The sequence below is a fragment of the Streptomyces sp. NPDC007088 genome (assembly GCF_042869355.1).
GTDB lineage: Bacteria > Actinomycetota > Actinomycetes > Streptomycetales > Streptomycetaceae > Streptomyces.
This window is the reverse complement of sequence record NZ_JBIAFO010000001.1, coordinates 268,103-383,445: the sequence shown is the minus strand read 5'-3', so window position 1 is coordinate 383,445 and position 115,343 is coordinate 268,103. Positions and strand designations below refer to the sequence as shown.

Annotated in this window: 100 protein-coding genes and 2 riboswitches (2 of these 102 running past the window's edge); of the genes, 68 read left to right on the top strand and 32 right to left on the bottom strand. The window is 73.4% G+C overall.

The window, feature by feature from the left end:
• Positions 1-830, top strand: partial view of a class I SAM-dependent methyltransferase gene (locus tag ACFYMP_RS01685; RefSeq protein WP_388848735.1) — the 3' portion only. Its footprint begins 142 nt before the window's first position; only the last 830 of its 972 coding nucleotides appear in the window; its start codon lies off the left edge, out of view; its stop codon occupies positions 828-830.
• 40 nt (positions 831-870) lie between these two features.
• Here ACFYMP_RS01685 and ACFYMP_RS01680 read toward each other — a convergent pair whose 3' ends face one another.
• Positions 871-2,106, bottom strand: a complete 1,236-nt coding sequence (locus ACFYMP_RS01680) for a bifunctional adenosylcobinamide kinase/adenosylcobinamide-phosphate guanylyltransferase (RefSeq protein ID WP_388848732.1) — start codon at positions 2,104-2,106, stop codon at positions 871-873.
• A gap of 78 nt (positions 2,107-2,184) precedes the next feature.
• Here ACFYMP_RS01680 and ACFYMP_RS01675 point away from each other — a divergent pair, with 78 nt between their 5' ends.
• The gene (locus ACFYMP_RS01675) at positions 2,185-2,457 is read left to right on the top strand and encodes a hypothetical protein (protein WP_388848729.1); all 273 of its coding nucleotides are present in this window, start codon (positions 2,185-2,187) and stop codon (positions 2,455-2,457) included.
• Positions 2,458-2,704: 247 nt separating this feature from the next.
• Here the strand turns inward: ACFYMP_RS01675 and ACFYMP_RS01670 are convergent, their stop codons facing one another.
• From ACFYMP_RS01670 to ACFYMP_RS01660, 3 genes are all read right to left on the bottom strand, one after another.
• Positions 2,705-3,841 carry a S1C family serine protease gene (locus ACFYMP_RS01670; RefSeq protein WP_388848725.1) on the bottom strand — a complete coding sequence of 379 codons (1,137 nt, stop codon included), beginning with the start codon at positions 3,839-3,841 and terminating at the stop codon, positions 2,705-2,707.
• A gap of 93 nt (positions 3,842-3,934) precedes the next feature.
• Positions 3,935-4,657, bottom strand: coding sequence for a class I SAM-dependent methyltransferase (locus ACFYMP_RS01665; protein ID WP_388848722.1), 723 nt, complete (start codon positions 4,655-4,657; stop codon positions 3,935-3,937).
• A gap of 161 nt (positions 4,658-4,818) precedes the next feature.
• The gene (locus tag ACFYMP_RS01660) at positions 4,819-5,445 is read right to left on the bottom strand and encodes a DUF3043 domain-containing protein (RefSeq protein ID WP_388848719.1); all 627 of its coding nucleotides are present in this window, start codon (positions 5,443-5,445) and stop codon (positions 4,819-4,821) included.
• Positions 5,446-5,711: 266 nt separating this feature from the next.
• Between ACFYMP_RS01660 and ACFYMP_RS01655 the strand changes: the two genes are divergently transcribed.
• The 5 genes from ACFYMP_RS01655 (at position 5,712) to ACFYMP_RS01635 (ending at position 12,578) form a co-directional block, all read left to right on the top strand.
• Positions 5,712-6,515, top strand: a complete 804-nt coding sequence (locus ACFYMP_RS01655) for a PspA/IM30 family protein (RefSeq protein WP_388848717.1) — start codon at positions 5,712-5,714, stop codon at positions 6,513-6,515.
• A gap of 129 nt (positions 6,516-6,644) precedes the next feature.
• Positions 6,645-6,923, top strand: coding sequence for a hypothetical protein (locus ACFYMP_RS01650; RefSeq protein ID WP_388848714.1), 279 nt, complete (start codon positions 6,645-6,647; stop codon positions 6,921-6,923).
• Positions 6,924-7,112: 189 nt separating this feature from the next.
• Complete coding sequence (locus ACFYMP_RS01645; RefSeq protein WP_388848711.1) at positions 7,113-8,480, top strand: sensor histidine kinase; 1,368 nt, start codon at positions 7,113-7,115, stop codon at positions 8,478-8,480.
• 73 nt (positions 8,481-8,553) lie between these two features.
• Positions 8,554-9,231, top strand: a complete 678-nt coding sequence (locus ACFYMP_RS01640; protein ID WP_388848708.1) for a response regulator — start codon at positions 8,554-8,556, stop codon at positions 9,229-9,231.
• A gap of 200 nt (positions 9,232-9,431) precedes the next feature.
• Positions 9,432-12,578, top strand: coding sequence for an efflux RND transporter permease subunit (locus tag ACFYMP_RS01635; protein ID WP_388848705.1), 3,147 nt, complete (start codon positions 9,432-9,434; stop codon positions 12,576-12,578).
• 127 nt (positions 12,579-12,705) lie between these two features.
• On the opposite strand, the gene nadA is transcribed toward ACFYMP_RS01635, so the two are convergent.
• Positions 12,706-13,911 (bottom strand): quinolinate synthase NadA, encoded by a 1,206-nt coding sequence (gene nadA, locus ACFYMP_RS01630; RefSeq protein ID WP_388848702.1) that lies wholly within the window; start codon positions 13,909-13,911, stop codon positions 12,706-12,708.
• A 300-nt stretch (positions 13,912-14,211) separates the two neighbouring features.
• On the opposite strand from nadA, the gene ACFYMP_RS01625 reads away from it, so the two are divergent.
• Positions 14,212-14,568, top strand: coding sequence for a HesB/IscA family protein (locus ACFYMP_RS01625; protein ID WP_388848699.1), 357 nt, complete (start codon positions 14,212-14,214; stop codon positions 14,566-14,568).
• Positions 14,569-14,649: 81 nt separating this feature from the next.
• Here the strand turns inward: ACFYMP_RS01625 and ACFYMP_RS01620 are convergent, their stop codons facing one another.
• Entirely contained in the window at positions 14,650-16,023 is a 1,374-nt protein-coding gene (locus tag ACFYMP_RS01620) for a hypothetical protein (protein ID WP_388848696.1), read from the bottom strand.
• A 234-nt stretch (positions 16,024-16,257) separates the two neighbouring features.
• Positions 16,258-16,449, bottom strand: a complete 192-nt coding sequence (locus tag ACFYMP_RS01615; protein WP_388848693.1) for a hypothetical protein — start codon at positions 16,447-16,449, stop codon at positions 16,258-16,260.
• A gap of 169 nt (positions 16,450-16,618) precedes the next feature.
• On the opposite strand from ACFYMP_RS01615, the gene ACFYMP_RS01610 reads away from it, so the two are divergent.
• The gene (locus ACFYMP_RS01610; protein ID WP_388848690.1) at positions 16,619-17,593 is read left to right on the top strand and encodes a carbohydrate kinase family protein; all 975 of its coding nucleotides are present in this window, start codon (positions 16,619-16,621) and stop codon (positions 17,591-17,593) included.
• 412 nt (positions 17,594-18,005) lie between these two features.
• Here ACFYMP_RS01610 and ACFYMP_RS01605 read toward each other — a convergent pair whose 3' ends face one another.
• Positions 18,006-19,406 (bottom strand): cysteine desulfurase/sulfurtransferase TusA family protein, encoded by a 1,401-nt coding sequence (locus tag ACFYMP_RS01605; protein ID WP_388848687.1) that lies wholly within the window; start codon positions 19,404-19,406, stop codon positions 18,006-18,008.
• Positions 19,407-19,727: 321 nt separating this feature from the next.
• Between ACFYMP_RS01605 and coxB the strand changes: the two genes are divergently transcribed.
• From coxB to ACFYMP_RS01585, 4 genes are all read left to right on the top strand, one after another.
• Positions 19,728-20,693, top strand: coding sequence for a cytochrome c oxidase subunit II (coxB, locus tag ACFYMP_RS01600; protein ID WP_388848684.1), 966 nt, complete (start codon positions 19,728-19,730; stop codon positions 20,691-20,693).
• Positions 20,690-22,426 (top strand): cytochrome c oxidase subunit I, encoded by a 1,737-nt coding sequence (gene ctaD / locus ACFYMP_RS01595; protein ID WP_388848681.1) that lies wholly within the window; start codon positions 20,690-20,692, stop codon positions 22,424-22,426. Before coxB ends, ctaD begins: the two co-directional genes overlap by 4 nt.
• On the top strand, positions 22,423-22,821 hold the full coding sequence (locus ACFYMP_RS01590; RefSeq protein ID WP_388848678.1) for a cytochrome c oxidase subunit 4: 399 nt from the start codon (positions 22,423-22,425) through the stop codon (positions 22,819-22,821). Before ctaD ends, ACFYMP_RS01590 begins: the two co-directional genes overlap by 4 nt.
• A 131-nt stretch (positions 22,822-22,952) precedes the next feature.
• The gene (locus ACFYMP_RS01585) at positions 22,953-24,212 is read left to right on the top strand and encodes an Ig-like domain-containing protein (protein WP_388848675.1); all 1,260 of its coding nucleotides are present in this window, start codon (positions 22,953-22,955) and stop codon (positions 24,210-24,212) included.
• Positions 24,213-24,335: 123 nt separating this feature from the next.
• On the opposite strand, the gene ACFYMP_RS01580 is transcribed toward ACFYMP_RS01585, so the two are convergent.
• Complete coding sequence (locus tag ACFYMP_RS01580) at positions 24,336-24,740, bottom strand: hypothetical protein (protein ID WP_388848673.1); 405 nt, start codon at positions 24,738-24,740, stop codon at positions 24,336-24,338.
• Between the two features lie 206 nt (positions 24,741-24,946).
• On the opposite strand from ACFYMP_RS01580, the gene ACFYMP_RS01575 reads away from it, so the two are divergent.
• From ACFYMP_RS01575 to ACFYMP_RS01550, 6 genes are all read left to right on the top strand, one after another.
• Positions 24,947-25,567, top strand: coding sequence for a heme-copper oxidase subunit III (locus ACFYMP_RS01575; protein WP_388848670.1), 621 nt, complete (start codon positions 24,947-24,949; stop codon positions 25,565-25,567).
• A 63-nt stretch (positions 25,568-25,630) separates the two neighbouring features.
• Positions 25,631-26,440, top strand: a complete 810-nt coding sequence (locus ACFYMP_RS01570) for a c-type cytochrome (protein ID WP_388848667.1) — start codon at positions 25,631-25,633, stop codon at positions 26,438-26,440.
• Entirely contained in the window at positions 26,437-27,489 is a 1,053-nt protein-coding gene (locus ACFYMP_RS01565) for a Rieske 2Fe-2S domain-containing protein (protein ID WP_388848664.1), read from the top strand. Before ACFYMP_RS01570 ends, ACFYMP_RS01565 begins: the two co-directional genes overlap by 4 nt.
• On the top strand, positions 27,486-29,135 hold the full coding sequence (locus tag ACFYMP_RS01560; protein WP_388848662.1) for a cytochrome bc complex cytochrome b subunit: 1,650 nt from the start codon (positions 27,486-27,488) through the stop codon (positions 29,133-29,135). Before ACFYMP_RS01565 ends, ACFYMP_RS01560 begins: the two co-directional genes overlap by 4 nt.
• A gap of 136 nt (positions 29,136-29,271) precedes the next feature.
• Complete coding sequence (trpD, locus tag ACFYMP_RS01555; RefSeq protein WP_388848658.1) at positions 29,272-30,336, top strand: anthranilate phosphoribosyltransferase; 1,065 nt, start codon at positions 29,272-29,274, stop codon at positions 30,334-30,336.
• Positions 30,337-30,582: 246 nt separating this feature from the next.
• Positions 30,583-30,700: riboswitch (SAM riboswitch) on the top strand.
• 194 nt (positions 30,701-30,894) lie between these two features.
• Positions 30,895-32,256, top strand: a complete 1,362-nt coding sequence (locus tag ACFYMP_RS01550) for an aminotransferase class V-fold PLP-dependent enzyme (protein ID WP_388848655.1) — start codon at positions 30,895-30,897, stop codon at positions 32,254-32,256.
• Between the two features lie 117 nt (positions 32,257-32,373).
• Here the strand turns inward: ACFYMP_RS01550 and ACFYMP_RS01545 are convergent, their stop codons facing one another.
• Positions 32,374-32,655, bottom strand: coding sequence for an Lrp/AsnC ligand binding domain-containing protein (locus ACFYMP_RS01545; protein ID WP_363146061.1), 282 nt, complete (start codon positions 32,653-32,655; stop codon positions 32,374-32,376).
• A 320-nt stretch (positions 32,656-32,975) separates the two neighbouring features.
• Between ACFYMP_RS01545 and ACFYMP_RS01540 the strand changes: the two genes are divergently transcribed.
• The 5 genes from ACFYMP_RS01540 to ACFYMP_RS01520 all read left to right on the top strand — a co-directional run bounded on the left by ACFYMP_RS01540 (position 32,976) and on the right by ACFYMP_RS01520 (position 39,246).
• Complete coding sequence (locus ACFYMP_RS01540) at positions 32,976-33,215, top strand: hypothetical protein (RefSeq protein WP_388849552.1); 240 nt, start codon at positions 32,976-32,978, stop codon at positions 33,213-33,215.
• 308 nt (positions 33,216-33,523) lie between these two features.
• Positions 33,524-34,813, top strand: a complete 1,290-nt coding sequence (locus tag ACFYMP_RS01535; RefSeq protein WP_388849549.1) for an NYN domain-containing protein — start codon at positions 33,524-33,526, stop codon at positions 34,811-34,813.
• 537 nt (positions 34,814-35,350) lie between these two features.
• Positions 35,351-36,442, top strand: a complete 1,092-nt coding sequence (locus ACFYMP_RS01530) for an NlpC/P60 family protein (protein ID WP_388848651.1) — start codon at positions 35,351-35,353, stop codon at positions 36,440-36,442.
• 477 nt (positions 36,443-36,919) lie between these two features.
• On the top strand, positions 36,920-37,951 hold the full coding sequence (locus tag ACFYMP_RS01525) for an NlpC/P60 family protein (protein ID WP_388848648.1): 1,032 nt from the start codon (positions 36,920-36,922) through the stop codon (positions 37,949-37,951).
• A gap of 41 nt (positions 37,952-37,992) precedes the next feature.
• Positions 37,993-39,246 carry a hypothetical protein gene (locus ACFYMP_RS01520; protein WP_388848645.1) on the top strand — a complete coding sequence of 418 codons (1,254 nt, stop codon included), beginning with the start codon at positions 37,993-37,995 and terminating at the stop codon, positions 39,244-39,246.
• 99 nt (positions 39,247-39,345) lie between these two features.
• Here ACFYMP_RS01520 and ACFYMP_RS01515 read toward each other — a convergent pair whose 3' ends face one another.
• Positions 39,346-40,605, bottom strand: a complete 1,260-nt coding sequence (locus ACFYMP_RS01515) for a glycosyltransferase 87 family protein (protein ID WP_388848642.1) — start codon at positions 40,603-40,605, stop codon at positions 39,346-39,348.
• Between the two features lie 178 nt (positions 40,606-40,783).
• Here ACFYMP_RS01515 and ACFYMP_RS01510 point away from each other — a divergent pair, with 178 nt between their 5' ends.
• Positions 40,784-41,926 (top strand): glycosyltransferase family 4 protein, encoded by a 1,143-nt coding sequence (locus ACFYMP_RS01510; RefSeq protein WP_388848639.1) that lies wholly within the window; start codon positions 40,784-40,786, stop codon positions 41,924-41,926.
• A 130-nt stretch (positions 41,927-42,056) separates the two neighbouring features.
• On the opposite strand, the gene ACFYMP_RS01505 is transcribed toward ACFYMP_RS01510, so the two are convergent.
• On the bottom strand, positions 42,057-43,853 hold the full coding sequence (locus tag ACFYMP_RS01505) for an AMP-dependent synthetase/ligase (protein WP_388848636.1): 1,797 nt from the start codon (positions 43,851-43,853) through the stop codon (positions 42,057-42,059).
• A 328-nt stretch (positions 43,854-44,181) separates the two neighbouring features.
• Between ACFYMP_RS01505 and ACFYMP_RS01500 the strand changes: the two genes are divergently transcribed.
• The 6 genes from ACFYMP_RS01500 to ACFYMP_RS01475 all read left to right on the top strand — a co-directional run bounded on the left by ACFYMP_RS01500 (position 44,182) and on the right by ACFYMP_RS01475 (position 49,228).
• On the top strand, positions 44,182-44,958 hold the full coding sequence (locus ACFYMP_RS01500) for a metallophosphoesterase (protein ID WP_388848633.1): 777 nt from the start codon (positions 44,182-44,184) through the stop codon (positions 44,956-44,958).
• A gap of 92 nt (positions 44,959-45,050) precedes the next feature.
• Entirely contained in the window at positions 45,051-45,536 is a 486-nt protein-coding gene (locus ACFYMP_RS01495; RefSeq protein WP_388848630.1) for an SRPBCC family protein, read from the top strand.
• 23 nt (positions 45,537-45,559) lie between these two features.
• Positions 45,560-46,738 (top strand): ArsA family ATPase, encoded by a 1,179-nt coding sequence (locus ACFYMP_RS01490; RefSeq protein WP_388848627.1) that lies wholly within the window; start codon positions 45,560-45,562, stop codon positions 46,736-46,738.
• 113 nt (positions 46,739-46,851) lie between these two features.
• Positions 46,852-47,391, top strand: coding sequence for a DUF5304 family protein (locus ACFYMP_RS01485; RefSeq protein WP_388848624.1), 540 nt, complete (start codon positions 46,852-46,854; stop codon positions 47,389-47,391).
• Positions 47,392-47,447: 56 nt separating this feature from the next.
• Entirely contained in the window at positions 47,448-48,389 is a 942-nt protein-coding gene (locus ACFYMP_RS01480; RefSeq protein WP_388848621.1) for an ROK family glucokinase, read from the top strand.
• Between the two features lie 74 nt (positions 48,390-48,463).
• A complete protein-coding gene (locus tag ACFYMP_RS01475; protein WP_388848618.1) occupies positions 48,464-49,228 on the top strand; it encodes an endonuclease/exonuclease/phosphatase family protein in 765 nt (254 codons plus the stop codon).
• A 49-nt stretch (positions 49,229-49,277) separates the two neighbouring features.
• On the opposite strand, the gene ACFYMP_RS01470 is transcribed toward ACFYMP_RS01475, so the two are convergent.
• Together ACFYMP_RS01470 and ACFYMP_RS01465 are read right to left on the bottom strand one after the other, a co-directional pair.
• Positions 49,278-49,919: a hypothetical protein gene (locus tag ACFYMP_RS01470; RefSeq protein ID WP_388848615.1), complete on the bottom strand. Its 642-nt coding sequence runs from the start codon at positions 49,917-49,919 to the stop codon at positions 49,278-49,280.
• Entirely contained in the window at positions 49,912-50,700 is a 789-nt protein-coding gene (locus ACFYMP_RS01465) for an alpha/beta hydrolase (RefSeq protein WP_388848612.1), read from the bottom strand. Before ACFYMP_RS01465 ends, ACFYMP_RS01470 begins: the two co-directional genes overlap by 8 nt.
• 270 nt (positions 50,701-50,970) lie before the next feature.
• Between ACFYMP_RS01465 and ACFYMP_RS01460 the strand changes: the two genes are divergently transcribed.
• The 4 genes from ACFYMP_RS01460 to ACFYMP_RS01445 all read left to right on the top strand — a co-directional run bounded on the left by ACFYMP_RS01460 (position 50,971) and on the right by ACFYMP_RS01445 (position 55,274).
• Positions 50,971-51,741, top strand: coding sequence for a lysophospholipid acyltransferase family protein (locus ACFYMP_RS01460; protein ID WP_388848609.1), 771 nt, complete (start codon positions 50,971-50,973; stop codon positions 51,739-51,741).
• Between the two features lie 501 nt (positions 51,742-52,242).
• Complete coding sequence (gene macS / locus ACFYMP_RS01455) at positions 52,243-53,427, top strand: MacS family sensor histidine kinase (protein ID WP_388849546.1); 1,185 nt, start codon at positions 52,243-52,245, stop codon at positions 53,425-53,427.
• A gap of 77 nt (positions 53,428-53,504) precedes the next feature.
• Positions 53,505-54,149: a response regulator gene (locus tag ACFYMP_RS01450; protein ID WP_388849543.1), complete on the top strand. Its 645-nt coding sequence runs from the start codon at positions 53,505-53,507 to the stop codon at positions 54,147-54,149.
• A gap of 120 nt (positions 54,150-54,269) precedes the next feature.
• Complete coding sequence (locus ACFYMP_RS01445; protein ID WP_388848606.1) at positions 54,270-55,274, top strand: 2-hydroxyacid dehydrogenase; 1,005 nt, start codon at positions 54,270-54,272, stop codon at positions 55,272-55,274.
• A 25-nt stretch (positions 55,275-55,299) separates the two neighbouring features.
• Here ACFYMP_RS01445 and ACFYMP_RS01440 read toward each other — a convergent pair whose 3' ends face one another.
• Complete coding sequence (locus ACFYMP_RS01440; RefSeq protein WP_388848603.1) at positions 55,300-57,252, bottom strand: anthranilate synthase family protein; 1,953 nt, start codon at positions 57,250-57,252, stop codon at positions 55,300-55,302.
• A 121-nt stretch (positions 57,253-57,373) separates the two neighbouring features.
• Positions 57,374-57,430, bottom strand: coding sequence for a trp operon leader peptide (locus ACFYMP_RS01435; RefSeq protein ID WP_388849540.1), 57 nt, complete (start codon positions 57,428-57,430; stop codon positions 57,374-57,376).
• 130 nt (positions 57,431-57,560) lie between these two features.
• Here ACFYMP_RS01435 and ACFYMP_RS01430 point away from each other — a divergent pair, with 130 nt between their 5' ends.
• Together ACFYMP_RS01430 and ACFYMP_RS01425 are read left to right on the top strand one after the other, a co-directional pair.
• Positions 57,561-58,916 (top strand): class II 3-deoxy-7-phosphoheptulonate synthase, encoded by a 1,356-nt coding sequence (locus tag ACFYMP_RS01430; RefSeq protein WP_388848600.1) that lies wholly within the window; start codon positions 57,561-57,563, stop codon positions 58,914-58,916.
• A 196-nt stretch (positions 58,917-59,112) separates the two neighbouring features.
• A complete protein-coding gene (locus ACFYMP_RS01425) occupies positions 59,113-59,400 on the top strand; it encodes a bacterioferritin-associated ferredoxin (RefSeq protein ID WP_388848597.1) in 288 nt (95 codons plus the stop codon).
• Positions 59,401-59,467: 67 nt separating this feature from the next.
• Here ACFYMP_RS01425 and bfr read toward each other — a convergent pair whose 3' ends face one another.
• Positions 59,468-59,986 carry a bacterioferritin gene (bfr, locus tag ACFYMP_RS01420; RefSeq protein WP_388848594.1) on the bottom strand — a complete coding sequence of 173 codons (519 nt, stop codon included), beginning with the start codon at positions 59,984-59,986 and terminating at the stop codon, positions 59,468-59,470.
• Between the two features lie 188 nt (positions 59,987-60,174).
• Between bfr and ACFYMP_RS01415 the strand changes: the two genes are divergently transcribed.
• On the top strand, positions 60,175-60,798 hold the full coding sequence (locus ACFYMP_RS01415) for a sulfite oxidase-like oxidoreductase (RefSeq protein WP_388848591.1): 624 nt from the start codon (positions 60,175-60,177) through the stop codon (positions 60,796-60,798).
• Positions 60,799-60,912: 114 nt separating this feature from the next.
• On the opposite strand, the gene ACFYMP_RS01410 is transcribed toward ACFYMP_RS01415, so the two are convergent.
• From ACFYMP_RS01410 to thiO, 6 genes are all read right to left on the bottom strand, one after another.
• Positions 60,913-61,815 carry a deoxyribonuclease IV gene (locus ACFYMP_RS01410; RefSeq protein WP_388848588.1) on the bottom strand — a complete coding sequence of 301 codons (903 nt, stop codon included), beginning with the start codon at positions 61,813-61,815 and terminating at the stop codon, positions 60,913-60,915.
• Between the two features lie 84 nt (positions 61,816-61,899).
• Positions 61,900-62,286, bottom strand: a complete 387-nt coding sequence (locus ACFYMP_RS01405) for a hypothetical protein (RefSeq protein ID WP_388848585.1) — start codon at positions 62,284-62,286, stop codon at positions 61,900-61,902.
• A gap of 302 nt (positions 62,287-62,588) precedes the next feature.
• Positions 62,589-64,580 (bottom strand): Stk1 family PASTA domain-containing Ser/Thr kinase, encoded by a 1,992-nt coding sequence (pknB, locus tag ACFYMP_RS01400; protein WP_388848582.1) that lies wholly within the window; start codon positions 64,578-64,580, stop codon positions 62,589-62,591.
• A gap of 123 nt (positions 64,581-64,703) precedes the next feature.
• The gene (locus ACFYMP_RS01395) at positions 64,704-65,498 is read right to left on the bottom strand and encodes a thiazole synthase (protein WP_388848579.1); all 795 of its coding nucleotides are present in this window, start codon (positions 65,496-65,498) and stop codon (positions 64,704-64,706) included.
• Positions 65,499-65,502: 4 nt separating this feature from the next.
• Positions 65,503-65,727, bottom strand: a complete 225-nt coding sequence (gene thiS / locus ACFYMP_RS01390) for a sulfur carrier protein ThiS (protein WP_388848576.1) — start codon at positions 65,725-65,727, stop codon at positions 65,503-65,505.
• Entirely contained in the window at positions 65,724-66,956 is a 1,233-nt protein-coding gene (thiO, locus tag ACFYMP_RS01385) for a glycine oxidase ThiO (RefSeq protein ID WP_388849537.1), read from the bottom strand. The genes thiS and thiO overlap by 4 nt, the downstream gene beginning before the upstream one ends.
• A riboswitch (TPP riboswitch) is annotated at positions 66,954-67,066 on the bottom strand. (Overlaps the previous gene by 3 nt.)
• 184 nt (positions 67,067-67,250) lie before the next feature.
• Here thiO and ACFYMP_RS01380 point away from each other — a divergent pair.
• The 5 genes from ACFYMP_RS01380 (at position 67,251) to ACFYMP_RS01360 (ending at position 71,996) form a co-directional block, all read left to right on the top strand.
• A complete protein-coding gene (locus ACFYMP_RS01380) occupies positions 67,251-68,414 on the top strand; it encodes an NAD(P)/FAD-dependent oxidoreductase (RefSeq protein WP_388849534.1) in 1,164 nt (387 codons plus the stop codon).
• A gap of 81 nt (positions 68,415-68,495) precedes the next feature.
• On the top strand, positions 68,496-68,861 hold the full coding sequence (locus ACFYMP_RS01375) for an Rv2175c family DNA-binding protein (protein WP_388848573.1): 366 nt from the start codon (positions 68,496-68,498) through the stop codon (positions 68,859-68,861).
• A 116-nt stretch (positions 68,862-68,977) separates the two neighbouring features.
• Positions 68,978-69,658 carry a thiamine phosphate synthase gene (gene thiE / locus ACFYMP_RS01370; protein ID WP_388848570.1) on the top strand — a complete coding sequence of 227 codons (681 nt, stop codon included), beginning with the start codon at positions 68,978-68,980 and terminating at the stop codon, positions 69,656-69,658.
• A 283-nt stretch (positions 69,659-69,941) separates the two neighbouring features.
• Entirely contained in the window at positions 69,942-70,862 is a 921-nt protein-coding gene (metF, locus tag ACFYMP_RS01365) for a methylenetetrahydrofolate reductase [NAD(P)H] (protein WP_388848567.1), read from the top strand.
• A 45-nt stretch (positions 70,863-70,907) separates the two neighbouring features.
• On the top strand, positions 70,908-71,996 hold the full coding sequence (locus ACFYMP_RS01360) for a hypothetical protein (protein WP_388848565.1): 1,089 nt from the start codon (positions 70,908-70,910) through the stop codon (positions 71,994-71,996).
• A gap of 126 nt (positions 71,997-72,122) precedes the next feature.
• On the opposite strand, the gene ACFYMP_RS01355 is transcribed toward ACFYMP_RS01360, so the two are convergent.
• The 4 genes from ACFYMP_RS01355 to ACFYMP_RS01340 form a co-directional block, all read right to left on the bottom strand.
• Positions 72,123-73,619: a phytoene desaturase family protein gene (locus ACFYMP_RS01355; protein ID WP_388848562.1), complete on the bottom strand. Its 1,497-nt coding sequence runs from the start codon at positions 73,617-73,619 to the stop codon at positions 72,123-72,125.
• A 316-nt stretch (positions 73,620-73,935) separates the two neighbouring features.
• A complete protein-coding gene (locus ACFYMP_RS01350) occupies positions 73,936-74,550 on the bottom strand; it encodes a TetR/AcrR family transcriptional regulator (protein ID WP_388848559.1) in 615 nt (204 codons plus the stop codon).
• 38 nt (positions 74,551-74,588) lie between these two features.
• Positions 74,589-76,739, bottom strand: coding sequence for a YhgE/Pip family protein (locus ACFYMP_RS01345; RefSeq protein ID WP_388848556.1), 2,151 nt, complete (start codon positions 76,737-76,739; stop codon positions 74,589-74,591).
• Complete coding sequence (locus ACFYMP_RS01340; protein ID WP_388849531.1) at positions 76,711-77,493, bottom strand: ATP-binding cassette domain-containing protein; 783 nt, start codon at positions 77,491-77,493, stop codon at positions 76,711-76,713. The genes ACFYMP_RS01345 and ACFYMP_RS01340 overlap by 29 nt, the downstream gene beginning before the upstream one ends.
• 424 nt (positions 77,494-77,917) lie before the next feature.
• On the opposite strand from ACFYMP_RS01340, the gene ACFYMP_RS01335 reads away from it, so the two are divergent.
• The 3 genes from ACFYMP_RS01335 (at position 77,918) to ACFYMP_RS01325 (ending at position 80,085) form a co-directional block, all read left to right on the top strand.
• Positions 77,918-78,514 (top strand): SAV_6107 family HEPN domain-containing protein, encoded by a 597-nt coding sequence (locus tag ACFYMP_RS01335; RefSeq protein WP_388848554.1) that lies wholly within the window; start codon positions 77,918-77,920, stop codon positions 78,512-78,514.
• 70 nt (positions 78,515-78,584) lie between these two features.
• A complete protein-coding gene (locus ACFYMP_RS01330) occupies positions 78,585-79,352 on the top strand; it encodes a methyltransferase (RefSeq protein WP_388848551.1) in 768 nt (255 codons plus the stop codon).
• A gap of 319 nt (positions 79,353-79,671) precedes the next feature.
• A complete protein-coding gene (locus ACFYMP_RS01325; protein WP_388848548.1) occupies positions 79,672-80,085 on the top strand; it encodes a DUF3040 domain-containing protein in 414 nt (137 codons plus the stop codon).
• A gap of 347 nt (positions 80,086-80,432) precedes the next feature.
• Here ACFYMP_RS01325 and ACFYMP_RS01320 read toward each other — a convergent pair whose 3' ends face one another.
• The 4 genes from ACFYMP_RS01320 to ACFYMP_RS01305 all read right to left on the bottom strand — a co-directional run bounded on the left by ACFYMP_RS01320 (position 80,433) and on the right by ACFYMP_RS01305 (position 86,196).
• Positions 80,433-82,811: a DUF3488 and DUF4129 domain-containing transglutaminase family protein gene (locus tag ACFYMP_RS01320; RefSeq protein ID WP_388848546.1), complete on the bottom strand. Its 2,379-nt coding sequence runs from the start codon at positions 82,809-82,811 to the stop codon at positions 80,433-80,435.
• A 99-nt stretch (positions 82,812-82,910) separates the two neighbouring features.
• Entirely contained in the window at positions 82,911-84,275 is a 1,365-nt protein-coding gene (locus ACFYMP_RS01315) for a DUF58 domain-containing protein (protein ID WP_388848543.1), read from the bottom strand.
• Positions 84,272-85,336 carry an AAA family ATPase gene (locus ACFYMP_RS01310; protein ID WP_388848540.1) on the bottom strand — a complete coding sequence of 355 codons (1,065 nt, stop codon included), beginning with the start codon at positions 85,334-85,336 and terminating at the stop codon, positions 84,272-84,274. The genes ACFYMP_RS01315 and ACFYMP_RS01310 overlap by 4 nt, the downstream gene beginning before the upstream one ends.
• 311 nt (positions 85,337-85,647) lie before the next feature.
• On the bottom strand, positions 85,648-86,196 hold the full coding sequence (locus ACFYMP_RS01305; protein ID WP_388848537.1) for a beta-class carbonic anhydrase: 549 nt from the start codon (positions 86,194-86,196) through the stop codon (positions 85,648-85,650).
• A 590-nt stretch (positions 86,197-86,786) separates the two neighbouring features.
• On the opposite strand from ACFYMP_RS01305, the gene rsmH reads away from it, so the two are divergent.
• The 16 genes from rsmH to ACFYMP_RS01225 all read left to right on the top strand — a co-directional run bounded on the left by rsmH (position 86,787) and on the right by ACFYMP_RS01225 (position 105,046).
• On the top strand, positions 86,787-87,851 hold the full coding sequence (rsmH, locus tag ACFYMP_RS01300; protein WP_388848534.1) for a 16S rRNA (cytosine(1402)-N(4))-methyltransferase RsmH: 1,065 nt from the start codon (positions 86,787-86,789) through the stop codon (positions 87,849-87,851).
• Positions 87,848-88,507 carry a septum formation initiator family protein gene (locus ACFYMP_RS01295; protein WP_388848531.1) on the top strand — a complete coding sequence of 220 codons (660 nt, stop codon included), beginning with the start codon at positions 87,848-87,850 and terminating at the stop codon, positions 88,505-88,507. Before rsmH ends, ACFYMP_RS01295 begins: the two co-directional genes overlap by 4 nt.
• A gap of 4 nt (positions 88,508-88,511) precedes the next feature.
• Positions 88,512-90,491: a peptidoglycan D,D-transpeptidase FtsI family protein gene (locus ACFYMP_RS01290; protein ID WP_388848528.1), complete on the top strand. Its 1,980-nt coding sequence runs from the start codon at positions 88,512-88,514 to the stop codon at positions 90,489-90,491.
• A 13-nt stretch (positions 90,492-90,504) separates the two neighbouring features.
• The gene (locus ACFYMP_RS01285; protein ID WP_388848525.1) at positions 90,505-92,241 is read left to right on the top strand and encodes a UDP-N-acetylmuramoyl-L-alanyl-D-glutamate--2,6-diaminopimelate ligase; all 1,737 of its coding nucleotides are present in this window, start codon (positions 90,505-90,507) and stop codon (positions 92,239-92,241) included.
• Between the two features lie 4 nt (positions 92,242-92,245).
• A complete protein-coding gene (gene murF, locus ACFYMP_RS01280; protein ID WP_388848522.1) occupies positions 92,246-93,667 on the top strand; it encodes a UDP-N-acetylmuramoyl-tripeptide--D-alanyl-D-alanine ligase in 1,422 nt (473 codons plus the stop codon).
• On the top strand, positions 93,664-94,734 hold the full coding sequence (gene mraY / locus ACFYMP_RS01275) for a phospho-N-acetylmuramoyl-pentapeptide-transferase (RefSeq protein WP_388848519.1): 1,071 nt from the start codon (positions 93,664-93,666) through the stop codon (positions 94,732-94,734). The genes murF and mraY overlap by 4 nt, the downstream gene beginning before the upstream one ends.
• Positions 94,731-96,149 carry a UDP-N-acetylmuramoyl-L-alanine--D-glutamate ligase gene (gene murD / locus ACFYMP_RS01270; protein WP_388848516.1) on the top strand — a complete coding sequence of 473 codons (1,419 nt, stop codon included), beginning with the start codon at positions 94,731-94,733 and terminating at the stop codon, positions 96,147-96,149. The genes mraY and murD overlap by 4 nt, the downstream gene beginning before the upstream one ends.
• A 59-nt stretch (positions 96,150-96,208) precedes the next feature.
• Positions 96,209-97,651 carry a putative lipid II flippase FtsW gene (gene ftsW / locus ACFYMP_RS01265; RefSeq protein ID WP_388848513.1) on the top strand — a complete coding sequence of 481 codons (1,443 nt, stop codon included), beginning with the start codon at positions 96,209-96,211 and terminating at the stop codon, positions 97,649-97,651.
• A 6-nt stretch (positions 97,652-97,657) separates the two neighbouring features.
• Complete coding sequence (gene murG, locus ACFYMP_RS01260; RefSeq protein ID WP_388848510.1) at positions 97,658-98,752, top strand: undecaprenyldiphospho-muramoylpentapeptide beta-N-acetylglucosaminyltransferase; 1,095 nt, start codon at positions 97,658-97,660, stop codon at positions 98,750-98,752.
• A gap of 38 nt (positions 98,753-98,790) precedes the next feature.
• The gene (locus ACFYMP_RS01255; protein WP_388848507.1) at positions 98,791-99,600 is read left to right on the top strand and encodes a cell division protein FtsQ/DivIB; all 810 of its coding nucleotides are present in this window, start codon (positions 98,791-98,793) and stop codon (positions 99,598-99,600) included.
• A 290-nt stretch (positions 99,601-99,890) separates the two neighbouring features.
• Positions 99,891-101,111 (top strand): cell division protein FtsZ, encoded by a 1,221-nt coding sequence (ftsZ, locus tag ACFYMP_RS01250; protein ID WP_363146004.1) that lies wholly within the window; start codon positions 99,891-99,893, stop codon positions 101,109-101,111.
• Entirely contained in the window at positions 101,108-101,836 is a 729-nt protein-coding gene (gene pgeF / locus ACFYMP_RS01245; RefSeq protein ID WP_388848504.1) for a peptidoglycan editing factor PgeF, read from the top strand. Before ftsZ ends, pgeF begins: the two co-directional genes overlap by 4 nt.
• 6 nt (positions 101,837-101,842) lie before the next feature.
• On the top strand, positions 101,843-102,562 hold the full coding sequence (locus ACFYMP_RS01240; RefSeq protein WP_388848501.1) for a YggS family pyridoxal phosphate-dependent enzyme: 720 nt from the start codon (positions 101,843-101,845) through the stop codon (positions 102,560-102,562).
• Positions 102,563-102,688: 126 nt separating this feature from the next.
• On the top strand, positions 102,689-103,300 hold the full coding sequence (locus ACFYMP_RS01235) for a cell division protein SepF (RefSeq protein ID WP_363146001.1): 612 nt from the start codon (positions 102,689-102,691) through the stop codon (positions 103,298-103,300).
• Positions 103,301-103,365: 65 nt separating this feature from the next.
• The gene (locus ACFYMP_RS01230; protein ID WP_363146000.1) at positions 103,366-103,650 is read left to right on the top strand and encodes a YggT family protein; all 285 of its coding nucleotides are present in this window, start codon (positions 103,366-103,368) and stop codon (positions 103,648-103,650) included.
• Between the two features lie 46 nt (positions 103,651-103,696).
• Entirely contained in the window at positions 103,697-105,046 is a 1,350-nt protein-coding gene (locus ACFYMP_RS01225) for a DivIVA domain-containing protein (protein ID WP_388848497.1), read from the top strand.
• A 481-nt stretch (positions 105,047-105,527) separates the two neighbouring features.
• Here ACFYMP_RS01225 and ileS read toward each other — a convergent pair whose 3' ends face one another.
• The gene (gene ileS, locus ACFYMP_RS01220) at positions 105,528-108,671 is read right to left on the bottom strand and encodes an isoleucine--tRNA ligase (RefSeq protein ID WP_388848494.1); all 3,144 of its coding nucleotides are present in this window, start codon (positions 108,669-108,671) and stop codon (positions 105,528-105,530) included.
• A gap of 565 nt (positions 108,672-109,236) precedes the next feature.
• Between ileS and ACFYMP_RS01215 the strand changes: the two genes are divergently transcribed.
• The 6 genes from ACFYMP_RS01215 to ACFYMP_RS01190 all read left to right on the top strand — a co-directional run.
• Positions 109,237-109,860, top strand: a complete 624-nt coding sequence (locus tag ACFYMP_RS01215) for a TraR/DksA family transcriptional regulator (RefSeq protein ID WP_388848491.1) — start codon at positions 109,237-109,239, stop codon at positions 109,858-109,860.
• Positions 109,861-110,143: 283 nt separating this feature from the next.
• Positions 110,144-110,716, top strand: a complete 573-nt coding sequence (gene lspA, locus ACFYMP_RS01210; RefSeq protein WP_388848488.1) for a signal peptidase II — start codon at positions 110,144-110,146, stop codon at positions 110,714-110,716.
• 71 nt (positions 110,717-110,787) lie between these two features.
• Positions 110,788-111,729, top strand: coding sequence for an RluA family pseudouridine synthase (locus ACFYMP_RS01205; RefSeq protein ID WP_388848485.1), 942 nt, complete (start codon positions 110,788-110,790; stop codon positions 111,727-111,729).
• Between the two features lie 52 nt (positions 111,730-111,781).
• Positions 111,782-112,294 carry a GNAT family N-acetyltransferase gene (locus tag ACFYMP_RS01200; RefSeq protein ID WP_388848482.1) on the top strand — a complete coding sequence of 171 codons (513 nt, stop codon included), beginning with the start codon at positions 111,782-111,784 and terminating at the stop codon, positions 112,292-112,294.
• A 176-nt stretch (positions 112,295-112,470) separates the two neighbouring features.
• The gene (locus ACFYMP_RS01195; protein ID WP_388848479.1) at positions 112,471-114,057 is read left to right on the top strand and encodes a Na+/H+ antiporter; all 1,587 of its coding nucleotides are present in this window, start codon (positions 112,471-112,473) and stop codon (positions 114,055-114,057) included.
• 225 nt (positions 114,058-114,282) lie between these two features.
• A protein-coding gene (locus ACFYMP_RS01190) for a hypothetical protein (protein WP_388848476.1) crosses the window boundary here: on the top strand, positions 114,283-115,343 show its beginning. Its footprint extends 1,828 nt past the window's final position; the window shows 1,061 of its 2,889 coding nt (coding positions 1-1,061); the start codon lies at positions 114,283-114,285; its stop codon lies beyond the right edge, outside the window.

The window sequence follows — 115,343 nt, the reverse complement described above, 5'->3', positions numbered from 1 at the left end:
GCGTCTGGTGCGGGTCCCGGCGGCTGCTGCCTGTCGCGCGCGGCACCAGGAGTGTGCGGCTGACCCGCTGCACCCGGTGCGCCCACACCTTCGGCGCCCCGCGCCCCGCCACGGCGCTGCGCCCGCCCGCCCCGCGCGCCGTCCCCGAACGCAGGCACCGCGAACGGGCCCGCCTCCTGCTCCCGTACGGCGAACCGGAGAGCTGGCTCGACGTCGGCACCGGCGAGGGCGCCTTCCCCGCCGTCGCCCGTTCCTGCTTCCCCTACACCGCCTTCGACGGCCTCGACCCCGACCCCGTCCAGATCGCCCGCGCCCGCGCCGAGGGGCACGTCGAGGAGGCCCACCACGGCACGCTCAGCTCCGCGCTGCCCGCACTCGTGGGGCGCTACGACGTCGTCAGCCTCTTCCACCAGTTGGAGCGCGCCCCCGACCCCCGGGCCGAACTCGCCGCCGCGGCCCAGGCGTTGCGCACCGGCGGGTACCTCCTCGTCGAGGCGTACGACCCGCGTTCCGCGCTCGGCACGCTGCTCGGCCCGCACTGGGCCCCGTTCACCGGACAGACCCCGGCCCACCTCGTACCCCGCCCCGGGCTGCTGCGCGCCCTGCGCGAACTGGGCTTCACCGTCCTCAGCGTGCGGCGCGGCCCCGCCCACCTGCCGGGCGACCTGCGCACGGCGGCCGCCCGCGCCCTGGCCCACCGGCGCGGGCCCGCCGCGCTCCTCACGCGCCCGCTCACCGGTACGGCCGGGGCCCTCGACGCGCTGCTCGCCCCGCTCGCCCGGCGCACCCGGCTCGGTACGGGCTACCGGGTCCTCGCCCGCCGCGGATGAGGCCGCCGGGCCGCGCCCGGCCCGGCGGTGGGCCGCGCGCTCAGCCCCGCAGGACCAGCGCCTGGCCCGCCACGACCAGCAGCACCTGTTCGCACTGGGCGGCGAACCCCGCGTTCAGCCGCCCCAGTTCGTCGCGGTAGCGACGCCCCGAAGCGGTCGCGGGCACCACGCCCGAGCCCACCTCGTTGGACACCGCCACGACCAGCCGCCGGGTCTCCCGCAGGGCCTGGGTCAGCTCCGCGACCCGCGCGCGCAGCTTGCGCTCCCCGCCGGTGGCCCACGCGTCGTCGTCCCACGCGTCGACCGAGTCCATCGCGTCCGCCAGCCACAGCGACAGACAGTCGACGAGCAGCGGCGGGCCGTCCTGGAGCAGCAGCGGCACGAGATCGCAGGTCTCCGCGGTACGCCAGGACGCGGGACGCCGCTCACGGTGCAGCCCTATCCGGGCCGCCCACTCGGTGTCCCCGTCCCGGCTGCCGCCGGTCGCGACGTACAGCACCTCCGGGTAGGTCTCCAGACGCCGCTCGGCCTCCACCGACTTCCCCGAACGCGCGCCGCCCAGCACGAGCGTACGGCGCGGGACGAAGGGCGCGCGGTAGGCCGTCTCGTCCGGCGAGAGCCCGCGCACCCCGGTGCCGGTGCGCGCGGCGAGCGTCGTCCCGTCCGGGACCGCCCGCGCCCCGGCCGCGACCAGCCGCCGCTCCAGTTCGGGTCCGGGCGGCACGTCGTGGTCCAGGTGCGCGGCGAGCACCGCCGTGTCCGGGCCGACCGCGCCCGCCGCCCGCAGCCGCGCCAGCGCGTCCGGCCGCCGTACGACGTCCATGACCACGGTGTCGTACGGCTCCGGGTAGGTGTCCGGGCCGGCCGGGCCCGCGCCCGGCGGCAGGTACAGGAGCCGTTCCCCGTCCGGGCCGGTCACCCCGTAGCCGGTACCCGGGGCGTCCGTGGCCAGCGCCCGCACCCGGTGGCCCGCGAGCAGCGCCAGTTCCCGGCCCTCGGGCACCCGCCCCGGCTGCGGCAGCCCGGCGGGGATCTCCACGGCGGGACCCTCGTGGGGGTGGCTCAGCAGGACCTGCCGGGCGCCGCTGAGCGAATGGCCCGCGCGGGCCGCCGCGAACACCGCGCCCGGGGTCAGGTCGAACAGCAGGACCCCGTCGACCAGGAGCGCCGTCGCCGACCGCGCGTCGCGGCCGAGGGCGCGTGCGCACGCGGCGCAGGGGCAGTCGGGGCGGGGAAGACCGGAGGGGCCGCCGGTGCCGAGCAGAGTCAGTTCCACACCATGATTTTCTCCTGCCCCCTGCGGGGCCGCGCGTCCGGCTAGGCTTCGGGGAGGACTCGGATCTTGGAGGCTGACATGGCGGCATGGACGTGGCGGTTCGAGAAAACCGACGGGACGGAGGTCCAGCCGGCCCTGGAGCCCGAGGAGTTCACCACGCAGGGTGACGCGGAGTCCTGGGTCGGCGAGTACTGGAAGGAACTCCTCGACGGGGGCGCCGACCAAGTGCGGCTGTTCGAGGACTCCACCGAGATCTACGGACCGATGAGCCTGCACGCGAGCACCCCCGAGCCGGCCCCGGCCGAGCCGGTGGCCGAGGAGGAGACCGACGGGGAGGCGGCGCAGGCTTAGGCGTGTCCGGCCGTTCCCGTCCGCCGCGCGACGCCGTGCGCGTCCTCTCGCCGTACCGCCCCCGGACCCGAGTACGGTCCCGTACGCGGCACCGGGGCCGGCGCGCCGGCGGCACGCGCCTGACGCCGCGCGGCCGCCCCGCGGGCGACGACGGGAAGCGGCGGACACGCCCCGGCGCGGCGGGGAGGCGGCGCGGGGCCGCTCCGGGCGCTGCGGCCCCGGGCGCCGCGCCCCCGCCCGCCCCGCCTCACGTCTCGCCGAGTGTCACCCGGGCCCGGTGCGGCTCGCCGTCCCGCGTGTAGGCCACCTCGACGCGCTGACCGGGGCGGTCGGCGGCGAGCGCCTCGGTCAGTGACTCGATCGTCGTCAGCTTCGTGCCGTCGAGCGCCGTCAGGATGTCCCCGGCCCTGATCCCCGCCTTGTGGGCCGCTCCGCCCTCGCGCGCGGTGACGACGGCCACCCCGGAGGGGGAGAAGCCCGCGCCCAGGACGGTGCGCCCGGTGATGCCGAGCGCGGCCCGGCCCGAGTCGGTGACCTTGCCGTTCCGCACGATCTGGCCCGCGATCGTGCGTACGGTCGCGGAGGGGATCGCGAAGCCGATCCCGGGCGCCGTGCCCGAGCCCAGCTCGGGATCGGTCGCGGCCAGCGTCGGGATGCCGATGACCTTCCCGTCCAGGTCCACGAGGGCGCCCCCGCTGTTGCCCGGGTTGATGGCCGCCGAGGTCTGCACCATGTTGGCGATGGTCGCCCCGGTGCCGCCGCCCGAACTGCCCTCGCTGACCGTGCGGCCCGTCGCCGACACGATGCCCTGGGTGACGCTGGAGGCCAGGCCGAGCGGGGAGCCCATCGCGAGCACGATCTGTCCCATGGCCACCTTCCGCGAGTCCCCGAACCGGGCGGCTTTGAGCCCCTCGGGCGGCTCGTCGAGGCGGACGACCGCGAGGTCCTGCGGCGGATAGCTGGACACCAGCTTCGCGGACAGCTCCTGCTCACCGGTGGCCGTCGTCACCTTGAAGGTGGTCTCGTCGCCGACGACGTGCGCGTTGGTGACGACATGGCCCTTGCCGTCGAGGACGATGCCCGAGCCGAGCGAGTCGCCCGCCCGGATCTGCACGACGGACGGCAGCACGTCCTTGATGACCCGCTGGTAGTCCCGCTGCAACTGGTCCGAGGAACGCGGCACCCCCGCCTCGGGCGCGCGAGCGGAACCGGCGGCCGCCCGTTCGGGCACCGGGGAACAGCCCCCGAGCAGGATCACCGCGCCCAGGGCCGCGCCCACCGGCAGCAGCCGCGCGCCGCGGAAGACGCGGCGGGAGAGGGAGGAACGAGCGGGGCGGCAGACGCGGGGGAGAGGGCCGAAGACACGGGAATCGCGAGCGTCCATGTCCGGATTATGGGGCGACGGGGTGCCCTCCGGCCGCCTGGAAGGGGCTGTCCGGGGACTGACCCGGCCCGGCGACGGGGGCCCGCCCGGCTCTCAGCGCCGTACGCCGCACAGATGCAGCAGCGCCGCGACCTGCCGGTAGGGATCGGTGCGCCCCGCGCGGTCCTCCGCCGTCAGCAGACGGTCGAGCTCCCCGGGGGCGGGGGTGGCCGCGTCGTCGGAGAAGTGTTCCGTGAACACCCGGACCCCGTACCAGCCGGCGAGCGGGGCACCGATGCCCGCGAGGGTCTGGGTCAGGGCGGAGAGCCGGTCCGCGCGCACCGCGCGCCCGCCGCGGTCCAGGGCGACGGGGGAGTCGAAGGCCGTGAGCGCCGCCTCCCAGTGACCTTCGAGCCCGGGGCGCAGCGCGAGCGCGTCCGCGTTGCGCACCAGCAGCGACAGCAGCCCCCCGGGGGCCAGCACCCTGCCCAGAGCCGCCAGTACCGGATCGGGCTCCTCGACGTGCATCAGCACCCCGTGGCACAGCACGAGGTCGAAACTGCCCGGGGTGAAGTGCACCCCGGTCTCCCGGCCGTGCCCCTCCAGCAGCCGCACCCGCTCGCGTACCTCGGCCGGCTCGCCGGACAGCACCGAGCGCGCCTTCGTCAGGAGATCCGGATCGGACTCCAGACCGGTGACCTCGTGTCCCGCGCGCGCCAGCCGCAGCGCCTGGGTCCCCTGCCCGGTGCCCACGTCCAGCACCCGCAGCCGGCGGCCCTGCGGGAAACACTCCGCGAGCCGTTCGTCGAGCTGCCGCGCCACCAGCACCTGGCGCACCGCCCCACGCACCCCGCCCAGCCCCCGCACCCACCGCTCGGTCTCCGCGAAGACCGGCCGCGCCCCGGACTGCCCGGGTTCAGGACCACCCTGCGGCGGCGGGCCGAAGCCACCGGGACGCCCGGCGGGGGCAGCGCCGAAGAAATCGGAGGGCGCAGTACTCAGGGCCGCTCCCCGCGCCGCACCTGGGGCTTGGGCATCCGCAGCCGCCGCATCTGCAGCGTGCGCATCAGGGCGTAGGCGACGGCACCCTTCTTGGGCTCGTTCGGGTACCGCGTACGCAGTTCCTTCTTCAGGCCCACCGCGATCCGTACCGAGTCCACCACGATCAGGACGATCAGCAGGAGCCAGAAGAGCAGAGCGATGTTCTGGAGCGCGCCCACCCGCACCATGCTCAGCACGAGGATCACGACGGCGGCGGGCAGGAACCACTCCGCCACGCACCGCCGGGAGTCCACGTAGTCCCGGGCGAGCTTGCGCACCGGGCCCTTGTCACGGGCGGGCAGATAGCGCTCGTCGCCGGTGGCCAGCGCCTGGCGCTGACGCTCCATGTCGGCACGGCGCGCGTCGCGCTGCCGCTTCGCCGCCTCCTTGCGCGTCATCTGCGTGTTGGTCACGCTGCGGCGCTGCGTCTGCGAGGCGCTGCGCTTGGGGGTCGGGCGGCCCTTCGGGGCCTGCGGGTCACGGGGCTGCTTGGAGTCGGTCACCTGCGCCTGGGCGCCGGGTGCCTGCTCATCCTTCGTACGGCTACGGAACACAAAGCCCAAGGGTACGGGGTGCCGGCGCATGAGCGGCCGCGGTCCGGGGAACGATCCGGCAACACCACGCGTCCTGAATACGGGGCGTAGGTGGACTTACGGGGACCTGACCGGCGGGTTTCCGGGGCCCTGCCGGGGTTCGCCTACTCCCTACGCCGGACCGTCCTCCTCCGCAGTCGTCCTTGGGGAGGAGCGGATAGCCGCTCGAACAGTGCGGTAATAGAGGCAGGGCCCGTACTGTGGGTTCTGTTGGAGTGCTGGAGCCGAAGGCCGTCAGAAGGGGGCGCGCGAAGCCCATGAGCGGTGTGATGAAGCGTATGGGGATGATCTTCCGCGCGAAGGCGAACAAGGCCCTTGACAGGGCCGAGGACCCGCGCGAGACCCTCGACTACTCGTACCAGAAGCAGCTCGAACTGCTGCAGAAGGTGCGCCGGGGGGTCGCCGACGTCGCGACCTCCCGCAAACGACTCGAACTGCAGCTCAACGGGTTGCAGACCAATTCCTCGAAGCTGGAGGAGCAGGGCCGCAAGGCGCTCGCGCTCGGCCGGGAGGACCTCGCCCGCGAGGCGCTCTCGCGCCGCGCGGCCCTCCAGCAGCAGGTCACCGACCTGGAGACGCAGCACCAGACGCTGCAGGCCGAGGAGGAGAAGCTGACCCTCGCGGCACAGCGCCTCCAGGCCAAGGTGGACGCCTTCCGCACCAAGAAGGAGACCATCAAGGCCACCTACACCGCCGCCCAGGCGCAGACCCGGATCGGCGAGGCGTTCTCCGGGATCTCCGAGGAGATGGGCGACGTCGGTCTCGCGATCCAGCGGGCCGAGGACAAGACCGCGCAGTTGCAGGCCCGCGCCGGAGCGATCGACGAACTGCTCGCCTCGGGCGCCCTGGACGACTCGTCCGGGCTGGCCAAGGACGACATCGCGGCCGAACTGGACCGGCTCTCCGGCGGCACCGACGTGGAGCTGGAGATCCAGCGCATGAAGGCCGAACTCGCCGGCGGCAGCGGCGGGCAGCAGCAGGCCATCGAGCCCGGTCAGGGCGAGGCGAAACCGCAGCAGCCCGGCCAGTCCCAGGGCACCCCGCGTTTCGACAAGCAGTAGCGGCGGCCGGCCGGTGCGGGCGCGCGGCCCGCGCCGGGCCCTCGCACCGCCGCCGGACACTCCCGCCGCAGTCGTCCGTCCCGCAGTGACACGGCCCCGGTGCCGTGACGAGCGCCCGAGGAGAACGTCATGATCGTCCGGATCATGGGGGAGGGCCAGGTACAGCTGGCCGACAGCCACGTCGCCGAGCTGGACGCGCTCGACGACGAACTGCTCGCCGAGATGGACAAGGGGGACGGCCCCGGTTTCCGCGCGACCCTGCACGCGCTGCTGGACCGGGTCCGCGCCCTGGGCACCCCGCTGCCCGACGACTCCCTGGAGCCGTCCGAGCTGATCCTGCCCGCCCCCGACGCGACCCTCGAAGAGGTCCGCGCCATGCTCACCGACGACGGCCTGATCCCGGGCTGACCCCGTCGCCGCACTCCCACCACCGGGGCGCCCCCGCCAGCGCGGAGGCGCCCCGGCGCACGTCACCGACGCGATCCGCGTGCCGGTGACAGGGCCCACACTCACCCGTTCGCACCAACGGCGCGTGCCCGACCGTCCACGCCGTCTCGTCCCAGGGGGAAGTCAGGGAACAGGAGACCGTCCACGACCATGTCCGCCCACCTGCCGGCGCCCCTGCGCCACGTCACCTGCTGGTCGCGCGCGCACCCCCTCGCGCCCGACGCGCTGCTCGCCGTCCTCGTGCTGGCCTGCATGGTCCTCGGCTCCTTCGCCGGCCCGCACACCCAGCAGGGCCAGGCCTGGGAGGCCCGCTCGCCCGGGGCGCTCAGCCTCGCCCTGATGGCCGCGTGCGCGGGCCTGCTGGTCCTGCGCCGCCGCCGTCCCCTCCTGGTCCTGGGCCTCACCTCCGCGCTGTCCCTGTGCGAGGTCGTCAACGGCGAGCCGCGCGCGCCCGTCGTGATGGGCGCCGTGATCGCCCTCTACACGGTGGCCGCGCACACCGACCGTTCCACCGCCTGGCGCGTCGGCCTGGTCACCGTCGTCGGTCTCACCGCCGTCGCGATGCTGGCCGGGGAGCTGCCCTGGTACTCCCAGGAGAATCTGGTGATCACCGCCTGGACCGGGCTCGCCGCCGCCTTCGGGGACGCGGTGCGCAGCCGACGGGCCTTCTGGGCGGCGATCCGCGAACGCGCCGACCGCGCGGAGCGCACCCGCGAGGAGGAGGCCCGCCGCCGGGTCGCCGAGGAGCGGCTGCGCATCGCCCGCGACCTGCACGACGTCGTCGCCCACCACATCGCCCTCGTCAACGTGCAGGCCGGGGTCGCCGCCCACGTCATGGACCGGCGCCCCGACCAGGCCAAGGAGGCGCTCGCCCATGTCCGGGCGGCCAGCCGCTCGGCCCTGGAGGAACTGCGCGCCACCGTGGGGCTGCTGCGGCAGTCCGGCGACCCGGCCGCGCCCACCGAGCCCACCGCAGGTCTGGAGCGCCTCGACGAACTGCTCGGCACCTTCCGCAGCGCCGGGCTCCCGGTCACCCTCGTCACCCCCGGCCCGCAGGCCGCCGGCCCCCTGCCCTCCGCCGTGGACCTCGCCGCCTACCGCGTCGTCCAGGAGGCGCTGACCAACGTCCAGAAGCACGCGGGGCCCGGGGCCCGCGCCGAGATCAGCGTCGTACGGGTGGGCCGGCAGGTCGAGGTGAGCGTGCTCGACGACGGCCGGGGCGGCGCCGCCAAGGGCCCCGACCAGGACGGCGGCCACGGGCTGCTCGGCATGCGGGAGCGGGTCGGCGCGCTCGGCGGGCACCTCACGGCCGCCCCCCGGTACGGAGGCGGCTTCCGGGTCCACGCGATACTGCCCCTGGACCTGCCGAGGACCGGGCCGGACCGCGAGAGCGGGGAGGCGGCCGGAAACGACCGGCCGGGCGGGACCGGGCAGCCCGCCGGGGGCCGCCCTCCCGCCCAGGGCCGCCCGCCGGCCCAGGGCCACCGACCGACCGTACGACCGGGGGAAGCCGTATGAGCCGTACCAGTCCGGGCCCGACAGGCCGGGCCGCAGGGGGCCGCACCGGCCCGCGCGGGCCGCGGGGCACCTCGTGACCATCCGCGTCCTGCTCGCCGACGACCAGGCCCTGCTGCGCAGCGCCTTCCGGGTCCTCGTCGACTCCGAACCCGACATGGAGGTCGTGGGCGAGGCCTCCGACGGGGCCGAGGCCGTACGGCTCGCCGCCCAGGAGCGCGCCGACGTCGTCCTCATGGACATCCGGATGCCGGGCACCGACGGACTCGCCGCGACCAGGATGATCAGCGCCGACCCGGCCCTCGCCGACGTGCACGTCGTGATGCTCACGACCTTCGAGGTGGACGAGTACGTCGTCCAGTCGCTGCGCGCGGGCGCCTCCGGCTTCCTCGGCAAGGGCTCGGAACCCGAGGAACTGCTCAGCGCCATCCGCGTGGCCGCCGCCGGGGACGCCCTGCTGTCTCCCGCCGCGACCAAGGGCCTCATCGCGAGCTTCCTCGCCCAGGGCGGCGGACGGACGGGCGCCGAGGCCGACGGGGCGCGGCTGGCCACTCTCACCACCCGCGAACGCGAGGTGCTCGTCCAGGTCGCCGGGGGACTGTCCAACGACGAGATAGCCGAACGGCTCGCGGTCAGCCCGCTCACCGTCAAGACCCACGTGAACCGGGCGATGGCCAAACTGGGCGCCCGCGACCGGGCACAACTCGTCGTAATCGCCTACGAATCGGGCCTGGTACGCCCACGGGTTGAGTGAGTCTCCACCACCGCGTACTGCGCCCGCAGTAGAGGCCCCCGCAGAAATGGTCCTGGAAGCGACCCTTCAGGCCCCGGCGATGAACCATCGTGTTGTACGAACGGTCCACAGCTTCCGCACACCCCATCCGGCCCCGCTCGGCGGCGCCGGGCGGACGGCCGCTCCCCGCCCTTGCCGCGTAGCCACAGAGAGAGACCTCCATGTCCTGGCTGTCGAGATTCAGCCTTGCCCAACGGGCCCTGATCGGGCTGATGTCGGTCATCGCGATCGTCTTCGGCGCGATAGCGATACCGCAGCTGAAACAGCAGCTGCTTCCCAACATCGAACTCCCCCTCGTCTCCGTCCTCGCCCCCTACCAGGGCGCCTCGCCCGACGTGGTCGAGAAGCAGGTCGTGGAGCCCCTGGAGGACTCGCTCGACGCGGTGGACGGTCTCTCCGGGATCACCTCGACCTCCAGCGAGGGCAACGCCGTCGTCATGGCGCAGTTCGACATCGGCGGGGGCGACTCCAAGCAGCTCGTCGCCGACGTCCAGCAGGCCGTCAACCGCGTCCGCGCCCAACTGCCCGACGACGTCGACCCGCAGGTGATCGCCGGTTCGACCGACGACATCCCGACCGTCGTCCTGGCCGCGACCTCCGACCGCGACCAGCAGGCCTTCGCCGACCAGCTCGACCGCGCCGTGGTCCCCGCGCTGGAGGACATCGACGGCGTCGCCCAGGTCACCGTGGACGGGGTGCGTGACCTCCAGGTCACCGTCACCCCCGACGACGCGAAGCTCGCCCGCGCCGGTCTCAACACCAGCGCGCTCAGCCAGGCGCTCAAGGCGGGCGGGGCCACCGTGCCGGCCGGCTCCTTCGACGAGGGCGGCAAGAACCGCACCGTCCAGGTCGGCGGCGCCTTCACCTCGCTGAAGCAGATCGAGAACCTGCGCGTGCTGCCGCCGGCGGCCCCCGGAGCCCCCGGCAAGAGCGGTGCGGCCAAGCCCGTACGCCTGGGCGACATCGCGAAGGTCGCGCAGCAGGAGGCCCCGGCCACCGCGCTGACCCGCACCAACGGCAAGCCCAGCCTCGCCGTCGCGCTCACGATGGACCGGGACGGCAGCGCCGTCGCCATCTCCGACGAGGTCGAGAAGCAGCTGCCGAAGCTGCGCGACTCGCTCGGCACCGACGCCAAGCTCACCGTCGTGAGCGACCAGGGACCGGCCGTCTCCAAGGCCGTCAAGGGCCTGACCACCGAGGGCGCGCTCGGCCTCGTCTTCGCCGTCCTCGTGATCCTGGTCTTCCTCGCCTCGATCCGCTCGACGCTCGTCACCGCGGTGTCCATCCCGCTGTCGGTCGTCCTCGCGCTGATCGTGCTGTGGACCCGCGACCTGTCCCTCAACATGCTGACCCTCGGCGCGCTCACCATCGCGATCGGCCGGGTCGTGGACGACTCCATCGTCGTCCTGGAGAACATCAAACGGCACCTCGGCTACGGCGAGGAACGCAAGGAGGCCATCCTCACCGCCGTCCGCGAGGTCGCCGGGGCGGTCACCTCCTCGACGCTCACCACCGTCGCGGTGTTCCTGCCGATCGGGCTGGTCGGCGGCATCGTCGGCGAGCTGTTCGGCTCCTTCTCGCTCACCGTCACCGCCGCGCTGCTCGCCTCGCTGCTGGTCGCCCTCACCGTGGTGCCGGTCCTGTCGTACTGGTTCCTGCGCGCCCCGAAGAACGTCAGGGACGCCGCCGGGATCGAACAGGCCCGCAGGGAGGCCGAGGAGAAGGAGGCGCGCAGCCGCCTCCAGCGCTTCTACGTGCCGGTCCTGCGCTTCGCGACCCGTCGCCGGATCACGAGCCTCGCGATCGCGCTCGTCGTGCTCGTCGCGACCTTCGCCATGGCGCCGCTGCTCAAGACCAACTTCTTCGACCAGGGCGACCAGGACACGCTGAGCGTGACCCAGGAACTCCCGCCCGGCACGAGCCTCAAGACCACAAACGAGGCGGCCCGCAAGGTCGAGAAGCTGCTCGCCGACACCGACGGCGTCCAGGACTATCAGGTCACCGTCGGCTCCTCCGGGTTCATGGCGGCCTTCGGCGGCACCACCGACACCAACCACGCCACCTATCAGGTCAAGCTCAAGGACGCCGAGCAGTACGAGGCCGTCCAGGACCGGATCGAGAAGGGCGTGGCCCGGCTCGACGGGGCCGGGGACGTGAGCGTCGCGGCCGGCGGCGGCTTCGGCGACCAGGACCTGAGCGTCGTGGTGAAGGCCCCCGACGGCGACACCCTCGGCAAGGCCGCCCAGCAGGTCGTGGGCGCCGTCAAGAAGACCGACGACGTCAAGGACGTGCAGAGCGACCTGTCGCGGTCGATCCCGAGGATCTCGGTCACCGCCAAGCCCGCCGCGGCGGAGGCCGGTTACGACGACACCGCTCTCGGCGCGCTCGTCGCCCAGTCGGTGCGCGGCACCACGAGCGGCGAGGCGATGCTGGACGACACCGAGCGCGACGTCGTCGTCAAGTCCGCCCACCCGGCGACCACTCTGGACCAGCTGCGGGGGCTCGACCTGGGCACGGTGAAGCTCGGCGACATCGCCCAGGTGCGGCTCGTCGACGGCCCGGTCTCCAGCACCCGGATCGACGGGGCCCGCGCGGCCACCGTCACGGCCAAGCCGGTCGGGGACAACACCGGTGCCATCAGCGCGGACCTGCAGAAGCAGATCGACGCGCTGGACCTGCCGCAGGGCGCGACCGCCAGCATCGGCGGGGTCACCTCCGACCAGGACGACGCGTTCAAGAAGCTCGCGCTGGCCATGCTCGCGGCCGTCGCCATCGTCTTCCTGCTGCTCGTGGCGACCTTCCGCTCGCTGATCCAGCCGCTCATCCTGCTGGTCTCCATCCCGTTCGCGGCGACCGGCGCGCTCGGCCTGCTCATCGTCACCGGCACCCCGATGGGCGTCCCGGCGATGATCGGCATGCTGATGCTGATCGGCATCGTGGTTACCAACGCGATCGTGCTCATCGACCTCATCAACCAGTACCGCTCGCGCGGCCTGGGCGTGGTCGAGGCCGTGATCGAGGGGGGCCGGCACCGGCTGCGGCCCATCCTCATGACGGCGCTCGCGACGATCTTCGCGCTGCTGCCGATGGCGCTCGGGATCACCGGTGAGGGCGGCTTCATCGCCCAGCCGCTCGCGGTCGTGGTGATCGGGGGCCTGATCACCTCCACGATCCTGACCCTCCTGCTCGTCCCGACGCTCTACGCCCTCGTCGAACTCCGCAAGGAACGCCGCGCCAAGAAGAAGGCGGCGAAGCGGGAGGAGAAGGCGGAGCCCACCGTCCCCGAACAGGAACGCGTCACCGTCTGACCCGCGACAAGCCAGTGGGGCCGGCTCCCGTGAAAGGGAGCCGGCCCCACTGGCGCGCGGCCAACCGCCGGGCCCGGCCGGCGTCCGAGGACGCACAAGGCCGAAGGCCGGGTGACCACCTCGCCGCCTACGGCAGCAGAAGCATCCGCTCCAGCGCCGCCTTCGCGTACTTCTCCGTCTGAGCGTCCACCTGAATCCGGTTGACCAGCTTGCCCTCGGCGAGCGACTCCAGCGTCCACACCAGATGCGGGAGGTCGATCCGGTTCATGGTCGAGCAGAAGCACACGGTCCGGTCGAGGAAGACGATCTCCTTGTCCGGGTGGGCCTTCGCCAGCCGGCGCACGAGGTTCAGCTCGGTGCCGATCGCCCACTTCGAACCGGCCGGGGCCGCCTCCAGCGCCTTGATGATGTACTCCGTGGAGCCCACCTCGTCGGCCGCCGACACCACTTCGTGCTTGCACTCCGGGTGGACGAGGACCCGGACGCCGGGAACCCGCTCGCGCACCTCGTTGACCGAGTCCAGCGAGAAGCGCCCGTGCACCGAGCAGTGGCCGCGCCACAGGATCATCTTCGCGGCGCGCAGTTCCCCGACGCTCAGCCCGCCGTTCGGCTTGTGCGGGTTGTAGAGGACGCAGTCCTCCAGGGACATCCCGAGGTCCCGTACGGCCGTGTTGCGGCCCAGGTGCTGGTCGGGCAGGAAGAGCACCTTCCCGCCCTGCTCGAATGCCCAGTTCAGGGCGCGCTCCGCGTTGGAGGAGGTGCAGATCGTGCCGCCGTGCCTCCCGGTGAACGCCTTGATGTCGGCCGAGGAGTTCATGTACGAGACGGGCACCACGTCGTCGGCGATCCCCGCCTCGGTCAGCACGTCCCAGCACTCCGCGACCTGCTCGGCGGTGGCCATGTCGGCCATCGAGCAGCCGGCCGCGAGGTCCGGCAGCACGACCTGCTGGCGCTCGGAGGTGAGGATGTCGGCGGACTCGGCCATGAAGTGCACACCGCAGAACACGATGTACTCCGCCTCCGGACGGGCGGCCGCGTCCCGGGCGAGCTTGAAGGAGTCGCCGGTGACGTCGGCGAACTGGATGACCTCGTCCCGCTGGTAGTGGTGGCCCAGGACGAAGACCTTGTCGCCGAGCTTCTCCTTCGCCGCGCGGGCGCGGGCCACCAGACCGGGGTCGGAGGGCTCCGGCAGATCACCGGGACACTCGACGCCACGCTCGCTGCGCGGGTCGGCCTCCCGGCCGAGCAGCAGCAGCGCCAGTGGCGTGGGCTGTACGTCGAGTTCGAGAGCGGTGGGATCGACGGGGGCTTGGGCCGTGGTCACGTCACGCACCCTTTCTTCGTTTCGGCAAGCGCGGCGGGGCCGCTCGAACGGCTTCAGCGCGTGCTGCGAGCGCCGGAACCTCTTTTCGTCTTACTGACGTTATTCATGATATCCGCTTACCGTCATATTGACGATGCCGGGCGGCCCGATGTGACGTGCGCCCCTCGCCGCCCCGTGCCGCCCTCCTCGGGCGTGTGCGAGCATGAGGAGGGAAAGCGAAGAAGCACGTACCCACCGCCGGAATGAAACCGGGCCGCAACCGGTTGGAACGTCGGCAAGCAGTCTCCGTACAACCCGGGAGAGAAGCAGATGTCCGTATCGGACGAGACCACCACCGTGAGCGACGGCATCCTCCTGTCCGACGCCGCCGCGTCGAAGGTCAAGGCCCTGCTGGACCAGGAAGGCCGTGACGACCTCGCACTGCGCGTGGCCGTCCAGCCCGGCGGTTGCTCCGGCCTGCGCTACCAGCTCTTCTTCGACGAGCGTTCGCTCGACGGCGACGTCGTGAAGGACTTCGGCGGCGTCAAGGTCGTCACCGACCGGATGAGCGCTCCCTACCTGGGCGGCGCCTCCATCGACTTCGTGGACACCATCGAGAAGCAGGGCTTCACGATCGACAATCCGAACGCCACCGGCTCCTGCGCCTGCGGCGACTCGTTCCACTGACCGGCCCCGAGCCAGGTCATCAGGGCGGCGGCCCCCGGAACTCTCCGGGGGCCGCCGCCTTTCGCGCGCCCGGGTACCCGCTCAGCCGGCCGGAACGGTCCGTCCCGCGTGGTCCACGACCGCCCGCTGTCCGGCGGGCCGCTCCAGCGTCACCGTCCGGGACAACTCCCGGGCGAGCAGCACGCACACCTTCCCCGGCCGGCCGCGCTCGACCACGCTCACCCGCACCCGGCTCTTCTCCTCGTGTGCCACGGCGCGGTAGGAGGCGCACGCCCCGCCGGTGAACCGCACCGTCAGGCGGCGCCCGTCCGCCGCGTACGACTGCGGGCGCACGGCACGCGTCCGGTCACCGGCCCCCGCCGCACCGGGACCGCCCGGCTCCATCCGCTGCCCGCCGCCCGGCCGCAGGTACTCCGCGTCCACCGCCGTCTCGGCCAGCGTCACCGGCTGCCCCGCCCCGGAGGGCCGTACGTCGAAGAGCCAGGCCGGTACGAGGACCGGACGCCCCTTCTCCGAGCGCACCGACAGCCCGAAGCGGACCGACTCCACGGGGACGGGGGAGGGGCCGCCCGTCGTCGCGGGCCCCGCGTCGCCGTCCGGACCGTCCGAGGCGTCCAATCCGCCCGGACCGCCCGCGTTCAGCCGGCCCAGCGCCTCCTTCGCCGGACCCACCGGATAGCGCGCGCCCCTGACCGGCGTCAGCAGCTTCCCGCTGCCGCCGCTCACCGCCCCGTCCGGTGAGACCTGGAGCAGCGTGGACCAGCCCCGCGTGGGCAGTCCGCCGACGACCGGATCGGCCTCGACCTCGCGCACCGCGCCCCGCAGCCGCTGGGCCGTCGTGCGTGCCGAGTCCTCGCCGAGCGCCTTCAGCACCGGCGCCGCCACCGCGCGCGCCCTCGCCGTACTCACCGGCGTACCGCCCGGAGAACCCGGGGAAGGGGAACAGGGCTTGGCGCGCGGGCAGTTGTCGCCCCCCGGGCCCCGACGCGCCAGATAGGTCCAGCCTCCCGGGGCCTGCCGGCTCACGCGCAGCGCCTGGCCCGAACCGTCGTTCGCCGGGCCGATCCGCCACTCGCCGCCCTCGGCGCGCGGCGCGCCCTCGACGCCGAGCGCCTTCGCGAGCCGCAGCACGTCCGCACGCGCCACCGCACCCGAGGAGCGGTACACCGGGGCCGAGGCGGGCCCCTCCGGCAGCGGCCCCCGGGCCCGGTAGCGCACCCCGTTCGGATCCGGTTCCCCGGGCGCGATACCGGCGGAACCGCCCGACGGCACCGGGCCGCCGGCCGCGTCGAGGGTCAGCGGCGGGGCCGAGGCCGCGCCCGGGGAGGCCGGGCCCGTGGCCGTACGGCCCGCGCGGGCGCCGTCCGCGTCCGCGCCGTCGTGCCGCGCCGTGAGCACCGCCGCCGTACCGGCCCCCGCGAGCAGGACCACCCCGACGACGGAGAGTGTGACCACAGGGCGGGGCCCGCCGCGCCGACGGGGCCGGGCGGACTCGGGCCCGGCAGGCTCGGGCCCGGCAGGCTCGGGATGTTCGGCTCGCCTCCGCGCGTTCACCGCATCGCTCCTTCGTCTCGTCGCCGCCCGTGAAGGGGGGACGTCCTCGGGGACAGCGGTTCGACGGAGCGGGCCCCGGCGCGGTTCCCCGCGCGGGCCCGGCCGGCCGCGCTCGGCGGCTCGCGGGCCCCGGCCTCAGCCCCCGTACTCCGGCATCCGCTCCAGCAGGCGGGCCGAGGACGGGGGGACCGACACGCCCCGGATGAGGGCGGGCGGCACCGCCGCGCAGGCGCGGGCGGGCACCGGCCAGTGCGGGACCATCCGCTGGGCGTCGCGGGTGAGCTGCGGCAACCGGGCGCCGTCGTCCACAAGGGGGTTCATGTCCATGAGCGCACCGTACGCACCGGGTTGCCACGAAAAAAGCCCTACTATCGGGTAGTTCCGGCCGCCGGTGCGAGCGGGCGGGCGCGGGGGCACCGGGTAGCGTGAGACGTCAGCCGCGACCGTCCCCGGAGGACGTCCGGGCCCCACGCCCCCCGAGCAGGAGCAGCCAGCCGTGCGCATCGCAGTAACCGGCTCCATCGCCACCGACCACCTCATGACCTTCCCCGGCCGGTTCGCCGACCAACTGGTCGCCGACCAGCTCCACACGGTCTCCCTGTCCTTCCTCGTCGACAACCTCGACGTGCGCCGGGGCGGGGTCGGCGCGAACATCGCCTTCGGGATGGGGCAGCTCGGCACCGCGCCGATCCTGGTCGGCGCGGCCGGAGCCGACTTCGACGACTACCGCGCCTGGCTCGACCGGCACGGAGTGGACACCGCCTCGGTCCGGATCTCCGAGGTCCTGCACACCGCGCGCTTCGTGTGCACGACGGACGCGGACCACAACCAGATCGGCTCCTTCTACACCGGCGCCATGAGCGAGGCCCGGCTCATCGAGCTGCAGGCCGTGGCCGAGCGGGTCGGCGGGCTCGACCTCGTCACGATCGGGGCCGACGACCCGGAGGCGATGCTGCGCCACACCGAGGAGTGCCGGGCCCGCTCCATCCCCTTCGCCGCCGACTTCTCGCAGCAGATCGCGCGTATGGACGGCGAGGAGATCCGGGTCCTGCTCGACGGCGCCCGCTTCCTCTTCTCCAACGAGTACGAGAAGGGCCTCATCGAGTCGAAGACCGGCTGGAGCGACGAGGAGATCCTCGGCCGGGTCGGCCACCGCGTCACGACGCTGGGCGCCGACGGCGTACGCATCGAGCGGGCCGGCGAGGAGCCGATCCACGTCGGCGTCCCCGAGGAGGACCGCAAGGCCGACCCGACCGGGGTCGGCGACGCCTTCCGGGCCGGCTTCCTCTCCGGCCTCGTCTGGGGCGTGAACCTGGAGCGCGCGGCACAGGTCGGCTGCATGCTGGCGACCCTCGTCATCGAGACGGTGGGCACGCAGGAGTACCAGTTGCAGCGGACGCGGTTCATGGAGCGGTTCACGAAGGCGTACGGGGACGCTGCCGCTGAGGAGGTCCGGGGGCATCTCGCCTAGCCGGCGGTGGCCTGGCGGCCGGCCAGTGGGGCCTGTTGCCTCCGGCGGATCTCCGGGCCTTGGGCGGCCGCCTCTTGCCTCCGGCGGCTCCTCAAGCGCCGGAGGGGCTGGGTGGGGTGCGGTGGTGGTGTGGTGGCGGCCGGTCCTTGCCCCGAGCGGCCGCCTTTTGCCTCCGGCGGCTCCTCAAGCGCCGGAGGGGCTGGAAGGGGGGCGCTCTCTTTCCGGCCGGGTCTCGCGGGAGGGCTGGAAGGGGGGCGCTCTCTTTTCGGCCAGGTCTCGCCGGGGGGCTGGAAGGGGGGCGCTCTCTTTTCGGCCGGGTCTCGCTGGAGGGCTGGAAGGGTGGGCGCTCTCTTTTCGGCCAGGTCCCGCCGGGGGGCTGGAAGGGTGGGCGCCCGGGTTCGGTGCCGTTCCTCTAGCCGCGCCGTCGGACCCGGTAGGCCGTGCCCCTCTCGGCCGGTTTCTCGCCGACGTACTCCTGGTCGCGCATCTCGCACCACGCCGGGATGTCCAGGCGGGCCGCCTCGTCGTCGGCGAGGACGGTGATCGTGGCGCCGACCGGGACCTCGCCGATGACCTTCGCGAGTTCGATGACCGGGATCGGGCAGCGCCGGCCCACCGCGTCCACCACCAGATCCGCCGGCTGCGGCGTGGCCGCCGTCCCGGCGGAGGCGGTCACGGGGGTGGCCGGCGCGCCCAGCCGTTCGCGCACGCCGGACACCACGCCGGGCAGCACCCGCAGGAACCGTTCCACCTCCTCCTGAGGGGTGTGCAGCGGCAGCGAGACGCGCACGTTGCCCTCGCTCAGGACGCCCATCGCCCGCAGCACGTGGCTCGGCGTCAGCGTCGAACTCGTGCAGGAGGAGCCGGAGGACACCGAGAAGCCCTCCCGGTCCAGGGCGTGCAGCACGGTCTCCCCGTCGACATAGAGACACGAGAAGGTCACGAGATGCGGAAGGCGGTGCGCCGGGTCCCCGACCACCTCGCAGTCCTCGACCAGGGCCGCGACCCGCTCCCTGATCCGCGCGGTCAGCCCGCGCAGTCGCTCCGCCTCCGCGCGGGCCTCGGCGCGCGCGGCCCGCAGGGAGGCCGCCGCGGCGACGATCGCCGGCAGGTTCTCGAAACCCGCCGCCCGCCCCGACTCCCGCTCGTCGGCGGGGCCCGGCGGGGCGAAGCGGGTCCCCTTCCGTACGACGAGCAGCCCCACCCCGGCCGGTCCGCCCCATTTGTGCGCACTCGCCGCGAGCAGGGACCAGGACCCGGGCACCGGGCCGAACAGCAGGGACTGCGCCGCGTCCACGAACAGGGGCACCCCCGCCTCCGCGCACACCTCGGCGACCTCGGCCACCGGCTGCTCCGTACCCACCTCGTGGTTGGCGGACTGGAGCGCGGCCAGCGCGGTGTCCGGGCGCAGCGCCTCCCGGTACGCCGCGGGCCGCACCGCCCCCGACCGCTCCACGCCCACCTCGGTGAAGCTCCCGCCGTCGCGCTCGTGGACCTCGGCCGCGTGCAGGACCGAGGAGTGCTCCACGGCCGAGACCAGCAGATGCCGACCGGCGCGCCGCCTCCCGGCGAGCGCCCCCGCGAGCCCCGAGTGCACCGCGCGCGTCCCCGAAGAGGTGAAGACCAGCTCGTCGGGGCGGCAGCCCACCTCCCCGGCGGCCGCCTCCCTGGCCGCGTCGAGCAGCATCCGGGCCCGCCTGCCCTCGCGGTACAGCCGGGACGGATCGGCCCAGCCCTCGTCGAGGGAGGCGAGGAGGGCCTGACGGGCGACGGGGTGCAGCGGGGCCGAGGAGGCCGCGTCGAAGTAGGACACGCCTCACGCTAACCCCGGCGCGCCCGGACCCGACACGCCCGGCGTCCGGCGCCCGGCCGGATCGCCCGGCCGCCCGGAGGGTGCCCGCGGGGGCCGCCTCCGGCAGGGGAGGGGGCGTCAGATGACCTGCGAACCGGGGGATTCCACCCCTTCGGGGTGTGCCACGGCGCGTTGGGCACCCTCCCCGCGCGACCCCAAATAGCGTCCAGTAGGGTTTGGTCCGCATAAACATCCAAACCCTGCCCGCCGCGGGGACACGGCGACCGACCAGCGTGGAGGCCGCGGATTGCCGCGCGGGCGAGACTCTCGGGAAGGCGCTACGTGAGTCCCAACGGCTCCGACCGCTCGTCGCGGCGCCCGATGCGGCGGAAGCTGCCGCAGGTGCTGACTGCGGGCCTGATCCTGGTAACCGCTACCGGTTGCACATACAAGGACTTCCCCCGCCTTGGTATGCCCACCCCCACCACGGAGGAGGCGCCGCGGATCCTCTCCCTGTGGCAGGGCTCCTGGGCTGCCGCCCTCGCCGTAGGCGTCCTGGTGTGGGGGCTGATCCTGTGGAGCGTTTTCTTCCACCGGCGCAGCCGCACCAAGGTCGAGGTTCCTCGTCAGACCCGGTACAACATGCCTCTTGAGGCGCTGTACACCGTGGTCCCGCTCCTCATCGTCTCGGTCCTGTTCTACTTCACGGCTCGCGACGAGTCGAAGCTCCTGGACCTCACTGACAAGCCCGTCCACAACGTCAACGTGGTCGGCTACCAGTGGAGCTGGGGCTTCAACTACATCGAGAACGTGGACGGTGACGCCGCGACCGGTGACGCCGCGAACGCCAAGGAACTGAAGGCGATCCCGGACCGCTTCCACAAGGCGTACCCGAAGGGCGCCGAAGGCGTCTTCATCGCGGGCACCCCCGGGGAACGCAACCCCCAGACCGGCAACCCCGGCCCGACCCTCTGGCTCCCCAAGGGCGAGAAGGTCCGCTTCATCCTGACCTCGCGTGACGTCATCCACTCCTTCTGGGTGGTCCCCTTCCTGATGAAGCAGGACGTCATCCCGGGTCACACCAACGCCTTCGAGGTGACCCCCAACAAGGAGGGCACCTTCCTCGGCAAGTGCGCCGAGCTGTGCGGCGTCGACCACTCCCGGATGCTCTTCAACGTGAAGGTCGTCTCTCCCGAGCGCTACAAGCAGCACCTCAAGGAGCTCGCGGAGAAGGGCGACACCGGTTACATCCCGGCCGGTATTGAGCAGACGGGCCACGAGAAGAACCGGGAGACGAACAACCTGTGAGTATCGACAACGAATCCCAGAGGGCGGCCGCCACCGGCGGCGCGCTCGTGAGCGAGCCGCCCGTCCGGCAGCGGCGCCCCGGCGCCACGGTGATCAAGTGGCTGACCACGACCGATCACAAGACGATCGGCACGCTCTATCTGGTCACGTCCTTCGCGTTCTTCTGCATCGGCGGCGTCCTGGCGCTCGTGATGCGCGCCGAACTCGCCCGGCCCGGCACGCAGATCATGTCGAACGAGCAGTTCAACCAGGCGTTCACGATGCACGGCACGATCATGCTGCTGATGTTCGCGACGCCCCTGTTCAGCGGTTTCGCCAACTGGATCATGCCGCTCCAGATCGGCGCCCCCGACGTCGCCTTCCCGCGGCTGAACATGTTCGCGTACTGGCTGTACCTCTTCGGCTCCCTCATCGCGGTCGGTGGCTTCCTCACCCCGCAGGGCGCCGCCGACTTCGGCTGGTTCGCCTACTCGCCGCTCTCGGACGCGGTCCGCTCGCCGGGCGTCGGCGCCGACATGTGGATCATGGGTCTGGCCTTCTCGGGCTTCGGCACCATCCTCGGCTCGGTCAACTTCATCACCACGATCATCTGCATGCGCGCGCCCGGCATGACGATGTTCCGCATGCCGATCTTCGTGTGGAACGTCCTGCTGACCGGTGTGCTCGTCCTGCTCGCCTTCCCGGTGCTGGCCGCCGCGCTGTTCGCCCTGGAGGCGGACCGTAAGTTCGGGGCCCACGTATTCGACGCCACCAACGGCGGGGCCTTGTTGTGGCAACACCTCTTCTGGTTCTTCGGGCATCCAGAGGTGTACATCATCGCCTTGCCGTTCTTCGGGATCATCTCCGAGATCATTCCGGTCTTCTCGCGCAAGCCGATGTTCGGCTACGTCAGCCTGATCGGCGCGACCATCGCCATCGCCGGCCTCTCGGTGACGGTGTGGGCGCACCACATGTACGTGACGGGCGGCGTCCTCCTGCCGTTCTTCTCCTTCATGACCTTCCTGATCGCGGTACCGACCGGGGTGAAGTTCTTCAACTGGCTCGGCACCATGTGGAAGGGCTCACTGTCCTTCGAGACACCCATGCTGTGGGCCATCGGCTTCCTGATCACCTTCTGCTTCGGTGGTCTGACCGGCGTCATCCTGGCCGCCCCGCCGATGGACTTCCACGTCTCCGACTCGTACTTCGTCGTCGCGCACTTCCACTACGTCATCTTCGGCACCGTGGTCTTCGCGATGTTCGCCGGATTCCACTTCTGGTGGCCGAAGTTCACGGGCAAGATGCTCGACGAGCGGCTCGGCAAGATCACCTTCTGGACGCTGTTCATCGGCTTCCACGGGACCTTCCTGGTCCAGCACTGGCTGGGTGCCGAGGGCATGCCGCGCCGCTACGCGGACTACCTCGCCGCCGACGGCTTCACCGCGCTGAACACCATCTCCACGATCAGCTCGTTCCTGCTGGGCCTGTCGATCCTGCCGTTCTTCTACAACGTGTGGAAGACCGCCAAGTACGGCAAGAAGATCGAGGTGGACGACCCGTGGGGCTACGGGCGCTCCCTGGAGTGGGCGACCTCCTGCCCGCCGCCGCGGCACAACTTCACCTCGCTGCCCCGCATCCGCAGTGAGGCCCCCGCCTTCGACCTGCACCACCCGGAGATCGCCGCGCTCGACCAGCTGGAGAACGGCGACCAGAAGGACACCGCCCTCGTGGGCGGCAAGGAGGTCGGACGGTGAAGATCCAGGGGAAGATGTTCATCTGGCTGAGCGCCTTCGTGCTCGCCATCGCGATCATCTACGGCCTGTGGTCCAAGGAGCCCGCCGGTACGACGGCGCTCTTCCTGGCCTTCGGCCTGTGCATCATGATCGGCTACTACCTGGCCTTCACCGCCAGGCGGATCGACGCCGGCCCGCAGGACAACAAGGAGGCCGACGTCGCGGACGACGCCGGTGAGGTGGGCTTCTTCAGCCCGCACAGCTGGCAGCCGCTCGCGCTGAGCGTCGGTGGCGCCCTCGCCTTCCTGGCGGTGGCCTTCGGCTGGTGGCTGCTCTACTTCTCCGCGCCCATCATCGTGCTCGGCCTCTTCGGCTGGGTCTTCGAGTACTACCGCGGAGCGGACCAGAACCAGTAGCACACGCCGTACCCGCGAGGGCCCGGACACGCCGTACGGCGCGTCCGGGCCCTTCGTTCTGCCCCGTCCGCGTACGCTCGAACGGCTCAACAGACGCGCCGACGGACCGATATGTCCCTACCTTGTGGTCTATGAGCCACTCACCGCGAACCCGCACGGTACTGAGCTGCACAGTCCTGGTGGCCGCCCTCGGTGTCGGTGCCACGGCCTGTGGAGACTCCGGAGGCCACCCCCTCGCAGGCCGGCCCTACGACGCCGCCGGCCAGGTCGCCTTCAACGCCCCCTCGGGCAGCAAGGAGGCCGACCCCGACAAGCCGCTGGAGATCGTCACCAAGGGCGGGGAGAGCCGGATCACCGACGTGTCGGCGACCGACTCCCTCGGCCGGCACCTCGCCGGAGCGCTCTCGGCGGACGGGGCCCGCTGGCACAGCACCAGCCCGCTGGCCGCGAACGCCCAGTACACGGTGCGCGTCTCCACCGAGAACAGCGACGGCGACCCCGGCCGCAAGACGCTCCAGATGCGGACCGGCGACGCGGGGAAGAAGCGGCTGAAGGTCAGCTTCGGGCCCGAGAAGGGCACCTACGGCGTGGGACAGCCCCTCACCGCCACGCTCAGCGCCCCCGTGAAGGACAAGGCGTCCCGGGCCGTCGTCGAGCGCTCCCTCCAGGTGGAGTCGAGCCCCGCGGTCCAGGGCTCGTGGTACTGGGTGGACTCCAAGAACCTGCACTACCGCCCCAAGACGTACTGGCCGGCCCGCTCCAAGGTGCGGCTGAGCAGCAACCTCGACGGGGTCAAGGTCACCGGCGACCTGCGCGGCGGCCCCTCGGCGCCGCTGACGCTGAGCTTCGGCGACCGCATAGAGGCCGTGGTCGACTCCGCCAACCACGACATGACGGTGCGCCGCAACGGAAAGGTCGTCGAGAGCTTCCCGGTCACCACCGGCAAGCCCGGCTTCGACACCCGCAACGGCATCAAGGTGATCCTCGGCAAGGAGTCCTTCGTACGGATGCGCAGCGGCAGCGTCGGGATAGCCGCGGGCAGCTCCGAGTCCTACGACCTGCCGGTCTACTGGGCCACCCGGGTGACATGGAGCGGCGAATATGTGCACGCCGCGCCGTGGTCGGTGGGCTCGCAGGGCTCCGCGAACACGAGTCACGGCTGTGTGGGCATGAGCACGGAGAACGCCCACCGCTTCTTCGACACCGTCCAGCGCGGAGACATCGTCGAGGTGGTCGGCAGTGACGGGGAGCGCATGACCCCCTTCGACAACGGCTTCGGCGACTGGAACCTGAGCTGGAAGAAGTGGCAGGAGGGCAGCGCCCTCAGGGGCAGCGGCCACAACACCGCCCCCGGCGCCGTGGAACCGGCCAGGCTGCGACCGGGCGTGTGACCCGGGGGCAGTGCGAACGGCACCGGACGGCACAGGACACGCCCGCCTCCGCCCACGGACGTACGAAGCGCTCAGCGGCCCGCAGACGGGCCGCTGAGCGCTTCGCACGTGACCGGGAGGGGCTCAGGCCGCCCCGACGGCCGGCCGGGCCCGCAGCAGCCCCGCGAGGGTCTCGGCGAACTCCACGGGTTCCACCGGAAGAGTGACCGCCGCCTCGGCGCGGCTCCACGTGGCCAGCCAGGCGTCCTGCGGACGGCCCATGAGCAGCAGGACCGGCGGGCAGCGGAAGACCTCGTCCTTGATCTGCCGGCACACCCCCATACCGCCCGCCGGGGCGGCCTCCCCGTCCAGGACGCACACGTCCACCCCGCCACGATCCAGTTCCTCCAGGACCGCGGGGAGCGTCGCGCACTCCACGAACCGCACCTCGGGGACGTCGGCCGCGGGCCTGCGGCCGACGGCCAGCCTGACCTGGACGCGGGTGTCGGCGTTGTCGCTGTAGACCAGCACGGTCGCGGTCGGCTGCATCTGTTCCTCCATGCATCGGTACGGGCATTCGGCGGAACGGGCCAGAACCAGTGCGTCCGGGCCCCGGTGGGCCGGATGCTACTCCGTCCGACACCCCGTCAACACCGCTGTGAACAGCTCAACGATGGGCCGTTCGGGCCCGGCACAGAGGGCGGACACACCGAACGGCACCCCCGGGAGTGAGGGCGGGATAAGCGACCGACATAATGTCGGTCGTGGCGACAGCAACGACAGTAGAAACCGGGCACGCGCACCCGTCGGTCAATCGACCGAACCTCACCAGCGTGGGAACAGTCATCTGGCTGAGTTCCGAGCTGATGTTCTTCGCGGCCCTCTTCGCGATGTACTTCACCCTGCGATCGGTGACCGGACCGACTCACTGGAAGGAAATGGCGGACTCGCTGAACGTTCCGTTCTCGGGTACCAACACCGCCATCCTCGTGGCGTCCTCTCTCACCTGCCAGCTCGGCGTGTTCGCCGCCGAGCGAGGTGACGTGAAGAAGCTGCGGTCCTGGTTCTCGGTGACCTTCGTGATGGGCGCGATCTTCATCGGAGGTCAGATCTTCGAATACACGGAACTGGTGAAGGAGGACGGACTTTCCCTGTCCTCGGACCCGTACGGCTCCGTCTTCTACCTGACCACCGGTTTCCACGGACTGCACGTGACAGGCGGGCTCATCGCCTTCCTGATGGTCCTGGGCCGGACCTACGCGGCCAAGAGGTTCACACATCATCAGGCCACTGCGGCCATCGTCGTGTCCTACTACTGGCACTTCGTCGATGTCGTCTGGATCGGCCTCTTCGCCACGATCTACCTGATCAAGTAACCGGGCGAGATCGCCCACATCCTGCAAGCATCGACGCAGAAGATCCTGACACCGGGGTAATCCGTGAAAAAGCTCTCCGTACGACGACGCCATCCGCTGGCGGCGGTCGTCGTCCTACTCCTCGCGCTGGCGGCCACCGGGGGGCTGTACGCCGCGTTCGCACCCGCGGACAAGGCACAGGCTGAGGAATCCGCCCAGTCCCTCGCGATCGACGAGGGCAAGAAGATCTACGCCGTCGGCTGCGCAAGCTGCCACGGAACCGGCGGTCAGGGCACCAGCGACGGGCCTCAGCTGGTCGGCGTGGGCGCCGCGGCTGTCGACTTCCAGGTCGGCACCGGGCGTATGCCGCTCCAGCAGCAGGGCGCCCAGGCGCCCAAGAAGAAGGTCATCTACTCGCAGGCCGAGATCGACCAGCTCGCCGCGTACGTCTCCTCCCTCGGAGCGGGCCCGTCCGTTCCGACGAAGGACCAGTACGACCCCCAGGGCGCCAACATCGCCAAGGGCGGCGAACTGTTCCGTACCAACTGCGCCCAGTGCCACAACTTCACCGGTGAGGGCGGAGCGCTGACGCACGGCAAATCCGCTCCCTCGCTGGAGGGTGTCGACCCGAAGCACATCTACGAGGCCATGCAGACCGGCCCGCAGAACATGCCTTCCTTCCCCGACACCACCATGCCGGAGAAGCAGAAGAAGCAGATCATCGCGTACGTCAAAGAGGTCAACGGCGACAACACCGCCTCCCCCGGCGGCCTGAGCCTCGGTGGTCTCGGCCCCGTCAGTGAAGGTCTGTTCGCCTGGATCTTCGGGCTCGGCGCGATGATCGCCGTCGCCACCTGGGTTGCCGTCCGGACCGCAAAGGCCAAGAAGTCATGAGCAGCCAAGAGAATCCTGAAGAGAACCTGCCGGCAGAGCAGGGCGCCGAGGGTCACTCGGCCGAGCTGGCGAAGAACCCCTTCGCCGACCCGGGGCTGCCGCCCCACGAGCACCGCATCCAGGACCTGGACGAGCAGGCCGCCAAGCGCAGCGAGCGCGTGGTCGCCTTCCTGTTCACCCTGTCCATGCTCGCCACGGCCGGGTTCATCGCCTCGTACGTGATCTTCAAGCCGAGCAAGATCGTCTACATCTTCCCGTTCGGTCACGTCAGCGCGCTGAACTTCTCCCTGGGCCTGACCCTGGGCCTCGCGCTGTTCTGCATCGGCGCCGGCGCCGTCCACTGGGCGCGCACGCTGATGTCGGACGTCGAGCTGGTCGACGAGCGGCACGGGATCGAGGCGGACCCCGAGGTCAAGGCGAAGGTTCTCGCCGACTTCAAGCAGGGCGCCAAGGAATCGGTCCTCGGCCGCCGCAAGCTGATCCGCAACTCGATGTTCGGCGCGCTGTCCCTCGTGCCGCTCTCCGGCATCGTCCTGCTGCGCGACCTCGGCCCGCTGCCCGAGAAGAAGCTGCGGTCCACCCTGTGGGCCAAGGGCAAGCTGCTCGTCAACATGAACACCGACGAGCCGATGCGCCCCGAGGACGTCGCGACCGGTTCGCTGACCTTCGCCAAGCCCGAGGGCCTGGAGGAGCACGACGAGGACTTCCAGAACCAGATCGCCAAGGCCGCCCTGATGATCATCCGGATCGCTCCGGACAACATCAAGGACAAGCGCGAGCTGGACTGGTCGCACGACGGTATCGTCGCCTTCTCCAAGATCTGCACCCACGTGGGCTGCCCGATCTCCCTGTACGAGCAGCAGACGCACCACGTCCTCTGCCCGTGCCACCAGTCCACCTTCGACCTCTCCGACGGCGCCCGAGTGATCTTCGGTCCGGCCGGCCACCCGCTGCCGCAGCTGAGGATCGCTGTGAACGAGGACGGCTACCTCGAAGCGCTCGGCGACTTCGACCAGCCCGTCGGTCCTGCCTTCTGGGAGCGCGGATGAGCACCGAGACCACGCACGCACCCGGCGTCGACGCGCCGGACCGCCGTCAGGCCCCCGTGGGTGAACGGGTCGCCGACTGGGCGGACGGCCGGCTGGGCATCTACGGCCTGGCCAAGGCCAACATGCGCAAGATCTTCCCGGACCACCCGAGCTTCATGCTGGGCGAGATCTGCCTCTACAGCTTCATCATCATCATCCTCACGGGTGTGTACCTGACGCTGTTCTTCCACCCGAGCATGAACGAGGTGGAGTACCACGGCCCGTACATCCCGATGCAGGGCCAGATGATGTCGGAGGCGTTCTCCTCCACGCTCGACATCAGCTTCCAGGTCCGCGGCGGTCTGCTCATCCGGCAGATCCACCACTGGGCCGCACTGATCTTCCTCGCCGCGATGTTCGTGCACATGATGCGCGTCTTCTTCACGGGCGCCTTCCGCAAGCCGCGCGAGGTCAACTGGCTGTTCGGCTTCCTGCTGTTCGCCCTGGGCATGTTCACCGGGTTCACCGGCTACTCGCTCCCGGACGACCTGCTCTCCGGCACCGGTGTCCGCTTCACGCAGGGCGCGATCCTGTCCGTGCCGATCGTCGGCACGTACATCTCGATGTTCCTGTTCGGCGGGGAGTTCCCCGGCGGCGACTTCGTCGCCCGGTTCTACTCGATCCACATCCTGCTGCTGCCGGGCATCATGCTCGGCCTCGTGGTCGGCCACCTGATCCTGGTCTTCTACCACAAGCACACGCAGTTCGCGGGCCCCGGCCGCACGAACAAGAACGTCGTCGGCATGCCGCTGCTGCCGGTGTACATGGCCAAGGCCGGAGGCTTCTTCTTCCTGGTCTTCGGTGTCATCGCGGCCATCGCGGGCATCGCCTCGATCAACCCGATCTGGGCGATCGGCCCCTACCGGCCGGATCAGGTGTCCACCGGCGCCCAGCCCGACTGGTACATGGGCTTCGCCGAGGGCCTGATCCGCGTCATGCCGGGCTGGGAGATCAACCTGTGGGGCCACACGCTGGTCCTCGGGGTGTTCATCCCGCTGGTCGTCTTCGGGCTCGTGCTCGGCGCGATGGCCGTCTACCCGTTCATCGAGTCCTGGGTCACCGGCGACAAGCGCGAGCACCACATCCTGGACCGCCCGCGCAACGCCCCGACCCGTACCGGCCTCGGTGTCGCCTGGGTGACGATGTACTTCATCACCCTGATCGGCGGCGGTAACGACCTGTGGGCCACGCACTTCCACCTGTCGCTCAACGCGATCAGCTGGTTCGTGCGGATCGGCTTCTTCCTCGGCCCGGTCCTCGCCTTCGTCATCACCCGCCGGATCTGCCTCGGCCTCCAGCGCGCCGACCGGGAGAAGGTGCTGCACGGCCGCGAGTCCGGGGTCATCAAGCGCCTTCCGCACGGCGAGTTCATCGAGGTCCACGAGCCGCTCAGCGCCGAGCAGCGCTTCACGCTCACCGCGCACGAGCAGCCCCAGCCGGCCGAGCTCGGCCCGACGGTCGACGAGAACGGGGTGGAGCGCAAGGTCTCCTCGCTCGAGAAGACCCGCGTCAAGCTCTCCAAGGGCTACTACGGCGAAGGGACGCAGATCCCGAAGCCGACCGAGGAGGAGTACCGGGAGATCACCAGCGGCCACGGCCACCACTGATCGCCGGCTGTCACGCAGCACGCCACGGCAGGAGCCCCGTCCATTCGCTGGACGGGGCTCTTTGCCGTCCGCGCGCGCCGATACCCTGGGTGCGGCGAGCAGACGCCGTACCCGTGACGACCCACCAGGAGCGACCATGAGCGCTGTGCACCCCGTCGGAGGCGACACCGCGGCGGTCACCTCCTGGCCCCAGGTCCTGGACGGGCTGCTCGCGGGCCAGGACCAGTCCGCCGCGCACACGGCGTGGGCGATGGACCGCATCATGCGCGGCGAGGCCACCGACGCGCAGATCGCGGGCTTCGCCGTGGCCCTGCGCGCCAAGGGCGAGACGGTCGAGGAGATCAGCGGCATCGTCGAGGCGATGTACGCGCACGCCCGCACCATCGAGGTGCCCGGCCCCAGCGTCGACATCGTCGGCACCGGCGGGGACGGCGCGAAGACCGTGAACATCTCGACCATGTCGGCCGTCGTGGTGGCCGGCACCGGCGCGAAGGTCGTCAAGCACGGCAACCGCGCCGCCTCCTCCGCCTCCGGGGCCTCCGACGTCCTGGAGAAGCTCGGGGTCAACCTGGAGCTGGGCCCGCAGCGGGTGGCCGAGGTGGCCGAGGAGGCCGGGATCACCTTCTGCTTCGCGGTCAGGTTCCACCCCGCCCTGCGCCACGTCGCGCCCGCCCGCCGCGAGCTGGGCATCCGCACGACGTTCAACTTCCTGGGCCCGCTCACCAACCCGGCCCGGGTCGCGGCCCAGGCCACCGGGGTCGCGGACGCCCGGATGGCGCCCATCATGGCGGGGGTGCTCGCCGCGCGCGGCTCCTCGGCGCTCGTGTTCCGGGGCGACGACGGCCTCGACGAGCTGACCATCACCGCCACCTCCCGGGTCTGGGTGGTGGGGGACGGGCAGGTGCGCGAGGAGACCTTCGACCCGCGCGAGGTGGGCCTCGCGCTCGCCCCGGTGGAGGCGCTGCGGGGCGGCGACGCCTCGTACAACGCGGATGTCGCCCGGCGCCTGTTCGCGGGCGAGGGCGGGCCCGTACGGGACGCGGTCCTGCTGAACTCGGCGGCGGCCCTGGTCGCCCTCCACCCCTCGCGGGCCCCGCTCACCGAACAGATCGCCACGCAGATGGCCCGCGCGGCCGAGTCCCTGGACTCCGGCGCGGCGGCGGGGGCGCTGGAGCGGTGGGTCCGGGCGACCAACACCTGAGCCCGCGGGGCGGGCGGGGACGAGGCCCGATCCGCCTTCGGCGGTGTCCTGCGCCGGACGGGCTGGGGGCGGGGCCGTCTGGCGGGGGAGCGGTCCGGTGGGTGGCCGGCGTGGGCGCCTCCGGTGGGGTCCTCGGGCGCCGGACGGGCTCCTATTCGAGCCCGTCCGGCGCTTGAGGACAATCCTTTCGTCCGCATGGCGGACCCCCCTGTGCCCGCCGCAGGCGATATGGCAAGATGCCGGGCAGGTCATGAGTGACAGCGACTACGGCCCCGGCCCGCTGTCCGGCAACCCTCCGTCCGTGGCGGGGTGCCCCGGGTGAAGACCAGGCCGCAGGCAGCGAGGTCTGCGGCAAGCGCGGACCCCTCCGCGCCCGTTTCAGGGGCGTTCTCCGTGAATCCCCCCGCCGGGCTCGACACCAGGGGTCCTGGTCGTCGAGGGAGCAGTCTCGTGAGCAAGCGAATGCGGTAGGGCCGAGCGCCCCTTCCCCGCCTCCTCCTCATCTCCGCCCCGCGGGTCTCCCGCGCCCGCGGGCCCCTTCGCTTCGGGAGTTTCGCCGTGACTGTCTCCACCGCTGCCGCCGACCAGACCGTTTGTCAGCCTCTGTCCGTGCTCGGGCGGGATGTCCGCGTCCCGCTGGTGACCGGTGGCGAGGTCGAGTACGCCGCCCTCGACTACGCCGCGAGCGCCCCCGCCCTCCAGCGGGTGTGGGACGACGTCGCCGCCTACGCCCCGTACTACGGCAGCGTGCACCGGGGCGCCGGGTACCTCTCGCAGCTCTCCACCGACCTGTTCGAGAAGGCCCGCGTGGAGGTCGCCGAGTTCCTCGACTGCCGGGAGAGCGACGAACTGCTCTTCACCCGCTCCACCACCGACTCGCTCAACCTGCTCGCCGCGTGTCTGCCCGCCGGGTGCCGGGTGTTCGTCTTCGAGACCGAGCACCACGCCTCGCTGCTGCCCTGGCGCGGCGCGGAGGTCACCCACCTCGACGCCCCCCGCACCCCGGCCGAGGCCGTCACCACCCTGGAACGCGCCCTCGCCGCGCGCGAACCCCACGGCCCCGCCCTGGTGTGCGTCACCGGCGCCTCCAATGTGACGGGGGAGATCTGGCCGGTGCGGGAACTGGCCGAGGTCGCCCACGCGCACGGCGCGCGGATCGTGCTGGACGCCGCGCAGCTCGCCCCCCACCACCCCGTCTCCGTGCAGGAGCTGGACGTCGACTGGGTCGCCTTCTCCGGGCACAAGCTGTACGCGCCCTTCGGCTCCGGTGTGCTGGCCGGCCGCTCCGACTGGCTGGAGGAGGCGGAGCCGTACCTCGCCGGCGGCGGCGCCAGCCGTTCGGTGAGCCGCCGGGAGGACGGTGGCGTGGACGTCGTGTGGCACGGCGGAGCGGCCCGTCACGAGGCCGGTTCGCCCAACGTCATCGGCGCGTACGCGATCGCCTCGGCCTGCAAGGCGCTCACCGAGGCCGGTTTCGACAGCCTCGTCGCCCGGGAGCGGCAGCTCGTGGAGCGGGTGCGCGCCGGGCTCGCGGACATCCCCGGGGTCACCGTGCTGTCCCTGTTCGGCGAGGCCGCCGAACGGGTCGGTGTGCTGTCCTTCGTCGTCTCCGGCTGGAACAGCTCGCACTTCGCCGCCGCGCTCTCCGCCGAGTACGGCATCGGCGTACGCGACGGCCTGTTCTGCGCCCACCCGCTGGTGCGCACCCTGCTCGGCTCGACGGCCGAGGCGCCCGGCGAGTGCGGGGCCCCCGAGGGCGCGGCCGGGGAGCAGTCGCTCAACGCCATCAGGGTCAGTTTCGGCGCGGGCACCCCCGACGAGCACGTCGAGCGGTTCCTCGGCGCCGTCCGCGAGCTGGTGACCGACGGGGCGCGGTGGACCTACCGCACCGAGGGCGGGCGCTGCGTCCCGGCCGTCTGAGACGAAGCGGCGGGGCCACCGGCCGCGCACACCTGAGCCCCCGGCGCCTGCCGGGGGCTCAGGTGTACGGGCGGGGCGGGAGCGCCCACGCGGGCCGCCGCCTACGGGCGCGGCGGTTCAGGAGTCGAGACCGATCGCGAAGGCCGCTTCCAGGTCGTGCTGCGAGTAGGTGCGGAAGGCGACGTGGGTGTCCGTCTCGACGACGCCGGGCACCCGGCTGATGCGCCCGGGGATGATCTCGGCGAGGTCCTCGTGCCGGGCCACCCGCACCATCGCGATCAGGTCGTAGGAACCGGTGACGGAGAAGACCTCGCTCACGCTGTCCATCCCGGCGATCGACTCGGCGATCTCCGGAATCCGGTCGACGCTGGTCTTGATGAGCACGATCGCGGTGATCACGGCTGGCTGTCCCCTTCGGTGGCCCTGCTGATGCTGCCACCTTAATGCGCCCCCACCGGGCCCACGCGAAGAGGAAGCCCGGCGAGCGGCCCACCACGCGGGCGGGGCGCCCGGCCCCCTCGACCGGGGGGCCTGTCGGGCGGGCCGCGAGCCGCCGCTTCCGGCCACCTCGGAGAGAGATCATGGACATATCATGACTTCGCGGGCGGAACGGGGTCTGGTGTCTCACCGCCGGGTATCCCGGCTCGCGTCCGGTACGGCAGGCCGTAGGGTTACGGGCAATGAGGACTGGTACCACTGCGAAGAAGGCGATGGGCACGATGACGGTTCCCCTTCCGACGGACACGACGCGCTGGCGCTGCACGCTGTGCGGCAACCTCACGCGGTTCGACGTGACCCGTTCGTCGAAGGTCGTCGAGTACGTACATCTCGACCTTGCCGGGGAACCGCAGGTGGAGGAGCGCGAAGTGGTCGATGAGACCATCGAGTCGGTCCGCTGCCGCTGGTGCAACGCGGTGGATCAGGTGGAACTGGTGGACAGGCCGGGCCCGGCCTCCTGAGGGCCGGCCCGCACGGCGAGATGGGGTGACGAAGGGTGGAGGAAGCGAACGCCACGGGCGACGCCGAAACCGCCGGGGCGCCCCCCGGGGCCGCCGGTGACCGGCGGCCCGAGGCCGCCGCGCCGTCGGAGGGACGGGACGACCACGCCCCGGACGCCGACGAGGCGGAGCGTCGCGCCGACTCCACGGGGCGGTCCGAGGCCGGACCGCCCGACGGGCCGGGCGGGAGCGCGTCGGCCGGTGCCGGTGAGCGGCCCGCCGAGAGCGCCCGGAGCGCCGACGGCGGGTCCGAGCCGCTCGAAGGGCCGCTGCCCGAAGGGGTCAGGCGGCGGGTCGTGGCCATCGTGTCGGCCGCCTTCGGCGGGCTCACGGTGTCCGAACTGCCCGCCTCCCTGCGCCAGTACGCCCGTTTCACCCCGTCCCGCAGGGCCAAGTTCGCGGGCAACGCCATGGCCGCGGCCGTGGAGAGCGACCCCGCCTTCCGCCAGCGCATCGCCCTCGGGCTGCGCGCCGCCCAGCCCGAGGTGTGCGAGGCCCTGGAGTGCGGCGCCCCGCCGCCCGCCGCCGACCCGCTCGACATCGCGGCGGCGGCCTACGTGCTGCGCCCGCCCGGCTGGGTCAAGCTGGTCGCGGCGGCCGGCGAGGAGGCCCAGCGGGCCGACGCCGAACGGATCGACGACGCGACCCGTGAGGAACTGGAACGCCTGCGCGCCGAACTGGCCGAGGCCAAGGAGCGCGGCAGGTACGACAGCGAACGGCTGCGCGCCGAACTCGACACGGCCCGCCGGGAGTCCGACGCCCTGCACCGCAAACTGCGCTCCGCGCTGAGCGACGTCAAACGCGGGGAGGCGGCGCTGCGCAAGGCCACCGCCGAGGCCGAGTCGGCGCGTACGGCGGGGCAGGCCCAGGTGAGCGCCGCCGAGAGCGAGACCCGCCGGGTGCGGGCCCGGCTCGCCGAGGTCGAGGCGGCCCTGGAGGCGAGCCGGCGGGCGGCCAGGGAGGGCCGCAGCGTCGAGGACATGCGGCTGCGGCTGCTGCTGGACACCGTGCTCGACGCCGCCTCCGGGCTGCGCCGGGAACTCGCGCTGCCGCCCCTCTCCGTGCGTCCCGCCGAGACCGTCGACGCGGACGAGCCGGGCCGGATGACGCCCAAGGACATCGCGGCCCGCGCGCTGTCCGAGCACGATCCGGCGATCCTGGACCAGTTGCTCGACCTGCCGCAGGCCCATCTGGTCGTCGACGGCTACAACGTGACCAAGACCGGCTATCCGACGATGCCCTTGGAGAAGCAGCGGCTGCGGCTGCTCGGCGGGCTGTCGCAACTCGCGGCCCAGAGCGGCGCGGAGGTCACCTGCGTCTTCGACGGGGCGGAACTCGCGGCACCCGTGCTGCTCGCCCCGCCGCGCGGCGTCCGGGTGCTGTTCAGCAAGGCCGGGGTCACCGCCGACGAGCTGATCCGTCAGCTCGTGCGCGCCGAGCCGCCCGGCCGCCCCGTCGTGGTCGTCTCCACGGACCGCGAGGTGGCCGACGGCGTCGCCAAGGCGGGCGCCCGCCCGGTGGCCTCCGCCATGCTCCTGAAGCGGCTCTCACGGGCCTGAGGCGCACGGCCCGTCAGGGCCCATCGCCACCTGGGGTGATTCGGCCCGGCCGCCCCACCCTCGCGACCGCGCCCGGAACACCGCCGGGACCGCGTCCGGAACACCCCCGCGACCGCGCCCGGAACACCCCCGCGCCGGTCCCCGGGCCGCGTCACCCGCGTCCGGGCGCGGGCCGGTCCCGGTCCGGCGCGCCGGCTCGCCACGCCCGGCAGAGCCCGTACGCGCAGACGAGGAACACATGTGCCCGTATTGTCGCGGGAGTTCTGTCCGTACCATCTGTAACCGGAGTGCGGTGTGTGCCCATTGGTGCCTTCATCATGCGACGCACGGTCAGTTCACCGTCACTGGTGGTGCCTTGCGGGGTAAAGAAACCCGTGAGCACGAGGTTTTTGCCGGTGAGGATTTGAACTGATCACAGGAAGGTCACTAATGTCAGCCCGAACCTTCGCTCGGTTGATCACCCATCCGGGGTGACGGCGGGGGGCACCGCCGACCGGTGTCTCGGTAGGCGGCTGGAGGAAGAAGGAGCTCGCCTTCGTGGCGTCCCACCGTCGACCCAAGCAGCCGAGCCGCGCCCGTGTGACCGTGCTCACCGCCACCGCGGCCGCGGCCGTGGCCCTCACCTCGCAGGCCGCGCACGCTGATCCCAAGCCCACCAAGACCGAGGTCAAGGCCAAGGTCGACAAGCTGTACGAGGAAGCCGAGCAGGCGACCGAGAAGTTCAACGGGGCCAAGGAGAAGCAGGAGAAGCTGGAGCGGGAGGTCGACAACCTCCAGGACAAGGTGGCCCGCGGCCAGGACCAGCTGAACGAGCAGCGCGACGCGCTCGGCGCCGTCGCCGCCGCCCAGTACCGCTCCGGTGGCATCGACCCCTCGCTCCAGCTGTTCCTCTCCTCGGACCCGGACGACTTCCTCCAGCAGGCCGGCGCCCTCGACCAGATCAGCGGCCGGCAGACCGACACGCTGAAGAAGGTCCAGGCGAAGCAGCGGGAACTCGCGCAGCAGCGCAAGGAGGCCGCCGGCAAGCTCGCCGACCTCGCCGACACCCGCGAGCAGCTCGGCAAGAAGAAGTCCGAGGTCAAGGCGAAGCTCGCCGAGGCGCGCAAGCTCCTCAACAGCCTCACGGCCGCCGAGCGGGCCAAGATGGCCGAGGAGCAGGAGCGGGCCAACCGCGCGAGCGAACGCGCCGCCCTGAAGGCCGCGGGCGGCTCCACGGCCGGTGGCTCCACCGCCGGCGGCTCGACGTCCACCGGTTCCTCGGCCAACATCGGCAAGGGCTCCGGTCTCGCGGGCGCCGCCTTCGCGGCCGCGCAGTCCAAGATCGGCTCGCCGTACGTCTTCGGGGCCACCGGCCCCAGCACCTACGACTGCTCGGGCCTCACCTCCTGGGCCTACGCGCAGGCCGGGGCGACCATCCCGCGCACCTCGCAGGCCCAGGCCAACGCCGGTCAGCGGATCTACTCGCAGAGCCAGCTCCAGGTCGGCGATCTGGTGATCTTCTACGGCGACATGCACCACGTCGGCCTCTACGCGGGCAACGGGCAGGTCCTGCACGCCCCGCGCACCGGCACGGTCGTGCGCTACGAGGCGATCGGCAACATGCCCTTCCAGTTCGGCGTCCGTATCTGACGCCGGGCCGAACAGTCCCCGCCGGGCGGCGCCCGGCCCTCGAAGGCCCGGACGCGCGACACACCGTCGCGCGTCCGGGCCTTCGGCGCGCCGGAGGCCGGGGAGCCGCCCGCGCGCAGCGGGGCGCCCGGTTCCGGGCCGGGTGCGCCGACCCGTACGCGAGAGCGCGTCCGGACAGCAGCCGGACGCCCTCGGCCACCGCAGCGCGTGGGCGTACGAGCGGCGGTCGGGGCCACGTGTCCGGCCGCGCCCCGGCCCTGGGGCGCGCCCGGTCCCACCCCGCCCGATCGGGGGAATCGCGGCCGGTCGCCCCGGCCCCGCCGCGCGCCCGTGACCTGCGACAGGACGGCCGCGGATGGTCCGTCCCGCGGGGGCGGCGCCCTCCGGGGTCTTTGGACGCGGCGTAGTCGTCCCGCTACTGTCGGCGCGCATTCCCCGGCGCCCGCCGGGGTCCGTAGCGAAAGGCGACCGACCGCCGTGGCGTCCCATCGTCGTCCCGCCTCCCTCGGCCCCGACCGCGGCGCCCGCGTCACCGCGCTGACCGCGGCGGCGGCGGCCACCGCGGCCGCGCTCGCCGCGAGCCCCGCCAGCGCCGAGCCCGCCCCCACCCGGGAGACCGCCCGCGCCGGGGTCGACCGGCTGCTCACCGAGGCCGAACGGGCCACCGAGGCGTACAACAAGGCGGAGGAACGCGCCCGGCGGCTGCGGGACCGGCTCAACTCCACGACCGACGCCGTCGCCCGCGCCCAGGAGCGGGTCAACACGATGCGCGGAATGCTCGGTTCACTCGCCACCGCGCAGTACCGCGCGGGCCGCATCGACCCCACCCTGGCCCTGCTGCTCTCCTCCGACCCGGACGACTACCTGGCCGGGGCCGCACTGCTGGAGCGGATCGGCGCGGTGCGCTCCGGACAGCTCGACGCCCTGGAGGAGGCGCGGCGCGCGCTGGCCCAGGACCGCGCGCAGGCCCGGCGCACCCTCGCCGCGCTGGAGCGCGGACGCGCCGACGTGGCCCGCCACAAACGCACCGTGGAGGCCCGGCTCAGCGCGGCCAGGCGGCTGCTCGGCTCGCTGACCGAACGGCAGCGCGCGGACTTCCGGCGCGGCTCACGAGCGGGCTCCGCGGACCGCGCGGACCTGCCGGGCGCGGACGCCGTCGCCTCCGGCCGTGCGGCGGCCGCCGTGGCCGCCGCACGGCGCGCCCTCGGCAGCCCGTACGTGTGGGGAGCCAGCGGGCCGTCCTCCTTCGACTGCTCGGGGCTCATGCAGTGGGCCTGGGGGCAGGCGGGGGTGGGGCTGCCCCGCACCTCACAGGCGCAGGCGCACGCCGGACGACGGGTCCCGCTGTCCCAGGCGCTCCCCGGCGACCTCGTCGCCTACCGGGCCGACGCGAGCCACATCGGGATGTACGTGGGCGGCGGACAGGTCATCCACGCGCCCTACCCCGGGGCGCCGGTCCGGCGCGATCCGGTCGGGATGATGCCCGTCTCCTCCGTCACCCGGCCCTGACCGGACGACGACACCGTGCCCGCCGCCCGTATTCTCGGCGCGTGGCAGGTCGAACACCCAAGAGACACCCGCTCGCGCGATGGCGCGGGCCCCTGGCGGCGCTCGCCGGGGTGCTGCTCCTCGGCGCGAGCGGATGCGCGGCGCCGCAGCAACCGGGAGCGGGCCGGCAGCACCGGGCCGAACAGGCCGTACGCGCCCTCCTGGACCGCCGCGCGCGGGCCGTGCTCGACCGGGACGAGCAGGACTGGCTCGCGACCGCCGACCCGCGCGCCGGCGCCGTACGCGGACGCGAGCACGCCGCCTTCGACCGCCTCGACGACCTCCCGTTCAGCTCCTGGTCGTACCGTCTCCTCTCGCTCAAGCGCACCGGCCACACCGCCTCGGCCCGCGCCGAACTGAGCTACCGGCTGCGCGGCTACGACGCCGCCCCGGTCACCGTGGACCGCGCGCTGAGCCTCGGACTGCGCGGGAAGCGCTGGTACGTCGCGTCGGAGCGGCCCGCGCCGAAGTCCCCGCCGCAGCTGTGGGAGCAGGGCGAGGTGAACGTCGTGGACGGGCGCTCCTCGGTCGTCCTGGGCGTGGGGCAGAGCCGGGAGCGGCTGCGGGAGTTCGCGGCCCTCGCCGACCGGGCCGTGCCCGCCGTGCGCCGGGCCTGGACGGGCGACTGGCCCGGACGGCTGGTCGTCGTGGTGCCGCGCTCCCTGGACGCGATGGCCGCGCTGCTCGGCGCGAGCCCCGGGGACTACCGGGGCATCGCCGCCGTCACCACCGGGGAGCTCGGCGGCCTCGCGCGGGTGCCCGCCGACCGGGTCACCGTCAACCCCGCGGCCTTCGGTGAACTCGGCTCCTTCGGCAAGCAGTTCGTCCTCACCCACGAGGCCGCCCACGTCGCGACGCGCTCCTCGACCTCCTCGGCGACCCCACTGTGGCTCTCCGAGGGCTTCGCCGACTGGACCGGCTACCGGGGCACCGGCCGCACCCCCGCCGAGGTCGCCCCCGAACTGGCGAAGGCGGTCCGCGCCGGGCAGGGACCGCGCGCGCTGCCCGGGGACGGGGCCTTCGGCTTCGCCACCGACCCCGACCGCCTGGCCCGCGCCTACGAGAGCGGCTGGCTGGCCTGCCGCATGATCGCCGAGCAGTGGGGCGAGGCATCGCTGCGTGACTTCTACCGCGCGGTCGGCGTCCACGACGGACGCTCCGGCGCCGTGGACGCCGCCCTGCGCGAGGTCCTCGGACTGGACACCGCCCGCTTCACGAAGCGCTGGCGGGCCTATCTGCGCGAGCAGTTGGCCTGAGGACGGGGCGGGCCCGGCCCCACCCGCCGTGCGCGCCCGCACCGCCGTCAAGAGCCGGTCGCGATGGTCGGCGTCGGCCCGATCCCCGGGCGTGCCGGGTCACGCGGAGCCGGCCGCCGCGGCCGTCCGCCCGGCCTCCGAGGGGGCGGCCACGGGCTCCTCCACCGGCGCCTCGGTCACGGTCTGCCGCCACAGCGTGCGGCAGGCCAGCAGGCTCGCCGCGACGAGCAGCCCGTTGCGTGCGAGCAGCAGGGCCAGGCCCGCCGGTTCGCTCGCCACGACCTCGGCGAAGTAGACGGGGAACTCCAGATACGTCAGGACCGTCGCGAGCAGCACCAGTACGACCGGGAACGCCATGCGGCTCGCGCGGTACAGCAGGCACACCGCGCCGAGCCCCACGAGCCACACCAGATACTGGGGGCTGATGACCCTGCTCGTCGTCGTGAACAGCAGAAGCCCCGCGAAGGCCGCGTCGGCGACCGTCGTCGAGGTCCACACACGGGCCCGCAGCCGCCACAGCGCGAGCCAGCCGAGCGCCACCAGGGACAGGACCTGCGCGAGGGTGCTCACGAGCGCGACGTGGGTGCCGAGGAACTCCATCGAGCCGTAGTGGTACTGCACCACGCCGGACCAGCCGAACTGCCGCGCCACGTGGAAGACGAGCGCGCCCAGCGACTCGACCTCGGTGCCCCGGTCGCGCTGCGCGGTCAGGAAGGAGAGGCTGCCGGGCATCGTCAGGCCGAACACCGCGAGCAGCAGCGCCGCCGTGAGGGCCGCCGCCGTCCACGCCCGGCGGGTCGGCGCGCCGCGCGGGGTGCCGAGCAGGGCGAGTACCGGCCACACCTTGACGACCGCGCCGAACGCCGAGAGCGCCCCCATGAGCCGGGGCCGGGCCGCGCCCGCGAGCAGCGCGGCCACCGCGACGGCCGTCACCATCACGTCGTAACGCGCGTACACCGTCGGGCCCAGCAGGGGGACGCCCACGACCCACACCCACACGCCCGCGGGACGACGGCCGCCCCGGCGGGAGGCGTACAGCAGGAGCCCCAGCACGAGCGCGTCGCACAGCAGCGCCATGACGAAGAAGGCGTCCGCGTAGCCGAGCGAGGGCAGCAGCCGGGGCGACAGGATCGCGAGGGCCGCGCCCGGCGGGTACTGCCAGGTCACGTCGGACCGCGGGAACACGCCCGTGCCCAGGACCCGGGACCAGTTCTGGTAGATCACCGACACGTCGGTCGTCACGTCGAGGGTGCGGGGCGTGATCACCTTCGTGACGCACAGCATCAGCAGCGTCCTGGTCGCCGCCCAGCCCAGCAGAGCCCCCGCCGTCGTCGCTCCCGGGCGCCTCGCGTCCGCCATGCCCACCTCGTCGTGTCGGGTCCCTGCCGGGCCGCTCGTCGTCACCGGAGCGGCCACTATGCCCGCAAGGCCCGCGCCGGGGCCATCGGCGCGGGCGCTGTGTCCCGGTTCGTGCCGCGCACTTCGCCGGTACGGCGGCGTCCGCCGCGGGCCCGGCCGTTCGGTACTGTCGGCGACGATGGACAAGACCCTGATCGTCACCAACGACTTCCCTCCCCGCCCCGGCGGCATCCAGTCCTTCCTGCACAACATCGCGCTGCGCCTGGACCCGGAGCGGTTCGTCGTCTACGCCTCGACGTGGAAGCGGGGCCGCGAGGGCCGCGAGGCGACCGCGGCCTTCGACGCGGAGCAGCCGTTCCGGGTCTACCGCGACCCGACGACGATGCTGCTGCCGACCCCGCGCACCACGCGCCGGGCCACGACGCTGCTCAGGCGCCACGGCTGTACGTCGGTGTGGTTCGGGGCCGCCGCGCCGCTCGGTCTCATGGCGCCCGCGCTGCGCTCGGCGGGGGCGCGGCGGCTGGTCGCCACGACCCACGGCCACGAGGCGGGCTGGGCGCAGCTTCCGGGCGCGCGCAGCCTGTTGCGGCGTATCGGCGACACCACCGACACGGTGACCTACCTCGGTGAGTACACCCGCTCCCGGATCGCGCCCGCGCTCGGCCCGGCGGCCGCCGCCCGCATGGTGCACCTGCCGCCGGGCGTGGACGAGAAGGTCTTCCATCCCGGATCGGGCGGCGCCGCGGTCCGCGCCCGGCTCGGACTGAGCGACCGGCCCGTCGTCGTGTGCGTCTCCCGGCTCGTCCCGAGGAAGGGCCAGGACACGCTGATCCGCGCCTGGCCCGCCGTCCTGGCCGCCGAACCCGAGGCCGTGCTGCTCATCGTCGGCGGCGGCCCCTACGAGGCGGATCTGCGCCGCCTCGCCCGTGAGACGGGGGTGGCCGCCTCCGTACGTCTCACCGGCGCGGTCCCGTGGGCGGAGCTGCCGGCGCACTTCGGCGCGGGGGACGTCTTCGCCATGCCGTGCCGCACGCGGCGAGGCGGGCTGGACGTGGAGGGCCTGGGCATCGTCTACCTGGAAGCCTCCGCGACCGGGCTGCCGGTGCTGGCCGGGGACTCCGGGGGAGCGCCGGACGCGGTACGGGACGGGGTGACCGGCTGGGTCGTCCCCGGCGACCGCCCCGGCGACACGGCCGACCGCCTGACCACCCTCCTCGCCGACGAGGCGCTGCGCACGCGGATGGGGCGGGCGGGACGCGCCTGGGTCGAGGAGAGGTGGCGCTGGGACCTCCTGGCGGCCGACCTGGCGGCGCTGCTGTAGCCGGCCGCAGCCGAGTCCCCGGCCGTGGACAGGCGCGCTGTCCCCCCGCGCTCCGTCCGGGGGGACACCAGGACGGGCGCGGGGAAGGAGCCCGTCCGGCGGCCGAGGGCGGACACCCTCGCCCTGCCCCCTACCTGCGGTACAACGCCTCGACGTCCTCCGCGAAGTCCTTCGCCACCACGTTCCGCTTCAGCTTGAGCGAGGGGGTCAGGTGTCCCGACTCCTCCGTGAACTGCACCGGCAGGACGCGGAACTTGCGGACGGACTCCGCCTTGGAGACCGCCGCGTTGCCGTCGTCCACGGCCGACTGGAGGTCGGCCAGCAGCTCGGGGTCCTCCCGCAGGGCCGCCGGCGTGGAGCCGGAGGGCTTGCCGTGGTCGGCGGCCCAGTGGGCGAGGAACTCCTCGTCCAGGGTGAGCAGCGCGCCGACGAAGGGGCGGCCGTCGCCCACGACCATGCACTCGGCGACCAGGGCGTGGCCGCGGATGCGGTCCTCGATGACGGCGGGGGCGACGTTCTTGCCGCCCGCCGTCACGATGATCTCCTTCTTGCGGCCGGTGATCGCGAGGTAGCCGTCCTCGTCGAGCGTGCCGATGTCGCCGGTGTGGAACCAGCCGTCGGCGAGCGCCTCGACGGTCGCCGCCTCGTTGTTCCAGTAGCGCGCGAACAGGTGCTCACCGTGCAGCAGCACCTCGCCGTCGTCGGCGATCCGCACCACGGAACCCGGCAGCGGCTGCCCGACGGTGCCGATCTTCTGGCGGTCCCACGGGTTGAAGGCGGTCGCGGCGCAGGACTCGGTGAGCCCGTAGCCCTCCAGGACGGTGAAGCCGATGCCCCGGAAGAAGTGCCCGAGGCGTTCGCCGAGCGGCGCCCCGCCCGAGATCGCGTACTCGCCGCGACCGCCGAGCACGGCCCGCAGCTTCCCGTACACGAGCTTGTCGAAGAGCCGGTGGCGCAGCCGCAGGCCGAGGGAGGGGCCCTGCGGGGTGTCCTGGGCGCGGCTGAAGGCGATGGCCGCGTCGGCGGCCCGGTCGAAGATCCGCCCCTTGCCGCCCGCCTGCGCCGAGGCCCGCGCCGCGTTGTAGACCTTCTCGAAGACGCGCGGCACACCGAGGACCATCGTCGGCCGGAAGGCGCTCAGTTCCCCGGTGAGGTTCTTGATGTCGGGGGCGTGGCCCAGCTTGATCGGCGCCATCAGCGCCGCCACCTGGACCAGGCGCCCGAAGACGTGCGCGACCGGGAGGAAGAGCAGGACGGAACACTCGCCGGTGCGGAAGAGCGGTTTGAGGCGCTCCACGACGTTGCCGCACTCGGCGAAGAAGCTGCGGTGGGTCAGCACACAGCCCTTGGGGCGGCCCGTGGTGCCCGAGGTGTAGACGATGGTCGCCGGGTCGTCGGCGCTCACGGCCGCGGCCCGCTCGTCCAGGACCCGGTCCTCGACCCCGGCGCCCGCCGCGTTCAGCTCCCCGACGGCGCCCGCGTCGATCCGCCACACGTGCGCGAGCTCGGGCAGCCCCTCGCGTACGGAGGCGACGGTCGCCGCGTGCGCCTCGCTCTCCACGAGGCAGGCGACGGCCCCGGAGTCCCCGAGAATCCACTGCACCTGCTCGGCGGAGCTGGTCTCGTACACCGGCACCGTCACCGCGCCGGCCGCCCAGATCGCGAAGTCCAGCAGCGTCCACTCGTAGCGGGTGCGGGACATCAGGCCCACCCGGTCGCCCGGACCGACACCGGAGGCGATCAGGCCCTTCGCGGCGGCGTTGACCTCGGCGAGGAAGACCGTGGAGGTGACGTCCCGCCACACCCCGTCGACCTTGCGGCCCAGGACCGCCACCTCGGGGTGGCGCGCGGCGTTGCGGCGGACGATATCGGTCAGGTTGCCGCCCGCGGGGACCTCGTACAGGGCCGGAAGGCTGAACTCGCGCAAGACTGCTGCTCCTCATTGGCGCCGGCGCCACGACGGTGTGCTGCGACGGTGCGATCCAAGATCGGGCGGGTGCTCCGGGGGGAGAGCACGACCGGACCGCCCGGACGTTACCCACCGGTAAGGGGTTTTCGATAGGGGGACCGGGCCAGATGTTCGGTGCGTCACACGCCGCGCAGGCGCTTCGCGCACAGTAGTCCACGGTGCTTCCGACTGAGAAGTAACCGCAGGTCCGACCCCGTCCGCCGGTTTCCCGGCGACCGCTGTGCCGTGCGAGGGGGCGGCCCACCTCCCCTGTCCGTGGCCCGGCGCCGGTCCTAGAGTGACCGGCATGCGAAGGACCCGTATCCATGTGGTGAGCGACGTGCACGGCAACGCCCGGGACCTCGCCCGCGCCGGGGACGGCGCGGACGCCCTCGTGTGCCTCGGCGACCTCGTGATGTTCCTCGACTACGCGGACCACTCGCACGGCATCTTCCCCGACCTGTTCGGCACCGAGGCCGCCGACCGGATCGTCGCCCTGCGCACCGCCCGCCGCTTCGAGGAGGCCCGCGAGTTCAACCGCGTCCAGTGGGCCCGGCTCGGCGAGGAACCGGGCCCCGCCATCGAGCGCGCCGCCCGCCTCCAGTACGCGCGCCTGTTCGCCGCCTTCCCCACCCCGACGTACGCGACCTTCGGCAACGTCGACCTGCCGCACCTGTGGAAGGAGTACGCCCGCCCCGGCACCACCGTCCTCGACGGGGAGCGGGTGGAGATCGGCGGCCGCGTCTTCGGCTTCGTCGGCGGCGGACTGCGCACCCCGATGCGCACCCCCTACGAGCGCGACGACGAGGAGTACGCCGCGCGGATCGAGGCGCTCGGCGAGGTCGACGTCCTGTGCACCCACATCCCGCCCGAGGTCCCCGAACTCGTCTACGACACCGTCGCGCGCCGCTTCGAACGGGGCAGCCGCGCGCTGCTCGCCGCGATCCACCGCACCCGGCCCCGCTACCACCTGTTCGGCCACGTCCACCAGCCCCTCGTGCGGCGGGCCAGGATCGGCGCCACCGAGTGCGTGAACGTGGGTCACTTCGCGTCCACCGGGCGCCCCTGGGCCCTGGAATGGTGAGGGCGGCCGGGGCGGTAGCCTTGCCGCGCGGGCCCCACTTCGTTCCACTTCCGCGAAACACCCGACCGGTCTGCACTGGAGGAGCCACGGCGATGGCCGAACACACCAGCTCAAGCATCATCATCGAGGCCCCCGTGGCCGACGTCATGGGTGTGATCGCCGACTTCGCCCGCTACCCCGACTGGACCGGCGAGGTCAAGGAGGCCGACATCCTGGCCACCGACGACCAGGGCCGCGCCGAACAGGTCCGCCTCGTCATGGACGCGGGCGCCATCAAGGACGACCAGACCCTCGCCTACACCTGGCCCAGCCCCGAGGAGGTGAGCTGGACCCTGGTCAAGTCGCAGATGCTGCGCTCCCTCGACGGCTCCTACCGGCTGCGCGCCGTCGGCGCGGGTACCGAGGTCACCTACCGGCTCACGGTCGACGTCAAGATCCCGATGCTCGGCATGATCAAGCGCAAGGCCGAGAAGGTCATCACCGACCGCGCGCTCGCCGGGCTCAAGAAGCGCGTCGAGGCCGGTCCGCCCGCCCAGACCGCGACCGGCTCCGCGCCCCCGGCCGGCGATCCCGCCTGAACGCCCGAGCCCTTCCCCAGCCCATGCGCACGGTCCTCGTCACCGGCCCCGGCGGCGCGGGCCGCACCACGCTCGCCGCCGCGACCGCCCTCGCCGCCGCCCGCGCGGGCTCCCGCACCCTGCTGATCACCCCCGACCGGGCGGCCGCCGCCGTGCTCGGCACCCGGCCCGCACGCGCCCCCGTCGAGATCGCGCCCCTGCTCAGCGTCGTGGGCACCGACCCCGACCAGGGCTTCCGCAGCGGCCTGCTCACCCTCCAGGAACGCGCCGGCACCGCCCTCGCGCTGCTCGGCGCCGCCCCGCTGGAGGACGGCGAACTCACCACGCTGCCCGGAGCCGGCGAACTCGCGCTGCTCTCCACGCTGCACCGCCACGGAGCCGGCGAGGACCCCGGGGGCGAGGGGGAGGCCGGGCCCCCCTACGAGACGCTGGTCGTCGACCTGCCGGCGGGCGAGGCGGCCCTCGCGCTGCTCGTCCTGCCCGAGCAGCTGCGCCGCTACCTCGGCCGCCTGCTGCCCGCGCGGCGGCAGGCCGCCCGCGCGCTGCGCCCCGTCCTGGGGCGGCTCGCCGGGGTGCCGATGCCCGCCGAGGACCTCTACACGCTCGCGGCCCGCGCCGACACCACGCTCGCCGCCGTCGAGGACCTGCTGCGCGCCCCGGAGACGACCGTCCGGTACGTCGCCGAGCCCACCCCCGCCGCCGCCGACGCGCTGCGCGCCCACCGCACCGGCACCGCCCTGTACGACCTGCGCCCCGAAGCCGTCCTCGCCAACCGCGTCCTGCCCGAGCCGGCCCCCGGCGCCGCCCAGCAGGACAAGGTGCTCGCCGAGTGGCGGGCCGAACCGCTGCCCGTGCACCCCGTGCCCCACCTCGGCCACGACCCGCGCGGCCTCGACGACCTCGCCGCGCTCGACGTGCCCCCGCCCGCCGCCCTGCCCGTCGAGGCGCTGCCCTGGCCCCTGCACGACCGGCGTGCGGACCACGGCTGCCTGGAGTGGTGGATTCCGCTGCCCGGGGCGGTACGCGAGGACCTCGACCTCTTCCGCCTCCACGACGAACTCGTCGTCACCGCCGGGCCGTTCCGCCGCGTCCTGATCCTGCCCTCGGCGCTGCGCCGCTGCTCGGTGACCGGTGCCGCCCTGCGCGAGGGCGCCCTGCGGGTGCGCTTCACCCCCGACCCCGCGCTGTGGCCCCGGCGCTGAGCCCGTGGGGGCGCCCCGCCCGCCGTCCGGCCCCCTCCGCCCGTCCGCCCGGTCCGGTACCGTCGAAGTACGCAGCCCCGCCCCCCGGCCCCACCCGCCCGCAGGAGTCCGCCATGAGCGAAGCCACCGAGCCCTCCGCCTCCTTCGACGACGACGCCTGGTCCACGGCCTGCGCCGAGGACCTCGCCGCCGAGCGGGCCCGGCGCCGCCAGGAGCAGGGCCCGCGTCCCGGTTCCGCCGCCGAGGAGCTGCGCCGTCTCGCCGAGGCCGTCGCCGACCGCGTCGGAGCCTTCTCCGCCCTCGCCGGTTCCGCCAGCCCCGTCGCGGGCGCCACCGCGGAACAGGTCGTGCGCCAGGTCGTCCAGCAGGCGAAGTCCGTCGTGGAGCCCGTCCTGGAACGCAATCCGCAGGTCTTCGACCACCTCGCCGCCGCCGGGGCCGAACTCCTCGCCGCCTACCGCAGCGCCGTGTCCGGCCAGGAGAGCCGCTGGACACGTGGCGACCAGCCCTCCGCGAGCGGCGGCGCGACGCCCACCGGGACGGCCGGGCAACACCCCGGGAAGGGTCCCGGGCAGGACGGCACGGACGGTCCCTCCGGACCCGGCCGCGACGAGGAGGGCCCCGGTCGCGGGGAGCACATCGACCTCGACTGACGGCCCCTCGCGTAAGGTTGCTCCTCAGCGGGGCTCGACCGAAAACTGAGGGACACATGGGACTCACCATCGGCGTCGACATCGGCGGCACGAAGATCGCGGCTGGAGTGGTGGACGAGGAGGGGGCGATCCTCTCGACGTTCACCGTGCCCACGCCGCCCACCGCCGAGGCCATCGTCGACGCGATCTCCAGCGCGGTCGCCGGCGCCAGCAAGGGCCACGACATCGAGGCCGTCGGCATCGGCGCGGCCGGATACGTGGACGACAAGCGCGCCACCGTCCTGTTCGCGCCCAACATCGACTGGCGCCACGAACCGCTCAAGGACAAGGTCGAGCAGCGCGTCGGCCTGCCCGTCGTCGTGGAGAACGACGCCAACGCGGCCGCCTGGGGCGAGTACCGCTTCGGCGCCGGGCAAGGCCACGAGGACGTCATCTGCATCACGCTGGGCACCGGCCTCGGCGGCGGCATCATCATCGGCAACAAGCTGCGCCGCGGACGCTTCGGCGTGGCCGCCGAGTTCGGCCACATCCGGGTCGTCCCCGACGGTCTGCTGTGCGGCTGCGGCAGCCAGGGCTGCTGGGAGCAGTACGCCTCCGGCCGGGCCCTGGTGCGCTACGCCAAGCAGCGCGCCAACGCGACCCCCCAGGACGCCGAGATCCTGCTCGCCCTCGGCGACGGCACGGCCGACGGCATCCAAGGCAAGCACGTCAGCGAGGCGGCCCGGCAGGGCGACGCCGTCGCGATCGACTCCTTCCGGGAGCTCGCCCGCTGGGCCGGCGCCGGACTCGCCGATCTCGCCTCGCTGTTCGACCCCTCGGCGTTCATCGTCGGCGGCGGCGTCTCCGACGAGGGCGATCTCGTGCTCGACCCGATCCGCCGCTCCTTCCGCCGCTGGCTGATCGGCGGCGCCTGGCGTCCGCACGCCCAGGTGCTCGCCGCCCAACTCGGCGGAAAGGCAGGGCTGGTCGGCGCCGCCGACCTCGCCCGCCAGGGCTGAGCCCCCCGCGCACGCCCCACGTCCGTCGCGTCCCCGGTGCGGGAGGCGGCGGACGTCGGCGTAGGTTGAGCGCCATGCAGAGCCCAACGCCGCCCAGCACCTTGCCCGGCTCCCGTACCGAGCCGGACGGTTCCGCCGTAGTGCGGGTCCTCAGTTACAACATCCGCTCCCTGCGCGACGACACCGAGGCGCTCAGCCGGGTCGTCCGCGCCTGCGCGCCCGACGTCGTACTCCTCCAGGAGGCGCCCCGGTTCTTCCGCTGGCGCAAGCAACTCTCCCGGCTGGCCCGGGAGTCGGGCCTGGTGACCCTCGCGGGTGGCGGCACGGCCGCCGGGCCCGCCCTCCTGTGCTCGCTGCGCGCGACCGTCGAGAGCACCGAGGACGTCCTGCTGCCGCTCACCCCCGGCCTGCACCGGCGCGGACTGTCCACCGCCGTGCTCCGCTTCGGCGCCGCCCGGCTCGGCGTCGTGAGCTGCCACCTGAGCCTCCAGAAGGACGAGCGGTACGCCCAGGGCGGCATGCTCCTCGACAAGGTCGCCGGGCTCGGCACGCCGTACGCCGTCGCGGGCGGCGACATCAACGAACGCCCCGGGGGCCGCACCTTCCGGCTGCTGGCCGGGAAACTCCGCGACGCCTGGACCGTCCGCCCGGCCGGCGGGGAGTACACCTCGACCGCCGCCGACCCCCACCAGCGCATCGACGCCCTGTTCGTCACCGAGGGCGTCGAGGTGCTGGGCTGCGGCGTCCCCCAGCTGCCCGGTGTGAGCGAGGCCGACCTGCGCGCCGCCTCCGACCACCTGCCCGTCCTCGCGGCGCTGCGGCTGCCGGCGGCCGCCTGAGACAACCCGGGGGCGGGCCCGCGCACGGCGCCGCCCGCCCCGCCGGGGCTCACACCACCGCGCCGCGCCCCGGATCGTCCTCGTCGTCCTCGCCGTCCCCCATGCGCACGACCAGGGTCGCGAAGCCGCCGACGAAACCGCCGATGCACAGCGTCGCGAGCCACCACGTCATCGTCCAGCCCAGCAGGACGATCAGCAGAGTCAGCACCGGACCGCCGATCACCGCGATCCAGGCGAACTTGGACGTCACGTCGGCCGTCGGCAACGGCGGGTCCGGCTGCACGAAGTGCCCCTCGTCAGCCGGGCCCAGGTCGTTCGCCCCGGGCTCGGCGAGGGAGTGGTCGCGCGGGCCGCCCACCAGGCCCGGCGCGAAGGCCACCGAACCACCGAGCGGCCGGACCCCGGACGCCGAGCCCTTCCCGGCCTCGCCGTCCTCCTCCTTCCCGGCCTTCTCCGCCGGGTCGCCGTCCTTGTCCCCGCCTTTGCCCTGGTCCCCGTCACCGGCGGCCCGGGAGGCCGCCTCGGTACGGGCCAGGTCCTCCACGGACTTGAACGGCCGCGCCCCCGGCGGGTCCTCGGGCTCCTGGCCGTACCCGGCGACGATCGCCGCCCAGGCCGCCTCCTCGTCGAAGGGGACGCCGCTCTCCTCCGGCTCCCGGCTCTCCTCGCGCTCCGCGCCGTTCTCAGCCACCGGTGGCCGTCCCTTCGTTGGCGAAATGGGCGAATTCTGGAGCGATCCGGGACACGAAGGAAACACTCTCCCCGAAGATCCGGTCCGCGTCATGGTCCAACGTCGCGACGTGGTGGCTGTGTTCCAGCACCAGCTCGGTGACGTCCCGTGAGGAGACCCGGCTCAGCACCCGCGCCGAGTCGGCCGGCGGCACCACGTGGTCCCGCGCGCTGCGCAGGAGCAGCAGCGGCTGGGTGACCTGCGGCAGATCGCGGTCCACGAGCCGGAAGAAGGCGCGCACCGAGTGCGCCGCGTGCAGCGGGACGCGGTCGTAACCCAGCTCCTCGACGCCCTCCTTCGCGATGTCCCCGACCAGGCCCCGCGTGGAGGGCAGCAGATGGCGCGCCACCGGCAGCGCGTGCGCCGCCGCCCCGTGCACCTTGAGGGCCGGGTTGACCAGGACGAGACCCGACACCGCCGCCCCGTGCCTGGCCGCGAGCCGCAGGGCGAGCGCCCCGCCCATCGACAGACCGCCCACGAACACCCGCTCGCAGCGCTCGGCCAGCTCCCGCAGCGCCCGGTCCACCTCGGCGTACCAGTCCTGCCAGCCGGTGACCTGCATGTCCTGCCAGCGGCTCCCGTGCCCCGGCAGGAGCGGGAGGGACACACTCGCCCCGCGCCGCGCCAGGTACCGGGCCCAGGGGCGCAGCGACTGCGGCGAGCCGGTGAAGCCGTGACAGAGGAGGACGCCGACCTGCCCGCCCTCGTGGCGGTACGGCTCGGCTCCGGGAAGGACCGGCACGATCGGTCTCCTTCGTGAGGCGGGACGGAACAGTGAAAGGGGTGCGGGGGTGGCGTGCGGGGACGGGGGTGCGACCGGGCGGTACGGGGGGCTGGCGCCGCGCTCCCGTACCGGCATGTCCGGCCGGGAACGGGGCACCGGAACCTTGGCGCGGGAGCGTACTTCACCGTACGCGACCGGGCCGACACCGACCAGGGTCGTCGCCCCGCCCACCCGCCCGCGGGCCCCCCGGCGGGTAAGGTCGACGGCAAGGACAGGGAAGGCGGACCGGTGATCTACAACGCGATGAAGCACTCGCTGGGTGCCTCGCTCAAGCTTGCCTTCAGGCCCTGGGTGGAGGGTATGGAGCACATCCCCGCCGAGGGCCCCGCCATCCTCGCGAGCAACCACCTCTCGTTCTCCGACTCCTTCTTCCTGCCGTCGATGCTGGACCGCAAGGTCACCTTCATCGCCAAGGCCGAGTACTTCACCACCCCCGGGATCAAAGGCCGGCTGACCGCCGCCTTCTTCAAGGGCGTCGGCCAGCTCCCGGTGGACCGCTCGGGCGGCCGGGGCGCGGGAGAGGCCGCGATCAGGAGCGGGGTCGAGGTCCTGGAACGCGGGGAGCTGTTCGGCATCTACCCCGAGGGCACCCGCTCGCCCGACGGCCGCCTCTACCGCGGCAAACCCGGCGGGCTCGCCCGGGTCGCGCTCGCCAGCGGCGCCCCCGTCATCCCGGTCGCGATGATCGACACGGAGAAGATCCAGCCGCCCGGCCAGGTCATGCCCAAACTCATGCGGCCGGGCATCCGGATCGGCAAGCCGCTCGACTTCAGCCGGTACGAGGGCATGGAGCAGGATCGTTTCGTCCTGCGCGCGATCACCGACGAGGTCATGTACGAGATCATGAAGCTCTCGGGCCAGGAGTACGTCGACATCTACGCGACCGCCGCCAAGCGCCAGATCGCCGACGCGGCGAAGAAGCGCGCCGAGGCCGAGAAGGCCGCGGCCAAGGAGCGCTCCGGCTCCGACGGAGCCGAGGAGAGCGGCCGGGCCGCCTGAGCGCTTGGCCGCTTGAGCGCCTGGCTGTCTGAGCGCCTCGCTGCCTGAGCGGCCGGGCCGCGTGAGCGCGTGGCCCGAGCGGCCGGCCCGTCCGGCGGCCGGGTCCTGAGCGGTCGTCCCGCCCGGGTGCCGGCCGTCTGAGCGCCCGGCCCGACGTGGGTGCCGGCCCGTCTGAGCGCCCGGCCCGCCTGGGTGCCCGGCCCCGCGCCGGCAGCTCCTGTCCCCTCTCCCTGTTCGCCTTCCGTTCGCCTTCCCTGTGGCGGGCGCGTCCTCTTCTCCCCGCGCCTTCCGGAACCGCATAGGCTGCCCTGCGCGTAGGACCGAGTGGGGGGCACCGGTCGAGAGCGGGGGGCACACGAGGTGAGCACGAGGGAGCGCCGGGCGGCTCGGGAAGCGCCGGGGCCGCGGGACGGGCAGAGCGTGCCGGGGACGGGGAGCGTGCCGCCCGGAGCGCGGGCCGAGAGCGTCCCGTCCGCCCGGCCCGGCGCGCCCCGGCCCCGGATGTCCGTCGAGCAGCCGCTGTGGCGGGCGCTCACCGGCTACCGGGTGCTGACCCTGTGCTACGCGGTCGGGCTGTTCCTCGCCTCGTACCGCGAGTACGCCATGCCCCACCTCGCCGTCGCGTACTACGTGGTGCTCGCGCCCTGGACGCTGCTGACCCTGCGCCGGGTCTCGGGCGCCGCGCGCTGCACCTGGGCCTTCCTCGGCGCCGACCTCGTGATCGCGCTCACCGGCATCCTGCTGACCCCGCTCGCGCAGGGCGCGGACCGGGTCGCCTCCGGAGTGCCCACACTGCCCTCGATATGGACGGCCGGCGCGGTCCTCGCGTACGCGCTCAAGGGCGGCTGGCGCTGGGCGGCCCTCACCTCCGCGCTGGTCGGCCTGGCGAACGTCGTGCAGCGCGGCGCCCCGAGCCAGAGCACCGTGCACGCGGTGCTGCTGGTGTGCGTCGCCTCCATCGCGATCGGCTACGTCATCGAGGTGGCCCGCGCCTCCGAGCGCACCCTCGCCCGCGCCCTGGAGATCGACTCGGCGACCCGCGAACGCGAACGGCTGGCCCGGGACATCCACGACAGCGTGCTCCAGGTCCTCGCCATGGTGCAGCGCCGCGGCACCGCCCTCGGCGGGGAGGCCGCCGAACTGGGCCGCCTCGCCGGGGAGCAGGAGAGCGCGCTGCGCGCCCTGGTCCTGGGCCGGCCCGCCGCCCCGGCCGCCCCGGCCACCGAGGACGCCGAGGACGCGCGGCCGGGCGCGGCGCCGGGACCGCTCGACCTGCTGCCGCTGCTCGCCGCGCACTCCGGCCCCGGGGTGAGCCTCGCCGGGCCCGGCACGCCCGTCCTGCTGCCGCCGCACACCGCCCGCGAGGTGGCCGCCGCCGTGGCCGCGGCCCTCGACAACGTCCGGGCCCACGCGGGCGAGGGGGCGCGGGCCTGGCTCCTGGTCGAGGACGAGCCGGAGGCCGTCCTGGTCACCGTTCGCGACGACGGGCCCGGTATCCCCGAGGGCCGCCTGGACCAGGCCGCGACCGAGGGGCGGCTCGGCGTCGCCCAGTCCATCCGGGGCAGACTGCGCGACCTCGGCGGTGGCGCGGAACTCCTCTCCGTCCCCGGCCAGGGCACCGAGGTCGAACTGCGCGTACCGCGCCCCGCCACACACACCGCACACACCTCACGAGAAACGGGCTGAACGGGATGAACGGGTCGGAGGACCAGACGCGCGAGGCGCGGGAGAGCGGGACGGACGAAGCGGAGGCGACCACGGTGATGGTCGTCGACGACCACCCGATGTGGCGGGACGCGGTGGCCCGCGACCTGGAGGCGGCCGGATTCACGGTCGTCGCCACCGCGGGGGACGGCGCCCAGGCCGTACGCCGCGCCACCGCCGTACGCCCCGACGTGCTCGTACTCGACCTGAACCTGCCCGAGCTGCCCGGCGTCGAGGTGTGCAAGCGGCTCGTACGGGAGCGGCCGGGGCTGCGCGTCCTCGTGCTGTCCGCGAGCGGGGAGCACGCCGACGTCCTGGAGGCCGTCAAGTCCGGCGCCACCGGCTACCTGCTGAAGTCGTCGAGCACCGGGGAACTCGTCGACGCCGTCCGGCGCACCGCCGTCGGCGACGCCGTGTTCACCCCCGGGCTCGCCGGTCTCGTGCTCGGCGAGTACCGGCGGCTGGCCGCCGAGGGGGCCGCGGCCGGTGAGCAGGAGCCAGGCGCGCCCCGGCTGACCCCACGGGAGACCGAGGTGCTGCGGCTCGTCGCCAAGGGCCTGAGCTACAAGCAGATCGCCGAACGCCTCGTCATCTCGCACCGCACCGTCCAGAACCACGTACAGAACACCCTCGGCAAACTCCAGCTGCACAACCGCGTGGAGCTGGTGCGGTACGCCATCGAACGCGGCCTCGACGAGGTCTGAGCCGCCGCGCCCGCCCGGCGCGGGGCAGGGCCGAAGGTCCCGGACCGTCGTGTCCGCCGGGCGTGTCACCCACCGCGGGCCCTAGGGTCGGGGGCAGTGTCACCTACCTGGGGAGCCGCTGTGGAGATCCTGGCATTCGGCGTGCAGGCCGACGAACAGCCGTTGCTGGAGCGGGCCTTCGCCGGCCACTTCGCGCTGCACTGCCTCGACGTCTTCCTGACCGCCGACACCGCCCCGCTCGCGGCGGGCCACGAGAGTGTCTCCACCAGTGTCAACGCCGACCTCGGCGCCGAGGTCCTGGAGATCCTCGCGGCCGGCGGCACGCGGATGATCGCCCAGCGCTCCACCGGCTTCAACAACATCGACGTGGCCGCCGCCGAACGCCTCGGACTGACCGTCGCCCGGGTCTCGGAGTACTCGCCGTACTCGGTCGCCGAGTTCGCGTGGAGCCTCGCGCTGGCCGTCAACCGCCACGTGGTGCGCGCCGCGCGCCGCACCCGCGAGTTCGACTTCAGGCTCAACGGGCTCATGGGCCGCGATCTGCGCGGCCGTACCGTCGGCGTACTCGGCACCGGGAAGATCGGCGCGGCCTTCGCGGCCATCGCCCACGGCTTCGGCATGCGGCTGCTGGGCTGGGACCTCGCACCGAACCCGGCCTGCCTGGACCTCGGCATGGAGTACGTCGAGCGGGAGCGGCTGCTGCGCGAGTCGGACGTCGTCAGCCTGCACGTCCCCCTGCTGCCGACCACCGCCCACCTCATCGACGCGGCTGCGCTGCGCCTGATGAAGGACGACGCGCTGCTGGTCAACTCCAGCCGGGGCGGGCTGATCGACACCGAGGCCCTCGTCGAGGAACTGCGCCGGGGCCGCTTCACGGGCGTCGGGCTCGACGTCTACGAGGCGGAGGCCGGGCTGTTCTTCCTCGACAAGTCGCTGGAGGGCGTCGACGACGACGTACTCGCCCGCCTCATGACCTTCCCCAACGTCGTCGTCACCTCGCACCAGGCGTACTACACCGTCGACGCCGTGCAGCAGATCGTCGACGCGACCCTCCAGAACGTCCGCGACCACGCCGAGGGCCGGCGCGGCCCGAACGTCCTGGTCCCGGCGGTGCCCGGACCCTGACCTCCCGGCCGCGCCGCCCCGGGCCCTATGCGCGGGGGCGGGCCGGCAGTGCGCGGGCCGCGTCCGCGAGCAGCCGGGAGACGACCGACGCCCCGTCCAGGGTCAGCACCGACTCCGGGTGGAACTGCACCGAGGCGAAGCCCGGCCCGCGCAGCGCGTGCACCTCCCCGCTCAGCGGGTCCCGGCTCACCTCGATCGCGTGGGCGGCGAGTCCGTGGGCGGCCGCGTCGTCGCAGCGCGCGGTGAAGCTGTTGTAGAAGCCGACCGTCTCGGGCCGCCCGAACAGGTCCACGGTGGTCTGCGCGCCCTGGAAGGGGACCTCCTTGCGCACGAGGTCCAGCCCCAGTTCGGCGGCGATCACCTCGTGTCCCAGGCAGACGCCGAGCAGCGGATGGCGGCGCGCGCCCAGCAGGTCCGCGGCGAGCGCCCGCAGCAGCCGCATCTTCGCGTCGCCCGCGTCCGCCGGGTCGCCGGGGCCGGGGCCGAGGACGACCGGGCCCTCGTGCGCGGCCACCGCCTCGGGCAGCCCCGGCGCGTCGAAGCGGCGCACCCCGACCGCGAGGCCCGAGGAGCGCAGCAGGTGCGCGAGCATCGCCGTGAAGGTGTCCTCGGCGTCCACCACCAGGACCCGCGCCGAGGGCGGCCCCGCCGGGGCCGAGCGCAGCCGCAGCCAGAACGGGGCCAGACCGGAACGCCGGCCGTCCAGCGCGGAGCGCACCCTGGGGTCGTCCGCCAGCCGCACCGGCCCGCCGGGCAAGGTCGCCGCCCGGCCCCGCCGCACCCCGAGCGCGGCCAGCACCCCGGCGGCCTTCGCGTGGGTCTCGGCGACCTCGCCCGCCGGGTCGGAGCCGCGCACCAGCGTCGCCCCGACCGAGACCCCCAGGCGGCCCTCCCGGTCGATGTCGGCGGTACGGATCAGGATGGGGGAGTCCAGGGTCTGCGCCCCGCCCGCGTCCCTGCCGATCAGGGCCAGGGCCCCCGCGTAGTAGCCGCGCCCGCCCTCCTCGTGGCGGCCGATGACCCGGCAGGCGTTCTGCACCGGGGAGCCCGTCACGGTCGCCGCGAACATCGTCTCGCGCAGCACCTCGCGGGCGTCCAGCGTCGAGCGCCCCCGCAACTCGTACTCGGTGTGCGCGAGATGGGACATCTCCTTGAGGCGCGGCCCGACCACCACCCCGCCCATGTCGCCGACGGTCGCCATCATCTTCAGCTCCTCGTCGACCACCATCGACAGCTCCTCGACCTCCTTGGCGTCGCCCAGGAAGTCGAGGAGGCCCTCGACGCTCGGCCCCTCGGCCGGATAGCGGTAGGTCCCGCTGATCGGGTTCATCACGACCGTCCCGGAACGCCGTCCGCCCGAGGCGTCCGTGCCGCCGCCGGTCATCCGCACGTGCACCTCGGGGCTCGCCCCCACGAGGGTGCGCTCCCCGGTGTGCACGAGGAAGGTCCAGTACGCGCCGCGCTCCCCGGCCAGCAGCCGGCGGAACAGGGCGAGCGCGTCCCCGCGGCCGCAGCCCTCGATCCGGCCCCGGAAGGTGCGCCGGATCACGAAGTTCGCCCCCTCGCCCCGGCCGATCTCCTCGCGCAGCACCCGCTCCACCGTCCGCGCGTACCCCGCGTCGTCCACGTCGAAGTGCCCGTCGCGCACACGCACCTCGTGCGCGGGCAGCAGGCGCAGCGCCTCGGCCGTGGACACGGTGTGCGCCTCCTGCGTCAGGAGCACCGACAGCGGGGTGCCGTCGTCGCGCACGTCGAAGCCGCGCTCGCGGATCTGCCGGAAGGGCACGAGCGCGAGGACCGGCAGCTCGCCCTCCTCGGGGATGTCCGCGAGCCGCTCGACCTCAAGCACCGGGCCGGTCAGCACCTCCACCGTGTCCGCGTCGTGGCCGGGGGTGCGGCGGCGCAGCAGGGCGAAGGGCGGGGCGCCGGGGGAGCGGAGCCGGTCGAACAGGGCGGCGGCGGGGCTGGTGGGATGCATTGGGACGTTCCTTCCGGGGGGCGGAGCTGGGCGGAGAGGAACGGCCGGCCGCTTCCGGGAGAGCCCGGAAAACACTGAAGGCCGCCCCTCGGGCGGCCTTCGCGAACGTGGGTACGCGCAGTCAGTGGGCCGCCGGAGGAGCGGGCCACCACCAGGAACGGGTCGAGTGCGCGAACATGAGCGGCACCCTAACCGATGCCGGGGCGGCCCGTCATCCGCCCGCCACGCGGCGCGCCCGTTCGTACACGTTCCGTCTCATCTGATGAGCCGGAGCATGGACACCTGTGAGGACGCCGTAAGGTGGCCGGGTGACCGTGAACGCCGAAACCGACGCCGTCGCCGCCAAGGCGACCTGGCGAGACCTGCCCGCGGCGCAGCAGCCCGAGTACCCCGATGCCGAGGCACTGCGCGGAGTCGTCGCGGACCTCGAATCGTATCCGCCGCTGGTCTTCGCCGGCGAGTGCGACCAACTGCGCACCCGGATGGGGGCCGTCGCCAGGGGCGAGGCGTTCCTCCTCCAGGGCGGCGACTGCGCCGAGTCCTTCGACGCCGTGACCGCCGAACACATCCGCGCGAAGCTCAAGACCATCCTCCAGATGGGCGCCGTCCTCACCTACGCGGCCTCCGTGCCCGTCGTGAAGGTCGGCCGGATCGCCGGCCAGTACTCCAAGCCGCGCTCGAAGAACACCGAGACGCGCGACGGAGTGACGCTGCCCACCTACCGGGGCGACTCCGTCAACGGCTTCGAGTTCACCGCCGAGGCGCGGGTGCCCGACCCCGAGCGGCTCAAGCGGATGTACCACACCTCCGCCTCCACGCTGAACCTCGTCCGCGCCTTCACCACCGGCGGGTACGCGGACCTGCGCCAGGTGCACGCCTGGAACCAGGACTTCGTGCGCACCTCCGCCTCCGGGCAGCGCTACGAGCAGCTCGCGCGGGAGATCGACAACGCGCTGAACTTCATGCGGGCCTGCGGAACGGACCCGGAGGAGTTCCGCACCGTCGAGTTCTACTCCTCGCACGAGGCGCTGCTGCTCGACTACGAGTCGGCGCTGACCCGTGTGGACTCCCGCACCGGACGGCTCTACGACGTGTCGGGCCACATGGTGTGGATCGGTGAGCGCACCCGCCAACTGGACGGCGCGCACATCGAGTTCGCCTCCAAGATCCGCAACCCGATCGGGATCAAGCTCGGCCCCACCACGACCCCGGAGGAGGCGCTGCGGTACATCGAGCGCCTCGACCCGGACCGCGAGCCGGGCCGGCTGACCTTCGTCGTCCGGATGGGCGCCGACAAGGTCCGCGACAAGCTCCCCACGCTCGTCGAGAAGGTCACCGCCTCCGGCGCGACCGTCGCCTGGGTCACCGACCCGATGCACGGCAACACCTTCGAGGCGGCCTCCGGCCACAAGACCCGCCGCTTCGACGACGTGCTCGACGAGGTCAAGGGCTTCTTCGAGGTGCACAAGGAGCTGGGCACCCACCCGGGCGGCATCCACGTCGAGCTGACCGGCGACGACGTCACGGAGTGCGTGGGCGGCGGCGACGAGATCTTCGTCGACGATCTCCACCAGCGCTACGAGACGGCCTGCGACCCCCGGCTCAACCGCAGCCAGTCGCTGGACCTCGCCTTCCTGGTCGCGGAGATGTACCGCGCGCAGTGAGGGCCGCCGGGAGGCGCTGAACACCGAGACGCCGGTGGGGCACGGATCGTGTGATCCGTGCCCCACCGGCGTTCCCGGGCTTTACGTCCGCCGGTCGATGGGTAAGGTTAGGGTTACCTCACCGGCCGGGAGGGTGCGGCGCACCGACCCCGGGCCGGGAGACCGACTGACCGAGCCCGCAGGGGAGGTGGACCGCGTGTACGTCTGCTCGTGTTTCGGCATCACGGAACAGCAGGTCAAGGAGCACGCGGAAGCCGGGGCGGGCACCCCGAGGAAGATCGCCTCGGCCTGCAAGGCCGGCACCGACTGCGGCCGCTGCGTGCGGCAGATCCAGTCCCTCCTGGGCCGGGGCGCCTGCCCCCGCCGCGAGCTGATCGACCTCGGCGCACCCGCCGCCGTGGCGCTCGCCGGACCCGCTTCCGTGCCCGCCGCCGTACCGGTCGCCCCGCTCGCGCACGGGGAAGCGCTGGACGACGCCGCCTGACCCGTCGGTACGGGCGGCTCGGCCGGTCCGGTCCGCCGGTGCGTGGCCCGGTCCGCCGGTCTCTGCGTCAGTCGGTCTTGAAGCCGCTGGTGCCGGGGCCCGAGGGGTCGGGCTGGTTCTGCTCGATGACCGTCGAGAGGTACAGCGCCTCGCCGAGCTTGTCGATCAGCTCCAGCTGGGTGTCCAGGTAGTCGATGTGGTGCTCCTCGTCGGCGAGGATCGCCTCGAAGATGTTGGCCGAGGTGATGTCCCCCTTGCCGCGCATCAGCTCGACGCCCCGCCGCAGCCGGTCGATCGCCTCGACCTCGATCTGCCGGTCGGCCCGGAACATCTCGGTCGCCGTCTGCCCGACCGACACGTGGAAGAGCCGCTGGTAGTTGGGCAGGCCGTCCAGGAGCAGGATGCGGTCGGTGAGGATCTCCGCGTGCCGCATCTCGTCGAAGGACTCGGCCCGGGTGTACCTCGCGAGCTTGGTCCACCCCTTGTGGTCCTGCAGCTTCGCGTGGAGGAAGTACTGGTTGATCGCGGTCAGCTCGGCGGTCAGCTGTTCGTTCAGGAACTCGATGACCTCGGGGTCGCCCTGCATCGTCGGGGCTCCTTCCAGGAGAACAACGGCGGGTACGGCCGGTCACGGACCGGCTGGAATGCGCGAATCCTCGCATCGCGGTTCCCGAGCGTCCAGTAAGTGCACGCTTAGTCAGCCCCGCCCCAGGCGTCACCGCGGTCACACTGTCCGAGGTCACCGACGCCCGTCCGGTCTGTCAGGATGGACGTATGGGTCAGCGGGCGAGTGAAGCACACGAGCATCCGCGGCTGCCTCCCGGACAGCGGCTGCAGCGCGGCTGGCCGGTCACGCACTACGGGCCGGTGCCGAAGTTCCGGCCCGAGCGCTGGGAGTTCCGGGTCTTCGGTGCCACGGCGGACGGCGACAAGCACGCGTGGAACCACGAGGAGTTCTCCGCCCTGCCCTACACGACGGTCACCGCCGACCTGCACTGCGTCACGAAATTCAGCATGACCGGGGCCGAATGGGGCGGGACCCCGGCCCGCACCCTCCTGGACCTCGTACCGCCCGCCCCCGCCGTGACCCACGTGATGGTGTGGGCCGAGTACGGGTTCAGCTCGAACCTGCGGCTCTCCGACTTCGCCGCCGAGGACACCCTCTTCGCGACCCACAAGGACGGCGAGCCGCTCACCGCGGAACACGGATACCCACTGCGCCTGGTCGTTCCCCGGCTCTACGCCTGGAAGGGCCCGAAGTGGGTGCGCGGCGTCGAGTACATGACCGCCGACCGGCGTGGTTTCTGGGAGGAGCGCGGCTACCACAACATCGGCGACCCCTGGCGCGAGCAGCGCTACTCGTACCAGGAGGAGCCGGGCGAGGGCCCCGCGGCCTGAACCCGGAGCCGGGCGGGGGCCGACGGGCTGAGTGCGGGAGCCAGGAGGGGGCCGACGGGCTGAGCGCCGGAGCCGGGCGGTCCGGAGCCGCCGGAACGTTCCCCGGTGGCCCTCTCAGCCGGCCGCCGCCCCGTCCCGCAGCGCCTTGAGCCGCGCGACGTCCACCGCGTGCCCCTCCTTGCCGCCGGGCGTCTCGATGACCAGCGGCACCCCGTCGGTCGCGGGGTGCGAGAAGAGTTCCGCGAAGGCGTCCTCACCGATGTGCCCGGCCCCGATGTTCTCGTGCCGGTCCTTGTGGGCGCCCACCACGTCCTTCGAGTCGTTCGCGTGGATCAGCCGCAGGCGGCCCTCACCCACCGCGTCCACCAGCAGGTCCAGGGTCTGCTTCGTGCCGCCGGGGCCCGCGAGGTCGTGACCGGCCGCGTAGACGTGGCACGTGTCGAGGCACACCCCGAGCCGGGGATGGGAGTCGAGCGCCGCGAAGTACGGGGCGAAGTCCCAGGTCCGCGCGCACAGCGAGGCGCCCTGACCGGCGGTGGACTCCAGCAGCAGGTACGGGTCGTCCTCGTGGGTCAGCTCGTCGAGCAGCGGCAGCAGCCGCTCGCGTACCTGCGCGAGCGCCACCTCGCGGGAGCGGCCGCCCGTCGCGGAGCCGGTGTGGACGACCACGCCGGGGGCGCCGATGGCCCGCGCCCGGCGCAGCGAGTGCCGCAGCGAGTGCACCGACTTCTCGGCCGTCGCCTCGGTGTGCGAGCCGAAGTTGATGAGGTACGGCGCGTGCACGTAGGCGACCAGCCCCCGCTCGGCACAGGCCGTACGGAACGCCTCGTCCTGACGCGGACTGCCCTCGGGGGTCGCCCAGCCGCGCGGATTGGCCACGAAGACCTGCACGGCCTCGGCGCCCAGCTCCTCGGCGTAGGGAATCCCGGTGGCGGCGAGCCCGCCGGCCACCGGGATGTGGCCGCCGACGGGGTTGCGGAGGGCGGACGCGGACCGCTGGGGGTTCTTACTGCTCACCGCTCCAGGGTGACACGCGCGCCGGCCGTCCGGAACGGGAGGTCCCGGCCTCCGGAACGGCAGGACCCGGCCGTCCGCCGCCCGCTACCCGAGGGCCGGAGCGCCCACCGACGAGGGGTCGCCCGCCGCCGGGCCCGGTGTCTCGGGGTCGCGCACCACCGGCGTGCCCTCGGAGATCTGGCCGGGCGGGATGTCCGCGCCCTCGGCGATGCACTCGGGGGCCCGGTCGCGTCCCTCCGCGACGGCGAGGTCGCACGCCTCGGCGCGCTCCTGCTCGATCGTCATGGCGGCCGACCGCTTGCCGTCCGGCCTGTCGGCCTTGCCGCCGGACCGCCCGTCCGCCGCCGGGCTCGCCGAGGCGGCCGGCCGGTGGGAGGACGGGGGAGCGGGGTCCTCGGTCGTCGAGGAACAGGCGGACGCGGAGGCCGCGACCAGCAGCGCGGCCGAGACCGCGAGGACACGCACACGCATCACAGGCCCCCAGGAGGCAGAAGCAGAAGGAGAGAAGTGCAGTCTGCACGAGCGGCCGGGGCGAGGTATGGACTTCCGGTGAAGCGTTCGGGCGATTCGCGAAGCGGGTGCCGCTCCGCGCCGGGAGCCCCGGCGCGGAGGCGGAGAGCGCTCTCTGCCCCCGCTCCCCGCCGCGAGCGCCGGCCGTCCCCCGCGCGCCCGCTCCACCGCGTCCGGATCGCCATCGCCGGGGAGGGCCGCCAGGACGGCCCGGGAGCGTGTCACCGCGTCCCGGACGCCCGTGTGCGGCGCCCGGGAACGGGTCACCGCACCCGGATCGTCACCGTGCTGCCCCGGGGGGCCTCGTCGCCGCCGTCCGTGGACTGGTCCCAGACCGTGTCGCCGAGGAACCAGCGGGAGACCTTGACCTTGAAGCCCTTCGCCTCCAGCACCTTCTTCGCCTCGTCGGCGTGCTTTCCCCCCACGTCCGGAACCTCGACCAGATCGGGGCCCTTGGAGAGGGTGAGCGTCACCTTGTCGCCCTCCGCGCGGACCGAGTCCGCGCGCGGGGACTGCCCGGCGACGGAGCCCTCGTCCTCGTCGGAGAAGACCCGGCGCCCGGCCACCGAGACGTCGAGGCCCGCGTCCTCCAGCTCCTCACGGGCCTCGTCCCGCGGCATCCCGCTCACGTCGGGGACGTGCACCGGGGCGCCCTTGCTGAGCGTCAGCGCCACCGTCGTCCCGGCCTTGCGGCGCTCGCCCCGGCCCGGTTCGGTGCGGGTCACGGCGCCCTTCGGGGACTCCTCGCTGAACGCCTTCGTCACCATGCCCGGCGCGAGCCCCGCCTCACGCAGCGCCGCCCGCGCCTCGCCCAGCGTCTTCCCGCGCAGGTCCGGCACGTCGACCATGCGCGGACCCCGCGACACGGTCAGCTTGACCCCGCCGTGGTCGCGGATACGCTCACCCGCCCCCGGGTCCGTCCGGATGACGGTGCCGCGCTCCTCGGTGGCGCTGTACTCCTGCTCGACCGACTTGACCTCCAGGCCCTCGTCGGCGAGCCGGCGCTCCGCCTGCTCCCGGGTCTTCGACAGCAGCGGCGGCACCTGGGTGAACTGGCCCGCGTTGACGTACCAGACGCCCGCGCCCACGCACAGCACCACCACGAGGGCCAGGAGCGCCGCCCACAGCCCGCGCCGGGGCCGCCACCGCGCGCCGCCGCGAGCGGGCCCGCCCGCCACGGGCGGCGGCGGGGACGGCAGGACGCTCGTGCGGTGCACCCCGTCGTCACCGCCGGGGGGACCGCCGGGGACCGCGTCGACCGGCCCGGCACCCGAGGGCGGCGGCGGGAGCCGCACCTCCCGGGGGACGGTCACCGAGCGGGGGATGACGCTCGTGCGGTCGGCCGCGTTGTCGTGCCGCTCCTGCTCGCGGGCGAGCGGCGGCACCAGATCGAGCTGCGCCGCGCTCAGGCCCGGCACGGCCGAGCGGACGTCGGCGAGCATCGCCACCGCGTCCTGCGGGCGCAGCCGGGGATCGCGGGCCGTCGCCGCCACGACCAGCTCGTCGAGGGCCGGGGCGAGCCCCGGGACCTCCGCGGAGGGGGGCGGGACGTCGTGGTTGAGGTGCTGGTGCAGGACCTGGGCCGCGTTGTCGCCGACGTACGGCTTGAGGCCGGTCAGCATCTCGAACAGCATGATCCCGCAGGCGTACACGTCGGCCCGCTGGTCGACCGCGCCGTCGTCGATCTGCTCGGGCGCCAGGTAGGACACCGTGCCGAGCACCGTCTCGGTGCTCTGCGAGGCGGTGCCCACCGCGCGCACCAGACCGAAGTCCGCGACCTTGACCCGACCGTCGTCCCCTATCAGGACGTTCTCCGGCTTCATGTCCCGGTGCACGAGACCCGCCCGGTGCGCGGCGCCCAGCGCGGCGAGCACCGGCTCCAGGACGTCCAGGGTCGCCCGGGGCGACAGCGCGCCCCGCTCACGCAGCACGTCCCGCAGGGTGCAGCCCGCGACGTACTCCATCGCGAGATACACGTACGCGCCCTGCGCGCCCTGGTCGAAGACGCCCACCACGTTGGGGTGGGCGAGCCGCGCGACCGCCTTCGCCTCCCGGATGAAGCGCTCCACGAAGGAGGCGTCGGTCGCCAGTGACGGGTGCATGACCTTGAGCGCGACCACCCGGTCCAGTCGCAGATCGACCGCCCGGTAGACGGTCGCCATGCCCCCGTGGGCGATCAGCGCGTCGACGCGGTAGCGCCCGTCCAGGACATGTCCGACGAGCGGCGCGTGCTGGTCTACTGGCCTCGTGTCCACGCGGGCGAGTCTACGAGCCGGCGACCGCGCCCCCGCCCGCCAGGAAGAACCCGGGACCGAGCTGCTGCCGAGCTGTGACAGGCGCGGGGCGTACGCGTGTGCCGCGGGTCACGCGAGAGGGGGTCAGAAGGCCGGGCGTTCCGGGTCCAGCCGGGCCTGCCCCCGCGAGGGTGAGGACGCCTCGGCGTGATGGCGGCGCGGGATGCGGCCCGCGCGGTGGGCGAGCCGGCCCGCCTCGACCGCGTGCCGCATCGCCGCCGCCATCAGTTCCGGCTCGCGCGCCCGCGTCACCGCCGAGGCCAGCATCACCGCCGAGCAGCCCAGCTCCATCGCGAAGGCCGCGTCCGAGGCGGTGCCCGCCCCCGCGTCCAGGATCACCGGGACCGTGGCGCGCTCCGTGATGAGCTGGAAGTTGTGCGGATTGCGGATGCCGAGCCCCGAGCCGATCGGCGAGCCCAGCGGCATGACCGCCGCGCAGCCCACGTCCTGCAACTTGCGGGCCAGCACCGGATCGTCGTTGGTGTACGGCAGGACCGTGAAGCCGTCGTCCACGAGGATCTCGGCCGCGTCCAGCAGCTCCACCGGATCGGGCAGCAGGGTCCGCTCGTCGGCGATGACCTCCAGCTTCACGAGGTCGGTGCCCAGCGCCTCGCGGGCCAGCCGGGCGGTGAGCACCGCCTCGCCCGCCGTGTAGCAGCCGGCCGTGTTCGGCAGGACGCGGATGCCGAGCCGCTCCAGCACCGAGAGCACCGAGCCCTGCGTGCCCGGGTCGAGACGCCGCATCGCGACGGTGGTCAGCTCGGTGCCCGAGGCGAGCAGCGAGCGTTCGAGCACGTCGAGGCTGGGTGCCCCTCCGGTGCCCATGATGAGCCGCGAGGCGTACGTCGCCCCGCCCAGCAGCAGTGGATCGTCGGCCACGGTGTCAGCCTCCCTGTACGGCGGTGAGGATCTCGACGCGGTCTCCCTCGGCGAGCGCGGTGCTCGCCCACCGCCCGCGCGGCACGACGCTCTCGTTGACGGCGGCCGCCACCCCGGACGGGGCCCGGGTCAGTTCGCCGACGAGGGCCGCCAGCGTCGTACCGGCGGCGACGGTGCGCTCGGCGCCGTTGACCCTCAAGGTCAGGTCGAGGTCGAGGGGTGCGGTCATGCGGACAGCTCCTGGGGAAGGGCCGGTCGGGGGGCGGGGCTGTGCGAGGGCCCCTCGAAACGGCGGGGACTGAAGGCGCGGGCCGCCTCCGGGAGTTCCCCGTGCGTGAGGGCGTACGCCATGACCTCGCCGGTCTCCGGGGCGAGCAGGACCCCGTTGCGGTAGTGCCCGGTCGCGAGGTGCAGTCCGGGCAGCGCGGTCGGGCCGAGCAGCGGGGCGTTGTCGGGGGAGGCCGGGCGCAGACCGGCGCGGCTCTCGGCCAGCGGCAGTTCGGTCAGTCCGGGCACCAGCTCGTGGGCGTCGCGCAGCAGTTCGTACACCCCGCCCGCGGTGACCGTCGTGTCGAAGCCCTGCTCCTCGCTGGTCGCGCCGACCACGAGTTCACCGTTCTCGCGCGGCACCAGATAGACGCTGCCGCCGCGTACCACCGCGCGCACGGTCCGGCTCAGGAAGGGGCCGTACCCGGCCGGTACGGTCAGCCGCAGCACCTGGCCCTTGACGGGGCGCACCGGTACGGCGACCTCGGGCGGCACCCCGTCCAGCCGGCCGCTCTCGCAGCCCGCCGCGAGCACCGTCTGCCGCGCCGTCAGCTCCCCGCCGCCGGCCAGGAGGACGCCACGCGCCCGCCCGTCCTCGACGAGCAGCCGGGCGGCGCGCTCCCGGCGGAAGGCGACTCCGGCGCGCGCGCACGCGACCAGGAGCGCCGAGGAGAGCCGGCGCGGGTCGATCTGGTGGTCGCCCGCGACCCGCAGCCCGCCGCGCACCCCCGGGGCGAGCATCGGTTCGAGACGGCGGCACTCCCGCCCGCTCAGCCACTGCGAGTCGAGCCCGCACCGCTCGTGCAGCGCGTGCAGCTCGCGCAGCTCGGCGCGGTCGTCGCCGTCCAGCGCGACCGCGAGCGTCCCGCACTCCCGGTAGCCGAGATCCTGCCCGCTCGCCTCGGTCAGCTCCGCCACGAAGGCGGGATACCGGCGCGCCGAGGCGAGGTTCAGCGCGAGCAGCGTCTCCTCGCCGTAGTGCAGTTCGGTGACGGCCGCGAGCATCCCCGCCGCTACCTGGGCCGCACCGCCCCCGGGCCAGGGGTCGGCCACCGTCACCCGCAGCCCGCCGCGCGCCGCGCGCCAGGCCGTGACGAGGCCGATGATCCCGCCGCCGACGACGAGCACGTCCGCCGGCGCCCCGGAGGACCGCGCCCAGGACGGAGCGGGGGCGGTGGACGGTGGAGGCATGGGCACGATGCCCCTCCCTTCGCCGGAATGACCCGGATCAGGTTCGGACGGTCGGAGGCCGCGCCAGCCTCCCTCTCAGCCCGGTCGGCCGGGCTCCCGTGGTGTCCCCGTCACCCTAGACCCGCCGCCGAGCCCGCCGTAAGCCCGCACCGGGCCGGGACCGGCGCCGCGGGCTGTGGGGGAGATCTCCCGCCCACCGCTCGTCCCCGGCCCCGGGGCCCGTCCTACAGTGACCGGGTGAGCGAGCAGAGGCAGAACGAGGCGGACAGACGCACGGTGATCGTCGGAGCGGGCATGGCCGGGGTGCGGACCGCCGTGGCCCTGCGCGAACAGGGATACGCCGGGCGGATTCTGCTCCTGGGCGCCGAGGCGCACGCCCCCTACGACCGCCCGCCGCTGTCCAAGGCCGTCCTGCTCGGCACCGCCGAGGACTCCGCGTTCGACGTCGACTTCGAGGCCCTCGGTGTCGAACTGCGCCTGGGCGTGCAGGTCCTCGCCCTGCGCGCCGCCGACCAGGAGATCGACACCCCGGACGGTCCGCTCGCCTACGACACCCTCGTCCTCGCCACCGGCGCGCAGCCGGTACGGCTGCCCGGCACCGCGGACCTGCCCGACGTGCACGAGCTGCGCACCCTCGACGACGTGCACCGCCTGCGCCAGGTGCTGGCGGCCCGGCACACCGTCGTCGTGGTCGGCGCCGGCTGGATCGGCGCCGAGTTCACCACCGCCGCACGCGAGGCGGGCTGCGCCGTGACCGTCGTCGAGGCGGCGGGACGCCCGCTCGCCGGTGCCCTGCCCGCCGAGGTCGCCGCCCCGATGGCCGACTGGTACGCGCGGGCCGGAGCCGTCCTGCGCACCGGCGCCCGCGTCGCGGCGGTCGAGGACGGAGCGGTGGTCCTGGAGGACGGCGAACGCCTGCCCGCCGACGCCGTCGTCGTCGGTGTCGGGGCCCGCCCCGCGACCGGCTGGCTCGCCGGCTCCGGCGTCGACCTCGCCCCCGACGGCTCCGTCCTCGCCGACGAGCACCTGCGCACCTCCCTGCCCGGGGTGTACGCGGTCGGGGACTGCGCCTCCTTCCCCTCCCGCCGCTACGGGCGCCGCCTCCTCGTCCACCACTGGGACAACGCCCTCCAGGGGCCGCACACGGTGGCCGCCGGCATCGCGGGCGAGGAGGCCGGCCCCTACGACCCCGTCCCGTACTTCTGGTCCGAGCAGTTCGGGCACTTCGTGCAGTACGCCGGACACCACGAACAGGCCGACACCACGGTGTGGCGCGGCGACCCCGCCACCACCGCGTACGCGGTGTGCTGGCTGCGCGAGGAACGGCTCGTCGCGGTCCTCGCCGTGGGCCGCCCCCGCGACCTCGCCCAGGGCCGCAAGCTCATCGCGGCCGGCGCGGCGATGGACCCCGGGGCGCTCGCCGACCCGGCCCGCCCGCTCAAGGCCGCCACCCGCTGACCAGGCCCTTTCCGCCGCCGCCGTCCCTCCTGGCGCCCTCCCGGCTACCGCCTGTCGGTCCGGGATGGCACGCTTGTCCCCGTGACCGAGATTGATGCCAAGACCGAAGCGCTCGTCAGCGAGTGGCTCACCCTTCCCGACATCGCCGAACGATTCGGCGTCGAGGTGACCCGGGTGCGGCAACTGGTGAAGGAAGGCCAGCTCATCGCCGTACGCCGCGGGGAGAACCGCGCCCTGCACGTGCCCGCCGCGCTCCTCGACGGCGACCACACCGTGAAGGGCCTCACCGGACTGCTCACGGTGCTGCGCGACGACGGCTTCGACGACGTGGAGATCCTGGAGTGGATGTTCACCCCCGACCCGACCCTGCCGGGCACCCCCGCCCAGGCACTGAGCGAGAATCGCGGCACGGAGGTGAAGCGCCGGGCCCAGGCGCTCGCCGTCTGAGCCGTACCGACAGCTGACGGCGGTGGTGTGCCGCCGCCTCTCACGCCGCACACGGGGCCGGGCGGGCCGGGTGAACCGGACCGCCCGGCCCACCGTTTCCCCGGGGGGACCGTCCCATGACCGCGCAGTCCGACACCGCCGCAGCCGCCCGGCGGGCTCTCGCCGACGCCCGTCTCTACCTGTGCGTCGACGCGCGCGAACGGCAGGGCGATCTGCCCGCCTTCCTCGACGCCGTGCTCGCCGGCGGCGTGGACATCGTCCAGTTGCGGGACAAGAACCTGGAGGCCGCCCAGGAACTGCGGGCCCTGGAGGTCTTCGCCGACGCGTGCCGCAGGCACGGCGCCCTCCTCGCGGTCAACGACCGGGCCGATGTCGCGCACGCCGCCGGCGCACCGGTCCTGCACCTGGGCCAGGACGACCTCCCGGTGGACGCCGCCCGCGCGATCCTCGGGCCCGGCACGCTGATCGGCCGCTCCACCCACTCCGAGGCGGAGGCCGCCGCGGCGGCCGTCCAGGACGGGACGGACTACTTCTGCACCGGGCCCTGCTGGCCCACCCCCACCAAGCCGGGCCGCCCCGCCCCCGGGCTCTCCCTCGTGCGGTACGCCGCCTCGCTCGGCACCACCCGGCCCTGGTTCGCGATCGGCGGCATCGACGCGGACAACCTCGACGAGGTGCTGGCCGCCGGCGCGCGCCGCGTCGTCGTGGTCCGGGCCCTGACCGAGGCCGAGGACCCGGGAGCCGCCGCCGCCCACCTCGCGCGGCGACTGCGCGAGAACGGGGACCGGGAGATCTGAGAGCGGAGGGGCGGGGCCGCCGGACCGGGGCCACGGGGAACTGAGGCTCCGGGGTTTTCGTGCACTGTGGCTCCATGTGGCTCCATGTGGCTCCATGTGGCTCCAGGGTCTTCGGGAGCTGAGACACGGGCCACTCCGGTCCCTCGCGATCCGCGCCCCGCACGCCTCCGGGACCGTCCCCGGCTGTCCACGACCGTCCGAGGCGTGGACAAGAAGTCCGCTTAACGGACAAAACCCCCAAGGAGGAGGCTGCCGGGGCCCGGCTCTGGCTACCCTTCCCGTTATGGCCCTCGGCACCGCATCCACCTGGACCTCCGACGCTTCGACCGTCCGTGACCTGCTCGCGAGCGGCAAACCGTCGTACTCCTTCGAGTTCTGGGCGCCGAAGACCGAGAAGGGCGAGCGCAACCTGTGGAACGCGCTGCGCCGCGTCGAGGCCGTCTCCCCGAGTTTCGTCTCCGTGACCTACGGCGCGGGCGGCACGACCCGTTCGGGCACCGTGCGCGCGACCCAGCGGATCGCGGAGGACACCACCCTGCTCCCGGTCGCCCATCTGACCGCCGTCTCGCACTCGGTCGCCGAGCTGCGCAATATGGTGGGCCAGTTCGCCGACGCCGGAATCCGCAACATCCTCGCCGTGCGCGGCGATCCGCCCGGTGACCCCATGGGCGACTGGGTGGCGCGCCCGGACGGCCTGCTGTACGCCGCCGAACTGGTGCGGCTCATCAAGGAATCGGGCAATTTCTGTGTAGGTGTGGCCGCCTTCCCGGAAATGCATCCGCGCTCCGAGGACTGGGACTCCGACGTGCGCCATTTCGTCGACAAGTGCCGGGCCGGGGCCGATTACGCGATCACCCAGATGTTCTTCGACCCCACCGCCTACCTGCGCCTTCGCGACCGGCTCGCCGCCGCGGGCTGTGACACCCCGATCATTCCCGAGGTCATGCCGGTCACCAGCGTCCGGCAACTGGAGAGACTCTCCTCGCTGAGCACCGCGCAGTTCCCCGACGAGGTGAAAGAACGCATGCTCGCCGCCAAAGACGACCCGGCGGCTGTACGCTCCTTGGGAATCGAGTTCGCCACGGAGTTCTGCGCGCGACTGCTCGCCGAAGGCGTGCCGGGTCTGCACTTCATCACGCTGAACAACTCCACGGCGACTCTGGAGATCCACGAGAATCTGGGCCTGCCCCACCACAGGCCCTGATCTGCCGAACCCGCGGCCCGGAGGCTGCCGGGGAGAGGGGCGTACATGGGCTGGGCGGTCCTCTATCTCGCTTTCGCCGTCGTGGCGTTGTGGCTGCTGGGGGAGGTGCTGCTCCAGTACAAGGCACGGCTGCGCTGGCGGCTGCTCGCCTTCGGCGGCTTCCTCCTCGTCGTCCTCGGCGTGCTGCTGCCCTCCGTCGTGGTCATCGCGCTGGGCGCGATCGCCTTCGCCACCGGGCAGACCCTCGTGACCCTGTCCTTCCGGCGCGGCTTCGCCGCCGGCTGGTCCCTCGGCGGCAAACCCGGGGCCAGCAAACGCCGCCGCGGCGGCGCGGGGCGCCCGACCCTGGAGGTCTCGGACCTGCGCCTGGAGAACGAGGGCGTCCAGGCGGCCCACGGGCCCGCACCGGCCGGCGGACAGGACGGCGGCCAGGACGCCTCGGGCGAGTTCGAGGGCACCGCGGTCCTCGAAGCCGTCCCCGCCGCCCCGGCCTCCACGCAGACGCCGCAGGCACAGTCCTACGCGGACACCTCGGAGTCCTTCGCCGCCTTCGGCCAGACGTCCGGGCACGAGTCCTTCTCCGCTTTCGGGGACGCGCCCGGCCACGCCCCCGCCACCGCCGCGTACGACACCGCCTCCCAGGCGGCGGCCTCCTACGACACCGGCTCCTTCGGCACCGCCTCCCCCTTCGGCGAGTCCTTCACCGCACCCCGGGGCGACACCGGGGACTACGCCTATGTCCCGTACGGCGGTTACGACACGGGCACGTACGCCCCCGGCGGGTACGGACCCGAGGCGGGGCAGGGCGAGGGCCGGCCCTGGGGCGCGGAACAGGCGCAGCACGGCTACGCGCAGCCCTATGCCGCGTACGGCGACCCCTACGCCACGGGCGCCCCGGGACAGCCCGCACAGGACCCGTACGCCACGGCGGCGGGCGCGCAGGGGTACGGGTACGGCTACCCGGCCGACGCGAACCCCGGCCCCGAGGCCACCTACGCCCCGGACACCCCGCCCGGGGGAGTCTGGGTCCCGCAGCAGCGCGCGGGTGACGAACCCGGGCAGCCCTACGTCCAGTACCCCGGCCAGACCGGCTACTGGGACGGCGGCGGCGACGGGCAGGGGCGGCAGTACTGAGGCCGCGGCTGGGGGCACGTGCCCTCACGCCGCGCCCCCTCACGCCGCGCCCCCTCACGCCGCGCCCCCTCATGCCGCGCCCCCTCATGCCGCGCGCCGGGCGGCCTCACCAAGAGGCCGCGCGCCTCAGTAGGAGCCCTTGAACTGCGGCCCCTCCACGATCAGTCCGGCCACCAGGGCGCCCGACATGCCCGCGTGCGGGAGGCCGCCGCCCGGGTGCGCCCAGCCGCCCACCGCGTACAGACCGGGCAGCGCCGTGGTGTTCGACGGGTACAGGAAACGGCCCCCGCCCGCCGCGAGGGACGGCGCCGGCACCGCGCCGCCCGGCGCCCCGGTCGCCTCCGCCGCGTCCTGCGGGGCGCGCGTCTCGTACCACAGCAGCCGCTCCCGCAGACCGGGCAGCGCCGCCTCCGCGCGCTCCAGCAGCCCCGCGACGTACGACTCGGGCACCCGCGCGCCGGCCGGGACCGTCAGGCTCAGCGTGACCGCCTCGTGCTCCGCGTCCGGCACCCGCGAGGCGTCGCCCGGACGCAGCACCGTCAGCGTCGGCGCGGGCGGCAGCGCGCCCGGCCCGTCGAAGAGGGCGCCCAACTCGGCCGCGCGGTCCGGGGTGTGCAGCACCGTGCGGACGGCGGCGCTCTCGGGGCGGGCGCCGCGCAGCGCCAGGAACACCAGGAGCCTGCTGCCGCCGCCGCGCCGCACGGGCACCCCGTCGGCCGGCCACGGGGAGCGGTTGGCGAGCAGCCGCTCCAGCACCTCGGGGGCCACCCCCGCCACCACGTGGTCCGCCTCGACGCGCGTGCCGTCCGCCGTCTCGATCCCGGCCGCCCGGCCGTCCTTCTCCAGGACCGCCGTCACCTCCGAGCCGAACACGAACTCCACCCGCCGCCGCACACACCGCTCGTGCAGCGCGCCCGCGAAGGCGCGCAAGCCCCCGCGCACCGCCCACACGCCGAAGGTCTGCTCGACGTACGGCAGGACCGCCGCGCTCGCCGGGACCGTGCGCGGATCGAGACCGGCGAGCAGCGCGTACTGCTCCAGCAGCGCCGCGAGCCGGGCGTCCCGCAGCTCCAGGGCACCGACCTCCGCGAGCGTGCTCGCGTGCCGCTCGCGGCGCAGCAGCCGCCGCACGCCGGGCGCCGGATAGGGCTCACGCTCGGCGAGCACCTGCCAGTTGGGCCACTGCGTCTCCTCCAGCAGCGGACGGCGCGACCGGTCCCACGCCTCACGCGCGCGGTCCATGAAGGCGGACCAGCGCGCCCCCGCGCCCGTGCCGAGCGCCGCGTCCAGCGCCTGGGCGACCCCGGCCCGCGAGGCGTTCGGCAGCGAGACAGTGGTGCCGTCCGCGAACTGGTGCGCGGCGGCCGGCTCGACCTGCTCCAGGGGGACCAGGGACTCCAGGGGCTCCTTGCCGGTCTTCAGGAACAGGTCGCGCTGCACGGCGGGCAGCGTCAGCAGACCGGGACCGGTGTCGAAACGGAAGCCCTCCCGCCTGAACTCTCCCAGCGCCCCGCCGTACGTCGCCGCGCGCTCGTGCACCACCACCCGGTGGCCCGCGACGGCCAGCCGGGCCGCCGCCGACATCGCGCCGAGACCCGCGCCGATCACCACAATCCGTGCCATGCCAGGGACTTTATCCGGCGCCCGCGACAGTCCGCCCCGCCCCTGCCGACCGCGCCCGCACCGGAGCGCCCACCGGACACCGCCCTGAGTACGGATACCTAGACGCAGGGATGAGTAGCCGCACGGATGGGCCGTGACCTGCGCGGACGGCAGAGTGTGGGGCGCGGGGGAAGGGCGCTCGCACCGGACCGCCGACACGGGGCGGCGGAACGGCGCGGTGCCCGGGGCGTCCGCGCGGACCGCGCGGCGCCCGCGGTCGTCCCGGCGGGTGAGCGCACACCGGTCACCCGCCGGGGACTCCGGCCCGCCTCCCCGCTCAGCCCAGGCGCCCGCTCACGCGGCCCTGGAGCAGCAGCGACAGGGCCGCGTGCACCTCGTCGAGCGAGCGCTCCGGCTGGAAGGACTGCCAGTCGAGGGCGGCGACCAGCACCATCCCGACGAGCGCCGCCGCCGTCAGCGGGATGTCGATCTCCGCGCTCAGCTCCCCGGCCTCCACGCCCTCGCTCAGCACCCGCTCCACGACCGCGACCGCCTCCTGCCGCACCACCAGCAGCGTCGACTGCCAGGCCCGGTTGGTGCGCCACAACTCCGCGACGTACAGCTGGGTGAAGGCCGGATAGCGGTCGATGAAGACGAGCCCCGCGCGCACCATCGCGTCCAGCGCGCCGACGGTCGCCCCGCCCCGCTCCTTCGCCTCCCGCGCCGCCTCCCGCAGCGCCGTGGTGAGCAGGCCCACCCCGTGCCGCAGCAGCGCCTCGAACAGACCGGCCTTGCTCGTGAAGTTGTAGTAGACGGTGCCCTTGGCCACCCCGGCCCGCTCGGCGATCTCGTCGACCGTCGTGGCCGAGAAGCCCTGCTCGGCGATCAGGGTGACCGCCGCCTCGTAGAGCTTCTGCCGGGTGGCCTCGCGCCGTGCGCTGCTGCTGTCCATGCGGCTGATTCTCACAGGCGCCGCTGGCCCCGGCCGCCTCACAGGCTCAGCTCCGGGTGCAGCCGCTCCACCGTCCACACCTGACTGCGCCGCGCCCGCCACACGGTGAGGGCGAGCGCCCCCGCCGTGAACGCGGACAGCACCGCGCAGGCCGTCCACACCGGACCCAGGCCACCGCCCGTGATCAGCCGCCGCAGCGCCTCCACGACGTAGCTCATCGGCAGGAAGGGGTGCAGCGCGTTGAAGAAGGCGGGGCTCGTCTGCACCGGGTAGGTACCGCCGGCCGAGGTGAGCTGGAGCATCAGCAGCGCCAGCACCAGGATGCGCCCGGCCGCCCCGAACTGGGCGTTGAGCCACTGCACGATCGCCGCGAAGCACGCCGTGACCAGGCACAGGAAGCCGATCGTGCCCGCCGCGCACAGCATCTGGAGTCCGATCGCCCAGTGCAGTACCGCCATCAGCGCCCCCACCTGCGCGAAACCGAGCACGACGACCGGCAGCCAGCCCGCGAGCGCGGCCCGTAGCGCCGGGGTGCCGCTCGCCAGGGCCCGGCGGTTGAGCGGGGCGATCAGCATGTACGCGACCATCGCCCCGACCCACAGCGCGAGCGGGATGAAGTACGGGGCGAAACCCGTGCCGTAGTTCGGCGCGCGGTGCAGGGACTGCGAGGCCAGCCGCACCGGGTCGGACATCGCGTCCGTGTGCCGGTCCCGGTCGTCCTTGTCGTAGTCCGGGATCTTCCCGACCCCGTCGTGGAGGCCGTTCGCGAGGGTGCCCGAGCCGTCCGCGAGCTTGAAGAGACCGCCGTCCAGATCCGTGGCGCCCGTCTCCAGCCGGCCCACGCCCCGGTCCAGGGTGTCCGCCCCGTCACCCGCCTTCGTGAGCCCCCGGCGCAGTGTCGCGGCCCCCTTGGCGACCTGCTGGGCCCCCGAGTTCAGCTTGTCGATCCTCGCGACGGCCGAGTCCAGGTCCTCGTCCAGGTGCGGGGCGTGCCGCTCCAGCTCCCGCGCCTGCTTCTGGAGCGTCGCGAGCTGCCCGTCGAGCTTCGAGAAGTCCCCCTTCCGGTCGCCCACCACCCCGTTCAGGCCGGTGGCGATCCGGGAGACCTCGGCCGCCGCGTCCTTCGCCTTCCGCAGCTCGGGACAGGCCGCGTCCGGGCCGGACGACGCGGTGGGGGAGGGCGGTGTGGACGACGTGGGTGCGGGCGTGGCCGCCGGCCGCGTCCGGACACCGGGCCCGCACCGGTCCGCGTACACCGAGGCGAGGGTGTCCGAGGCGGTGCGCGCGGCCTCGGCGGCCTTGGGCGCCTCCTTCGTCAGCGTCCCCAGGTGGGAGCGGACCACGCCCGCCCCGTCGGCCACCAGCCGCGCCGAGTCCGCGATCGTGCCCTCGTTGTCCTTGAGGAAGGGCCGTACGGTGTCGGCGACCCCGCCGACCTTGCCCGCGAGCCGGCCCGTCCCGTCGGCGACCTGCCCCGAACCGCTCTCCAGCGCCTGAGCGCCCTTCGTCAGCCGGCTGAGACCGCCCGCGAGGTCGCTGCTCCCGTCCTTCGCGTCCGAGAGGCCGGAGACCAGCTCCCCGGCCCCCTTCTTCGCCCGGTCCGTGCCGTCCTTGACCCGGTCCGCGCCGTCGGCCGCCTTCGCGGTCTTGTCGTGCAGGTCGGAGAACGAGACGAAGATGCGGTCCAGGAAGGAGCGGGTCGCCCGCGTCGAGGCCGCCGAGCGCACCTCGGAGAACACCGTGCGGGAGATCTGCCCGACGATGTAGTTGTTCGCGTCGTTGGTCCGCACCTGAAGGGCCCCGGTCGAGGGCGACTCGCCGGCGTCCGAGGCGATCCTGCGGCTCAAGTCCCCGGGCAGCGTCAGCGACAGGTAGTACCTGCCGCTCTCCACGCCCTCCCTGGCCTCGCGCGCGTCCACCTCGTGCCACTCGAAGGTGTCGCTGTCGCGCAGCCCCTTCACGATCTGCCGCCCGGCCTCGACCTTCTGCCCCTTCGCCCGCGCCCCCGTGTCGTCGTTGACGAGCGCCACCGGGATCTTGTCGAGCCTGCCGTAGGGGTCCCAGAAGGACCACAGGTACAGCGCCCCGTAGAGCAGCGGCAGCAGCAGGAGCGCGACGAGCGCCGCGCGGGGCAGCCGGCCCCGCCCGAACCGCTTCAGCTCAAGCGCGGCGAGTCGTGGCGAGCGCATCGCTGTCCTGCCCTTCGTCGTCGCCGTCGTGGTCCTCGCCCTCGCGCGCGGACCCCTCCCCGGACGCGGCGGGCTCCCCGGAGCCGTCCGGGTACGGGGCGCCCGTGCGCAGGACGAGCGCGTCCGCCGGGGCCTCGCTGCACACCGCGAGCACCGTCGTCCCGTCTCGTGCGAGGCCCCGCAGCAGCTCCCAGACCTCGGCGCGTCCGGCGTCCGACAGCTTCAGGTCCACGTCGTCCAGCGCGAGGAGCCGGGGCCGGCCGAACAGCGCCAGCGCCAGCGCCAGGCGCAGCGCCTCGACGCGTTCCAGATCCCGTACGGCGGTCCGCGCGCCCTTCGGGAGCGTGCCGAGGTCCAGTCCGGCCGCCGCCAGGCACTCCCCGGCCCTCGCCCGCACCGCCGCGCGCCGGCGGCCGGGCCGCAGCCGGTCCGTGCCCACGAGGCCCGGCGAGGCCCCGAACCGCCGCTCCAGCAGCGCCCGCTCGCGCAGGTGCTCGGCCACCGTGAGCGCCGGGTCCAGCTCGCTGACCCCCTGCACCGGTCCGAGCGCGCTGATCCGGCGCACCGCCGCGAGCCGTCCGGGCAGCGGGTGCCCGCCGACCCGGGCGTCGCCCTCGGAGGTGCGCATACGGCCGGTGAGCGCGAGCAGGAGACAGGTACGGCCACTGCCCGACGGGCCCTCGACCGCGACCAGGGAGCCCGCGGCGGCGTCCAGCCACAGCCCCCGGAACACCCAGCCGCGCGGCCCCTTCATCCCGAGGCCGCGCAGGAGGAGCGAGGCGCCGCGCGCCCGCCCCCGGGGCGTGTGCTCCGCGTCCACGGCGGGAGCGTCACCCGCGAGATCCCGTCCGGGCGCCGCTTCCGGCCCGTCCACCGCGCTTCCGGTGCGCTCGGCGGTCCCGGTGCCCTTGGTGATCCCGGTGGTCTCGGTGCTCTTGTCACCGTTCATGGCTCGGCTCCCCGCCCCCGCTCGCGTTCCGTCGTCTGTTTTTGTGCTGACCGGTCAGTTCAAAAGTATGCGCACGGCTGTGCGGTTCCCTGGCCACCGGGTCCCCGGAAAGAGGGAAACGTCCAGGTCGGGACGGATTGTCAGTGGCGTACTTCACGATGGGGGCACCAGGGACAGGAAGGGCACCGGCGGCCCCGCGCCGCCACCGCTCGACGACAGGAGGTTCGTCATGGCCCGCAGGACCAGCACCGCCGCCCCGTCCACGCTCCAGGCCGCCCCGGGACCGGCCGCGATCACGGCCGTCCCGCGCCAGGCGAAGGCCCCGGAAGGGCTCGCGGCGGCCGACCACCGCGCCACCGACGTGCACCCCGTCCTGCGCCGCTCCGCCGCGCCGCCCGCCGCGCTCGACCTCCTCGCCCAGTCCCGCGCGGGCCTCGCCGAGGCCGCCGGGGCGCGGGAGCCGAACGAGCGGTACGCCGCCGCCCACCTCGCCGCTCTGCGCGCCGCCTCCGCCGTGCTCGCCGTCCGCGGCCGTCCCGAGCCCACCGAGCGGGCCCGCCGGCGCATCCGCAGCGTGTGGGAGGTCCTCCCGGAGATCGCTCCCGAGCTGGCCGAGTGGGCGGACCTCTTCGCCTCGGGCGCCGAGCGCCGGGCCCGCGCGGAGGCGGGGATCGCGGGGGCGGCGGGCCCCCGGGAGGCCGCCGACCTGCTGCGCGAGGCGGCCGTGTTCCTCCGGCTGGTGCAGCGCCTCGTCGGTCTGCCCTCCGCCCCCGGGACCCCGGAGGCGGCTCCGGGCCGTGCGGGGGCGACCCCCACGAGGCAATAGGGTGGGCAGCACCCGCACCCGATCACGCCCCGCCCCCGACGGCGGGTGCCGCGCCGAGGAGTCGCCTGCCGTGCCGGACCCGATGCGCCCCCGCGCCGCTCTCCGTACCGCCGTGGTCTGGGAGGTCCTCAAGGACGCCCTGGACCGCCGCGTCAAGAACGCCCAGGGAGCGGCCCTGGAGGTCCTGGACTCCGGCGGCGGCACCGGTAACTTCGCCGTCCCCGTCGCCCGGCTCGGCCACCGGGTCACCGTCGTGGACCCGAGCCCCAACGCCCTGTTCGCCCTGGAGCGCCGGGCCGCGGAGGCGGGGGTGGCCGACCGGGTGCGCGGAGTGCAGGGCGACGTCCACGGCCTGTTCGACGTCGTGGAGCGCGAGGGCTACGACGTCGTGCTGTGCCACGGCGTCCTCGAATACCTGGAGGAACCGGCGGCCGGTCTCGACAACGTCGTCGCCGCGCTGCGTCCCGGCGGCATCCTGAGCCTGCTCGCCGCGGGGCTCGGCGGGGCCGTCCTCGCCCGCGCGCTGGCCGGTCACTTCAGCGAGGCCAAGGCCGCCCTGACGGACCCCGCCGGGCGCTGGGGCGAGGGCGACCCGGTGCCGCACCGGTTCACCGCCGGGCAGCTCGGCTCCCTTGTGGGCGAGGCGGGACTGACGGTCGGCGCGGTGCACGGCGTGCGGGTCTTCGCGGATCTCGTGCCGGGGGTGCTCGTGGACACCGAGCCCGGCGCGCTGGACGCCCTGCTGAAGCTCGAATCGGCCGCGGCCGCCCTCCCGGAGTTCCATTCCGTCGCCACCCAGTTGCACGTACTCGGGGAGAAGTCCGGCACGCCCCGGTGAGAAGACGGGGCACAAAGGGCAGGAAGGCCCCGCTCCGTCCTCGCTCACGCCGTTGATCAGCGCGGAAGTGGCGCACGGGCTGTTTCCTCGACCCTCCGAACCGGGCGTGCGCGCCGTATGATCGAAGGAGTCCAATCGGCATGACGCCCCAGATCCCGGGGAACGTTGGGTGCAACTGACTGTTTCGGCGGACCCGGAGCGCGTGGCCGGTTGCGTCTGGCGGATTGGCGTAGAGGGGCGGGTTTCACGGGGGCGATTCCCTGCCTATCCTGAAGGGGACCCCCAGTCGCCCCGGCGACTGCACGATGAGGAGGACTCCGTGCCGCTCTCGGAGCACGAGCAGCGAATGCTCGAGCAAATGGAGCGAGCGCTGTACGCCGAAGATCCTAAATTCGCGACGGCGCTTGAGGGAAGCAGGCTGCGCACGTACACCCGTCGCCGGGTGTATCAGGCGGTTGCGGGCTTCCTCGTGGGGATCGCGCTCCTCATGGCCGGAATGGTCGCGCAGTGGATCTGGATCAGTGTGGTGGGATTCCTCGTCATGCTGGGGTGTGCGGTGCTCGCGGTCACCGGATGGCGCAAGGCCCCCAAGCCGGGCGAACAACCCGCGGAGGGGCAGGCGCCCGCCGGACAGCCCGCCGGAAGACGTGGCCGCTCCGGCCGCCAGCGTCGCGGCGTGATGGACCGCATCGAACAGCGGTGGCAGCGCCGCCGCGACGAGCAGGGGCAGTAGCAGCCGAGAGCCCCGCTCCGCACAACGACATGTGGCGGGCGCCCTGAGGGCGTCCGCCGATCTCGTGTGTCCGGGGGCGGGCACCTGGCAGGGGCCCGGCCCCGTTCCGCCTTACCGGCCGGGGTGACCTGCGCCGTGCCTACGGCCTGCCTACGCGTGCTGGGCCCCGCGCGAGGCGTGGCCCCGCGCGACGCGGGCAACGCGGTCTCCGTGCGCGGCGAGGCCCGCAGCCGTCGCGCGACCGCCCGATCCGCCAGGGGCCCGGACGCCGGGCGGCCCGGTCGCCCCGGTCGACCGTGGCGCCCCGTCCCGTTCCGCGTGGGCCCCACCCCTCCCGCGCGCCGCTCTCAGCTCGTGCGCGGCCGGCGCCACCGCAGCCGCTCCGCCAGCGCGGACCGGCGGTCGGAGACGGCCCACAGCACCCGGACGGCCGACCTCGGGGCCAGCTCCGCCCGCCAGCGGGCCCGGCGCCCGCACCCGGCCCGCAGGCCCGCGCGCACCCGGCGCACCTCGTCCGGCAGCCCCGGCACCGCTTCGGCCCGGGGCGCGTACCGGACCTGTTCGACCGCGACGGCCAGTCGCCCGGCGGCCTCGGCGGCCGGCCCGTCCAGCTCCCCCAGACGGACGATCCGGGCCGCCGCCGCCCGTGGGGTCAGCGCCTCGTCCGGTGCGATCCCGTGGTCCCAGGCCGTGTCCACGACCTCCTGCCAGGCCGCCAGCGTCCGGCCGGCCAGCGCCTCGGGGGAGCGCCCCACCGCGGAGGAGAGCCGCCGCGCCCGCACCCTGCGGCGCCACAGCATCGGCGACAACGGCAGCAGCAGGACCAGCACCGCCGCGAGCACGATCAGTGCCACGGCGCCCGCCGAGGTGCCGCCGCCCGAGGAGCCGACGGTCACCGCGGTCGTCGAGGAGGAGCAGTCCTCCTGGTGGCGCAGGGCCGGCGGGCAGCCCGTCTCCGAGGCGGAGGGCTCCTCGGAGGGCCCGGCGGAGGCGGAGGGGCGGGGCAGCGCGGGATCGCTGGCCGCGCTGGACGGCGTCTCCGGCTGCGTGTACTCCGGGGTCGAGCCCCGGCTCGGCGTCGGCTCGAAGCGCGTCCAGCCCACGCCCTGGAAGTACAGCTCGGGCCAGGCGTGCGCGTCGCGCAGCCCCACCGACATCCGCCCCTCGCCCACGCTCGTCCCCGGGGTGAAGCCCACCGCCACCCGCGCCGGGATGTCCAGCGTCCGGGCCATGGCCGCCATCGAGAAGGCGAAGTGGACGCAGAAGCCCTCCTTGTCCTTCAGGAAGCGCGCGATCGCCTCCGGGCCGCTACCCGCCCTGACCTGCGTGTTGTACGTGAAGCCGCCGTCGTAGGCGAACCAGTCCTGTAGCTTGACGGCCCGCTCGTAGTCGTTGTCCGCGCCCCGCGTCACCTGCCGCGCGGTCCGCGCCACGACCGGGGGGAGGTTGCCCGGGGTGCGGGTGTAGACCCGGGCCACGTCGGGCGGCGGGGGCGGGGCCTCGGACAGTTCCCGCGCGGTGGGCCGTACCTCCAGGCTCGTCACCGCGTAGTCCGCGCCGCGGGTGGTCTGCCCGCGCTCGCCCACCAGGGTGCGGCCCTCCGGTTCGAAGCGCCAGCGGCCGTCGACCTGGACCCCGGTCGCGGGATACGGCATCGGCAGCCAGTCCTGCGCGTACCAGCCCGCCGCCTTGACCCGGGTGCGCACCTGCGCGGTGTCGACGCCCGGAGCCAGTCCGGCAGGTGCGGGCAGGGTGTCGGGCACGTCGACGATGCGACGCTCCGACGGGGACCAGGACGTGCCGTCGAACTCGTCCAGGGACACGATCCGCAGGTACATGTCCTGGGTGTTCTCGCTGTCCGTGCGGTACGTCATCACCTCCCGGTCCTCGGGCTGGTTCAGGCTGTTCTGGAGGGACAGCAGCGGGTTGACCGCCGAGATCGTGCCCGTCCCGCCCTTGCCCCGGCCGCCCCCGCCCCGCCCGTCCAGCAGACCGCCGTCCAGCGCGGGCAGCGCCAGCGGCACCACCAGGGCGACACCGAGCGCGAGTACGCCGATCCGGCGGCCGGTGCGCAGCGGCGCCGTCGCCCCCCGCCCGGCGCCCGGACCGGGACGGCCCGCCGCGCGCGGAGCGGCGCCGAAGACCCGCCCCCACTGCGCGACCCGGTCCCGACCCTCCGAGAGGAGCAGCACGAGATAGCCGCCCGCCGCGAGCAGGAACCACCACCAGCCCGAACCGTCCTGCGAGAGCCCCGCCGCGACCGAGTACAGCGCGAGCAGCGGCAGACCGGCGGGCCCGGCCGCCCGCAGCGTCACCGCGAGGAAGTCCACCAGCAGGCCGATCACCAGGACCCCGCCCACGAGCATGAGCGTGATGCCGTCGGTCAGCGGGGCCGGCGTCGTATAGCTCTGCACGTCGTGCCGCCCCGCCTGGAGCAGCAGCCAGAAGCGTTCCACCGCGGCGGGCCCCGGCACGACACCGGCGAGCGCCTGGTCCCGCACGAAGGAGAAGGTCAGCAGGAACACGGTCACGAGGGACTGGATCAGCACCGTCAGCGGGCGGGAGAGCGAGGCCCGCCGGGCCAGCGCCCCCGCCCCGACCACCAGGGCCAGCAGGAACGCCACCTCGAACAGCCACTCGTACGTCTGCACCAGAGGCAGCAGCGCCCCCGCCGACAGCACAGTCGCCACCGCCGCGCACACCGCGAGCCGCCCGCGACCGCTCATCTTCCGCTCCCCGCCTCGATCCACCCCGACCGGGGACCGCCCCGGCCCCCGCCCCGTCCCGGGCCGCCCGCACCTGTCGCGGTACGCCCCGGACCCTCGTCAGCCGCCCTGGCCCGGCACCGTGACCCGGTCCGGCTCGTACGGCCGGCCGGCCGCCCGCCGCCACAGCTCGGGCAGCGCCGCGCCCCGGTCCACGTCCACCACCGTCCAGCCCGCCTCGCGCAGGCCGCGCGCCCGCCGCTCCCTGGTGTCCGGGACGTCCATCAGCTCCCCGGTGAGGTCCCAGCCGGGGCCGTCCAGCAGGAAGGCGACCGCCACCCCGCTGCGCCGGCGCATCCGGGCGACCATCGCCGCCTGCTGTTCGTCGAGTTCGCCGAGGAAGGCGACGAGCAGCCCCTCCGCGCCACCGTTCAGCGCGTCGAAGGCCCGGGAGAGGCCCGCCCCGTCCGAGTGGTCGAGGACGGCGAGCGTGTCCAGCAGCAGGCCCGCCGACTCGGCCGCGTCCTGCCCGGTACCCGCGAAACCGTCCGCGCCCTCGCCGGCGGAGGCCCCGCCCTCGTCGGTCAGCAGGCGCACGCCGAAACCGCGCTCCAGCATGTGGGCCAGCGTCGAGGCGGCGGCCGAGACGGCCCATTCGAACGCCGAGTCCGGTCCGGAACCCTCGTACGCGAGACGCCGGGTGTCCAGCAGCACCGTGCAGTGGGCCCGCTGCGGCTGCTCCTCGCGGCGCACCATCAGCTCCCCGTACCGCGCGGTGGAGCGCCAGTGGACCCGGCGCAGGTCGTCGCCGTGCCGGTAGCCGCGCGGGATCACGTCGTCCTCGCCGCTGAGCGACTGGGAGCGGCCGCGCCCGTCGCCGTACCCGGCCCACTCGCCGGACAGCCGCACCGGCGGCAGCGGCTCGACCGCGGGGATCACCGTGAGCGTGTCGTACGCCGAGAAGGAACGGGTCAGCTCGCACATCCCGAAGGGGTCGGTGAGCCGCAGCTGAAGCGGGCCCAGCGGGTAGCGCCCGCGCAGGTCCGAGCGCACCCGGTAGGAGACCTCGCGCCGGCCGCCCGCCTCCACCCGGTCCAGTACGAACCGCGGCCGCGGGCCCAGCTGGTAGGGCACCCGGTCCTGGAGCATGAGCAGTCCCGTGGGCAGCCGCGACACGTTGTCCACCCGCAGGTGCACCCGGGCCTCCGCACCGGCCGGCACCCGGGAGGGCGTCAGCCGCCTGCTGCCCGTCACCCGGTACTTCGTGCGGTACAGGACGAGGGCCGCGACCAGGGGCAGCACCGCGAGCAGCAGCCCCACCCGCAGCAGGTCCTCCTGCCCGAGCACGTACGCGCAGACCGCGGCGGCCACCCCGGCGGCGAGGAAGGACCGGCCGCGCGTGGTGAGCCCGGACAGCGCGGTGCGCACCGGCCCCCGGCCGTCCTCCCGCTCCGGCCGCGGCCCCTGCGCCTCGGCGCCCGTCACAGCGCCCGGTCCCCCGGCGGACGGCGCCGGAACGGCGAGCCGGCCGAGGCCGGGGCCGGGACCACGCCGGCGGCCTGTGGGACACCCCCGCGCGGCCCCGAGTCCGGGATCGGCGTCTGCTGCACGAGGTCGCTCACGATCTGCTCCGAGGTCCGGCGGCCCAGCTGCGCCTGCGCCGTCGGCAGCAGACGGTGGGCGAGCACCGGCACGGCCAGGGCCTGCACGTCGTCGGGCAGCACGTACTCGCGGCCGGCCAGCGCGGCCGAGGCCCTCGCCGCGCGCACGAGGTGCAGCGTCGCGCGCGGGGAGGCACCGAGCCGCAGCTCGGGGTGGTTGCGCGTCGCGTTGACCAGCTGGACGGCGTACCGCTGGATGTCCTGCGCGAGGTACACCGAACGCACCGCCTCGATGAGCTTGGCGATCTCGTGCACGTGCGCCACCGGCTGGAGGTCCTCCAGCGGGGAGAGCGCGCCGTGCGACTCCAGCATCTTCAGCTCCGCCTCCGGAGCCGGGTACCCCATCGACACGCGCGCCATGAAACGGTCCCGCTGCGCCTCGGGCAGCGGGTACGTCCCCTCCATCTCCACCGGGTTCTGCGTGGCGACGACCATGAAGGGGCTCGGCAGCTCGTAGGTCCGCCCGTCGATCGTGACCTGGCGCTCCTCCATCGACTCCAGCAGCGCCGACTGGGTCTTGGGGGAGGCGCGGTTGATCTCGTCCCCGATCACGATCTGCGCGAAGATCGCCCCGGGCTTGAACTCGAAGTCCTTGCGCCGCTGGTCGTAGACCGACACCCCGGTGATGTCCGAGGGCAGCAGGTCGGGCGTGAACTGGATGCGCCGCACCGAGGCGTCCACCGACCGCGCCAGCGCCTTCGCCAGCATCGTCTTGCCGACACCGGGTACATCCTCGATGAGCAGGTGGCCCCCGGCCAGCAGGACGGTCAGCGACAGCCGTACGACCTCCGGCTTGCCCTCGATCACGCTCTCGACCGCGGCACGCACCCGTTCGGCGGTGCTGGTCAGATCCGTGAGGCTCGCTCGATCGTCATACGTCGTCACCCGGCCCTCCTCGGCCTTTGCCCCCCGCTCCACGGGAGCGGGGGTTCACCCCAATACCGGGCCGCGGTCCTTCCGGACGGACCGGCCCACCCCGACATACGGACGCCGTGCGGAAATGGTTCCGCACGGGGGTCCCCACCGCATTCTTGTTGCCGTTCTCGGTTCGTGTCACTCGCCTGCGGACAACTCAGGGGGGAATGTCGGGTCTTCGTGGCTTTTCGGAGACGGATGTGGCGTACCGGAGGCGGGTGTGGCGTACGGGGAGGAGGCGCGCGACCGTGCCCGGCCCGCCCGTACCGGGCACGGAGGCGTCAGGCCGCCGGGTCGATCTCGCGCAGCAGACCGGTCGTGACGTCGAAGACGAAGCCCCGGACGTCGTCGGTGTGGAGCAGGAACGGGGAGGTGCGCACCCGCTGCATCGACTGCCGCACGTCCTGCTCGGCGTCCGCGAAGGCCTCGACCGCCCACGAGGGGCGCTGCCCGACCTCCAGCTCCAGCTCGTGCCGGAAGTCCTCGGTCAGGGACTCCAGACCGCAGCCGGTGTGGTGGATCAGGGCCACGCTGCGGGTGCCCAGGGCGCGCTGGCTGATGGTCAGCGAACGGATCACGTCGTCGGTCACCACGCCGCCCGCGTTGCGGATCGTGTGGCAGTCGCCCAGCTCCAAGCCGAGCGCCGCGTGCAGGTCGAGCCGGGCGTCCATGCACGCGACGACGGCGACCTTGAGAACCGGGCGGGCGTCCATCCCCGGGTCGGTGAACGCGTCGGCGTAGTGGCGGTTGGCGTTCACGAGACGGTCGGTGACCGTGCTGTCCGTGCGTATCGGCTGCTCAGCGGCGGAGGAGGGTGCGGAAGGCGTCATGACTAAGACGGTAATCGGTGCGCGGGGGCCAGTCATGCGGTGGGAGCGCACAAAGAAGATCGCCGGGAGTTGTCGGGGCGGTCCCCCCGGCCCCGTCCGCCCGCCGCGCGCGGGCCCGCCCGTGCGCGCGGCGCCCGCGCCGGTGCGCGCACCGGCGCCCGGCCGGCCCCCGCCCCCTGCCCGGCGCCCCGGCCGGCGGGCCGCCGACCGGGTGAGGGGAAGGGGCCCCGGACCTGCGCCGGGGGCTCCGCGACGCGCAGGCCGGTTGATTGACCGGGCGACACCGTGGACTAAAGTGGCGCGAAGCGGGACCCGGACACCCGCTGGACTGCCGCAGTCCCGTGCTTCCCGGAGAATCCCGGCCGTGCCGGACCTGTCCGGGAACAACCTCCACGAGGCGCACAGCGCGGCGCGTACGTACGGCCCGGCCCCCTCCCGTTCCGGCCGGCGCTCGCCCCAGCGGCGCGCGCGGGCCACATCCCCTTCTGAGCGGGAGGGGACCAGCCCGTACGTCCCGCCGCGCACACCGCCCGGGGAGGGCCGCGATGCCAGGGCGCGAAGCGCCTTCCGACGAGGGTGACGGGCGACATATGCACGAGGACCAGACGCCGGAAGGCGTCACGCAGCGGACCACCCCCGGTCCGCGGGCGCCGCGGCGGGACGCGCCGGCGGCCGCGCCGGACACCCCCGCCGCCGGGGCGGCCGGCCCGCGCCATGTCCCCGTCATGCTCCGCCGCTGCCTCGACCTGCTCGGCCCGGCCCTCGCCGAACCCGGAGCGGTCGTCGTCGACTGCACCCTCGGCCTCGGCGGCCACAGCGAGGCGCTGCTGAACACCTTCCCCGCCGCCCGCCTCGTCGCCCTCGACCGGGACAAGGAGGCGCTGCGCCTCGCCGGGGAACGCCTCGCGCCCTTCGGCGACCGGGCCACCCTCGTGCACGCCGTCTACGACGAACTGCCCGAGGTCCTCGACCGGCTCGGACTGCCCCGCGCCCAGGGCGTCCTGTTCGACCTCGGGGTCTCCTCGATGCAGCTCGACGAGGCCGGCCGGGGCTTCGCCTACGCCCAGGACGCGCCGCTGGACATGCGGATGGACCAGTCGACGGGGATCAGCGCCGCCGAGGTCCTCAACACCTACCCGCCCGGGGAACTCGTGCGCATCCTGCGCGCCTACGGCGAGGAGAAGCAGGCCAAGCGGATCGTCTCGGCCGTCGTGCGCGAGCGCGAGAAGGAGCCCTTCACGGGCAGCGCCCGGCTCGTCGAGCTGATCAGGGACGCCCTGCCGCAGGCCGCCAAACGCACCGGCGGCAACCCCGCCAAGCGCACCTTCCAGGCGCTGCGCATCGAGGTCAACGGGGAACTCGCGGTACTCGAACGCGCCATCCCCGCGGCCGTCTCCGCGCTCGCGGTCGGAGGCCGGATCGCGGTGCTGTCCTACCACTCGCTGGAGGACCGGCTCGTCAAGCAGGTGTTCGCCGCCAAGGCCGCCAACACCGCGCCCCCCGGACTGCCCGTCGTCCCCGAGCGCTACCAGCCCCGCCTGAAACTGCTGACCCGGGGCGCCGAGCTGCCCACCGAGGAAGAGGTCGCCGAGAACCGCCGGGCCGCACCGGCACGGCTGCGGGGTGCGCAGCGCATCCGCGAGGAGGCGCTGTGACCGCGAAACCCCTGCGCGGCCGGGGCGCGGCCCTCGCCCGGCTGCTGCCCACGGGTTCCTCCGGCGCCGCCCGTGCCCCCTTCGTCCTGCTCGTCGTCCTCCTGCTCGGCGGCGGGCTGATCACCCTCCTCGTGCTCAACTCCTCGCTCAACGAGGGCTCCTTCCAGCTGAGCCGGCTCAAGAAGCAGACCACCGACCTCACCGACGAGCAGCAGGAACTCCAGCGGGACGTGGACGGCTACGCGGCGCCGGACGCCCTCGCCCGCCGCGCCGCCGAACTCGGCATGGTGCCCGGCGGCACGCCCGCCTTCCTCGGCCCCGAGGGCACCGTGCGCGGAGTGCCCTCCGCCGCGCCCGAGGACTCCGCGCTGCGGCAGCTCGCCGGCCGGCCGGGGGACAGCCCCTCGCCCTCCCCCTCCGAGGAGGCGTCCCCCTCTGAGGAAGCGTCCCCCTCCGAGGAGGTGTCCCCCTTAGAGGAGGCGCCCGCCGCCCCGGACGCCTTGGCGCCCCAGCCCTCCCCGGCCGCTCCGGTGCCGGGCGGCGCGCCCCTCGCCCCGGCCGCTCCGTCCGCGCCCGTCCCGTCCCCGCTCGTCCCTCCCCCCTCCGTCGTGTCCACCCCGGGCGGGTGGTCCTCGCCCCCGACCTCCAGCAGGTGACGCCGTGACCGACAGGGAACCGCCCCGGCGCAGGGTGCCCAAACCGGCGAGGACCGGGGAACGGGGCGGCCCCGGCCGTCCCGGCCCCCGCCCGCCCCGGCGCCCCGACCCGGGCGCCGCCCCGCGCGGCGGCCGGCCCCGCGGCGGACGGAGCGGACCGCGCACCATCCGGCTGGGCAGCCCCCGCCCCCGGCTGCGCATGGTCGGCCTCGGCCTCACCCTCGTCATGGCCGTCTTCGTGGGCAGGCTGCTCCAGGTGCAGGTCGTCGACGCCGGCTCGTTCACCACCGCCGCCCAGAAGAACCGCGTGGTCAGCCGCGAGATCGCCCCGGAACGCGGGGCCATCACCGACCGCGACGGAGTGGAGCTCGCGACCACCGTCGACGCGTACGACATCACCGCCGACCCCACGATGTTCAGCCCCGAGCAGACCAAGGTGAAGGACGCCCCCGAGCAGGCCGCCGCCCTGATCGCCCCGATCCTCGGCGTCGAGGAGAAGACCGTCGCCGAGAAGCTGCGCACCGGGGGCGGGGTGCGGTACGTCATGCTGGCGCGCCGCCGGACGCCCCAGGTGTGGACCCAGATCAAGGACCTCAAGACCGCCTTCGCCGAACGCGCCACCAAGGCCGCGCCCAGCGTGCTCGCCGGGATCTTCCAGGAGTCCAGCAGCAAGCGGGTGTACCCGAACGGCGAACTCGCGGCCGGGACACTGGGCTGGGTCAACTCCGAGGGCAAGGGCGCGGGCGGACTGGAGGCCCAGCTCGACAAGGACCTCTCGGGCACCCCGGGACAGATCCGCTTCGCCCAGGCGGGCGGGCGCCAGGTACCGACCGCGGGCGGCAGCGAGAAACCCGCCGTCCCCGGCGAGGACATCGAACTCACCCTCAACCGCGACATCCAGTGGGCCGCCCAGCAGGCGATCGGCGAACAGGTCGCGAAGTCCAAGGCCGACCGCGGGTACGTGATAGTGCAGGACACCCGGACCGGTGAGGTGCTCGCGATGGCGAACGCGCCCGGCTTCGACCCCAACGACCTCTCCAAGGCCGATGTGAACGCCCTGGGCAACCCCGCGCTGCAGGACGTCTACGAACCCGGCTCCACCAGCAAGATCATGTCGATGGCCGCCGTACTGGAGGAGAACGCCGCGACCCCCGGCACCCACGTCACGGTGCCCAACCGGCTGCACCGCGGCGACCGGCTCTTCCAGGACGACGTCGACCACCCCACCTGGCAGCTCACCCTCAACGGGGTGCTCGCCAAGTCCTCGAACATCGGCACCATCCTCGCCACCGGGCAGCTCGGCACAACGCAGCCCGAGGCCAACCGGGTCCTCTACTCCTACCTGCACAAGTTCGGCATCGGCCAGGCCAGCGGCCTCGGCTTCCCCGGCGAGACCCCGGGCATCCTCGCGCCGCCCGACAAGTGGTCCACCTCGCAGCAGTACACGATCCCCTTCGGGCAGGGGCTGTCCATCAACGCGATGCAGGCCGCCTCCGTCTACTCGACCATCGCCAACGGCGGGGTGCGGATCGCCCCGACCCTGGTGCGCGGCACGAAGGGCGAGGACGGACGCCTCGTCCCCGCGAAGAAGCCGGAGAAGACCCGGGTGGTCAGCGAGAAGACCGCCCGGACCCTGGCCACGATGCTCGAATCGGTCGTCGACGACGAGGAGGGCACCGGCGCCCTCGCCCGCATCCCCGGCTACCGGGTCGCGGGCAAGACCGGTACCGCCAACCGGGTCGACCCCAAGACCGGCCGCTACCGCGGCTACACCTCCTCCTTCGCCGGCTTCGCCCCCGCCGACAAACCCCGCGTGACCGTCTACTGCGCGATCCAGAACCCCACCAAGGGCAGCTACTTCGGCGGGCAGATCTGCGGGCCCATCTACAAGAAGGTCATGGAGTTCGCCCTCAAGACCCTCCAGGTCCCGCCCACCGGCGCCCCCGCCGCCCGACTGCCCGTCACCTTCACTGCCGGAGACTGACCAGGAACCGCCCGTGACAACGATCACTCCCGAACCAGGGAACCCCCCGGAGGACTTGCCCACCCGGCAGGAACCGCCGCACAGTCCAGGCCCCTCATTTCGCGACGACCCGGGTGCGCCCGGTACGCTCACCGCCGTGCCACGCTCCGATGAGTCCCAAACCCCCCGGGAGAGCGGTCCCGTGACGTATCCCGGTCCCCCCCGCCCCGCCAAGACCGCGGCGATCCCCCTCGACCGCCTCGCCGAAGAGCTGGGCGTCAGGACCCGCGGCGGTACGGCGGACCCCGCCGCCGCCGATGTCACCGGCATCACCCACGACTCCCGTGCGGTGCGCCCCGGTGACGTCTACGCCGCGCTGCCCGGCGCCCGCTTCCACGGCGCGGACTTCTCCGCTCAGGCGGCGAGCCTGGGCGCGGCGGCCGTGCTGACCGATCCGGCGGGCGCGGAACGCGCCCTCGCGAGCGGGCTCCCGGTCCTCGTGGTCGGCGATCCGCGCGGCCGGATGGGTGCTCTCGCCGCCGAGATCTACGGCAGGCCCGGCGAGGCCCTGCTCCAGCTCGGCATCACCGGCACCTCCGGGAAGACCACCACCGCGTACCTCGTGGAGGGCGGCCTGCGCGAGGCCGGGCGGCGCACCGGACTCGTCGGCACCGTCGAGACGCGCATCGGGGACGAGCGGCTCAAGTCCGAGCGCACCACCCCCGAGGCCACCGACCTCCAGGCGCTGTTCGGCGTCATGCGGGAACGCGGCGTCGACGCCGTCGCCATGGAGGTCTCCAGCCACGCCCTCGTGCTCGGCCGGGTCGACGGCTGCGTCTTCGACGTCGCCGTCTTCACCAACCTCAGCCCGGAACACATGGAGTTCCACTCCGACATGGAGGACTACTTCCGGGCCAAGGCGCAACTGTTCACCCGCAAACGCAGCAAACGCGGGGTCGTCAACCACGACGACGAGTACGGGCGCAGGCTCGCGGTCGAGGCCGAGGTGCCCGTCACCACCTTCTCGGCCGAGGGCCACCCCGACGCCGACTGGCGGGCCGAGGAGGTCGAGATCGGGCCGCGCACCTCCGCCTTCACGATCGTCGGCCCCGACGGCGCCCGCTACGCGGCCGTCGCACCCCTGCCCGGCCCCTTCAACGTCGCCAACACCCTCGCCGCCGTCGTCGCCCTCGCCGAGGCCGGGATCGCCCCGCAGACCGCCGCCGACGGCGTCGCCGCCGTCCCCGGCGTCCCCGGCCGGCTGGAGCGGGTGGAGGCCGGACAGCCCTACCTCGCCGTCGTGGACTACGCCCACAAGACCGACGCCGTCGAATCGGTGCTGCGCTCGCTGCGCAAGGTCACCGAGGGCAAGGTGCACATCGTCCTCGGCTGCGGCGGGGACCGGGACGTCACCAAACGCGGACCGATGGGCGCCGCCGCGGCCCGGCTCGCCGACACCGCCGTACTCACCTCCGACAACCCCCGCAGCGAGGACCCCCTCGCCATCCTGGCCACCATGCTCGCGGGCGCCGCCGACGTACCCGTGCACGAGCGCGGCGACGTCCTCGTGGACGCCGACCGGGCCGCCGCCATCGCGGCCGCCGTCGCCCGCGCCGAGCCCGGGGACACCGTGCTGGTGGCCGGGAAGGGACATGAGCAGGGCCAGGACATCAACGGCGTCGTCCGTGCCTTCGACGACCGCCAGGTGCTCCAGGAAGCCATCCGGAAAGCCGCGGCCACCCCGGCCGCGCACCAGAAAAGCGTGGGATGAATCTGTGATCGCCCTCTCTCTCGCCGAGATCGCTGACATCGTCGGCGGGCAGACGCACGACATACCGGACCCGGCCGTCACCGTCACCGGTCCCGTCGTCACCGACTCCCGCGAGACCGAACCCGGCGCCCTCTTCGTCGCCTTCGCCGGGGAGCGCGTGGACGGACACGAGTTCGCCGCCCAGGCCGTCGAGGACGGGGCGGTGGCCGTGCTCGCCACCCGCCCCGTCGGCGTGCCCGCGATCGTCGTCGAGGACGTCGTCGGCGCTCTCGGCGCCCTCGCCCGGCACGTCGTGGAACGCCTCGGCACGAACGTCGTCGCGCTGACCGGCTCGGCCGGGAAGACCTCCACCAAGGACCTCATCGCCCAGCTGCTCTCCCGCAGCGGGCCGACGGTGTGGCCACCGGGCAACCTCAACAACGAGATCGGGCTGCCGCTGACCGCGCTGCGCGTCACCGGGGAGACCCGCAACCTCGTCCTGGAGATGGGCGCCCGCGGCATCGGCCACATCACCTATCTGACCGGGCTCACCCCGCCCAGGATCGGTGTGGTCCTCAATGTCGGCAGCGCCCACATCGGGGAGTTCGGCGGCAAGGAACAGATCGCTCAGGCAAAGGGCGAGATGGTCGAGTCCCTGCCGGAGGACGGAGTGGCCGTCCTCAACGCGGACGATCCGCTCGTACGCGGCATGGCCTCCCGAACCCGGGCACGCGTCCTCCTCTTCGGCGAATCGGAGGATGCGGACGTACGGGCGGAGAACGTCACGCTCGGGGACACCGGCCGGCCCGGCTTCACCCTCCGCACCCCCACCGGGTGCGGCGAAGTGACCTTGCGCCTGTACGGTGAGCACCACGTGTCGAACGCGCTCGCCGCCGCCGCCGTCGCCCATGAGCTGGGTATGTCCGCAGACGAGATCGCCCTGGCGCTCTCCGAGGCGCGGTCCCTCTCCCGCTGGCGGATGGAGGTCACCGAGCGCCCCGACGGCGTGACGATCGTCAACGACGCCTACAACGCGAGCCCCGATTCCGTGCGAGCCGCCCTGCGCGCGCTCGTCGCGATGGGCTCGGCCTCCCGCGCCAAGGGGGGCCGGACCTGGGCGGTGCTCGGGCTGATGGCGGAACTCGGTGACGAGGCGCTCGCCGCGCACGACGCGGTCGGACGGCTCGCCGTCCGGCTCAACGTGAGCAAGCTCGTGGCGGTCGGGGGCAGGGAAGCGGCCTGGCTGCGGATGGGCGCATACAACGAGGGTTCGTGGGGTGAGGAGTCGGTGCACGTGTCCGACGCACAGGCGGCGATCGATCTGGTTCGCGGTGAACTGCGACCGGGAGACGTCGTGCTCGTGAAGGCGTCCCGGGCCGCCGGCCTGGAGAAGGTGGCCGCAGCTCTGCTGGAGGACGCCACCGAGGGCGAGGCCGCCGGCCGATGAAGCAGATCCTCTTCGCGGGGGCCATCGGGCTCTTTCTGACCCTGATCGGCACCCCCCTGCTCATCAAGCTGCTGGCCCGCAAGGGCTACGGCCAGTTCATCCGGGACGACGGCCCGCGCGAGCACCACAGCAAGCGCGGTACGCCGACGATGGGCGGTATCGCCTTCATCCTGGCCACGCTCATCGCGTACGCCCTGACGAAGGTCATCACCGGTGAGGACCCGAGGTTCTCCGGGCTGCTGGTCCTGTTCCTGATGACCGGTATGGGCCTGGTCGGGTTCCTGGACGACTACATCAAGATCGTCAAGCAGCGCTCGCTGGGCCTGCGGGCCAAGGCCAAGATGGCCGGGCAGCTCATCGTCGGCATCGCCTTCGCCGTGCTCGCCCTCCAGTTCGGTGACTCGCGCGGCAACACCCCGGCCTCGACGAAGCTCTCCTTCGTCACGGACTTCGGCTGGACCATCGGCCCCGTCCTGTTCGTGGTCTGGGCGCTGTTCATGATTCTGGCCATGTCCAACGGCGTGAACCTGACGGACGGTCTGGACGGCCTGGCCACCGGAGCCTCGGTGATGGTCTTCGGGGCCTACACGTTCATCGGCATCTGGCAGTTCCAGGAGTCCTGCGCCAACGCGGCGAGCCTGACCAACCCGGCGGCCTGCTTCGAGGTGCGCGACCCGCTCGACCTCGCCGTCGTGGCCTCCGCCCTCATGGGTGCCTGCTTCGGCTTCCTGTGGTGGAACACCTCGCCGGCCAAGATCTTCATGGGCGACACCGGTTCGCTCGCGCTCGGCGGCGCCCTCGCGGGCCTCGCCATCTGCTCCCGCACCGAACTGCTCATCGCGGTGCTGGGCGGCCTCTTCGTCCTCATCACGATGTCCGTCGTGATCCAGGTCGGCTCCTTCAAGCTGACCCGCAAGCGCGTCTTCAGGATGGCCCCGCTCCAGCACCACTTCGAACTCAAGGGCTGGTCCGAAGTGCTCGTGGTGGTCCGCTTCTGGATCGTCCAGGGCATGTGCGTGATCGTCGGGCTCGGCATCTTCTACGCGGGCTGGGCGGCCGACAAGTGACGCGATGGCAGGGGAAGCGGGTCGTCGTCGCCGGTCTCGGGGTCTCCGGGATGCCGGCGGCCCGCGTCCTGCACGCCCGGGGCGCCCAGGTCACCGCCGTCACCGACGGGGACGACGAACGCAGCCGCGCACAGGCCGAGGAGTTGCGGGCCGAGGGCATCACGGTCCGCCTCGGGGACGGCGCGAGCCTGCCCGAGTCGACCGAACTCGTCGTCACCGCCCCCGGCTGGCAGCCCGACAAGCCGCTCTTCCAGGCCGCCGCGGCCGCCGGCGTCCCGGTCTGGGGCGACGTGGAACTCGCGTGGCGGCTGCGCGGACCGGACGCGGCGCCCTGGCTCGCCGTCACCGGCACCAACGGCAAGACCACGACCGTGCGCATGCTCGCCGCGATCCTGGAGGCGGCCGGACTGCGTACCGCCGCCGTCGGCAACATCGGCGTCTCCCTGCTGGACGCGGTCCTCGCCGAGGAGCCCTACGACGTCCTCGCCGTCGAACTCTCCAGCTACCAGCTGCACTGGGCGCCCTCGGTGCGCCCGCACTCGGCGGTCGTGCTCAACCTCGCGCCCGACCACCTCGACTGGCACGGCTCGATGGCCGCGTACGCCGCCGACAAGGGCCGCGTCTACGAGGGCAACCAAGTCGCCTGCGTCTACAACCTCGCCGACCCGGCCACCGAGCGGCTCGTGCGCGAGGCCGAGGTCGAGGAGGGCTGCCGCGCGATCGGCTTCACGCTCGGCGCGCCCCGCCCCTCCGAACTCGGCGTCGTCGACGGCCTCCTCGTCGACCGCGCCTTCGTACCCGACCGCGGCAAGCAGGCGCAGGAGCTCGCGGAGCTGACGGACGTCGACCCGCCGGCCCCGCACAACATCGCCAACGCCCTCGCCGCGGCCGCCCTCGCGCGCGCCTACGGCGTCCCCGCCACCGCCGTACGCGAGGGGCTGCGCGCCTTCCGGCCCGACCCGCACCGCATCGAGACGGTCGCCGAGGTCGGCTCCGTCACGTACGTGGACGACTCCAAGGCCACCAACACGCACGCCGCGGAAGCCTCCCTGGCCGCCTACGAGCCGATCGTCTGGATCGCCGGCGGACTCGCCAAGGGCGCCTCCTTCGACGAACTGGTACAAGGTGCCGCGAAGCGGCTGCGCGCCGTGATCCTGATGGGACGCGACCGCCACCTCATCCGCGAAGCCCTCGCGCGACACGCCCCGCAAGTGCCTGTGGTCGACCTCCACCGGACCGACACTGGGGCGATGTCCGAGGCGGTCCGGGAGGCGGCCGGGCTCGCTCTGCCGGGCGACACGGTCCTGCTGGCCCCGGCCTGCGCCTCGATGGACATGTTCACGAACTACCTCGTGCGCGGAGACGTCTTCGCCGACGCGGTCCGCGCACTGGACACCGCTGCCGAAGGCGACTGAACCGGACCGGCCCCCAGCCGGGCCGGTCCGCGCCAGGACGACTGGAGGGGACAGCGACGATGGCCGTCGACCGCACGGCCCCGGGCGGGCGCTACAGCTCCGCACGGGCCCACCGGCCACCCACGGAGAGGCCCGCCCCGCGCGGTGGCGTCCTCGCCCTGCGGGGCGGCGCCCTCGCCGGGCGGCCCCGCAAGGCACCGGAACGCGGGCCCGCGACGCCCCGGGCCCCCCGGCCCGCCCGGGACAACCCGGTGCGCCGCCTGTTCGAACGGCTCCGTCGCGCCTGGGACCGGCCCCTGACGGCCTACTACGTGATCCTGGGCGCGAGCCTGCTGATCATCGTGCTCGGCCTGGTCATGGTGTACTCGGCCTCCGTCATCACCGCGCTCAACTACGGGCTCTCCGGCTCCTTCTTCTTCCGTAAGCAGCTCACCGCCGCCGTCCTCGGCGGAGTGCTCCTGGTGATCGCCGCCCGGATGCCGGTCACCCTGCACCGCGCCCTGTCCTATCCGCTGCTCGTCGGCTCGATCGCGGCGATGGCCCTGGTCCAGGTGCCCGGGATAGGGCATGAGATCAACGGCAACCAGAACTGGATCTCGCTCGGCTTCTTCCAGGTCCAGCCCTCCGAGTTCGGCAAGCTCGCCCTCGTCCTGTGGGGCGCCGACCTGCTCGCCCGCAAGGGCGAGAAGCGGCTGCTGAACCAGTGGAAGCACATGCTCGTGCCGCTCGTTCCGGTCACCTTCGTGCTGCTCGGGCTGATCATGATCGGCGGGGACATGGGGACGGCGATGATCCTCACCGCCGTCCTGTTCGGGCTGCTGTGGCTCGCGGGCGCTCCCACCCGGATGTTCGCCGGAGTGCTCACCTTCGTCGGGCTGCTCGGCGTCGTCCTGATCAAGACCAGCGCCAACCGCATGGCCCGCTTCGCGTGTCTGGGCAGTACCGACCCGACCGCGTTCGGTGACAAGTGCCAGCAGGGGGTGCACGGGCTGTACGCCCTGGCCTCCGGTGGACTCTTCGGCTCCGGACTCGGTGCCAGTGTGGAGAAATGGGGTCAACTCCCCGAAGCCCACACCGACTTCATCTTCGCCGTCACCGGGGAGGAACTCGGCCTCGCGGGGACGCTGTCGGTACTCGGTCTGTTCGCGGCTCTAGGCTATGCGGGTATCCGCGTGGCCGGACGCACGGAGGACCCCTTCGTGAGGTATGCCGCGGGAGGCGTGATCACCTGGATCACGGCCCAGGCCGTGATCAATCTGGGTGCGGTGCTCGGGCTGCTGCCGATCGCCGGGGTCCCGCTCCCGCTGTTCTCCTACGGGGGCTCCGCCCTGCTGCCGACCATGTTCGCCATCGGGCTGCTGATCGCCTTCGCACGCGACGAGCCCGCTGCGCGAGCGGCCCTGGCACGACGCGGGCCCGGCTTCGGCCGCAAGCGGTTCGCGGTGAGATGGAAAACGATGCGACGGCGCGCCTCCGCGGCGCGTACGTCCGGAGAGCGGTGAATTTCGGTGCATGTCGTACTCGCCGGTGGGGGGACCGCCGGCCACATCGAGCCGGCGCTCGCCCTCGCGGACGCCCTGCGCAGGCAGGACCCCACCGTGGGGATCACGGCGCTGGGCACGGAACGGGGTCTGGAGACCCGGCTGGTGCCCGAGCGCGGCTATGAACTCGCGCTCATCCCGGCTGTTCCGCTGCCGCGCAAGCCGACCCCCGAACTGATCACGGTCCCCGGCCGGCTGCGCGGCACCATCAAGGCCGCCGAGCAGGTCATCGAGCGGACCAAGGCCGACTGCGTGATCGGCTTCGGCGGCTATGTCGCGCTGCCCGGCTACCTCGCCGCCAAGCGCACCGGCACTCCGATCGTCGTGCACGAGGCCAACGCCCGCCCCGGCCTCGCCAACAAGATCGGCTCCCGCTACGCCTCGGGCGTCGCGGTGTCCACCCCGGACAGCAAACTGCGCGGCGCCCGCTACATCGGCATCCCGCTGCGCCGCTCGATCGCCACCCTGGACCGGGCCAGGATGCGGCCCGAGGCCCGCGCCGCCTTCGGCCTCGACCAGAACCTGCCGACCCTCCTGGTCTCGGGCGGCTCCCAGGGCGCCCGCCACCTCAACGAGGTCGTCGAGCGCGTCGTCCCGCTGCTCCAGCGCTCCGGAATCCAGGTGCTGCACGCGGTCGGCCCGAAGAACGAACTGCCACGCGCCGACAACATGCCCGGGATGCCGCCGTACATCCCGGTACCGTACGTGGACCGGATGGACCTCGCGTACGCCGCGGCCGACATGATGCTGTGCCGCGCGGGCGCGATGACCGTGGCCGAACTCTCCGCCGTCGGGCTGCCGGCCGCCTACGTACCGCTGCCCATCGGCAACGGCGAACAGCGGCTCAACGCCCAGCCGGTGGTCAAGGCGGGCGGCGGACTCCTGGTGGACGACGCGGAACTGACGCCGGAATGGGTCACCTCCCAGGTGCTGCCGGTCCTCTCCAGCCCGCACCGGCTCTACGAGATGTCCCGCGCGGCCTCGGAGTTCGGCCGCCGCGACGCCGACGAACTGCTCGTCGGCATGGTCTACGAAGCGATTGCCGCACGCAGGAACCACTGAGGGGCCACGGCCCCCGTACACAGGAGGCGACAGGGAGCGTGGCCGGAGCGAGCACCGCCCAGGGCGGCACGGGACGTACGGACTCCGGCCCGCCGCCGGGCCCGCGGGACGGGAACCCGCCCCCACCCGCTCCCCGTCGCCTGTCGCGGGTGCGGTGGCGGCCCGTTCTGTGGACCGCCGCCCTCGCACTCGTCGTGGGCGGCGTCGTCTGGGCGCTGTACGGATCACCGTGGCTGCGGCTGCGTCAGGTGAGCGTCTCCGGCACGCGGGTACTCACCCCCGCCGAGGTGCGCGCCGCCGCCGGCGCCCGGCTCGGCTCCCCGCTCATTTCCGTCGACACGGACGCGGTTTCGGCGAATGCGCGACGGGCTCTTCCCCGTATCGAATCGGTGGATATCGACCGTTCCTGGCCGCACTCGCTGCGCATCTCGGTGACGGAGCGTAAACCCGTCCTGCTGCGGGAAAAGGGCGGAAAATTTGACGAAGTGGACGCGCACGGAGTGCTTTTCGCCACGGTGGGCAAGGCCCCGCGCGGTATTCCGCTGCTCGATCTCGACGCGGACGAATCCCCGAGCCTGCGCCGCTTCGGAGCCGACCGGCTGCTGGGCGAGGCGGCCCGTGTGGCCACTGCCCTGCCACCCTCGGTGGCGCCCGGCGTACGCACCGTCAGGGTCCGCTCCTACGACGCCGTGACGCTGCTGTTGAAGGACGGGCGAACGATCGAGTGGGGCAGTGCGGAAAAAGGCCGCGCGAAGGCCAGGGCACTCACCGCTCTCATGAAAGCAGCTCCCAAGGCGCGGCACTTCGATGTGTCGGTACCCATCGCGCCCGCAGTTTCGGGTAGTTGACGGAACAAAACGCAGGCCAGCACCCTGAGTGGGCACCGCGACGGCTGATCACATAGGGTGAAAAGAAAAACGGGAGGTTCGGCGTGTTCGTTGAACGTGCGCCACTTGTCGACTTAGTGTCCTGTTCGGAACAGTCATGGAAGTCCCAGCAACAGACACACTGGTAACCCTAAACTTCAGCGTTAGGGTTCGGGTCGGCGCTTTGGACCGTCCCAATTCGGCATCAGTCGTCGCACCCGCCTCACGGCGGAGCGGCGACACGTAAATCGAGGCGAGAGGCAGCCTTCGACGTGGCAGCACCGCAGAACTACCTCGCAGTCATCAAAGTCATCGGTGTCGGCGGCGGTGGTGTCAATGCCATCAACCGGATGATCGAGGTCGGTCTCAAGGGCGTCGAGTTCATCGCGATCAACACCGACGCTCAGGCCCTGTTGATGAGCGATGCCGACGTCAAGCTCGACGTCGGCCGGGAACTGACCCGAGGACTCGGCGCCGGAGCCAACCCCGGCGTCGGCCGCAAGGCCGCCGAGGATCACCGCGAGGAGATCGAGGAGGTCCTCAAGGGGGCCGACATGGTCTTCGTCACGGCCGGCGAAGGTGGCGGCACCGGCACCGGCGGCGCACCCGTGGTCGCCAACATCGCACGCTCGCTCGGCGCGCTGACCATCGGCGTGGTCACCCGTCCCTTCACCTTCGAGGGCCGGCGCCGCGCGAACCAGGCGGAGGACGGCATCGCCGAACTCCGCGAAGAGGTCGACACCCTCATCGTCATCCCCAACGACCGGCTGCTGTCCATCTCGGACCGCCAGGTCAGCGTGCTGGACGCGTTCAAGTCCGCGGATCAGGTACTGCTGTCCGGTGTCCAGGGCATCACCGACCTGATCACCACCCCCGGTCTGATCAACCTCGACTTCGCCGACGTCAAGTCCGTGATGTCCGAGGCCGGTTCCGCGCTCATGGGTATCGGCTCGGCGCGCGGCGACGACCGGGCGGTGGCCGCGGCCGAACTCGCCATCTCCTCGCCGCTGCTGGAAGCCTCCATCGACGGGGCGCGCGGGGTCCTGCTGTCCATCTCGGGCGGCTCCGACCTCGGCCTGTTCGAGATCAACGAGGCCGCACAGCTGGTGAGCGAGGCGGCGCACCCCGAGGCCAACATCATCTTCGGCGCCGTCATCGACGACGCCCTGGGCGACGAGGTCAAGGTCACCGTGATCGCGGCCGGTTTCGACGGGGGGCAGCCCCCCGCCAAGCGGGACAACGTGATCGGCGCCTCCACCGGGAAGCGCGAGGAGCAGCCCCCGGCCCGCGCCGCGGAGCCCGCGCGCCCGGCCTTCGGCGGGCTCGGCAGCGTCACCCCGCGCGAGGAGTCGACCCCCGTGCGGGCCGAGCCCGAGCCGGCGCCGGTCAACGAGAACCCGGTCCCGCAGGTACCGCAGCCCTCGGTGCCCCCGGCCCGTCCCTACCAGGACAGCCAGGCCGAGGAGCTGGACGTTCCGGATTTCCTGAAGTGATAGCGGAACGCGAGACCACGGGCGGCGCGCACTTCGCCTTCACCGACAGGTGGGGCGGGGTGAGCGCCGTTCCGTACGAGGAGCTCAACCTCGGCGGGGCGGTGGGGGACACGGCGAAGGCCGTGCGCGCCAACCGGGAGTGTGCCGCGCACGCCCTCGGGCTCGACCCCGGCCGGGTGGTCTGGATGAATCAGGTGCACGGCCGTGAGGTAGCCGTCGTCGACGGGCCCTGGGGGGAGCGCGAAGTCCCCGCCGCGGACGCGGTGGTCACCGGACAGGGCGGCCTGCCGCTCGCGGTCCTGACCGCCGACTGCGTCCCCGTCCTGCTGGCCGATCCGGTGGCCGGCGTGGCGGGGGCGGCGCACGCGGGGCGCCCGGGACTGCTCGCCGGGGTGGTGCCCGCCGCCGTCGAGGCGATGACCGGGCTCGGGGCCCGCCCCGAGCGGATCGTGGCCCGCACCGGTCCCTCGGTGTGCGGAAGCTGCTACGAGGTGCCCGAGGAGATGCGTGCCGAGGTGTCCGCCGTGGCGCCCCCGGCGTACGCCGAGACGAGCTGGGGCACTCCGGCGCTCGACGTGGCCGCCGGAGTGCTCGGTCAACTCGCCGATCTCGGGGTAGTCGACGTACGACGCTCGCCGCACTGCACGCGGGAGTCGCAGGACCACTTCTCGTACCGCCGCGACCGGGTCACCGGCCGTCTCGCGGGCTATGTATGGCTGGACTGATGGGACATGACGGACCGTAGAGCACAACTCGCCGCGAACCTCGCGAAGGTGGAGGAACGTATCGCCAAGGCGTGCGCGGCCGCGGGCCGTGACCGCGAGGAGGTGACGCTGATCGCGGTCACCAAGACCTATCCGGCGAGCGACGTCCGGCTGCTGGCCGGGCTCGGGGTCCGTCAGGTCGCCGAGAACCGGGACCAGGACGCGGCGCCGAAGGCGGCCGAGAGTGCGGATCTTCCTCTGGTGTGGCATTTTGTCGGGCAACTTCAGACGAATAAGGTCAAATCAGTCGTCCAGTACGCCGACTTCGTTCACTCCGTGGACCGGGGCCGGCTCGTCTCCGCGCTCTCGGCGGCGGCGGTCCGGGCGGGCCGGGAGATCGACTGCCTGATCCAGGTCGCCCTCGACGCCGAGGTCGGCGGCCGGGGCGAGCGCGGCGGGGTCGCCCCGGACGGGGTGGCCGCACTGGCGGACCTGCTCGCCGAGGCCGAAGGGCTGCGCCCCGCCGGGCTGATGACGGTCGCCCCGCTCGCCGGGCCCTTCGCCGGGCGGCCGCGCGCCGCCTTCGAGCGACTGGCGGAATCGGCGGCCCTCCTGCGGTCGGCACATCCGGCTGCCACCATGGTCTCCGCGGGGATGAGCGCGGATCTGGAGGAGGCCGTCGCGGCCGGGGCGACACATGTCCGCATCGGCAGCGCGGTACTCGGCGCGCGTCCCCGCCTCGGGTAACGTCGCCAAGCAAGTCGGACCACAGCACAAAATATGGTCATTTCCCGCCGAAACGGGCGGTCAGACCGCGTGGATCGCAGGCGTGGTGGTCCTCGTCGATCCACCACAGAGCGGAGGACTCAGAGCATGGCCGGCGCGATGCGCAAGATGGCGGTCTACCTCGGCCTCGTGGAGGACGATGGGTACGACGGCCCGGGGTTCGACCCCGACGACGAGTTCGAGCCCGAGCCGGAGCCCGAGCGCGACCGCAGGCGGCATTCCACGCCGCATCAACAACCCCCCGTTCCGGACGAACCGGTACGAGTGGCGCAGCCTCCGGCTCCCCGCGAACCCCTCGCGCAACCGGTCGAATCCGGGCGACCCGCGCGAATCGCCCCCGTGGCATCCATCACACCCGAACGTCAGAGCCTGGAGAAGAACGCACCGGTGATCATGCCCAAGGTCGTCTCCGAGCGGGAGCCCTACCGCATCACGACGCTGCACCCCCGGACCTACAACGAGGCCCGTACCATCGGGGAACACTTCCGCGAGGGCACCCCGGTGATCATGAATCTGACCGAGATGGACGATACGGACGCGAAGCGACTTGTCGACTTCGCGGCCGGACTCGTCTTCGGTCTGCACGGGAGCATTGAGCGGGTGACGCAGAAGGTTTTCCTGTTGTCGCCTGCTAACGTCGATGTCACGGCGGAGGACAAGGCTCGCATCGCAGAGGGCGGGTTCTTCAACCAGAGCTGAGAACAGATGCGCGGCGAAGCGGCTCGGGACAACGAGTACGTAGGACAGGGGAGTGGGAAGCGCTCATGGGCGTAGTGCTGGATGTGCTCTACATCGCGCTGATGTGTTTTCTCCTGGTGCTCATCTTCCGGCTCGTCATGGACTACGTGTTCCAGTTCGCCCGCTCATGGCAACCAGGCAAGCCGATGGTGGTCGTTCTTGAGGCCGCCTACACTGTCACTGATCCACCGCTCAAGCTTCTGCGGAGGTTCATCCCGCCGTTGCGTCTCGGGGGCGTGGCGCTCGACCTGTCCTTCTTCGTACTAATGATCATCGTCTACATCCTGATCTCCGTCGTGAGTTGGCTGTGAACGATACGGTCTTGCCGAATGCCGACGACTACGTTGAGGTGAAGAGATGCCATTGACCCCCGAGGACGTGCGGAACAAGCAGTTCACAACCGTCCGCCTCCGAGAAGGCTATGACGAGGACGAGGTCGATGCCTTCCTCGATGAGGTCGAGGCCGAACTGACCCGGCTGCTGCGCGAGAACGAGGACCTCCGGGCCAAGCTCGCCGCCGCCACGCGGGCGGCCGCGCAGAACCAGCAGCAGAACATGCGCAAGCCTCCCGAGCAGCAGGATCGGCAGCAGGGACCGGTGCCCGCCGCCATATCGGGACCGCAGCCGGTGCAACCCGGGCAGCAGCAGCCTCCGCAGCAGCACCCCGGTCAGCACCAGCAGCAGCACCCGGGGCAGCAGCAGCAGCACCCGGGCCAGCAGCAGCACATGGGCGGTCCGCCCCAGCTGCCGTCCGGCGCGCCGCAGTTGCCCGCGGGCCCCGGTGGACACGGTCCGCAGGGCCAGCAGGGTCCCGGCCACATGGGTCAGCAGGGTCCCGGCCCGATGGGCCAGCAGGGCCCCGGCCCCATGGGTCAGCAGGGCCCCGGTCCGATGGGCCAGCAGGGCCCCGGCGGCCCGATGGGTCCCGGCCCGATGGGTCAGCAGGGTCCCGGCCCCATGGGCCAGCAGGGCCCGGGTCCGATGGGTCAGCAGGGTCCCGGTCCGATGGGCCAGGGTCCGATGCAGCACCAGCAGGGACAGATGGTCGGCCCGCTCGGCCACGGCGGTCCGCAGCTGCCGCAGCAGGGGCAGGGCCCCGGCGGCGACAGCGCGGCCCGGGTTCTCTCGCTCGCGCAGCAGACCGCCGACCAGGCGATCGCCGAGGCGCGTTCCGAGGCCAACAAGATCGTCGGTGAGGCCCGCAGCCGTGCCGAGGGTCTGGAGCGGGACGCCCGCGCGAAGGCCGACGCGCTGGAGCGGGACGCGCAGGAGAAGCACCGCGTCGCGATGGGCTCCCTGGAGTCCGCCCGCGCCACGCTGGAGCGCAAGGTCGAGGACCTGCGCGGCTTCGAGCGCGAGTACCGCACCCGGCTGAAGTCGTACCTGGAGTCGCAGCTGCGGCAGTTGGAGACGCAGGCCGACGACTCGCTGGCTCCGCCGCGAGCGTCCTCCGCGCCCTCGCTGCCGCCGTCCCCGGCGCCTTCGATGGCTCCCGCGGGGGCCGGTGCGCCCTCGTACGGCAGCAGCCACAACGGTCCGGGCATGGGCAACGGCCCGTCCTCCGGTCCGTCGTACGGCAGCGGCCAGCAGCAGATGTCGCCGGCCATGACGCAGCCGATGGCCCCGGTGCGGCCGCAGGCTCCGCAGCCGATGCAGCAGGCCCCCTCTCCCATGCGGGGTTTCCTGATCGACGAGGACGACAACTGACGGCGCGCCCGCGCCGGTAGGCGTCGGCACGCATTCCGCGAAGGGCCCCGGGGTTCGCCCCGGGGCCCTTCGCGTTGCCCACAGCGAGCGCCCGAGGGAGAGGGGCCACGACCGGAGCGCCCGGGGCGGGCGCGGGCACGACCGGGGTGAATTGAGGGATCGTGGGCGGCCTCGGTCGCGCCGCTTGGCGGGAACGCGCGCACGACCGGGGGTGCGGAGCAAGCGCGCCGCCGAGACCGGGCCGCCCGGAGGGCGCACGGACGGCCGGCCGGTGCGTTCGGCGGCGGGGGGCGCGGGGGGGGGGGGGGCCCCCCCCGGGGGGGGGGCGGGGGGGCGGGGGGGGGGGGGGGGGCGGGGGGCGGGGGCGGGGGGGGGGGGGGGGGGGGGGGGGGGGGGGGGCGGCCGCCGGGGGCGGGCCCCCCCCCCCCCCGCGCCGGCCGCCCTCGCCGTTCTCACGGACGCGGGGCCGAAGCCCCCCGGGCTACTTCACGTCCCGCCGCAGGCGGAAGGTCAGGGTCAGCGCCTCGTCGGAGAAGGGCTCTCCGTACGCGGCGTCCGCCTCGCCCCGCGCGTAGTCCGTCGCCAGGACCTCGTCGGAGATCAGGCCCGCGTGCTCGGTCAGGGCGCGGGCGACCTCCTGGTCCTTCGCCTCCCAGCGCAGCGCGATCCGGTCCGCGACGTCCAGGCCGCTGTTCTTGCGCGCCTCCTGGATCAGCCGGATCGCGTCGCGCGCGAGGCCCGCCCGGCGCAGCTCCTCGGTGATCTCCAGGTCGAGCGCCACCGTCGCCCCGGAGTCCGAGGCCACCGACCAGCCCTCGCGCGGGGTTTCGGTGACGACGACCTCCTCCGGGGAGAGCGTCACCGTCTCCCCGTCGACCTCGACGGTGGCCGTGCCCTCGCGCAGGGCGAGAGAGAGGGCCGCCGCGTCCGCCTCGGCCACGGCCTTCGCGACCGCCTGCACGCCCTTGCCGAAGCGCCTGCCCAGGGCACGGAAGTTGGCCTTCGCGGAGGTGTCCACGAGGGAGCCGCCCACCTCGCTGAGCGAGGCCAGCGAGGACACGTTCAGCTCCTCGGTGATCTGGGCCCGCAGTTCGCCGGAGAGCGCCTCGAAACCGCTCGCGCCGACCAGCGCGCGGGACAGCGGCTGACGGGTCTTGACGCCGGACTCCGCGCGGGTGGCCCGGCCCAGCTCCACGAGCCGCCGCACGAGCGCCATCTGCCGGGACAGCTCCGGGTCCACCGCCGAGCGGTCGGCCTCCGGCCAGCTCGCCATGTGCACCGACTCGGGCGCGTCCGGGGTGACCGGGACGACGAGGTCCTGCCACACCCGCTCGGTGATGAACGGCACGAGCGGCGCCATCAGCCGCGTCACCGTCTCCACGACCTCGTGCAGGGTGCGCAGCGCCGCCGCGTCACCCTGCCAGAAGCGGCGCCGCGAACGCCGCACGTACCAGTTGGACAGGTCGTCGACGAAGGCGGAGAGCAGCTTTCCGGCCCGCTGGGTGTCGTAGTCCTCCAGCGCCTCGGTGACCTGGCCGGTCAGCGCGTGCAGTTCGGACAGCAGCCAGCGGTCCAGCAGCGGGCGCCCGGCCGGGGCCGGGTCGGCGGCGGAGGGCGCCCAGCCGGCGGTGCGGGCGTACAGCGCCTGGAAGGCCACCGTGTTCCAGTACGTCAGGAGCGTCTTGCGGACGACCTCCTGGATCGTGCCGTGCCCCACCCGCCGGGCCGCCCACGGGGAGCCGCCGGCCGCCATGAACCAGCGCACCGCGTCCGCGCCGTGCTGGTCCATGAGCGGGATGGGCTGGAGGATGTTGCCCAGGTGCTTGGACATCTTCCGGCCGTCCTCGGCCAGGATGTGGCCCAGGCACACGACGTTCTCGTAGCTCGACTTGTCGAAGACGAGCGTGCCGATCGCCATCAGCGTGTAGAACCAGCCGCGGGTCTGGTCGATGGCCTCCGAGATGAACTGCGCCGGGTAGCGCTGCTCGAAGACCTCCTTGTTCTTGTACGGGTAGCCCCACTGCGCGAAGGGCATCGAACCCGAGTCGTACCAGGCGTCGATGACCTCGGGCACCCGGGTCGCCGTCTGCCCGCAGTCCGGGCAGGCGAAGGTGACCTCGTCGATGAAGGGGCGGTGCGGGTCGAGGCCCGACTGGTCGGTGCCGGTCAGCTCGCTCAGCTCGGCCAGCGAGCCGACACAGGTCAGGTGGTTGTCCGCGCAGCGCCAGATCGGCAGCGGGGTGCCCCAGTAGCGGTTGCGGGACAGGGCCCAGTCGACGTTGTTGTTCAGCCAGTCGCCGAAGCGGCCGTGCTTGACCGAGTCGGGGTACCAGTTGGTCTTCTCGTTCTCCTCCAGCAGCCGCTCCTTGACGGCGGTCGTCCTGATGTACCAGGAGGGCTGCGCGTAGTAGAGCAGCGCGGTGTGGCAGCGCCAGCAGTGCGGGTAGCTGTGCTCGTAGGGGAGGTGCCGGAAGAGGATGCCGCGCGCCTTCAGGTCGGCGACCAGATCGTCGTCGGCCTTCTTGAAGAACTGGCCGCCCACCAGCGGGACCTCGGGGGAGAAGGTGCCGTCGGACCGCACCGGGTTGACCACCGGGAGGCCGTAGGAACGGCACACCCGCAGGTCGTCCTCGCCGAAGGCGGGGGACTGGTGGACCAGGCCCGTACCGTCCTCGGTCGTCACGTACTCGGCGTTGACGACGTAGTGCGCGGGGGCGTCGAAGGGGATCAGCTCGAAGGGGCGCCGGTACGTCCAGCGCTCCATCTCACGGCCCGTGAAACGCTGCCCGGTCGGCTCCCAGCCCTCGCCGAGCGCCTTCTCCAGCAGGGGTTCGGCGACCAGGAGCCGCTCGGCGCCGTCGGTGGCGACCACGTAGGCCACGTCCGGGTGCGCCGCGACCGCCGTGTTGGACACCAGGGTCCACGGGGTCGTCGTCCAGATCAGCAGCGCCGCCTCACCGGCCAGCGGGCCCGAGGTGAGCGGGAGGCGCACGTACACCGAGGGGTCCACGACCGTCTCGTAGCCCTGGGCCAGCTCGTGGTCGGACAGGCCGGTCTCGTCGCGCGGGCACCAGGGCGCGACCCGGTGGTCCTGGACCAGGAGGCCCTTGCCGAAGATCTCCTTGAGCGACCACCAGACCGACTCGACGTACTCGGGGTCCATCGTGCGGTAGGCGTCGTCGAGGTCGACCCAGTAGCCCATGCGCTCGGTCAGCTCGGTGAAGGCGTCCGTGTGCCGGGTCACCGACTCGCGGCACCGGGCGTTGAACTCGGCGATGCCGTACGCCTCGATGTCCTTCTTGGTGCTGAAGCCGAGCTCCTTCTCCACGGCCAGCTCGACCGGCAGGCCGTGGCAGTCCCAGCCCGCCTTGCGGCCCACGTGGTAGCCGCGCATCGTGCGGAAGCGCGGGAAGACGTCCTTGAAGACGCGGGCCTCGATGTGGTGGGCGCCCGGCATGCCGTTGGCGGTGGGCGGGCCCTCGTAGAAGACCCACTCGGGGCGGCCCTCGGACCGCGCGAGGCTCTTCGCGAAGATCTTCCGCTCACTCCAGAAGGTGAGCACCTCGTGTTCGAGGGCGGGAAGGTCGACCTGGGCGGGTACCTGATGGTACTGCGGCGGCGTCATCGGGAGTTGCTCCTCCGGCGGACTACTGGCTTCCGTCGGAGGGACGAGAGCCGTGTGCGCTCCCGCGGTACCACCCTCCTTGGCCGGTGGCCTGCTGGCCCTCGACCCCCTCATTGGGGCAGCGAAACCGGTTCTACGGCCCACGCCTTCGGGCGGGGCTTTCCTCCGGCGGCTCCGGGGTGATCTTCACGTCGCGCGCACCCCCGGGCTTCCACCGCCCCCGGGTCGCTCGTGGCCGCTTGCGCCGCTACTCGTCCCATCCTCGCTTCTCGCTGCGGCCAGTGTACGGGGCCCGGCGGGGTGGGCCGCGACCGCTTTTCCCCGTACGGCCCCGCGAGCGGAGCCGCGCGCGCTGAGCCGAATGCCGACACCCGGGGGTGCGCCCGGCGCGCGCCGACACGGACGGTTACCCGGCGGGGAGCTGGGCACAACGCTTGAGGGTCCGCCCCTCCCCACCGGGAGCGGGAGGGTTCCGGCGGCGTGCCCCGTTGCCGCCGACGGCGTGTCGACTTATCGTCCGAGCACGATTCGCGTGCGAGATCACGGAATGTGAGGGGCCCCGGTCATGGTGGCGAGCAGGACCGCCGGACGACAACCGGCGTGCGAAGGGCCCAGGAATATCCGGAATGGGAAGGACGCTGACCTTCCGGCGGCCGGCCCCACACGAGCGGCGGCGGCCGCGCTGAAGACGGGAGCCCCCACAGTGGTTGCGAAGAAGAACCCCGGTACCCCCGGTACGGGGACGGCGACGGAGGAGATCGTGCCCCAGGCGCGCGGCGGAGCGTTCGGTCCCGAGGACCTCGTGGTCAGGCCCGGGGAGGACCCGTGGACGGCCGAGGAGGCCGGTGCGGCGAGGGAGGGCCTGGAGAGCGAGGTCACCCGGTTGCGCGCCGAGATCGACGCGGCCGAGGAGGCGCTGGCCGGCCTGATGCGGGACTCCGCCGACGGCGCGGGCGACGACGAGGCCGACACCGGGACCAAGAACATCACGCGCGAGCACGAGATGTCGCTCGCCGCGAGTTCCCGCGAACGCCTGGAGCAGACCGAGCGGGCGCTCAGCCGCATGGACACCGGCACCTACGGCGTGTGCGAGAGCTGCGGGAAGCCGATCGGCAAGGCCCGGATGCAGGCGTTCCCGCAGGCCACCCTGTGCGTGGACTGCAAGCAGAAGCAGGAGCGGCGCGGCTGACGGAGGGCCCCGGCCGGTCCAGGGGCTCCCCGGGGGCGTCCTCGCGCCCCCGGGACCGGCCGCGGCTCTCACGTGTTCCCGTGTGCGCGCCGGGCTCGGAGACGGCGTTTCCGTGTGCGCGCCGGGCCCGGCGACAGAGTTTCCGCGCGCGCGGAAGCCCGGTGACGGTGTTCTCGCGTGCGCGCCGGGCCGGTGACAGCGGCCCGGCGCCGGCTGTCAACCGGTCCACGGGTTCGTGCCGTACCCTCGACCCCATCGGTCAACCAGGGCTTGAGGACGTCACGTGGCAGAGGTGGAGCGCACCATCGGTACGCCGGAGACCCCGGAACGGCGGGAGCCGGACGGGGAAGCGGTGCGGGAGGCGCCGAAGGGGCGGCGGAAGATCGCCGCGCTCTTCGCCGTGGCCGCCTTCGCCTACCTGCTCGACCTGATCAGCAAGCTGATCGTGGTGGCGAAGCTGGAGGGGCACGCGTCGGTGCACGTCATCGGCGACTGGCTGACCTTCGGCGTCATCCGCAACTCCGGGGCCGCCTTCAGCATGGGCGAGGCGTACACGGTGATCTTCACGATCATCGCGGCCGCCGTGATCCTCGTCATCGCGCGGCTGGCCAGGAAGCTCCACAGCCTGCCCTGGGCCATCGCGCTCGGACTGCTGCTCGGGGGCGCGCTCGGCAACCTCACCGACCGGCTCTTCCGCTCGCCCGGCGTCTTCCGCGGCGCGGTGATCGACTTCATCGCCCCCAAGGGGTACGCCGTGTTCAATCTCGCCGACTCGGCGATCGTGTGCGGCGGCATCCTGATCGTGCTGCTGTCCTTCCGCGGACTGGACCCGGACGGGACCCGGCACAAGGACTGACCGGCCCCCGGGGCCGGCCGGCGGCACCCGGCGCGGGGCGGGGCCCGTCACCCGTCCGGCATACTCGACGGGTGAGCACGATTCCCGAGGTCCGCACCCTGCCCGTACCGGACGGCCTGGAGGGCGAGCGCGTCGACGCCGCCCTCTCCCGCATGTTCGGTTTCTCCCGTACCAAGGCCGCCGAGCTGGCCGCGGCCGGGAAGGTGCAGGTCGACGGGTCCGTGGTCGGCAAGTCCGAACGGGTGCGCGGCGGGGCCTGGCTGGAGGTCGAGATGCCGCAGGCCCCCGCCCCCGTCCAGGTCGTCGCCGAGCCCGTCGAGGGCATGGAGATCGTCCACGACGACGAGGAGGTCGTGGTGATCATGAAGCCGGTCGGGGTCGCCGCGCACCCCAGCCCCGGCTGGAGCGGGCCCACCGTCATCGGGGGACTGGCCGCCGCGGGCTACCGGATCTCCACCTCGGGGGCCGCCGAACGCCAGGGCATCGTGCACCGCCTCGACGTCGGCACCTCGGGGCTCATGGTGGTCGCCAAGTCCGAGCGCGCCTACACCTCGCTCAAGCAGCAGTTCCGGGTCCGTACGGTCGACAAGCGCTACCACACGCTCGTGCAGGGCCACCCCGACCCGACCTCCGGCACCATCGACGCGCCCGTCGGCCGCCACCCCCAGCACGACTACAAGTGGGCCGTCACCGCCGAGGGCAAGCCCTCCGTGACCCACTACGACCTCATGGAGGCGTTCCGGGCCGCCTCGCTGCTGGAGGTCAAGCTGGAGACGGGGCGTACGCACCAGATCCGGGTCCACATGTCCGCGCACCGCCATCCCTGCGTTGGGGACCTCACCTACGGCGCCGACCCGACGCTCGCCAAGCGGCTGGGGCTGACCCGCCAGTGGCTGCACGCCGTGCGGCTCGGGTTCACCCACCCCGGCGACGGCGAATGGGTGGAGTACGGCAGCTCCTACCCCGAGGACCTCCAGCGGGCCCTGGACCGGGTCCGGGCGGAGAGCGCCTGAGCCCCGCGGGGCGACACGACACCGACGAGACGAACGGAACGGAAGGGGCAGCGTGAGCGGCCACACCCTGAGCGACGGAACGCCCTACGTGATACGCGTCGCCGAGGACCCCGCTGACCGGGAGGCGTGCTTCTCGGTGCGCAAGGAGGTCTTCGTCGCCGAACAGGGCGTCCCCGAGGACCTGGAGTACGACGCCTTCGACGCCCCCGGCGCGAGCACCGTGCACGTCCTCGCGGTGACCGAGGACGGGACGCCGCTGGGCACCGGACGGCTGCTGCACGGCCCCGGGACCGCGGACCGTACCGGCGGTGAGCCCTCGGTGGGCTCCCTCGGCCGGCTCGCCGTGCACCGCGCCGCGCGGGGCTCCCGGGTGGGCGCGGCCCTGGTCGGCGCCCTGGAGGAGGCGGCCGCCGCGTGCGGGCTGACCGCCGTGGACCTGCACGCCCAGACGCACGCGCTCGGCTTCTACGAGCGGCTCGGCTACCGCGCGTACGGGCCGGAGTTCCTCGACGCCGGGATCGACCACCGGGCGATGCGCAAGCCGGTCGGCGGCGCGGGCGGCTGAGGCCGGTGGCGGCCGGGGCCACCGCGCCGCGGGCGGCCGGGCGGGACGTCGGCGGCACCGGCGTGGGCTCCGGCACCCAGTGACCGGGTAAAGCGATGCCCATGGCAGGGTTAAGGGGTCCTTGATCCGTTGAGGACGGTGTTCGTCCGCCCCCCGCTCTCCAGGAGGCCCCTGCCGTGGATCAGCTGGCGCTGTTGATGCTGTTGCTGCTCGGTGCCGTACTCATGGTGCCGCTCGGGGACCGGCTCGGGCTGCCCGCACCGGTACTGATGACGCTCCTGGGCATCGTCCTGGCGCTGCTGCCCTTCGTGCCGAACGTCGAGGTGCCGCCCGAGTTCATCCTGCCGCTCGTGCTGCCACCCCTGCTCTACGCCTCGGTGCAACGCACGTCCTGGCGGCAGTTCGCGGCGAACAAGCGGGCCATCCTGCTGCTCGCGGTCGCGCTGGTCTTCGTCACGACCGCCGCGGTCGCCGCCGTCGCCAGCAGTATCGTTCCGGGGCTGCCGCTGGCCGCCGCGGTCGCGCTCGGCGCGCTCGTCGCCCCGCCCGACCCGGTCGCCGCGACCGCCGTCGCCGGCTCCCTCGGCCTGCCCCGCAGGCTCGTCTCCATCCTGGAGGGCGAGGGCCTGTTCAACGACGTCACCGCGATCGTGCTCTACCACGTGGCGATCGGCGCGGCCGTGGGCGGCAGCTTCTCGCTGCCCTCCGCGATCGGCCTGTTCTTCCTGTCCGCCGTCGTCGCCGTGGCCGTGGGACTCGCCCTCGGCTGGATCGCCTCCAAGCTCATGGACCTGCTGGGCGACGCGACGCTACAGACCGGGCTGACCCTGCTGGTGCCCTTCATCAGCTACGTACTCGCCGAGGAACTCCACGGTTCCGGGGTGCTCGCCGTGCTGACCACGGCGCTCTTCCTCGCCGAGTACGCGCTCGACGCCGACGACGTCCTGGGCCGGATCACCGGGCAGACCTTCTGGCAGATCGTCGACACCCTGGTGACCGGGGTCGCCTTCGGGCTCATCGGGCTCGAACTGCACAACGTGTTCGGCACCGCCGAGGGCCGCGAGTGGCGGATGGTCGGCTGGGGCGCGGCGATCGCCGGGGTCGTCATCGTCGTACGCCTGCTGTGGCTGCTGCCAGCCGGCTGGCTCGCCCTCAAGCTGCACCGCAAACGCGACGTGGACGAGGACATCCCCTCCAACTGGCGTGAGACGGTCGTCATGTGGTGGTCCGGGATGCGCGGGGTGGCCTCCGTGGCGCTGGCCCTGGCCATTCCGCTGGAGACGGACGACGGTTCCGCCTTCCCGGCACGCGACGAGATCGTGTTCATCGCCTTCTGCGTCATCATGGCCACGCTCGTCGTGCAGGGGCTCACCCTGCCCTGGCTGGTGCGCCGCCTCGGGGTGAAGGCCGACACCGACGCCGAACGGCGGATCGAGCACGATCTCGCGGTCCGCGCGGCCAAGGCGGCCAGGCGCCGGCTCAAGGAGATGGACGGCATCGAGGACCTGCCGGACGACGTCATCGAACGTCTCCAGCGCGGCGCCTTCGACATCGGGGCCCGCATCAGCCCCGAGCTGATGGACGACGAACGCCGCGAGTTCCTCACCAAGCGGGCCGAACGCATCAAGGCCTACCGCCAGGTGCAGCGCGAGATGATGTCGGCCGCCCGGCACGAGGTGCTGTCGGCGCGCAACGAGGCGGGGGCCGATCCCGAGGTCGTCGACCGGGTGCTGCGGCAACTGGACGTGCGCAGCCTGCACTGAGGCGCGGCCGCCGGGGGAACGCGCGCGGGCCCCTCCGGCGGCCGGGCCCGCGGCCCTTCCCGTGCCCCTCGGTACGTCCCGTGTACCGGTTGTGTCTCGGGGACGCGCTGACCCGCTCTTGTCCTAGAAGTGCGGTATACCCTCAACTCAACACGGCTGGGCGGGGGTTGAGGCGTGGCGGGGAGAAGTCGCAATGGTCTGGTGGGGTGCAGGCACCCCATCGGGGTGTCCGTGCGCGCGAGCGTCGACATCCAGCAGCGCGTCGAGGAACTCGTCCGTGACTTCCGCGGCGGCGATCCGCTCCTGCCCATGTTCGTGCTGCACGCCGAACAGCCCGAGGACGACGTCCGGGCCGACCGGATACTCGACGACGTCCACCGCATCCAGCTCGCCCACGGCGCGCGCTGCGCGGTCCTGAACCCCCACGACCCGCAGATCCCGGCCGAGGGCGCGGGCGAGGACGACCGGGTACGGGCCGCCGCCCTGCTGCGCCGTATCGACTCCGGGCGGGAGTGGGAGGGCACCCCCGGCCTCGGCCCGACGACGGCCTACCGCCGCTACCGCTTCCGCCGCCTGCGCCTCGTCCACGCCCTGGCCGACGCCGTACGCGCCGCGGACGCCGAGGAGGCGACGCGGGACGGCGTGAGCGATCCCGTGCAGCGCCGTCGCGATCTCCTCGACCAGCTCGCGGCACAGCACTGGCGCCCGCGGCGGGTCAACCGCCGTGACTCGGTCGCGGACCGCTCCCGGCAGGCCGGCGCCGGGATGCTCGCCGCCGTCCTCGCCGTCCTGGCCGCGGTCCTGCCGCTCTTCGAGGCCCCGATCGCCCTCACCGTGGCCTGCGGCTTCCTCTTCCTGCTGGCGGTCCTCTACCTCGTACCGCCCGGCCGCACCCCGATGCTGCTGTGGCTGCGCCGGGAGAGCCGCTGGTTTCTGACCACCACCTTCCTGCTCCCGGTCACCGGCCAGCAGGCGTACGAGGCCGGGCTGCTGCACCCGTTGCGCTCCTGGCGGGCGATCACCCACCGCGCCGGGGACGTCGCCGACTCGCTGCGCGCGGGCGGCGACGCCCAGCTCCAGTTGCACGTCCTCGCGTTGCTGGAGGACCTGCGGGACGCCCACCGCCGCTGGAGCTGGGACCTGCGCGGCTTCAAACGGCTGCGGCCCCCCGTGCTGTTCCTGCACCGGGCGGACGCGGGGGACGGCGGCATCGCGCTGCTCCAGGCGATCAGCGACGTACGGACCGTGCGCAGCGAACTCGATCCGCTGCTCGTCGTGGCCTCGGT

Coding starts and splice junctions, on each gene's coding strand:
- ACFYMP_RS01675 (WP_388848729.1), top strand. CDS start 2,185: ATGGCGGCATGGACGTGGCGGTTCGAGAAAACCGACGGGACGGAGGTC.
- ACFYMP_RS01670 (WP_388848725.1), bottom strand. CDS start 3,841: ATGGACGCTCGCGATTCCCGTGTCTTCGGCCCTCTCCCCCGCGTCTGC.
- ACFYMP_RS01660 (WP_388848719.1), bottom strand. CDS start 5,445: ATGCGCCGGCACCCCGTACCCTTGGGCTTTGTGTTCCGTAGCCGTACG.
- ACFYMP_RS01655 (WP_388848717.1), top strand. CDS start 5,712: ATGAGCGGTGTGATGAAGCGTATGGGGATGATCTTCCGCGCGAAGGCG.
- ACFYMP_RS01650 (WP_388848714.1), top strand. CDS start 6,645: ATGATCGTCCGGATCATGGGGGAGGGCCAGGTACAGCTGGCCGACAGC.
- ACFYMP_RS01645 (WP_388848711.1), top strand. CDS start 7,113: ATGTCCGCCCACCTGCCGGCGCCCCTGCGCCACGTCACCTGCTGGTCG.
- ACFYMP_RS01635 (WP_388848705.1), top strand. CDS start 9,432: ATGTCCTGGCTGTCGAGATTCAGCCTTGCCCAACGGGCCCTGATCGGG.
- ACFYMP_RS01625 (WP_388848699.1), top strand. CDS start 14,212: ATGTCCGTATCGGACGAGACCACCACCGTGAGCGACGGCATCCTCCTG.
- ACFYMP_RS01615 (WP_388848693.1), bottom strand. CDS start 16,449: ATGGACATGAACCCCCTTGTGGACGACGGCGCCCGGTTGCCGCAGCTC.
- ACFYMP_RS01585 (WP_388848675.1), top strand. CDS start 22,953: ATGAGCCACTCACCGCGAACCCGCACGGTACTGAGCTGCACAGTCCTG.
- ACFYMP_RS01580 (WP_388848673.1), bottom strand. CDS start 24,740: ATGCAGCCGACCGCGACCGTGCTGGTCTACAGCGACAACGCCGACACC.
- ACFYMP_RS01575 (WP_388848670.1), top strand. CDS start 24,947: ATGTCGGTCGTGGCGACAGCAACGACAGTAGAAACCGGGCACGCGCAC.
- ACFYMP_RS01565 (WP_388848664.1), top strand. CDS start 26,437: ATGAGCAGCCAAGAGAATCCTGAAGAGAACCTGCCGGCAGAGCAGGGC.
- ACFYMP_RS01560 (WP_388848662.1), top strand. CDS start 27,486: ATGAGCACCGAGACCACGCACGCACCCGGCGTCGACGCGCCGGACCGC.
- trpD (WP_388848658.1), top strand. CDS start 29,272: ATGAGCGCTGTGCACCCCGTCGGAGGCGACACCGCGGCGGTCACCTCC.
- ACFYMP_RS01540 (WP_388849552.1), top strand. CDS start 32,976: ATGACGGTTCCCCTTCCGACGGACACGACGCGCTGGCGCTGCACGCTG.
- ACFYMP_RS01515 (WP_388848642.1), bottom strand. CDS start 40,605: ATGGCGGACGCGAGGCGCCCGGGAGCGACGACGGCGGGGGCTCTGCTG.
- ACFYMP_RS01510 (WP_388848639.1), top strand. CDS start 40,784: ATGGACAAGACCCTGATCGTCACCAACGACTTCCCTCCCCGCCCCGGC.
- ACFYMP_RS01500 (WP_388848633.1), top strand. CDS start 44,182: ATGCGAAGGACCCGTATCCATGTGGTGAGCGACGTGCACGGCAACGCC.
- ACFYMP_RS01495 (WP_388848630.1), top strand. CDS start 45,051: ATGGCCGAACACACCAGCTCAAGCATCATCATCGAGGCCCCCGTGGCC.
- ACFYMP_RS01490 (WP_388848627.1), top strand. CDS start 45,560: ATGCGCACGGTCCTCGTCACCGGCCCCGGCGGCGCGGGCCGCACCACG.
- ACFYMP_RS01485 (WP_388848624.1), top strand. CDS start 46,852: ATGAGCGAAGCCACCGAGCCCTCCGCCTCCTTCGACGACGACGCCTGG.
- ACFYMP_RS01480 (WP_388848621.1), top strand. CDS start 47,448: ATGGGACTCACCATCGGCGTCGACATCGGCGGCACGAAGATCGCGGCT.
- ACFYMP_RS01475 (WP_388848618.1), top strand. CDS start 48,464: ATGCAGAGCCCAACGCCGCCCAGCACCTTGCCCGGCTCCCGTACCGAG.
- macS (WP_388849546.1), top strand. CDS start 52,243: ATGTCCGTCGAGCAGCCGCTGTGGCGGGCGCTCACCGGCTACCGGGTG.
- ACFYMP_RS01450 (WP_388849543.1), top strand. CDS start 53,505: ATGGTCGTCGACGACCACCCGATGTGGCGGGACGCGGTGGCCCGCGAC.
- ACFYMP_RS01440 (WP_388848603.1), bottom strand. CDS start 57,252: ATGCATCCCACCAGCCCCGCCGCCGCCCTGTTCGACCGGCTCCGCTCC.
- bfr (WP_388848594.1), bottom strand. CDS start 59,986: ATGCAGGGCGACCCCGAGGTCATCGAGTTCCTGAACGAACAGCTGACC.
- ACFYMP_RS01415 (WP_388848591.1), top strand. CDS start 60,175: ATGGGTCAGCGGGCGAGTGAAGCACACGAGCATCCGCGGCTGCCTCCC.
- ACFYMP_RS01405 (WP_388848585.1), bottom strand. CDS start 62,286: ATGCGTGTGCGTGTCCTCGCGGTCTCGGCCGCGCTGCTGGTCGCGGCC.
- thiS (WP_388848576.1), bottom strand. CDS start 65,727: ATGACCGCACCCCTCGACCTCGACCTGACCTTGAGGGTCAACGGCGCC.
- thiO (WP_388849537.1), bottom strand. CDS start 66,956: ATGCCTCCACCGTCCACCGCCCCCGCTCCGTCCTGGGCGCGGTCCTCC.
- ACFYMP_RS01380 (WP_388849534.1), top strand. CDS start 67,251: ATGGCCGGGGTGCGGACCGCCGTGGCCCTGCGCGAACAGGGATACGCC.
- thiE (WP_388848570.1), top strand. CDS start 68,978: ATGACCGCGCAGTCCGACACCGCCGCAGCCGCCCGGCGGGCTCTCGCC.
- metF (WP_388848567.1), top strand. CDS start 69,942: ATGGCCCTCGGCACCGCATCCACCTGGACCTCCGACGCTTCGACCGTC.
- ACFYMP_RS01360 (WP_388848565.1), top strand. CDS start 70,908: ATGGGCTGGGCGGTCCTCTATCTCGCTTTCGCCGTCGTGGCGTTGTGG.
- ACFYMP_RS01355 (WP_388848562.1), bottom strand. CDS start 73,619: ATGGCACGGATTGTGGTGATCGGCGCGGGTCTCGGCGCGATGTCGGCG.
- ACFYMP_RS01350 (WP_388848559.1), bottom strand. CDS start 74,550: ATGGACAGCAGCAGCGCACGGCGCGAGGCCACCCGGCAGAAGCTCTAC.
- ACFYMP_RS01345 (WP_388848556.1), bottom strand. CDS start 76,739: ATGCGCTCGCCACGACTCGCCGCGCTTGAGCTGAAGCGGTTCGGGCGG.
- ACFYMP_RS01340 (WP_388849531.1), bottom strand. CDS start 77,493: ATGAAGGGGCCGCGCGGCTGGGTGTTCCGGGGGCTGTGGCTGGACGCC.
- ACFYMP_RS01335 (WP_388848554.1), top strand. CDS start 77,918: ATGGCCCGCAGGACCAGCACCGCCGCCCCGTCCACGCTCCAGGCCGCC.
- ACFYMP_RS01320 (WP_388848546.1), bottom strand. CDS start 82,811: ATGAGCGGTCGCGGGCGGCTCGCGGTGTGCGCGGCGGTGGCGACTGTG.
- ACFYMP_RS01305 (WP_388848537.1), bottom strand. CDS start 86,196: ATGACGCCTTCCGCACCCTCCTCCGCCGCTGAGCAGCCGATACGCACG.
- rsmH (WP_388848534.1), top strand. CDS start 86,787: ATGCACGAGGACCAGACGCCGGAAGGCGTCACGCAGCGGACCACCCCC.
- mraY (WP_388848519.1), top strand. CDS start 93,664: ATGAAGCAGATCCTCTTCGCGGGGGCCATCGGGCTCTTTCTGACCCTG.
- ftsW (WP_388848513.1), top strand. CDS start 96,209: ATGGCCGTCGACCGCACGGCCCCGGGCGGGCGCTACAGCTCCGCACGG.
- ACFYMP_RS01240 (WP_388848501.1), top strand. CDS start 101,843: ATGACGGACCGTAGAGCACAACTCGCCGCGAACCTCGCGAAGGTGGAG.
- ACFYMP_RS01235 (WP_363146001.1), top strand. CDS start 102,689: ATGGCCGGCGCGATGCGCAAGATGGCGGTCTACCTCGGCCTCGTGGAG.
- ACFYMP_RS01230 (WP_363146000.1), top strand. CDS start 103,366: ATGGGCGTAGTGCTGGATGTGCTCTACATCGCGCTGATGTGTTTTCTC.
- ACFYMP_RS01225 (WP_388848497.1), top strand. CDS start 103,697: ATGCCATTGACCCCCGAGGACGTGCGGAACAAGCAGTTCACAACCGTC.
- ileS (WP_388848494.1), bottom strand. CDS start 108,671: ATGACGCCGCCGCAGTACCATCAGGTACCCGCCCAGGTCGACCTTCCC.
- ACFYMP_RS01215 (WP_388848491.1), top strand. CDS start 109,237: ATGGTGGCGAGCAGGACCGCCGGACGACAACCGGCGTGCGAAGGGCCC.